General features: G+C 42.8%; 111 protein-coding genes, 1 tRNA gene, 1 other RNA gene and 3 pseudogenes (1 of these 116 only partly in view). 92 read left to right on the top strand and 24 right to left on the bottom strand.

Annotated features, from left to right (window positions below; all coding sequences use genetic code 11):
- A protein-coding gene (locus D7D50_RS02110) for a response regulator transcription factor (protein WP_120701365.1) crosses the window boundary here: on the top strand, nucleotides 1-1022 show its 3' portion. It extends 277 nt beyond the left edge of the window; only the last 1022 of its 1299 coding nucleotides appear in the window; the start codon falls outside the window, past its left edge; its stop codon occupies nucleotides 1020-1022.
- Nucleotides 1023-1074: 52 nt separating this feature from the next.
- Here D7D50_RS02110 and D7D50_RS02105 read toward each other — a convergent pair whose 3' ends face one another.
- Nucleotides 1075-1917 carry a methyltransferase domain-containing protein gene (locus D7D50_RS02105; protein ID WP_120701364.1) on the bottom strand — a complete coding sequence of 281 codons (843 nt, stop codon included), beginning with the start codon at nucleotides 1915-1917 and terminating at the stop codon, nucleotides 1075-1077.
- Between the two features lie 56 nt (nucleotides 1918-1973).
- Entirely contained in the window at nucleotides 1974-3230 is a 1257-nt protein-coding gene (gene tyrS / locus D7D50_RS02100; protein ID WP_120701363.1) for a tyrosine--tRNA ligase, read from the bottom strand.
- Nucleotides 3231-3438: 208 nt separating this feature from the next.
- Between tyrS and pbp1b the strand changes: the two genes are divergently transcribed.
- The 24 genes and pseudogenes from pbp1b (at nucleotide 3439) to D7D50_RS10125 (ending at nucleotide 30558) form a co-directional block, all read left to right on the top strand.
- Entirely contained in the window at nucleotides 3439-5907 is a 2469-nt protein-coding gene (gene pbp1b, locus D7D50_RS02095; RefSeq protein WP_418856566.1) for a penicillin-binding protein PBP1B, read from the top strand.
- Between the two features lie 422 nt (nucleotides 5908-6329).
- Nucleotides 6330-9899, top strand: a complete 3570-nt coding sequence (rpoB, locus tag D7D50_RS02090; protein ID WP_117744988.1) for a DNA-directed RNA polymerase subunit beta — start codon at nucleotides 6330-6332, stop codon at nucleotides 9897-9899.
- A gap of 150 nt (nucleotides 9900-10049) precedes the next feature.
- Nucleotides 10050-13703, top strand: a complete 3654-nt coding sequence (rpoC, locus tag D7D50_RS02085; RefSeq protein ID WP_120701361.1) for a DNA-directed RNA polymerase subunit beta' — start codon at nucleotides 10050-10052, stop codon at nucleotides 13701-13703.
- A gap of 388 nt (nucleotides 13704-14091) precedes the next feature.
- A pseudogene (wecB, locus tag D7D50_RS02080) lies at nucleotides 14092-15242 on the top strand (non-hydrolyzing UDP-N-acetylglucosamine 2-epimerase).
- Between the two features lie 2 nt (nucleotides 15243-15244).
- Complete coding sequence (locus D7D50_RS02075; protein ID WP_120701360.1) at nucleotides 15245-16033, top strand: hypothetical protein; 789 nt, start codon at nucleotides 15245-15247, stop codon at nucleotides 16031-16033.
- 9 nt (nucleotides 16034-16042) lie between these two features.
- Nucleotides 16043-16183, top strand: a complete 141-nt coding sequence (locus tag D7D50_RS10130; RefSeq protein ID WP_006595142.1) for a hypothetical protein — start codon at nucleotides 16043-16045, stop codon at nucleotides 16181-16183.
- Entirely contained in the window at nucleotides 16176-17486 is a 1311-nt protein-coding gene (locus tag D7D50_RS02065; RefSeq protein WP_120701359.1) for a glycosyltransferase family 2 protein, read from the top strand. The genes D7D50_RS10130 and D7D50_RS02065 overlap by 8 nt, the downstream gene beginning before the upstream one ends.
- An 8-nt stretch (nucleotides 17487-17494) precedes the next feature.
- Nucleotides 17495-18598 carry a family 8 glycosyl hydrolase gene (locus D7D50_RS02060; RefSeq protein WP_120701358.1) on the top strand — a complete coding sequence of 368 codons (1104 nt, stop codon included), beginning with the start codon at nucleotides 17495-17497 and terminating at the stop codon, nucleotides 18596-18598.
- A 359-nt stretch (nucleotides 18599-18957) separates the two neighbouring features.
- Complete coding sequence (locus D7D50_RS02050) at nucleotides 18958-19335, top strand: DUF1033 family protein (RefSeq protein ID WP_120701357.1); 378 nt, start codon at nucleotides 18958-18960, stop codon at nucleotides 19333-19335.
- A 104-nt stretch (nucleotides 19336-19439) separates the two neighbouring features.
- Complete coding sequence (gene comGA / locus D7D50_RS02045; RefSeq protein ID WP_120701356.1) at nucleotides 19440-20399, top strand: competence type IV pilus ATPase ComGA; 960 nt, start codon at nucleotides 19440-19442, stop codon at nucleotides 20397-20399.
- Nucleotides 20323-21345 (top strand): competence type IV pilus assembly protein ComGB, encoded by a 1023-nt coding sequence (gene comGB, locus D7D50_RS02040; protein WP_120701355.1) that lies wholly within the window; start codon nucleotides 20323-20325, stop codon nucleotides 21343-21345. Before comGA ends, comGB begins: the two co-directional genes overlap by 77 nt.
- Nucleotides 21342-21659, top strand: a complete 318-nt coding sequence (gene comGC, locus D7D50_RS02035) for a competence type IV pilus major pilin ComGC (protein WP_023027561.1) — start codon at nucleotides 21342-21344, stop codon at nucleotides 21657-21659. Before comGB ends, comGC begins: the two co-directional genes overlap by 4 nt.
- The gene (comGD, locus tag D7D50_RS02030; RefSeq protein WP_120702309.1) at nucleotides 21649-22053 is read left to right on the top strand and encodes a competence type IV pilus minor pilin ComGD; all 405 of its coding nucleotides are present in this window, start codon (nucleotides 21649-21651) and stop codon (nucleotides 22051-22053) included. The genes comGC and comGD overlap by 11 nt, the downstream gene beginning before the upstream one ends.
- Entirely contained in the window at nucleotides 22019-22312 is a 294-nt protein-coding gene (gene comGE / locus D7D50_RS02025) for a competence type IV pilus minor pilin ComGE (RefSeq protein ID WP_120701354.1), read from the top strand. Before comGD ends, comGE begins: the two co-directional genes overlap by 35 nt.
- Nucleotides 22296-22748: a competence type IV pilus minor pilin ComGF gene (comGF, locus tag D7D50_RS02020; RefSeq protein WP_162614527.1), complete on the top strand. Its 453-nt coding sequence runs from the start codon at nucleotides 22296-22298 to the stop codon at nucleotides 22746-22748. Before comGE ends, comGF begins: the two co-directional genes overlap by 17 nt.
- 28 nt (nucleotides 22749-22776) lie before the next feature.
- On the top strand, nucleotides 22777-23160 hold the full coding sequence (comGG, locus tag D7D50_RS02015) for a competence type IV pilus minor pilin ComGG (RefSeq protein WP_418856565.1): 384 nt from the start codon (nucleotides 22777-22779) through the stop codon (nucleotides 23158-23160).
- A gap of 31 nt (nucleotides 23161-23191) precedes the next feature.
- Complete coding sequence (locus D7D50_RS02010; RefSeq protein WP_120701351.1) at nucleotides 23192-24145, top strand: class I SAM-dependent methyltransferase; 954 nt, start codon at nucleotides 23192-23194, stop codon at nucleotides 24143-24145.
- Between the two features lie 48 nt (nucleotides 24146-24193).
- Complete coding sequence (locus D7D50_RS02005) at nucleotides 24194-25390, top strand: acetate kinase (RefSeq protein ID WP_120701350.1); 1197 nt, start codon at nucleotides 24194-24196, stop codon at nucleotides 25388-25390.
- Nucleotides 25391-25542: 152 nt separating this feature from the next.
- Entirely contained in the window at nucleotides 25543-26217 is a 675-nt protein-coding gene (locus D7D50_RS02000) for a CPBP family intramembrane glutamic endopeptidase (RefSeq protein ID WP_227877753.1), read from the top strand.
- A 158-nt stretch (nucleotides 26218-26375) separates the two neighbouring features.
- Nucleotides 26376-27332 (top strand): dihydropteroate synthase, encoded by a 957-nt coding sequence (gene folP / locus D7D50_RS01995; protein WP_165851222.1) that lies wholly within the window; start codon nucleotides 26376-26378, stop codon nucleotides 27330-27332.
- 16 nt (nucleotides 27333-27348) lie between these two features.
- The gene (locus D7D50_RS01990; protein ID WP_120701348.1) at nucleotides 27349-28653 is read left to right on the top strand and encodes a bifunctional folylpolyglutamate synthase/dihydrofolate synthase; all 1305 of its coding nucleotides are present in this window, start codon (nucleotides 27349-27351) and stop codon (nucleotides 28651-28653) included.
- A gap of 1 nt (nucleotide 28654) precedes the next feature.
- A complete protein-coding gene (gene folE / locus D7D50_RS01985) occupies nucleotides 28655-29209 on the top strand; it encodes a GTP cyclohydrolase I FolE (RefSeq protein ID WP_120701347.1) in 555 nt (184 codons plus the stop codon).
- A 26-nt stretch (nucleotides 29210-29235) separates the two neighbouring features.
- The gene (gene folK, locus D7D50_RS01980; RefSeq protein WP_120701346.1) at nucleotides 29236-30060 is read left to right on the top strand and encodes a 2-amino-4-hydroxy-6-hydroxymethyldihydropteridine diphosphokinase; all 825 of its coding nucleotides are present in this window, start codon (nucleotides 29236-29238) and stop codon (nucleotides 30058-30060) included.
- Between the two features lie 342 nt (nucleotides 30061-30402).
- Complete coding sequence (locus D7D50_RS10125; RefSeq protein WP_167444697.1) at nucleotides 30403-30558, top strand: hypothetical protein; 156 nt, start codon at nucleotides 30403-30405, stop codon at nucleotides 30556-30558.
- A gap of 109 nt (nucleotides 30559-30667) precedes the next feature.
- On the opposite strand, the gene D7D50_RS01975 is transcribed toward D7D50_RS10125, so the two are convergent.
- Both D7D50_RS01975 and pepA read right to left on the bottom strand, forming a co-directional pair.
- Nucleotides 30668-32152, bottom strand: coding sequence for a DUF1846 domain-containing protein (locus tag D7D50_RS01975; RefSeq protein WP_023022085.1), 1485 nt, complete (start codon nucleotides 32150-32152; stop codon nucleotides 30668-30670).
- 159 nt (nucleotides 32153-32311) lie between these two features.
- Nucleotides 32312-33376, bottom strand: a complete 1065-nt coding sequence (pepA, locus tag D7D50_RS01970; RefSeq protein WP_120701345.1) for a glutamyl aminopeptidase — start codon at nucleotides 33374-33376, stop codon at nucleotides 32312-32314.
- A 147-nt stretch (nucleotides 33377-33523) separates the two neighbouring features.
- Here pepA and D7D50_RS01965 point away from each other — a divergent pair, with 147 nt between their 5' ends.
- The 20 genes from D7D50_RS01965 (at nucleotide 33524) to D7D50_RS01865 (ending at nucleotide 51562) form a co-directional block, all read left to right on the top strand.
- Nucleotides 33524-33814 carry a DUF4651 domain-containing protein gene (locus D7D50_RS01965; RefSeq protein WP_023022087.1) on the top strand — a complete coding sequence of 97 codons (291 nt, stop codon included), beginning with the start codon at nucleotides 33524-33526 and terminating at the stop codon, nucleotides 33812-33814.
- The gene (locus D7D50_RS01960; RefSeq protein ID WP_023022088.1) at nucleotides 33811-34128 is read left to right on the top strand and encodes a thioredoxin family protein; all 318 of its coding nucleotides are present in this window, start codon (nucleotides 33811-33813) and stop codon (nucleotides 34126-34128) included. The genes D7D50_RS01965 and D7D50_RS01960 overlap by 4 nt, the downstream gene beginning before the upstream one ends.
- Nucleotides 34129-34142: 14 nt before the next feature.
- Entirely contained in the window at nucleotides 34143-34769 is a 627-nt protein-coding gene (ytpR, locus tag D7D50_RS01955) for a YtpR family tRNA-binding protein (RefSeq protein WP_120701344.1), read from the top strand.
- Between the two features lie 236 nt (nucleotides 34770-35005).
- Entirely contained in the window at nucleotides 35006-35401 is a 396-nt protein-coding gene (locus D7D50_RS01945; protein WP_120701343.1) for a single-stranded DNA-binding protein, read from the top strand.
- Nucleotides 35402-35621: 220 nt separating this feature from the next.
- Entirely contained in the window at nucleotides 35622-36608 is a 987-nt protein-coding gene (locus D7D50_RS01940; RefSeq protein ID WP_120701342.1) for a substrate-binding domain-containing protein, read from the top strand.
- Entirely contained in the window at nucleotides 36608-37927 is a 1320-nt protein-coding gene (locus tag D7D50_RS01935; RefSeq protein ID WP_120701341.1) for a sensor histidine kinase, read from the top strand. The genes D7D50_RS01940 and D7D50_RS01935 overlap by 1 nt, the downstream gene beginning before the upstream one ends.
- Nucleotides 37924-38610: a response regulator transcription factor gene (locus tag D7D50_RS01930; RefSeq protein ID WP_023022093.1), complete on the top strand. Its 687-nt coding sequence runs from the start codon at nucleotides 37924-37926 to the stop codon at nucleotides 38608-38610. The genes D7D50_RS01935 and D7D50_RS01930 overlap by 4 nt, the downstream gene beginning before the upstream one ends.
- The gene (locus tag D7D50_RS01925; RefSeq protein ID WP_120701340.1) at nucleotides 38607-39914 is read left to right on the top strand and encodes an ABC transporter substrate-binding protein; all 1308 of its coding nucleotides are present in this window, start codon (nucleotides 38607-38609) and stop codon (nucleotides 39912-39914) included. The genes D7D50_RS01930 and D7D50_RS01925 overlap by 4 nt, the downstream gene beginning before the upstream one ends.
- 134 nt (nucleotides 39915-40048) lie before the next feature.
- Nucleotides 40049-40489 carry a PTS sugar transporter subunit IIA gene (locus D7D50_RS01920; RefSeq protein WP_120701339.1) on the top strand — a complete coding sequence of 147 codons (441 nt, stop codon included), beginning with the start codon at nucleotides 40049-40051 and terminating at the stop codon, nucleotides 40487-40489.
- Nucleotides 40490-40506: 17 nt separating this feature from the next.
- Complete coding sequence (locus tag D7D50_RS01915; RefSeq protein ID WP_006595112.1) at nucleotides 40507-41001, top strand: PTS sugar transporter subunit IIB; 495 nt, start codon at nucleotides 40507-40509, stop codon at nucleotides 40999-41001.
- Between the two features lie 64 nt (nucleotides 41002-41065).
- Nucleotides 41066-41908 carry a PTS mannose/fructose/sorbose/N-acetylgalactosamine transporter subunit IIC gene (locus tag D7D50_RS01910; RefSeq protein ID WP_120701338.1) on the top strand — a complete coding sequence of 281 codons (843 nt, stop codon included), beginning with the start codon at nucleotides 41066-41068 and terminating at the stop codon, nucleotides 41906-41908.
- A complete protein-coding gene (locus D7D50_RS01905; protein WP_042361448.1) occupies nucleotides 41892-42746 on the top strand; it encodes a PTS system mannose/fructose/sorbose family transporter subunit IID in 855 nt (284 codons plus the stop codon). The genes D7D50_RS01910 and D7D50_RS01905 overlap by 17 nt, the downstream gene beginning before the upstream one ends.
- A 102-nt stretch (nucleotides 42747-42848) precedes the next feature.
- Nucleotides 42849-43142, top strand: a complete 294-nt coding sequence (locus tag D7D50_RS01900; protein WP_120701337.1) for a DUF202 domain-containing protein — start codon at nucleotides 42849-42851, stop codon at nucleotides 43140-43142.
- 127 nt (nucleotides 43143-43269) lie between these two features.
- Nucleotides 43270-43554: a co-chaperone GroES gene (gene groES, locus D7D50_RS01895; protein WP_048789494.1), complete on the top strand. Its 285-nt coding sequence runs from the start codon at nucleotides 43270-43272 to the stop codon at nucleotides 43552-43554.
- 23 nt (nucleotides 43555-43577) lie between these two features.
- Nucleotides 43578-45200, top strand: coding sequence for a chaperonin GroEL (groL, locus tag D7D50_RS01890; RefSeq protein ID WP_120701336.1), 1623 nt, complete (start codon nucleotides 43578-43580; stop codon nucleotides 45198-45200).
- A gap of 1014 nt (nucleotides 45201-46214) precedes the next feature.
- Nucleotides 46215-47477, top strand: a complete 1263-nt coding sequence (locus D7D50_RS01885) for an ABC transporter permease (RefSeq protein ID WP_120701335.1) — start codon at nucleotides 46215-46217, stop codon at nucleotides 47475-47477.
- A 15-nt stretch (nucleotides 47478-47492) separates the two neighbouring features.
- Entirely contained in the window at nucleotides 47493-48125 is a 633-nt protein-coding gene (locus D7D50_RS01880; RefSeq protein WP_009731296.1) for an ABC transporter ATP-binding protein, read from the top strand.
- Nucleotides 48126-48137: 12 nt separating this feature from the next.
- On the top strand, nucleotides 48138-49514 hold the full coding sequence (locus D7D50_RS01875) for an ABC transporter permease (protein ID WP_023022102.1): 1377 nt from the start codon (nucleotides 48138-48140) through the stop codon (nucleotides 49512-49514).
- A gap of 72 nt (nucleotides 49515-49586) precedes the next feature.
- Nucleotides 49587-50240 carry a response regulator transcription factor gene (locus tag D7D50_RS01870; RefSeq protein ID WP_023022103.1) on the top strand — a complete coding sequence of 218 codons (654 nt, stop codon included), beginning with the start codon at nucleotides 49587-49589 and terminating at the stop codon, nucleotides 50238-50240.
- Complete coding sequence (locus D7D50_RS01865; protein WP_120701334.1) at nucleotides 50237-51562, top strand: sensor histidine kinase; 1326 nt, start codon at nucleotides 50237-50239, stop codon at nucleotides 51560-51562. Before D7D50_RS01870 ends, D7D50_RS01865 begins: the two co-directional genes overlap by 4 nt.
- A 42-nt stretch (nucleotides 51563-51604) precedes the next feature.
- Here the strand turns inward: D7D50_RS01865 and D7D50_RS01860 are convergent, their stop codons facing one another.
- Together D7D50_RS01860 and D7D50_RS01855 are read right to left on the bottom strand one after the other, a co-directional pair.
- A complete protein-coding gene (locus tag D7D50_RS01860; protein ID WP_023022105.1) occupies nucleotides 51605-52294 on the bottom strand; it encodes an ABC transporter ATP-binding protein in 690 nt (229 codons plus the stop codon).
- Between the two features lies 1 nt (nucleotide 52295).
- A complete protein-coding gene (locus D7D50_RS01855) occupies nucleotides 52296-53399 on the bottom strand; it encodes an ABC transporter permease (RefSeq protein WP_023022106.1) in 1104 nt (367 codons plus the stop codon).
- 237 nt (nucleotides 53400-53636) lie between these two features.
- Between D7D50_RS01855 and D7D50_RS01850 the strand changes: the two are divergent.
- The 3 genes and pseudogenes from D7D50_RS01850 to D7D50_RS01840 all read left to right on the top strand — a co-directional run.
- Nucleotides 53637-53762: pseudogene (locus D7D50_RS01850) on the top strand (GAD-like domain-containing protein); the annotation flags it as partial.
- 56 nt (nucleotides 53763-53818) lie between these two features.
- Entirely contained in the window at nucleotides 53819-54199 is a 381-nt protein-coding gene (locus D7D50_RS01845) for an immunity 22 family protein (RefSeq protein WP_006152825.1), read from the top strand.
- 86 nt (nucleotides 54200-54285) lie between these two features.
- Entirely contained in the window at nucleotides 54286-54828 is a 543-nt protein-coding gene (locus D7D50_RS01840; protein ID WP_006153019.1) for a T6SS immunity protein Tdi1 domain-containing protein, read from the top strand.
- A 485-nt stretch (nucleotides 54829-55313) separates the two neighbouring features.
- Here D7D50_RS01840 and D7D50_RS01830 read toward each other — a convergent pair whose 3' ends face one another.
- From D7D50_RS01830 to D7D50_RS01820, 3 genes are all read right to left on the bottom strand, one after another.
- Nucleotides 55314-56459 (bottom strand): low temperature requirement protein A, encoded by a 1146-nt coding sequence (locus tag D7D50_RS01830; RefSeq protein WP_023022107.1) that lies wholly within the window; start codon nucleotides 56457-56459, stop codon nucleotides 55314-55316.
- Between the two features lie 443 nt (nucleotides 56460-56902).
- Nucleotides 56903-57418: an HdeD family acid-resistance protein gene (locus D7D50_RS01825; protein WP_023022109.1), complete on the bottom strand. Its 516-nt coding sequence runs from the start codon at nucleotides 57416-57418 to the stop codon at nucleotides 56903-56905.
- Between the two features lie 218 nt (nucleotides 57419-57636).
- Nucleotides 57637-58149, bottom strand: coding sequence for a helix-turn-helix domain-containing protein (locus D7D50_RS01820; RefSeq protein WP_120701333.1), 513 nt, complete (start codon nucleotides 58147-58149; stop codon nucleotides 57637-57639).
- A 211-nt stretch (nucleotides 58150-58360) separates the two neighbouring features.
- Between D7D50_RS01820 and D7D50_RS01815 the strand changes: the two are divergent.
- The 4 genes and pseudogenes from D7D50_RS01815 (at nucleotide 58361) to D7D50_RS01800 (ending at nucleotide 60906) form a co-directional block, all read left to right on the top strand.
- Nucleotides 58361-58542 (top strand): annotated as a pseudogene (locus D7D50_RS01815) (hypothetical protein).
- 45 nt (nucleotides 58543-58587) lie between these two features.
- On the top strand, nucleotides 58588-59565 hold the full coding sequence (locus D7D50_RS01810; RefSeq protein ID WP_120701332.1) for a replication initiation protein: 978 nt from the start codon (nucleotides 58588-58590) through the stop codon (nucleotides 59563-59565).
- A gap of 11 nt (nucleotides 59566-59576) precedes the next feature.
- The gene (locus tag D7D50_RS01805; RefSeq protein WP_000369785.1) at nucleotides 59577-59765 is read left to right on the top strand and encodes a DUF3173 domain-containing protein; all 189 of its coding nucleotides are present in this window, start codon (nucleotides 59577-59579) and stop codon (nucleotides 59763-59765) included.
- 1 nt (nucleotide 59766) lies between these two features.
- Nucleotides 59767-60906: a site-specific integrase gene (locus D7D50_RS01800; RefSeq protein WP_120701331.1), complete on the top strand. Its 1140-nt coding sequence runs from the start codon at nucleotides 59767-59769 to the stop codon at nucleotides 60904-60906.
- Between the two features lie 86 nt (nucleotides 60907-60992).
- Here the strand turns inward: D7D50_RS01800 and D7D50_RS01795 are convergent.
- From D7D50_RS01795 to D7D50_RS01790, 3 genes are all read right to left on the bottom strand, one after another.
- Nucleotides 60993-61065 (bottom strand) — tRNA-Lys (locus D7D50_RS01795).
- A 2-nt stretch (nucleotides 61066-61067) separates the two neighbouring features.
- Nucleotides 61068-61261, bottom strand: a non-coding RNA gene (gene ssrS, locus D7D50_RS10400) — 6S RNA.
- Nucleotides 61262-61327: 66 nt separating this feature from the next.
- On the bottom strand, nucleotides 61328-62599 hold the full coding sequence (locus D7D50_RS01790) for a replication-associated recombination protein A (protein WP_061564669.1): 1272 nt from the start codon (nucleotides 62597-62599) through the stop codon (nucleotides 61328-61330).
- 114 nt (nucleotides 62600-62713) lie between these two features.
- Here D7D50_RS01790 and D7D50_RS01785 point away from each other — a divergent pair, with 114 nt between their 5' ends.
- The 9 genes from D7D50_RS01785 (at nucleotide 62714) to dtd (ending at nucleotide 71054) form a co-directional block, all read left to right on the top strand.
- The gene (locus tag D7D50_RS01785; RefSeq protein ID WP_120701330.1) at nucleotides 62714-63184 is read left to right on the top strand and encodes a DUF3013 family protein; all 471 of its coding nucleotides are present in this window, start codon (nucleotides 62714-62716) and stop codon (nucleotides 63182-63184) included.
- Between the two features lie 18 nt (nucleotides 63185-63202).
- The gene (locus D7D50_RS01780; protein ID WP_120701329.1) at nucleotides 63203-64276 is read left to right on the top strand and encodes a site-2 protease family protein; all 1074 of its coding nucleotides are present in this window, start codon (nucleotides 63203-63205) and stop codon (nucleotides 64274-64276) included.
- A gap of 23 nt (nucleotides 64277-64299) precedes the next feature.
- On the top strand, nucleotides 64300-64842 hold the full coding sequence (locus tag D7D50_RS01775) for a hypothetical protein (RefSeq protein WP_120701328.1): 543 nt from the start codon (nucleotides 64300-64302) through the stop codon (nucleotides 64840-64842).
- 49 nt (nucleotides 64843-64891) lie between these two features.
- The gene (locus tag D7D50_RS01770) at nucleotides 64892-65326 is read left to right on the top strand and encodes an NUDIX hydrolase (RefSeq protein WP_120701327.1); all 435 of its coding nucleotides are present in this window, start codon (nucleotides 64892-64894) and stop codon (nucleotides 65324-65326) included.
- Nucleotides 65323-66222, top strand: coding sequence for a GIY-YIG nuclease family protein (locus tag D7D50_RS01765; protein ID WP_174705349.1), 900 nt, complete (start codon nucleotides 65323-65325; stop codon nucleotides 66220-66222). The genes D7D50_RS01770 and D7D50_RS01765 overlap by 4 nt, the downstream gene beginning before the upstream one ends.
- Before the next feature lie 10 nt (nucleotides 66223-66232).
- On the top strand, nucleotides 66233-67183 hold the full coding sequence (gene prmA, locus D7D50_RS01760) for a 50S ribosomal protein L11 methyltransferase (protein WP_120701326.1): 951 nt from the start codon (nucleotides 66233-66235) through the stop codon (nucleotides 67181-67183).
- A 1-nt stretch (nucleotide 67184) separates the two neighbouring features.
- Entirely contained in the window at nucleotides 67185-67934 is a 750-nt protein-coding gene (locus tag D7D50_RS01755) for a 16S rRNA (uracil(1498)-N(3))-methyltransferase (RefSeq protein WP_120701325.1), read from the top strand.
- 251 nt (nucleotides 67935-68185) lie between these two features.
- Nucleotides 68186-70405, top strand: coding sequence for a RelA/SpoT family protein (locus D7D50_RS01750; protein ID WP_006595074.1), 2220 nt, complete (start codon nucleotides 68186-68188; stop codon nucleotides 70403-70405).
- A gap of 205 nt (nucleotides 70406-70610) precedes the next feature.
- The gene (gene dtd, locus D7D50_RS01745; RefSeq protein WP_120701324.1) at nucleotides 70611-71054 is read left to right on the top strand and encodes a D-aminoacyl-tRNA deacylase; all 444 of its coding nucleotides are present in this window, start codon (nucleotides 70611-70613) and stop codon (nucleotides 71052-71054) included.
- Nucleotides 71055-71347: 293 nt separating this feature from the next.
- On the opposite strand, the gene D7D50_RS01740 is transcribed toward dtd, so the two are convergent.
- Nucleotides 71348-72001 (bottom strand): metal-dependent transcriptional regulator, encoded by a 654-nt coding sequence (locus D7D50_RS01740; protein WP_120701323.1) that lies wholly within the window; start codon nucleotides 71999-72001, stop codon nucleotides 71348-71350.
- Between the two features lie 140 nt (nucleotides 72002-72141).
- Between D7D50_RS01740 and D7D50_RS01735 the strand changes: the two genes are divergently transcribed.
- Nucleotides 72142-73167: a DUF3114 domain-containing protein gene (locus D7D50_RS01735; RefSeq protein ID WP_120701322.1), complete on the top strand. Its 1026-nt coding sequence runs from the start codon at nucleotides 72142-72144 to the stop codon at nucleotides 73165-73167.
- A 109-nt stretch (nucleotides 73168-73276) separates the two neighbouring features.
- Here D7D50_RS01735 and tpx read toward each other — a convergent pair whose 3' ends face one another.
- The 4 genes from tpx to D7D50_RS01715 all read right to left on the bottom strand — a co-directional run bounded on the left by tpx (nucleotide 73277) and on the right by D7D50_RS01715 (nucleotide 76364).
- Complete coding sequence (gene tpx, locus D7D50_RS01730) at nucleotides 73277-73771, bottom strand: thiol peroxidase (protein WP_040802778.1); 495 nt, start codon at nucleotides 73769-73771, stop codon at nucleotides 73277-73279.
- 87 nt (nucleotides 73772-73858) lie between these two features.
- Nucleotides 73859-74791 (bottom strand): metal ABC transporter substrate-binding protein, encoded by a 933-nt coding sequence (locus tag D7D50_RS01725; protein ID WP_120701321.1) that lies wholly within the window; start codon nucleotides 74789-74791, stop codon nucleotides 73859-73861.
- Nucleotides 74792-74802: 11 nt separating this feature from the next.
- On the bottom strand, nucleotides 74803-75645 hold the full coding sequence (locus D7D50_RS01720) for a metal ABC transporter permease (protein WP_120701320.1): 843 nt from the start codon (nucleotides 75643-75645) through the stop codon (nucleotides 74803-74805).
- Nucleotides 75642-76364 carry a metal ABC transporter ATP-binding protein gene (locus D7D50_RS01715; RefSeq protein ID WP_120701319.1) on the bottom strand — a complete coding sequence of 241 codons (723 nt, stop codon included), beginning with the start codon at nucleotides 76362-76364 and terminating at the stop codon, nucleotides 75642-75644. The genes D7D50_RS01720 and D7D50_RS01715 overlap by 4 nt, the downstream gene beginning before the upstream one ends.
- Before the next feature lie 148 nt (nucleotides 76365-76512).
- Here D7D50_RS01715 and D7D50_RS01710 point away from each other — a divergent pair, with 148 nt between their 5' ends.
- The gene (locus tag D7D50_RS01710) at nucleotides 76513-78408 is read left to right on the top strand and encodes a M13 family metallopeptidase (RefSeq protein ID WP_120701318.1); all 1896 of its coding nucleotides are present in this window, start codon (nucleotides 76513-76515) and stop codon (nucleotides 78406-78408) included.
- A 114-nt stretch (nucleotides 78409-78522) separates the two neighbouring features.
- Here the strand turns inward: D7D50_RS01710 and D7D50_RS01705 are convergent, their stop codons facing one another.
- Nucleotides 78523-79299 (bottom strand): glycyl-radical enzyme activating protein, encoded by a 777-nt coding sequence (locus D7D50_RS01705; protein WP_006595065.1) that lies wholly within the window; start codon nucleotides 79297-79299, stop codon nucleotides 78523-78525.
- Nucleotides 79300-79429: 130 nt separating this feature from the next.
- Between D7D50_RS01705 and D7D50_RS01700 the strand changes: the two genes are divergently transcribed.
- The 8 genes from D7D50_RS01700 (at nucleotide 79430) to D7D50_RS01665 (ending at nucleotide 87654) form a co-directional block, all read left to right on the top strand.
- Nucleotides 79430-80173: a DeoR/GlpR family DNA-binding transcription regulator gene (locus D7D50_RS01700; RefSeq protein ID WP_048717589.1), complete on the top strand. Its 744-nt coding sequence runs from the start codon at nucleotides 79430-79432 to the stop codon at nucleotides 80171-80173.
- Between the two features lie 14 nt (nucleotides 80174-80187).
- The gene (locus D7D50_RS01695; RefSeq protein ID WP_048717591.1) at nucleotides 80188-81159 is read left to right on the top strand and encodes a sugar-binding transcriptional regulator; all 972 of its coding nucleotides are present in this window, start codon (nucleotides 80188-80190) and stop codon (nucleotides 81157-81159) included.
- A gap of 166 nt (nucleotides 81160-81325) precedes the next feature.
- Nucleotides 81326-81649, top strand: coding sequence for a PTS lactose/cellobiose transporter subunit IIA (locus tag D7D50_RS01690; RefSeq protein WP_048691622.1), 324 nt, complete (start codon nucleotides 81326-81328; stop codon nucleotides 81647-81649).
- 13 nt (nucleotides 81650-81662) lie between these two features.
- Nucleotides 81663-81971: a PTS sugar transporter subunit IIB gene (locus D7D50_RS01685; RefSeq protein WP_013904534.1), complete on the top strand. Its 309-nt coding sequence runs from the start codon at nucleotides 81663-81665 to the stop codon at nucleotides 81969-81971.
- Between the two features lie 11 nt (nucleotides 81972-81982).
- The gene (locus tag D7D50_RS01680) at nucleotides 81983-83284 is read left to right on the top strand and encodes a PTS sugar transporter subunit IIC (protein ID WP_120701317.1); all 1302 of its coding nucleotides are present in this window, start codon (nucleotides 81983-81985) and stop codon (nucleotides 83282-83284) included.
- Nucleotides 83285-83425: 141 nt separating this feature from the next.
- Nucleotides 83426-85864 (top strand): glycyl radical protein, encoded by a 2439-nt coding sequence (locus D7D50_RS01675; protein ID WP_023027619.1) that lies wholly within the window; start codon nucleotides 83426-83428, stop codon nucleotides 85862-85864.
- A gap of 15 nt (nucleotides 85865-85879) precedes the next feature.
- Nucleotides 85880-86548 carry a fructose-6-phosphate aldolase gene (locus D7D50_RS01670; RefSeq protein WP_048717592.1) on the top strand — a complete coding sequence of 223 codons (669 nt, stop codon included), beginning with the start codon at nucleotides 85880-85882 and terminating at the stop codon, nucleotides 86546-86548.
- A gap of 14 nt (nucleotides 86549-86562) precedes the next feature.
- Nucleotides 86563-87654 (top strand): glycerol dehydrogenase, encoded by a 1092-nt coding sequence (locus D7D50_RS01665; RefSeq protein WP_061564682.1) that lies wholly within the window; start codon nucleotides 86563-86565, stop codon nucleotides 87652-87654.
- Nucleotides 87655-87835: 181 nt separating this feature from the next.
- Here the strand turns inward: D7D50_RS01665 and D7D50_RS01660 are convergent, their stop codons facing one another.
- The 4 genes from D7D50_RS01660 to D7D50_RS01645 all read right to left on the bottom strand — a co-directional run bounded on the left by D7D50_RS01660 (nucleotide 87836) and on the right by D7D50_RS01645 (nucleotide 90788).
- A complete protein-coding gene (locus D7D50_RS01660; protein WP_120701316.1) occupies nucleotides 87836-88582 on the bottom strand; it encodes an ABC transporter permease in 747 nt (248 codons plus the stop codon).
- Nucleotides 88575-89408 carry an ABC transporter ATP-binding protein gene (locus D7D50_RS01655; RefSeq protein ID WP_120701315.1) on the bottom strand — a complete coding sequence of 278 codons (834 nt, stop codon included), beginning with the start codon at nucleotides 89406-89408 and terminating at the stop codon, nucleotides 88575-88577. The genes D7D50_RS01660 and D7D50_RS01655 overlap by 8 nt, the downstream gene beginning before the upstream one ends.
- Complete coding sequence (locus tag D7D50_RS01650; protein WP_120701314.1) at nucleotides 89405-89635, bottom strand: hypothetical protein; 231 nt, start codon at nucleotides 89633-89635, stop codon at nucleotides 89405-89407. Before D7D50_RS01650 ends, D7D50_RS01655 begins: the two co-directional genes overlap by 4 nt.
- 229 nt (nucleotides 89636-89864) lie before the next feature.
- Nucleotides 89865-90788 carry a helix-turn-helix domain-containing protein gene (locus D7D50_RS01645; RefSeq protein ID WP_120701313.1) on the bottom strand — a complete coding sequence of 308 codons (924 nt, stop codon included), beginning with the start codon at nucleotides 90786-90788 and terminating at the stop codon, nucleotides 89865-89867.
- Nucleotides 90789-91076: 288 nt separating this feature from the next.
- Between D7D50_RS01645 and D7D50_RS01640 the strand changes: the two genes are divergently transcribed.
- From D7D50_RS01640 to D7D50_RS01595, 8 genes are all read left to right on the top strand, one after another.
- Complete coding sequence (locus D7D50_RS01640) at nucleotides 91077-91217, top strand: bacteriocin (protein WP_120701312.1); 141 nt, start codon at nucleotides 91077-91079, stop codon at nucleotides 91215-91217.
- Nucleotides 91218-91277: 60 nt separating this feature from the next.
- The gene (locus tag D7D50_RS01635) at nucleotides 91278-91499 is read left to right on the top strand and encodes a hypothetical protein (RefSeq protein WP_120701311.1); all 222 of its coding nucleotides are present in this window, start codon (nucleotides 91278-91280) and stop codon (nucleotides 91497-91499) included.
- Nucleotides 91500-91517: 18 nt separating this feature from the next.
- Nucleotides 91518-92192, top strand: a complete 675-nt coding sequence (locus tag D7D50_RS01630) for a CPBP family intramembrane glutamic endopeptidase (RefSeq protein WP_120701310.1) — start codon at nucleotides 91518-91520, stop codon at nucleotides 92190-92192.
- Between the two features lie 346 nt (nucleotides 92193-92538).
- Nucleotides 92539-94521, top strand: a complete 1983-nt coding sequence (locus D7D50_RS01620; RefSeq protein WP_120701309.1) for a peptide ABC transporter substrate-binding protein — start codon at nucleotides 92539-92541, stop codon at nucleotides 94519-94521.
- A gap of 284 nt (nucleotides 94522-94805) precedes the next feature.
- The gene (leuS, locus tag D7D50_RS01615) at nucleotides 94806-97307 is read left to right on the top strand and encodes a leucine--tRNA ligase (protein ID WP_120701308.1); all 2502 of its coding nucleotides are present in this window, start codon (nucleotides 94806-94808) and stop codon (nucleotides 97305-97307) included.
- A gap of 98 nt (nucleotides 97308-97405) precedes the next feature.
- Nucleotides 97406-97861, top strand: coding sequence for a MarR family winged helix-turn-helix transcriptional regulator (locus D7D50_RS01610; protein ID WP_120701307.1), 456 nt, complete (start codon nucleotides 97406-97408; stop codon nucleotides 97859-97861).
- A 56-nt stretch (nucleotides 97862-97917) separates the two neighbouring features.
- The gene (locus D7D50_RS10175) at nucleotides 97918-99150 is read left to right on the top strand and encodes an acyl-CoA thioesterase/BAAT N-terminal domain-containing protein (protein ID WP_174705348.1); all 1233 of its coding nucleotides are present in this window, start codon (nucleotides 97918-97920) and stop codon (nucleotides 99148-99150) included.
- A 141-nt stretch (nucleotides 99151-99291) separates the two neighbouring features.
- Nucleotides 99292-99705, top strand: coding sequence for a YjdF family protein (locus tag D7D50_RS01595; protein ID WP_120701306.1), 414 nt, complete (start codon nucleotides 99292-99294; stop codon nucleotides 99703-99705).
- Between the two features lie 582 nt (nucleotides 99706-100287).
- Here the strand turns inward: D7D50_RS01595 and D7D50_RS01580 are convergent.
- A complete protein-coding gene (locus D7D50_RS01580; protein WP_120701305.1) occupies nucleotides 100288-100476 on the bottom strand; it encodes a class IIb bacteriocin, lactobin A/cerein 7B family in 189 nt (62 codons plus the stop codon).
- A 167-nt stretch (nucleotides 100477-100643) separates the two neighbouring features.
- Between D7D50_RS01580 and D7D50_RS01575 the strand changes: the two genes are divergently transcribed.
- The 6 genes from D7D50_RS01575 (at nucleotide 100644) to glmS (ending at nucleotide 108296) form a co-directional block, all read left to right on the top strand.
- Nucleotides 100644-101336, top strand: coding sequence for a gamma-glutamyl-gamma-aminobutyrate hydrolase family protein (locus D7D50_RS01575; protein WP_120701304.1), 693 nt, complete (start codon nucleotides 100644-100646; stop codon nucleotides 101334-101336).
- 146 nt (nucleotides 101337-101482) lie between these two features.
- The gene (locus tag D7D50_RS01570; RefSeq protein ID WP_167444696.1) at nucleotides 101483-102868 is read left to right on the top strand and encodes a glycoside hydrolase family 1 protein; all 1386 of its coding nucleotides are present in this window, start codon (nucleotides 101483-101485) and stop codon (nucleotides 102866-102868) included.
- A 211-nt stretch (nucleotides 102869-103079) separates the two neighbouring features.
- Nucleotides 103080-104006 (top strand): helix-turn-helix domain-containing protein, encoded by a 927-nt coding sequence (locus D7D50_RS01565; RefSeq protein WP_227877752.1) that lies wholly within the window; start codon nucleotides 103080-103082, stop codon nucleotides 104004-104006.
- 354 nt (nucleotides 104007-104360) lie between these two features.
- Nucleotides 104361-105290: an ABC transporter ATP-binding protein gene (locus D7D50_RS01560; RefSeq protein ID WP_120701302.1), complete on the top strand. Its 930-nt coding sequence runs from the start codon at nucleotides 104361-104363 to the stop codon at nucleotides 105288-105290.
- A complete protein-coding gene (locus D7D50_RS01555; RefSeq protein ID WP_120701301.1) occupies nucleotides 105283-106161 on the top strand; it encodes an ABC transporter permease in 879 nt (292 codons plus the stop codon). The genes D7D50_RS01560 and D7D50_RS01555 overlap by 8 nt, the downstream gene beginning before the upstream one ends.
- Before the next feature lie 326 nt (nucleotides 106162-106487).
- Complete coding sequence (glmS, locus tag D7D50_RS01550) at nucleotides 106488-108296, top strand: glutamine--fructose-6-phosphate transaminase (isomerizing) (RefSeq protein WP_120701300.1); 1809 nt, start codon at nucleotides 106488-106490, stop codon at nucleotides 108294-108296.
- A gap of 264 nt (nucleotides 108297-108560) precedes the next feature.
- Here the strand turns inward: glmS and D7D50_RS01545 are convergent, their stop codons facing one another.
- Nucleotides 108561-109382, bottom strand: a complete 822-nt coding sequence (locus tag D7D50_RS01545; protein WP_120701299.1) for a Cof-type HAD-IIB family hydrolase — start codon at nucleotides 109380-109382, stop codon at nucleotides 108561-108563.
- Between the two features lie 318 nt (nucleotides 109383-109700).
- On the opposite strand from D7D50_RS01545, the gene D7D50_RS01540 reads away from it, so the two are divergent.
- The 7 genes from D7D50_RS01540 to D7D50_RS01510 all read left to right on the top strand — a co-directional run bounded on the left by D7D50_RS01540 (nucleotide 109701) and on the right by D7D50_RS01510 (nucleotide 115159).
- Complete coding sequence (locus D7D50_RS01540; RefSeq protein WP_120701298.1) at nucleotides 109701-110702, top strand: uroporphyrinogen decarboxylase family protein; 1002 nt, start codon at nucleotides 109701-109703, stop codon at nucleotides 110700-110702.
- Between the two features lie 17 nt (nucleotides 110703-110719).
- Entirely contained in the window at nucleotides 110720-110920 is a 201-nt protein-coding gene (locus D7D50_RS01535; protein ID WP_048717618.1) for a hypothetical protein, read from the top strand.
- Between the two features lie 98 nt (nucleotides 110921-111018).
- The gene (locus tag D7D50_RS01530; RefSeq protein WP_120701297.1) at nucleotides 111019-112020 is read left to right on the top strand and encodes a uroporphyrinogen decarboxylase family protein; all 1002 of its coding nucleotides are present in this window, start codon (nucleotides 111019-111021) and stop codon (nucleotides 112018-112020) included.
- 27 nt (nucleotides 112021-112047) lie between these two features.
- Nucleotides 112048-112926 carry a transporter substrate-binding domain-containing protein gene (locus D7D50_RS01525; RefSeq protein ID WP_120701296.1) on the top strand — a complete coding sequence of 293 codons (879 nt, stop codon included), beginning with the start codon at nucleotides 112048-112050 and terminating at the stop codon, nucleotides 112924-112926.
- 66 nt (nucleotides 112927-112992) lie between these two features.
- Entirely contained in the window at nucleotides 112993-113685 is a 693-nt protein-coding gene (locus tag D7D50_RS01520) for an amino acid ABC transporter permease (RefSeq protein ID WP_006595038.1), read from the top strand.
- A 3-nt stretch (nucleotides 113686-113688) separates the two neighbouring features.
- Entirely contained in the window at nucleotides 113689-114375 is a 687-nt protein-coding gene (locus D7D50_RS01515) for an amino acid ABC transporter permease (RefSeq protein ID WP_006595037.1), read from the top strand.
- Nucleotides 114376-114394: 19 nt separating this feature from the next.
- Nucleotides 114395-115159 carry an amino acid ABC transporter ATP-binding protein gene (locus tag D7D50_RS01510; RefSeq protein WP_006595036.1) on the top strand — a complete coding sequence of 255 codons (765 nt, stop codon included), beginning with the start codon at nucleotides 114395-114397 and terminating at the stop codon, nucleotides 115157-115159.
- Nucleotides 115160-115343 lie beyond the last annotated feature (184 nt).

Raw genomic sequence — 115343 nt, 5'->3', positions numbered from 1 at the left:
AAGCCTTAAACCTCCGGGTAGCAGACTATCTGTTAAAGCCTGTCAATAAGGTGGAGTTGGGGAATATCCTAGAAAAATTATCTCAAACTCTGAAAAACCCAGATCAAGAGACGGCCAATCGGCTCCTTCATGAAGATTGGTCAGAAGAAGAGTTTGAGCAGGCCATCCGAGGAAGAAAGCAACTCTGGATTGGAGTGGATAAGGAAAGGAAAGGCTTTGCCAGTTCGTCTTATCAGGTCTTGGGACAAAATCTTCAACTCTATCTTTCAGATGAGGATGAGGGGGCTTTCCTACAGCGTCGTTTCCAAGCACCTTATAAGGAACATTTTCAACAATTTAAAGAGCTTGTTGAACGAAGTCTATTTTATGGGGATCTCCCTTTGGAAGAAGAAGATGGCGTCTTTAATTACTACGAACCCATCTACCGTGTCATCATCCAGGGGAATATCCAACAGATTTTAGAGGAGTTGAACTGGTTGGAAGAAACCGTGAAAAGCCATACTCCAAAAGTGGCGATAGCCAAGCAACTCTTTATTCAGTTCATTATGGATGTCTTTCATTTATTTGAACACTTGCATGGAGATGACCTGACAGAAGTTGTGAAAACTGTTCATGAGACAACGACTTTCGAGGATCTTGTTACCTGCGTTCGGAACCAATTGGAGAATTTCTTCTCTCAATATCGAATGAACAATAATGTGGCGACTGTCTTGGAAGTTATCGGACGTGACTATCGGAAGGAACTGTCGCTCAAGGATATCAGCAAAGATCTCTATATCAATCCCGTTTATTTAGGACAATTGATTAAACGTGAGACCAATTCCACCTTTGCTGAGCTCTTGAATAAACAACGGATCAAAGCGGCCCAACAGTTACTTTTATCCACAACTGAAAGTATTGAAGATATTTGCTATGAAGTAGGCTACAGTAATGTCGGTTACTTTTACAAGGTTTTCCGCAAGTTGTGTGGCAAGTCGCCCAAAGCCTACCGTCAACAAATCGGCGTAGAGGAAAGTGACTAATCTATAAACATAAAAAAAGACCCTCCATTTGTCAATCAATGGAGGGTGTTTGTTAGTTGTTTCTTCCAACCAAAATAGTGGCAGAAATAGTGATGTGAGTCAAATCGCTCCAGTCGATTTGAGATGCATCGACATGAAAGAGGAGAGGCGTCATGCTCAGAAGAGCCTCCCGCAATGCTGGTGTGAGTTCGAAAGTTTCCTGGCAATGGAGGCTTTGTTCAACCGTAAAATGATCAGAGAAATGTTGAATAATCTGCTCATTGGAATAATCGGCCTGATCGAGGTGCTCCTTAACCTTCTGACGAATTTCTTGCAGATGGCTTGCTGTTGGGATGACCTTGATAAGGCGACCGTCTGGGGCCAGGACCCGTTTAAATTCCTGATAGTTCGCTGGCGAAAAGATGTCTAGAAGAAGGTCCATACTCTGGTCTAAAAGAGGGAGGCGAGCTAGGTCCCCGACAAACCACTTGACCTTCCATTCATGGTCGCTCTTAGCAGCTAGCTGGATCGATTCCTTAGACAAATCGAAGGCGTAAAAGGAATGGTCTGGATACCGTTCTTGCAAGCTGCGAGAATAGTACCCTTCCCCGCAACCAATATCTAAAATGTTAGATGGATGGTCCAGTGGAGACAAGCATTCTGATAGGGTAGTAAGGATATGGTCGTAGAAGCCGTTCTCTAAAACTAGTTGCCGGTTTTGGAAACTCTCCTTGTCATAGTCCTTAGAGGACTTCACTTGTGGAGCCAAGTTCACATAGCCAAACTTAGCAAGATCAAAGGAGTGGCGGTTGGGACAAGTCAAGCTTTGTTGGACCAGGTCAAGGGCTTCCTGACAGATGGGACAGGCAAAAGCTGTTGCGGTCTGAAATCGTTGTAATTTTGGTTTGATCGTCATGATACTTCTAGTGTACCAAAAAACCTCTGAAAGTCATAGTTTCAGAGGTCTTCTTTTTAATAAGTCAAGACAAAGTATTTTTTCTTCCCACGGCGGATAACAGTGAGTTCGTTCTCTAACTTATCTGCATCACTTAAGACATAGTCAAGGTCTTGGATGCGGTCACCGTTGACGTAGATAGCTCCGTTTTGTACGTCTTCACGGGCTTGGCGTTTTGAGTTAACTACGCCAGATGATACGAGCAATTCTACGATGTTGTGGTTTTCGTCTGCTTGTACTTGGTAGTTTGGCACACCACGAAGTCCTTGTTTGAGTTCTTTGACAGAAAGGCTTTTGATGTTTCCTGCAAAGAGTTGCTCAGTGATGTTAAGGGCTTCTTTGTAGGCTTCTTCTCCGTGAACCAGAGTCACGACTTCACGAGCAAGGACTTTTTGAGCCAAGCGTTCGTGTGGAGCTGCTTCGAATTGTTTGCGGATTTCTTCAATCTCATCCAGTGACAAGAAGGTAAAGATTTTCAAGAAGCGAACTGCGTCAGCGTCCATGACGTTCATCCAGAATTGGTACATTTCGTATGGAGAAGTCTTTTCTGGGTTGAGCCAAACAGCATTCCCTTCAGATTTACCGAATTTCTTACCAGTTGCATCTGTGATGAGGGGCACAGTGATAACGTGACCAGTCTTGTCAGCCTTCCGACGAAGCAACTCAGTACCAGCTGTCATATTTCCCCATTGGTCAGAACCACCGATTTGCAGAGTGACATTGTGGTCTTGGTTGAGGACAAAGAAGTCGTAGCCTTGCATGATTTGGTAGGCAAATTCAGTGTAAGAAATCCCTGTTTCAATTCGTTTCTTCACAGATTCCTTGCTCATCATGTAGTTGACAGTAAAGTATTTTCCGATGTCGCGAAGGAAGTCAATGAAGCTGATGCTGCCAAACCAGTCATAGTTGTTGACCATGACAGCCTTGTTTTCCCCATTTTCAAAATCTAAGAAACGAGACAATTGCCCTTGGATAGAAGTGACCCAACCGTCTACAGTCTCCTTAGTTTGTAAACTGCGCTCGGCATCTTTGAAAGAAGGGTCTCCAATGAGTCCGGTCGCACCACCGACAAGCGCATAAGGTTTGTGGCCTGCCAATTGTAAGCGACGACTGGTCAAGATTGCAACAAGGTGCCCAAGGTGCAAACTATCAGCAGTTGGATCGTAGCCAGTATAATACGATACTTGTCCTTCTTCTAGGGCTTTACGCAAAGCATCTTCGTCAGTCGTTTGGAAAATCAAACCACGTTCTTTTAGCTCATCAAAAATGTGCATCGTTCTCTCCTTTTCTAAGCTACTGGCCAGATCGATGAAAACAGTCCAGTATCTGTATGGTTTCTCTCTATTTTACCATAATGACTTGAAATAGCAATGAATGGACGAAAAAAATCCAATTGGAAACAGTGTTCTCAACTTTAGGAATTGAAAAGAAAGTAGTCCATTTGGTATAATAGGAAGGACAAGGAGAAATAGAGTGAGTCAAATGAGAGAATTTTTTACAAAGTGCGGGAAGAAAATAAAAGGCTTCTTTGCCAAAATGACTGTTGAAGTCAATGAGAAAGAAGACAAGGAGGGCTGGTCATTAGGAGATTTCGTAGCGACAGTTCTCCGAACCATGAAGCTCCTTTGGGATGTGCTACTAGTGTTTGCTTTAGGTGGTCTCTTGTTTGGTGCAGGGATTGCGATTGGCTATGCGGCCAGTCTATTTAATGCGACAGAAACACCGGATCCAACACAGCTGGTTCAACAAGTACGAAACATTTCCAGTGTTTCAAAGATTTCCTACTCAGATGGGAGTGTCATTTCTGATATTGATAGTGACCTCATTCGGATTCCTGTTCAAAAGGATGCGATTTCGGACAATGTCAAAAAGGCTGTCATTGCCACAGAGGATGAGAATTTTAACAGCCATAACGGAGTTGTTCCAAAAGCAGTAATCCGGGCTACCTTGGGTTCAGTTGCTGGAGTAGGTTCCTCTAGTGGGGGTTCGACTTTGACCCAACAGTTGATCAAACAACAAGTTGTGGGAGATGCACCGACCTTCTCACGGAAAGCTGCGGAGATTATCGATGCCCTTGCTCTTGAGCGGGTGATGGATAAGGACGAGATTTTAACGACCTACCTCAATGTATCTCCATTTGGTCGAAACAACCGTGGACAAAATATTGCTGGAGTAGAAGCGGCAGCTCAAGGGATTTTTGGAGTTTCTGCCAAAGACTTGACCATTCCACAGGCAGCCTTTATTGCTGGTTTGCCACAGAGCCCAATTGTCTACTCACCTTATGCTTCTGATGGAAGTCTCAAAACTCCAGAAAATCAAGCTTTAGGCTTGGATCGGGCAAAGGATGTCTTGTACAATATGTATCGGACAGGGGCTATCACTAAGGAAGAGTACAACCAATATAGTCAATATGATTTAAGTAAGGATTTCCTTCCGTCAAATGGCATCGAGAAGACGCCACACGACTACTTGTATTTCCAAGCCGTCAGTGAAGCGGAAGAAGCCATGTATGAGTATTTAATCAAGAGAGACAACGTCTCTAGCCACGACCTAAAAAACAATTCGACCGTTAAATCTTATCAAGAGTTGGCGAAGAAAGAATTGAGAGAGGGTGGCTATACGGTCCAAACCACTATTAACAAAGCTATCTACAATGCCATGCAAGAAGCAGTTGCCAATTATGGAGGTATCTTGGACGATGGAACGGGTACGGTAGAAGTAGGGAATGTCCTTATGGACAACCGAACAGGGGCTATTCTTGGCTTTGTCGGGGGACGGAATTTTGACGGGAATCAAAATAACCATGCTTTTGACACGGAGCGTTCTCCAGGGTCTACCATTAAACCCTTGCTGGCCTATGGGATTGCCATTGACCAAGGCTTGATGGGAAGCAATAGTATCCTCTCTAATTACCCAACCAACTTCTCTAGTGGAGAGCCAATTATGCACGTGGATAACCGAGGGACTGGGATGATGGACCTCCGAGAGGCCCTCAACACCTCATGGAATATCCCAGCTTATTGGACCTATCGTACTCTTCGTGAAAAGGGTGTCGATGTCCCAGGATATATGGAAAAAATGGGCTACGACATCGCTGAGTATGGGATTGAAAGTCTGCCAATGGGAGGCGGAATCGAAGTAAGCGTTGCTCAACATACAAATGGTTATCAAACCCTTGCCAATAATGGGAATTACCAAAAGCGCTACATGATTGAAAAAATCATGGATCGAGATGGGAAAGTTGTTTACCAGCACGAAAGCAAGCCAACACGGGTTTATTCAGCAGCGGCTGCGACCATCATGCAAGATCTGTTAAGAGGGGTCATCAGTTCTGGTGCGACTACAACCTTTAAGAGCCGGATCAGCCAGGTCAATCCAACCCTTGCAAACGCTGATTGGATTGGAAAAACCGGAACTACCAATGAGAATGGAGATATGTGGCTCATGCTTTCTACTCCAAATCTCACCTTAGGTGGCTGGATTGGACACGATAACAATGCTTCCATGGCTCCGTTGACAGGATACAATAATAACGCAAGTTACATGGCCTATTTAGCAAATGCCATCTATCAGGCGGATCCAAATGCTTGGGGAGTGCAAGACCGCTTCACTCTAGATAGCAGTGTCATTTCATCTACTGTTTTGAAATCTACTGGACAACGACCTGGTCGTGTCAATGTCAATGGTCGTGATATCGATGTGTCAGGTGCAACGGTTACGAGCTATTGGGCTAAAAATGGCGCTCCACAAACGACCTATCGGTTCGCGATTGGTGGATCAGATAGTGATTATGCTAGTGCCTGGGCTGGAATCTTAGGCGGTTCAGGGGGGACTTCCAATGGAAATCGAAATACCAACCGGACAAGCAATTCGAACACGACAAGTAGTTCAAACACGACAAGTAGTTCGAACACGACAAGCAGTTCATCATCTAGTGGTCAAAACCGATAAAAATAATGAGGGGCAATACCATAAAATCGTTTTCATGTCTAGAGAAAACCTTGTGTTTTTTGTGAAAATACGATATAATAAGAACAAGTAATTTGTCGTGCGCTTTATTTGAAATATTGTCCAAATAGAAGCTTACAGCAGTTAAATCAAACTTTATAAAAGTCGATTTAGCTGCTCTTTTTGTGCCTATTTTTAGAAAAAACTGGGTTTGTCACACAAACTTAATCTTTCTAAAAATTCCAAAAAGGATAAATGATACGGAGGAGATTTCTTCTCACGTGATGTAGATCACACCCCCTTCATAACATCGTTTCGACTGGATGAGAACTATTCTGATGTAGTCAAAAGCGATCTAGAAACCGGATCTTCAGAGAGGGGCTTCCCCTAGCTGGTATCCTAGTATAGAAAAAGGAGTTAAAACTTTGGCAGGACATGACGTTCAATACGGGAAACATCGGACCCGTCGTAGTTTTTCAAGAATCAAAGAAGTTCTTGATTTACCAAATTTGATTGAAATCCAAACGGATTCATTTAAAGATTTTCTGGATCATGGTTTGAAAGAAGTTTTCGAAGATGTATTGCCAATTTCGAACTTCACCGACACAATGGAGTTGGAATTTGTCGGCTATGAGATCAGAGAACCAAAGTATACCTTGGAAGAAGCACGTATCCATGATGCGAGTTATTCTGCTCCAATCTTTGTAACCTTCCGCTTGGTTAACAAGGAAACAGGAGAAATTAAAACTCAAGAAGTTTTCTTTGGTGATTTCCCAATCATGACTGAGATGGGGACCTTTATCATCAATGGTGGAGAGCGGATCATCGTATCCCAGCTCGTTCGTTCACCAGGTGTCTACTTCAATGATAAAGTGGACAAGAATGGTAAGGTTGGCTATGGATCAACGGTTATTCCGAACCGTGGAGCTTGGCTAGAACTTGAAACAGACTCAAAAGATATTGCTTACACTCGTATTGACCGTACGCGTAAGATTCCATTTACGACCTTGGTTCGTGCCCTTGGTTTCTCTGGTGATGATGAGATTTTTGATATCTTTGGGGATAGCGAATTGGTTCGCAACACTGTCGAGAAAGATATTCATAAGAACCCAATGGATTCACGAACAGATGAAGCCCTCAAAGAAATTTATGAGCGTCTTCGTCCAGGTGAGCCAAAAACAGCGGAAAGCTCACGTAGCTTGTTAGTAGCCCGTTTCTTTGACCCACGTCGTTATGACTTGGCACCAGTTGGTCGTTACAAGATCAACAAGAAACTCAATATCAAGAACCGCTTGTTGAACCAAACAATCGCAGAACCATTGGTAGATGCTGAAACAGGCGAAATCCTTGTAGAAGCTGGAACAGTGATGACGCGCGACGTCATCGACAGCATCTCAGAACATTTGGACGGTGACTTGAACAAGATTGTCTACACTCCAAATGATTCAGCAGTCTTGACAGAACCAGTCGTTCTTCAAAAATTCAAAGTTGTGGCGCCTACTGATCCAGACCGCGTTGTCACTATCATCGGCAATGCTAATCCAGATGATAAGGTTCGTACCATCACTCCAGCCGATATCCTTGCTGAGATGAGCTACTTCCTTAACTTGGCTGAAGGTCTTGGCCGTGTCGATGATATCGACCACCTTGGAAACCGTCGGATCCGTGCGGTTGGTGAATTGCTTGCTAACCAAGTGCGTCTTGGACTTTCACGGATGGAACGTAATGTCCGTGAACGCATGTCTGTTCAAGATAACGAAGTATTAACACCGCAACAAATCATCAACATTCGTCCAGTGACTGCAGCGATTAAAGAATTTTTTGGTTCTTCACAATTGTCCCAGTTCATGGACCAACACAACCCACTTTCTGAGTTGTCCCACAAACGTCGTTTGTCAGCCTTAGGGCCTGGTGGTTTGACACGTGACCGCGCTGGATATGAAGTCCGTGACGTGCACTACACTCACTATGGTCGTATGTGTCCAATCGAAACACCTGAAGGACCAAACATCGGTTTGATTAATAACTTGTCTTCATATGGACACTTGAACAAGTATGGTTTCATCCAAACACCATACCGTAAAGTAGACCGTGAAAAAGGTGTGGTGACTAACGAAATCGTTTGGTTGACAGCTGATGAAGAAGATGAGTACATCGTAGCACAGTCCAACTCTAAGTTGAATGAAAAAGGTGGTTTTGCCGAGCCAATCGTTATGGGGCGTCACCGTGGTAACAACCAAGAGTTCCCATCTGATCAAGTCGACTACATGGACGTATCTCCAAAACAAGTAGTTGCCGTTGCGACAGCATGTATTCCTTTCTTGGAAAACGATGACTCCAACCGTGCCCTTATGGGTGCCAACATGCAGCGTCAGGCTGTACCATTGATTGATCCAAAAGCGCCTTACGTGGGTACTGGTATGGAATACCAAGCAGCCCATGACTCAGGAGCTGCAGTCATTGCCCAACACGATGGTAAGGTTACTTATGCGGATGCAGACAAGGTAGAAGTTCGTCGGGAAGATGGATCCCTTGATGTTTACCACATCCAAAAATTCCGTCGTTCAAACTCAGGTACTGCCTACAACCAACGTACCCTTGTGAAAGTTGGCGATGTCGTTGAAAAAGGTGACTTTATCGCAGATGGTCCATCTATGGAAAAAGGGGAAATGGCCCTTGGTCAAAACCCAATCGTTGCCTACATGACTTGGGAAGGCTACAACTTCGAGGATGCCGTTATCATGAGCGAACGCTTGGTCAAAGAAGATGTCTACACATCTGTTCACTTGGAAGAATTCGAATCAGAAACGCGCGATACCAAGTTAGGCCCTGAAGAAATCACTCGTGAAATTCCAAACGTAGGGGAAGATGCCCTCAGAAACCTTGATGAAATGGGAATTATCCGTATTGGTGCGGAAGTGAAAGAAGGCGATATCTTAGTTGGTAAGGTCACACCGAAGGGTGAGAAAGACCTTTCTGCTGAAGAACGTCTCCTCCACGCCATCTTTGGAGATAAATCTCGTGAAGTGCGTGATACATCCCTTCGTGTTCCTCACGGTGGAGATGGAGTCGTTCGCGATGTCAAGATCTTTACGCGTGCAAACGGAGATGAATTGCAATCTGGTGTGAACATGTTGGTTCGTGTTTACATCGCACAAAAACGCAAGATCCGCGTCGGAGATAAGATGGCCGGTCGTCACGGAAACAAAGGGGTTGTTTCTCGTATTGTTCCTGTTGAAGACATGCCATATCTTCCAGATGGTACACCGGTTGATATCATGTTGAACCCACTTGGGGTGCCATCACGTATGAATATCGGTCAGGTTATGGAACTTCACCTTGGTATGGCAGCTCGTAACTTGGGCATCCACATCGCAACACCAGTCTTTGACGGAGCAAGCTCAGAAGACCTCTGGGATACTGTTCGTGAAGCAGGTATGGATAGCGATGCTAAGACCATTCTTTACGATGGCCGTACAGGTGAGCCATTTGACAACCGTGTTTCTGTCGGTGTCATGTACATGATCAAGCTTCACCACATGGTTGATGATAAACTCCATGCTCGTTCTGTCGGACCATACTCAATGGTTACCCAACAACCACTCGGAGGTAAAGCTCAGTTTGGTGGACAACGTTTCGGGGAAATGGAAGTTTGGGCCCTTGAGGCTTATGGTGCGTCTAATGTCCTTCAAGAAATCTTGACCTACAAGTCAGATGATGTCAACGGACGTTTGAAAGCTTATGAAGCGATTACCAAAGGAAAACCAATTCCAAAACCAGGTGTGCCAGAGTCCTTCCGAGTACTCGTGAAAGAATTGCAATCACTTGGATTGGATATGCGTGTCCTAGATGAAGATGACAAAGAAGTTGAACTTCGCGACCTTGACGAAGGGGAAGACGACGATGTTATCCACGTAGATGATCTAGAAAAAGCACGTGAAAAAGCAGCTAAGGAAGCTCGCGCAGCTTTCGAAGCTGAAGGGAAAGAAGATTAATAAAATATGTAGTTCAAGAGAGTAGAAAGCCTGAGAAGGTTGTCTATCTCGAAGCTTTAGGCTTGAAGGTGTGAAGGAAAGTCCTTCTCACCTTCACAAAAAGCAAAAGAACATACAATCGATAATGAACATAAAGAAAGGTAAGAAATAGTGGTTGATGTAAATCGTTTTAAAAGTATGCAAATCACCCTAGCTTCTCCAAGCAAGGTCCGTTCATGGTCTTATGGAGAGGTCAAGAAACCTGAAACAATCAACTACCGTACATTGAAACCAGAACGTGAAGGTCTCTTTGATGAAGTCATCTTTGGTCCTACAAAAGACTGGGAATGTGCGTGTGGAAAATACAAACGAATCCGTTACAAAGGGATTGTTTGTGACCGCTGTGGTGTGGAAGTAACACGTGCCAAGGTTCGTCGTGAACGAATGGGGCATATCGAGTTGAAAGCTCCTGTATCACACATCTGGTACTTCAAAGGAATCCCTTCTCGTATGGGATTGACCTTGGACATGAGTCCTCGTGCCCTTGAAGAAGTCATCTACTTCGCAGCTTACGTGGTTATCGATCCAAAAGATACACCGCTTGAGCACAAATCCATCATGACAGAACGCGAATACCGTGAACGCTTGCGTGAATACGGACCAGGTTCCTTTGTTGCCAAGATGGGGGCAGAAGCGATCCAAGACCTCTTGAAACAAGTGGATTTGGAAGCTGAAATTGCTGTCTTGAAAGAAGAATTGAAGACTGCAACTGGTCAAAAACGTGTGAAGGCTGTTCGCCGTTTGGATGTCTTAGATGCCTTCTACAAATCTGGAAACAAACCAGAATGGATGGTTCTCAACATCCTTCCTGTTATTCCACCAGATCTTCGTCCGATGGTCCAATTGGATGGTGGCCGTTTTGCTGCCTCTGACTTGAACGACCTTTACCGTCGTGTGATCAACCGGAACAACCGTTTGGCTCGTTTGCTTGAGTTGAATGCTCCTGGTATCATTGTGCAAAACGAAAAACGGATGCTTCAAGAAGCGGTTGACGCTTTGATTGACAATGGCCGTCGAGGTCGTCCGATCACAGGACCAGGTAGCCGTCCACTTAAATCATTGAGCCACATGCTCAAAGGGAAACAAGGACGCTTCCGTCAAAACTTGCTCGGGAAACGGGTAGACTTCTCAGGACGTTCCGTTATCGCCGTTGGTCCAACCCTTAAGATGTACCAATGTGGTGTGCCACGTGAAATGGCCATCGAGCTTTTCAAACCATTTGTCATGCGTGAAATCGTTGCGCGTGATATCGTGCAAAACGTCAAAGCAGCTAAACGCTTGGTGGAACGTGGCGATGAGCGTATCTGGGATATCCTAGAAGAAGTCATCAAAGAACACCCAGTTCTCTTGAACCGCGCACCGACCCTCCACCGCCTGGGGATCCAAGCCTTCGAGCCAGTCTTGATTGACGGGAAAGCTCTTCGCTTGCACCCACTTGTCTGTGAAGCCTACAACGCCGACTTTGACGGTGACCAAATGGCCATCCACGTACCGCTTTCAGAAGAAGCCCAAGCAGAAGCCCGTATCTTGATGCTGGCTGCTGAGCACATCTTGAACCCGAAAGATGGTAAACCAGTTGTTACCCCATCTCAGGATATGGTCTTGGGGAACTACTACCTTACTATGGAAGAAGCTGGTCGTGAAGGCGAAGGAATGGTCTTCAAAGACCGTGATGAAGCGGTCATGGCCCTTCGCAATGGTTATGTTCACTTGCATACACGTGTCGGAATTGCGACGGATAGCTTGAACAAACCATGGACAGAAGCTCAACAACACAAGATTCTCTTGACAACGGTTGGTAAGATTCTCTTTAACGATATCATGCCTGCAGAACTTCCATACCTCCAAGAGCCAAATAATGCCAACTTGACAGAAGGTGTTCCAGCTAAGTACTTCTTGGAGCCTGGTCAAGATGTCAAAGTGGCGATTGAGCAATTGGAATTAAACGTTCCATTCAAGAAGAAAAATCTTGGAAATATCATCGCGGAAATCTTCAAACGCTTCCGTACAACAGAAACATCTGCTTTCTTGGACCGTTTGAAAGACTTAGGTTACCACCACTCAACCCTTGCTGGTTTGACAGTGGGGATTGCCGATATTCCAGTTGTTGAAGATAAGGCTGAAATCATTGAAGAATCTCACAAACGTGTAGAACAAATCACCAAACAGTTCCGTCGCGGGATGATTACAGATGATGAGCGTTACAATGCCGTTACAGCTGAATGGCGTGCAGCCCGTGAGAAATTGGAAAAACGCTTGGTAGATAACCAAGATCCGAAGAACCCAATCGTTATGATGATGGACTCTGGAGCTCGTGGTAACATCTCAAACTTCTCACAGCTTGCCGGTATGCGTGGTTTGATGGCTGCTCCAAACGGACGGATTATGGAATTGCCGATCCTTTCAAACTTCCGCGAAGGTTTGTCAGTACTTGAAATGTTCTTCTCTACTCACGGTGCTCGTAAAGGGATGACCGATACGGCCCTCAAGACAGCCGACTCAGGTTACTTGACACGTCGTTTGGTTGACGTTGCCCAAGACGTCATTATCCGTGAGGATGACTGTGGAACTGACCGTGGACTCGTGATCCGTGCGATTACCGATGGCAAAGAAATGATTGAACCATTGGAAGAGCGTTTAACAGGTCGTTATACGAAGAAATCTGTCAAACATCCTGAAACAGGTGCAGTCATTGTTGGTCCAGATACTTTGATTTCAGAAGACCTAGCACGTGAAATTGTCAATGCTGGTGTTGAAGAAGTCACTATCCGTTCTGTCTTTACATGTAACACCCGCCATGGTGTCTGCCGTCACTGTTACGGTATCAACTTGGCGACTGGTGATGCAGTTGAAGTTGGTGAAGCAGTCGGAACCATCGCAGCCCAATCTATCGGGGAACCTGGTACACAGCTTACAATGCGTACCTTCCACACGGGTGGGGTTGCCTCAAATACCGATATCACGCAAGGTCTTCCTCGTGTCCAAGAAATCTTTGAAGCCCGCAATCCGAAGGGGGAAGCGGTCATCACTGAGGTCAAAGGGGAAGTCACAGCCATTGAAGAAGATGCTTCTACACGTACCAAGAAAGTCTTTGTTCGTGGTGCGACTGGTGAGGGAGAATACGTTGTCCCTTACACAGCCCGCATGAAAGTCGAAGTGGGAGATCAAGTCTCTCGTGGTGCAGCATTGACAGAAGGTTCTATCCAACCAAAACGTCTCCTTGCCGTTCGTGATGTCTTGTCTGTTGAAACTTACCTCCTTGCGGAAGTACAAAAAGTATACCGTAGCCAAGGGGTAGAAATCGGCGACAAACACATCGAGGTAATGGTGCGTCAAATGATCCGTAAGGTTCGTGTTATGGATCCAGGAGATACAGACCTTCTCATGGGTACCCTCATGGATATTACAGACTTTACAGATGCTAACCGTGATGTGGTCATTTCCGGTGGGGTTCCTGCAACGGCTCGTCCAGTCCTTATGGGTATCACCAAGGCCTCTCTTGAAACCAATAGTTTCTTGTCAGCGGCTTCCTTCCAGGAAACAACTCGTGTCCTCACTGACGCAGCGATTCGCGGTAAGAAAGACCATCTCCTTGGACTCAAGGAAAATGTTATCATTGGTAAGATTATTCCTGCTGGTACAGGTATGGCTCGTTATCGTAACTTGGAACCACAAGCAGTCAATGAAGTCGAAATTATCGAAGAAGTTCCTGTTACAGAAGAAGCAACTGAAACTGTTGAATCAATTGTAGTGGAAGAAAATTAATCCTAAAAGAAGCTTTACTGATTTTCAGTAGGGCTTCTTTTTATGCCTAAAAATAACCATATGGTCACCGCTTTTTCCTATAATATCAGTTTAAAAATATGCGCAAAAATAAATATATATTTAAAATAATGAATATTTTAGTAATGAAAATGAAACTTCATAAAGGTTTGAATGTTAAAAAAAAATAGTATAAAAACCAGCTATTTCAAGGGTTTTAAGGGTTCGAAAGATTCGAATGTTACATATAAATTACAGATTATTAAAATTCGATTAAATGTATTACGAAAGCATTGAGATAGTTTGACTTTTGAAGCTATTGAAGGTAGAATGGATGGGAAAAGTGTTGTCGATTTTGTTAAAAAATTCACAAGGTTAAAAAGGTAAGATGATGAAAAAGATTAAAGTGATGGTTGTTTTTGGAACGCGCCCAGAAGCTATTAAAATGGCTCCCCTGGTTTTAGAGCTTCAAAAGCAAAGTGAGACCATTGAAACGATTACAGTAGTGACTGCTCAGCATCGTCAAATGTTAGATCAAGTGCTAGAGACCTTCCGTATTCAACCGGATTACGATCTAGATATTATGGGGAAAACCAATCTCTTCTAGATATTACGGCTAAAATCCTTGAAAAATTTGACCCAGTCGTGAAAGAAGTGCAACCGGATATGATTTTGGTCCATGGGGACACAACGACGACTTTTGCAGCCAGTCTTGTTGCTTTTTATAATCAAGTCCGTATAGGTCATGTAGAGGCGGGGCTCAGAACTTTCGATAAGTATTCGCCTTTCCCTGAGGAAATGAACCGTCAAATGACGGATAACCTAGCAGATCTCTATTTTGCCCCAACCAGTGAAAGCAAGGCCAATCTTCTCATGGAACATCATCCAGAGTCGTCCATTTTCATTACGGGGAATACGGCGATTGATGCCCTGCGATTAACCGTGCAAGAGAATTATCACCACCAGGTGCTTGATCAGTTAGATCCACAGAAGAAACTGGTCCTAGTGACCATGCACCGTCGGGAAAACCAAGGCCAACCGATGCGAGCTGTCTTTGCTGCCTTGAGAGAAATGGTAGATGCTCATCCGGAGTTGGAGGTTGTTTATCCAGTCCACCTCAGTCCGGCTGTTCAAGAGGCGGCTAAGGACATCTTAGGAGATCACGACCGTATTCATTTGATTGCTCCTTTGGACGTCTTTGATTTTCATAACCTAGCATCGAGAAGTTACTTTATTATGTCTGATTCGGGAGGAGTTCAGGAGGAGGCCCCTTCCTTAGGCAAGCCTGTCTTAGTCCTTCGGGATACGACCGAACGTCCAGAAGGTGTCAAAGCTGGAACTTTAAAATTGGTCGGAACGGATCCTGAGAGAGTGAAGGAAGAAATGACGGCTCTGTTGACGGACCATGATTTGTATCAAAAAATGGCTTCGGCCCGAAATCCATATGGAGATGGGAAGGCATCTGAGCGGATTGTTCAAGCTATTCAGCACTATTATGGACTCGTTGAAGTGGTGTCTGAATTTATAGAGGGAGAGAATTAGGAATGAAAAGAAGGAATCATTTAGGAGACTGGATGCTTATTTTGGTCGGTTTTGAATTGGCCGTCCTGCTGTACTGTCTATTCTTTGCACGTGAAATTATCATTGAGGAAGCTCTCTTTCTCGTGTTAGCCTTGTTTGCTTCTCTGGTCTTATCCAATTTGCTCCTTACCTGGACGATTTTAATTTCATTCGGTTTAGGAATTGTCTTTCTGGTAGCAGGAGTCGTGTATATCCCTGCAAACCAAGCACTGTTATTGCTTTTCTCTTTCCCTATTCTGATCGGAATACTATCAAAAATTCGCTACTACCTATTTAAAGAAGTTGCAAAGGTTCAAAATCAAGAAGAAGACGCTGAAGTTGCCTACCGTGGTTTACTGGAAAACTCAGGTGTTCAACAGGAACAGAAATTACAAGCCCTATTGATCCATTGGTCTCATGAGGAACTCTTCTATCAAATTCATCCCCGTGAGTACAATCGGACGTTGAACCAAATTCATTATCTGATTGGCCACCATCTGATCCAAGATGAGAGACTTTATTATGTTTCAGACGGCAATTTCCTAGTGCTCACCAATAGTCAGCAACGAAATTTGCAAGAATATTATCAGTTGTATTTAAAAAATCAATTAGAATCTCTGGTCTTTAAGGGAGAAGATGGCAATCAAGCCATTCAATTCCAAAAAGGCTACTTGGTAGTGGATGCGACCAATCGTACGAAATTCCATAGCTACCAGGAAGCCATTAGTAACTTGAAACGTCAACTTGAAACGGATATTATTGTGGAATATTAGGAGGGACCGATGACTCTTACAAATCTATTTTTTGGGCTGGCCCTAGGGATTAGTCTATTCTTTGCTGTATGCTTTTGTGCATTATTTATTGCCTATTTGGTCATCTACCATCGGGTAAACAAAAACTTTAAGGCGGTGGACCATGATTAGTCAAATTTTAATGATTTTCACCTTGATTTCTATCTGGTTATCTCTAGCCTGGGGCTTGGTGATCCTGATTTCAGCAGTTCAATTCTGGTTGAAACACAGTGATTTCTGTGTGGATACGAGCCCGCTTCTCTATTATCCAAAAGTAACCATTGTGGTACCTGCTCATAACGAAGATGTGGTCATTGCTCAAACTGCTAAGGCCATTTTGGATATGAATTACCCTCATGATCGTGTGGAATTGCTTCTCTTTGCCGATAACTGCTCAGATCGTACCTATGAGGAGTGTCTGGCTGTCAAAGCTCTTCCTGAATACGCTGGACGGGATGTGACCATTATTGATCGTACTGGTACAGGTGGAAAAGCTGGGGTCTTGAATGATGCCTTGAAGATAGCGACAGGAGATTATATCTGCGTCTATGATGCGGATGCCATGCCTGAGAAAAATGCTCTTTATTTCTTGGTTAAGGAAGTTCTTAAAGATCCAGAACGCCATGTGGCTTCATTTGGACGCAACAAGACGAGAAATGCTAACCAGAACTTTTTGACGCGTTGTATCAACCAAGAAATCGTCGTGACCCAGCGGGTTCATCACGTCGGGATGTGGAATCTTTTCAAAATTGGACGGATTCCAGGAACCAACTTTATTATTCAAACAGAATTTGTCAAAAGTATTGGTGGTTGGAAGAATGGTGCCTTGACGGAAGATACGGATATTTCCTTCAAAATCATGCAAAGCGGAAAGTTGATCGCTTTAGCCTACAACTCGGAAGCCTTCCAACAAGAGCCAGAGACCTTAAAAACCTACTATATGCAACGGAAACGTTGGGCAAAGGGAAACTATGAGGTTGTACTTTCTAACTTTAAACACTTATTCGGAAAAGCAAACTGGCGGGTAAAATTAGAGGTCTTCAACTATTCATGTATTTTCTTCTGGTTTAATGCAGCGATTGTCTTATCAGACTTGATTTTCTTTGCCAATGTCGCTGCCATGTTTATCCATCTTTTTGCTCCTGGAGTACAGATTCCGTTTGCTTTTGACTCGGAAAATATCTACATTGCCCAATTGATGCTCTTTAACTGGGTGCTGATGATTGGTTTGTATTTGTTGCAAATCAATATTGCCATGGCTTCTCAATTTGGTCAGGCGACAGTGAAACAGATTTGGTTGGCCCTAGCAGCCTACTTTAGCTATTCCCAACTCTTTATCATTGTTTCGATTGATTCGATTTCATCGATCATCATGGATAAATTGCTTCACCGCGAGGGAACCAAGTGGGTGAAAACGAAACGGTTTGCTGGTTAGGAGGACTTATGAGAACAAAAAAAATGAAATATTTATGGTTTGTGGTCATCCTGGCAGTCTTTTGTTTGACTCTCTTTTTGGCTCGGTCAAGAAGTAAGGTGGAGATGCGGAATCGCCTCTATCGGCAATGGACGGAACACTACCTCGTGACGGATGGAAAACAGTCCTATGTTCGTACAACAAACAGCGACCAAGAAACGGTTGTCTTATCAGAAGCACAAGGTTATGGCATGCTGATCACAGTAGAGGCTGCTAAGAAAGACTTAGCCAATCAAGAGGATTTTGACCGTCTGTATCGTTATTATCAAAACAATCGCTTTGATGACACCCAATTGATGGCCTGGAAACAAATCATCAAAAAAGGGAAGCTGTCATCTGAGCATCAAAATGCGACGGACGGCGATCTATATATTGCCTATGCCTTGATGGAGGCCGCAAAACAGTGGCCTGAGAAAGGTGATGTCTATCAAAAGCAAGCCAAGGCTATCTTGGAAGACATCCTCAAGTACAACTACAATGAGAAAACGGGTGTCTTGACAGTTGGGAATTGGGCTGATCAGAATTCCGAATTCTATCACTTGATGAGAACCTCTGATACCCTTCCATCCTTTTTCCAATCCTTCTATGAGTTGACTGGTAATGAACGATGGTTGAGTATCAAAGAGAAGATGTTGGCACAGCTTGATGCTATTAGTTCGGAAAGTAAGACAGGGCTTCTGCCAGACTTTATGTGGGTAGATGAACAAGGGGCGCGTGTGGCGGACCCGGATACTATCGAATCCAAGTACGATGGCGCCTATTCTTACAACGCTTGTCGCCTGCCATACAACTTGGCTCAAAGCCAAGATAAGACCAGTCAAAAATTGGTCAAGAAGATGCTGGACTTCTTCATGAAGCAACGAAATATCTATGCAGGCTATGATCTTAAAGGCAATGCCCTCCATCAATATCAGGCGGCTAGCTTCATTGCTCCGGTATCTTATGCGGCTGAAAATGGAGATGGCTATCTTAAGTTAGTGCAACAGAACAAGTTTATCTTTATGCAAGATCTATCAACAGATAATTATTACGATGCAACCATGACAACCATGATTGCCCTTCAATTGTTCTAATCGATTATTGTTTGAAAAGGAGGCTGGGACAAAAGTCCTAGCCTCTCAATTTTCTTTGGATTGTCGAGCAAGACGCAGTGGTTGAGTGGGCTCTACTACGCTGCTTTCATCAACTTTTACAGCCCTACTCAACTGTGCGGAGGTGGGACGACGAAATCGAATTCTAACGAATTACCGATTTCTGTCCCACTCTCTTTTTCTTATCAAAAAATAGCCTGTCTCTCCTCCATAAGGGGAGATTTTGAAAGAAAATCGTGAAAACGTTCGGGAAATTTACCACTTTTTCCTTTCATGAGCAGAATTCTTTTGTTATCAAAGGATTTTATATATAATATTGGATACAAAGGACGGAGAGAAACATGTATCAAGTGATTGAAATGTATGGGGATTTCGAACCCTGGTGGTTTTTAGAAGATTGGGAGAAGGACATTGTCGCTAGTCAAAGATTTGATGACTATTATGAAGCCCTCAAATTTTACAAACGCCAATGGTTACTTTTAAGAGAGCAATCTCCATTATTTAAAAGTAGAAGTGATTTAATGACAATTTTTTGGGATCCTGAGGATCGCCGCTGGTGTGAAGAATGTGCGGAATATGTGCAGCAGTACCATTCGGTTGCCCTATTAGAGAATGACCAGCAGATTCCGAGAAGCAAGCGCCGTCCAGGCTACGAAAAGGAGAATGCTCACACGGCTCATCGCTCTTGTAAGCTAGACAACGAGACAAATCAGTTATAGTAAGAGAAATTCAATATGTAGTTGAGTTTCTTTTTTTTACTTTTTTTCCAAATCCGGTGCTAGTTGGCTATTTATTTGCGAATTATATAGTGAAAGGAGGAAATATGGTTCAAGAAATTGCACAATCCATTATTCGAATGGCCTCGAGTGCCGAAGCTCAGGATATTTATTTTGTTCCTCGAGCGTCAGACTATCAGCTCTTTCTAAGGGTTGGGGATGAGCGACGGTTTATTGAGACTTATTCGCAAGAACAAATGGTAGCGATCATCAGCCATTTTAAATTTATGGCAGGGATGAACGTGGGGGAGAGGCGGAGGAGTCAGTTAGGCTCCTGTGACTATTCTCTAGGAGATAAGGTCCTGTCCTTACGCTTGTCCACAGTGGGGGACTATAGGGGATATGAAAGTTTGGTCATTCGCCTGCTCCACAATGAGGACCGGGAGCTCCGTTTCTGGTTTGACCAACTGCAAGAGCTAGAAGAGAAGGTGAGTAAGCGGGGGCTCTACTTATTTGCGGGTCCAGTCGGATCGGGGAAGACGACACTGATGCATGCCCTAGCCAAGAAAAAATTTTCGGGGCAACAAGTCATGTCGATTGAAGATCCGGTAGAAATTAAGCAAGAAGAAATGTTGCAATTGCAACTCAATGAAGCGATTGGCATGACCTATGATAGCTTGATTAAACTTTCTCTGCGCCATCGTCCGGATCTTCTCCTCATCGGAGAAATACGCGACACGGAGACAGCTCGTGCAGTTATTCGGGCTAGTCTGACAGGTGTGACAGTCTTTTCCACCATCCATGCCAAGAGCATCCCTGGGGTGTACGAACGCCTATTGGAGTTGGGGGTGAGTGAGGAGGAGTTACGGATTGTCCTTCAAGGGATCTGTTACCAGCGTTTGATAAAGGGAGGAGGTGTCACTGACTTTGTCATCCAAGATTACCAAAACCATTCCAGTCAAAAGTGGAACCAGCAAATTGATGCACTTTATGAAGCGGGACATATTGAGTTGGATCAGGCGCAGGCCGAAAAAATTATCGATTGCCAAGCAAGAGCATGTCATTGAGCTCTTTCACAATCTCTACAGTAGTGGCTTTCATCTATCAGAGGTCATCGACTTCCTACGTCGGAGCCATTTGGTAGAGGCAGATTTTGTTGAAAGAATGCAAGTTGGACTTGCCAACGGCAAGCCCCTGTCAGCCATTCTTTCTGATCTAGGCTTTTCCGATCAAGTAACGACTCAATTAGCACTGGCAGAGCAGCATGGAAATGTCACCTTAAGTTTAGAAAAAATCCGTAGCTACCTGGAAAATCTGACCCAGGTTCGAAAGAAACTAGTTGAGGTGGCCACCTATCCAGTACTATTGTTGGGATTTTTGATGTTCATTATGCTGGGTCTGAAAAACTATCTCTTGCCTCAGTTGGAGAGTCAAAATGGTGCGACACGATTGATCAGTGTCTTTCCACAGTATGTTTTGTTAGGAAGTGTGTTACTAGCAATTGGAGTTTTGATTCTCCTCTTCCTAGGTCGTCGAGCCAAGCGTCTGGCCCTTGTTTCGTTTTTGGCTACCCTTCCTTTTCTTCGCCCCTTCTTACAGGATTATCTGACGGCTTTTTATGCTCGAGAATGGGGGAGTATGATTGCCCAAGGGTTGGAGCTGAATCAAATCTTTCCTATGATGCAGGGGCAACGTTCCCGTCTGTTTCGTGAGATTGGACAGGATTTGGAAGTAGCATTGGCTCGGGGGACTTCTTTTTCTGAACATATTCAGACCTATCCTTTCTTTAAGCGAGAGTTGGCCCTCATGATTGAATATGGAGAGGCCAAGTCCAAGCTCGGTAGTGAGCTGGAGATCTACGCAGACAAGACCTGGGCAGGCTTTTTCCATCGTTTGAACAAGGCTATGAATGTCGTCCAACCACTGGTCTTTGTCTTTGTCGCCCTTATGATTGTTTTGCTCTATGCAGCCATGTTGCTGCCTATTTATGAAAATTTGGAGGTTCCTTTATGAAATCATTGCGTACACTCAAAGTAAAAGCTTTTACGCTGATTGAAATGCTAGTTGTTTTGCTCATTATCAGCGTTCTTCTCTTGCTCTTTGTTCCGAACTTGACCAAGCAGAAAGATTCGGTAACGGATACAGGAAACCGAGCAGTTGTCAAAGTTGTGGAGAGTCAGGCTGAGCTCTATGAACTCAATCATCAGAATGAAAAAGCCAGTCTTTCTAAGCTTGTCGCAGAAGGACAAATCACTCAAAAACAAGCAGAAGCCTACCGTGCTCACTATGTGAAGAATGCAGGTGATCACCGTGCGGTTGGAGATTAAGGCTTTTACCCTTCTAGAGAGCTTACTAACTCTAGGTATCGTCAGCCTTCTATGCTGGCTGCTAGCTGGATCAGTTCATCAAGGCTTTGGGCAGGTGGAAGAAACATTGTTTTTCTCAGAATTTGAACGGGTCTATCAAGAGACACAAAAGATGAGCATTGCAAGAGAGGAGAGAACCCTTCTTTCCATCGACCAAGGTGGGGTTCATAGCCCGCATCAAGAATTGCCACTTCCAAAAGGGGTGGAACTGATTAAAGAGAAGCAACTGACATTTGATCCAGCAGGAGGCAATTCAAGCTTGACCAAGATTCAATTTCAGACAGAGAAAGAGGTGGTGACCTATCAGTTGGCAATTGGGAATGGAAAAATTAAGAAATCGACAACTCCCCGCTAGTCTCTTGTTAGAAGGACTAATCGCCCTAGCGATGTTTGGCGTCCTCACGACCCTTGTGCTGGGAGAACTGGGGCAGTCACGGCAACAACGCTTAGAAGAGTTGAGACAAGCAGAAGTTTTGCGAGTCGCAAAAATGGCCATCCAGACAAGGCAGAATCAATTAACCATCAATCAGGTCAGTGTTCAAGTGGAGAAATCGGCTAAGTCCTTAAAGGTCTACCAGGAAGGAAAGGTTGTGATTGCTGTTGAAAAGAAATAAACTTCCAGCCTTTACTTTACTGGAGGCCTTGGTTGCCCTCCTTGTCATTAGCGGTGGTTTATTGGTGTTTCAAGGATTGACAAGCCTCTTGCGTCAAGAACTCCAGTACCAAAGTCAAATCAAGCAAGAAGAGTGGTTGCTTTTTCAGGATCAACTGGACATTGAATTATCTCGCAGCCAATTTGAAGGGGTCAGAGACAATAAACTCTATCTTGTTCAGGATCAGAAACCTATAGCCATTGGATTGGCTAAAGGGGGAGATCTCCGAAAGACAGATGCGACTGGCCGTGGCTATCAACCGATGATAGACGGAGTCGAATCCGCCTTGATTGAAAAAAGAGGAGATTTGGTGTCTATTCAACTTCGCTTTGCAGAAGGATTAGAAAGGGAGGTGGTCTACCGTGTGGTGGATAAGGATAAAAAAGAAGCAGATTAAGGCAGGAATTCTCCTTTATGCCCTTTTTATGTCAGCAGTTTTCAGTCTCTTGCTTCAGTTTTATCTGAATAGACAAGTAGCAGAGAGACGAATCCTCCTTGCTAGTCAGAAACGTATCCAAGCCTATGCGCAAGCCCAATTGGCTGTTGATACTTGGGATCGGAAAGAGAATACAATGATTTTCTCAACTGGGCGAGTCGACCTAGAAGAAAGATCTGGTTTTGCCAACGTCAGCAGTCACTTACAGGATGGCACGATCTACCATTTCACCTTTGCCCTTTCCCCTAGTGAGAAGAAAAAAACCGATAAGAAGGAAAAGGAGAAGCGAGCTCCTGATTTGGTCACAAACCTCCCAACTACAACGGAGGAATCGAGTGTGGAAGTCTTCGAAAAGCATAGCGAAAACTCTTAAAATTTGATATGATTAAGAGATGGAGGAAAGTATGAATTTCGAAAAAATTGAGAAAGCCTATGGCTATCTATTAGAAAATACCCAAACCATCCAAAATGATTTGCAGACCAACTTTTATGATGCTCTAGTGGAGCAGAATGCAATCTATCTGGATGGGCAGACTGAGTTGACTCTAGTGAAGGAAAACAACCAGCGGCTGAAGGACTTGAATTTGAACAAAGAAGAGTGGCGTCGCTCCTTCCAATATCTTTTGATGAAGGCGGCCCAAACAGAGCCCCTACAAGCCAATCACCAATTTACCCCAGATGGGATTGGATTTCTTCTGGTCTTTCTAGTGGATCAGTTGGCTAGTTCTGATAAAGTAGATGTGCTAGAAATTGGAAGCGGAACAGGAAACTTAGCCCAAACCTTAATGAACAACTGCCAGCGCTCGCTAGATTATTTGGGCTTGGAAATCGATGATCTGTTGATTGATCTTGCGGCCAGTATGGCAGAAGTGATGAAGGCGGATGTGAAGTTCGCCCAAGGTGATGCGGTTCGTCCACAGGTTTTGAAAGAGAGTGATGTGATTATCAGTGATTTACCTGTCGGTTATTATCCAGATGATGCCATTGCAAGTCGTTATCAGGTCGCTTCCCCTCAGGGCCACACCTATGCCCATCATTTATTAATCGAACAATCGTTAAAATACTTAAAGCCGGGTGGTATCGCTATTTTTCTAGCTCCGAATGATCTGTTGACGAGCGAGCAGAGCCCTCTCTTGAAAAAATGGATGCAGGATCATGCTCAGGTCTTGGCCATGGTTACCTTGCCAGAGAACCTCTTTCGATCAGCTAATCTAGCAAAAACCATCTTTGTTTTGCGCAAGCAAGAAGAAGCAGTGGTCCAACCATTTGTCTATCCCTTAACCGATTTGCAAAATCAGGAAGACGTCATGAAATTCCGTGAAAGTTTTCAAAACTGGAATAAAGAAAGTGAAATTTAAACAAAATTTTGCTATAATAGGGGTGAAAACGCTTAAAGAGGTAAAAAAATGACGAAAACAATTGCAATTAATGCAGGTAGTTCAAGTTTGAAATGGCAATTATACCAAATGCCAGAAGAAACAGTTTTGGCAAAAGGTCTCATCGAGAGAATTGGACTCAAAGATTCCATTTCCACAGTAAAATTTGATGGTCGAGCAGAAAAACAAGTTTTAGACATTGAGAACCACACACAAGCGGTTAAAATCCTTCTAGATGATTTGATTCGTTTTAATATTATTGCTTCCTATGATGAAATCACTGGAGTAGGACACCGTGTCGTTGCAGGTGGTGAGTACTTCAAAGAGTCTGCTCTTGTAGATGAAGAAGTGCTTCAAAAGGTAGAAGAACTTTCTTTATTAGCGCCTTTGCATAACCCTGCAAACGCTGCTGGAATTCGCGCCTTTAAAGAGTTGTTGCCAGACATCACTAGCGTGGTGGTATTTGACACTTCTTTCCATACAACAATGCCTGAAAAAGCCTATCGTTATCCTCTTCCAACTAAATATTACACTGAAAACAAGGTTCGTAAGTATGGAGCTCACGGGACTAGCCATGAGTATGTAGCCCACGAAGCGGCTAAGCTTCTTGGAAAACCAATCGAAGAGTTGAAATTAATCACCTGTCACATTGGGAATGGGGCTTCTATTACAGCGGTAGACAAAGGAATTTCAGTAGATACTTCTATGGGCTTCACACCACTTGGTGGAATCATGATGGGAACACGTACAGGGGATATTGACCCTGCCATTATTCCGTACTTAATGGAGAACACAGAAGATTTCAAAAATCCAGAAGATATCAGTCGTATCTTGAACCGTGAATCTGGTCTTCTAGGAGTGTCTGAACTTTCTAGTGATATGCGTGATATTCACGAAGCCATGCGCAATGGGAATGATAAGGCGCTTTTGGCAAACGATATTTTTGTTGATCGTATTAAGAAATACATCGGGCAATACTTTGCTGTCTTGAATGGAGCAGACGCCATCATCTTTACAGCTGGTATCGGAGAAAACTCTAAAACGATCCGTGGACAAGTCATTAACGGGATGACTTGGTTCGGCTGTGATGTGGATCCAGAAAAGAATGTCTTTGGTGCAGAAGGGGATATTTCAACACCAGATGCCAAAGTGAGAGTCTTGGTAATCCCAACAGATGAAGAATTAGTCATTGCACGTGATGTAGAACGTTTTAAAAACAAGGGATAAGACTTTTATTCTAAAGAAAGAAGAGAGAAGAGGCTGATTCGAAGCGCCTCTTTTTTCTGTTTTGCGATTTCTACTTGGGCTTGCTCCAGTTGGCCATCTATGCTATACTAGAAAAATAGTTTGATAATCGAGGTAAAATAATGGAAAATTGGATGGAGAAAAAATGGGTTTCGAATGGTTTATGGTTACTAATCGGAATACCGCTATTGTTTGCAACTCAACTACCGATGGTCGCTTTGATTTTGGGGATTGAAAATGCTTGGTCAAATTGGACAATTAATAGCCTGGTCCTTGGGGTTACCATGATTCTCGTCTATTTGCTTTGGTGGTTTATGAAATGGAGTCCACTCGATCCACTAGATTTTTCACGGATTACAGGCAGAGATATTGGACGAAATTTCCTTTTCTTTTTGCTTCTACTTGCAAATAATATTGTGGGGGCTACAGTGCTTCGGAATATAGGAGAGACCACTACAGCCAATCAGGAAACAATTCAGGGGATTTCTTCAGTGGCCCCTCAGCTGGCAATGGGGTTGCTCATTGTCGTAGTGGCACCTTTAGGAGAAGAAATTATCTGTCGGGCTGTGATTCCCCGCTTAATCTTTAAGGGATACGAAAAAATTGGCTATTTGGTTGGGGCTGTTGTTTTTGCCTATTTACACACACCAAGTAATCTTGGTTCCTGGGTCATCTATGGTGGCATGTCCCTCATCTTGACTTGGGTCGCCTACCGCTACAAACGAGTAGAATATTCTATTTTATTGCACTTTACCTTGAATGCTTTTGCCTTTCTGATAACTGTTCTGGTTTCTTTTCTTCCTGCTTAAAATATGGTAGAATGATAGGACCAATGGGTTTTATTCAGAAGCTTTGGTCAGCTACCAAAGAAGCATCTAGGCGCAGATAGAGACAAACTCAGAGGTTGGAATCATTCTAACCTCTTTTCTATGCTTGGTTGGCTTTTCTTAGAAAGATGAAGGAAGATATGTCAAAGAGTGAATGGAGACAACTAGGCAAGGATCGGACCCTTCTATGTGGCATCCTCAATGTCACCCCCGACTCCTTTTCAGATGGGGGGCGTTACCAAACGGTAGAAAGAGCTCTGGAACAGGCTCGCAAGCTAATTGCAGAAGGGGCAAGGATGCTGGATATTGGTGGAGAGTCCACACGTCCAGGGAGTCACTTCGTAGAGATCCAAGAAGAGATCCAGCGGGTCGTACCAGTGATTGAAGCGATTCGAGCAGAGAGTGATATCTTGATATCGGTTGATACTTGGAAGTCAGAGGTTGCTCGTGTAGCTCTAGAAGCTGGAGCAGACTTGGTCAATGATATTACAGGCCTGCTTGGGGATCCGCAAATGGCGAGGGTGATTGCAGAAGCTCGTGCTGGAGCCGTTGTTATGTTTAATCCAGTCATGGCTCGTCCTCATCATCCAAGTTCTGTGATTTTTCCGTCCTTTGGTTTTGAGCCGGCCTTTTCATCGGAGGAGCTAGCGCAGTTTGAAGGTCTTCCTATCCAAGACTGTATGTGGGCCTTCTTTGACAAGAGTCTTGAGAGGGCAGAGGAAGCAGGATTGAGTCAGGATCAACTCTTCTTAGATCCTGGGATCGGTTTTGGCTTGACCAAGCGGGAAAACCTCCAACTCTTGCAGAACCTAAAAACCATTCATGCCAAGGGCTATCCGATCTTTTTAGGAGTCTCTCGTAAGCGCTTTGTGGTCAATATTCTAGAAGAAGAGGGATTTGAGACCGACCCTGAAACAAAAGAAGGATTTTACAATCGGGATTTGGCCTCAAGCCATTTAACGAGTATGGCTGCCAGCCAAGGGGTAGAAATCGTTCGCGTGCATGATATACCTCTTCATAAGATGGCAGTAGCTATTGGTAGTGCGATCTACCAAGCTGATCAAGCGCCGGACCTTCATTTAAAACAATATCGCTAAAGAAAAGAGAAGAGATATGACAGTAGATCTCAGTTGGTTAGCTAGGTATCGTTCTTCCGAGCCCCATTTCGGCTTGGAACGAATGGAAGCCCTGCTAGCCTTGAGGGGGAATCCTCACCTCGCCTGTCCTGTAATCCATCTAGCTGGGACCAATGGGAAAGGATCAACCCTAGCTCATTTGCGGTCTTTACTAGAAGCTAAAGAGTTGCGGGTTGGTGTTTTCACTTCCCCCTATCTAGTTTCCTTTAATGAGCAAATCAGTATCGATGGGATTCCCATTTCGGACCGAGATGTGGAGACTTATCTGTCCCTCTATCAGGAGTTACTTGCAAAAAACAGTTCTGATCAGACCTTACGTGGCTTGACCGAGTTCGAGTTGATGACGGTCATGGCCTTTGATTATTTTGCGGCAGAGAAGCCAGATGTGGTCGTGATGGAAGTGGGGATGGGCGGTCGTCTCGATAGTACCAATGTTTGCCAGCCTATTTTGACAGCCATCACGACGATTGGCCTGGACCATGTGGCACTCTTAGGACCGGATTTAGCCTCGATTGCACGGGAGAAGGCAGGGATCATCAAGGAAAAGATTCCGGTCTTGCTAGGCCGGATGGAACTGGAAGCCCAAGAAGTCATTGTGCAGCAGGCCCGCCGCCTATCTGCACCAGTAGAGTTGCTAGGACAGGACTTTTTAGTTGGCTACCAAGAATCTTTGGCTGATGGAGAAGTTTTTCATTATCGGAGCCAGTATCGGGAAGAACTGCAACTGAAGACAGGGTTATTGGGACTTCATCAAGTAGACAATGCTGGTCTGGCCTTAGCTCTCTGCGATACCTTCTGTCAAGAAAAAGGACTCTCCCTCTTGAGCCAAGAAGAAATCCTCCAAGCTTGGAAGGGAGTCCAGTGGCCAGGTCGCCTAGAGATCATTTCTAGTCAGCCTCTCATCATTCTAGATGGCGCCCATAATCCGCATGCAGTAGCTCCTCTTGTAACCACCATGAAAGAACGTTATGGACAACTGGACAAGCAAGTCTTGTTTACCTGTATCCAGACCAAGGCGATCGAGGAGATGCTGGAACTGTGGAGTGGACTGGAAAAGAGTTCGTTGACCTTGACGACCTTTGAAGACCCACGGGCCTATTCCGCAAAAGAAATGCAGAAAATAGCTCATCAAAAAGGCCTGCCTTATCAAGAGTGGAAGCTATTTTTAACGAATTATATAGAAAAAGAATCGCAACAATCTGATCTCCTCTTAGTGACGGGATCCTTGTACTTTTTGGCTCAAGTAAGAGCCTTTCTAATTGAAGAAATCAGTAGGAGATGACATGGATACAAAGAAAATTCAAGAAGCCGTGAAGATGATTATCGACGCAGTCGGTGAAGACGGAAACCGTGAGGGCTTGCAAGAAACTCCAGAACGCATTGCCAAGATGTACCAAGAGATTTTTGCAGGGCTTAACCAAACTGCAGAAGTCCACCTATCAAAATCTTTTGAGATTGTGGACAACAATATGGTGGTGGAAAAGGATATCTTCTTCCACTCTATGTGTGAACACCATTTCTTGCCCTTCTATGGCAAGGTCCACATTGCCTATATCCCCAATGGGCGCGTAGCAGGCCTTTCTAAGCTAGCTCGGACAGTGGAAGTGTATGCCAAAAAACCTCAAATCCAGGAGCGCTTGACGATGGAAATCGCGGATGCCTTGATGGAGTATCTAGGAGCACAGGGAGCCCTTGTTTGGGTGGAGGCAGAGCACATGTGTATGAACATGCGTGGAGTGCGGAAACCAGGAACGGCCACTGTGACGACAGCGGCGCGTGGCTTGTTAGAGACAGATAAAGACCTGAAAAACGAAGCCTATAAACTGATGGGACACTAACCCCTAGATGAACTGAGGTGACTATCGTGGATCAATTACGGATCAAAGATTTGGAAATTTATGCCTATCATGGTGTTTTTTCCGCTGAAAAGGAATTGGGGCAGCGTTTTGTCCTGGATGTTTGTGTCGATTACGAGATGACAAAGTCTGCTCGGACGGGTGATTTGACGGCTTCGATCCATTATGGAATCTTAGCTGAGCAACTGACAGACTGGGTTCAAGCTGAGAAGATCGATTTGATTGAGACAGTGGCTTTTCAGCTAGTGGAGAAGATTTTTGCGACCTATGACTTTGTCAGAAAGGTTCGACTTGAGTTGAAAAAACCTTGGGCTCCAGTCCCTCTACCTTTGGATACCTGTTCGGTCACGATTGAACGAGAAAAAAGACGGACCTTTATTGGTCTGGGAACCAATATGGGCGATAAGGGACACCAGTTGGCAACAGCTGTATCCAAATTAGAAGAAAAGGGGCTCACGATTCTCCAAACCTCTTCTCAGATTGAGACAGCACCTTGGGGAGGGGTTGAGCAGGATAGCTTCCTCAACCAAGTCGTAGAGGTCGAAACTTGGTTTACGCCCCAAGACTTGATTGAGACCTTGCTAGGAATCGAACTAGAAATGGGTCGGGTCCGTGAGATCAAATGGGGACCTCGTGTCATCGATTTAGATCTCCTTTATATGGAGGATTTGATCCTCTATAGTCCAGATTTGATTCTCCCTCATCCGTATGTGGCAGAACGGGCATTTGTCCTAGAATCCTTAAATGAAATTGCTCCTTACTTTGTGGATCCTGTCCAAAGAAGACAGATCCGACAACTGTGGGAGGCTGTGAAAGAAACAAAAGATACATAAACTGTTTCTTGATATAAAACAACCTAAGTGATGTTGAAAAGAAGCAAATGCTCCATATTATTAGGTTTATTCAAACATGTACAGGAACTTTCCGCGGTGAAAAAAGTGCTAGAAACAATATTGTTTCTAGCACTCGGGAGTTTTGGAACCTTAGATCCAAAACTAAGTCATGGAACTTCTTCGAAGTTCGCTGACGTCCGTACTCACCTAAGGAAAGTTTCTAAGATTACTTTGTATTCAATCAGAGGTAGCTGATCCAAGGGTCAGCTACCTTTTTTCACCTTGACAAGTTGATTGAGCAGGACTATACTGAGCTTAACTAGACTAGGAGTGGAGGGACTGATGAAATCTTATCTTGTAAAATGGTTGATCGCGATTGTCTTAGCTGTTCTTTTTCTTTGGTTGAGTTTGGAAACGGACTTACTTCCAAAAGAAGTGTATCCAATCCTCCTTGTCCTGATGCTGGTTGTGGGGCTCTATCTTTTTAAGGAAAAGTAATTCCCCATCCAGCTAACATACGAAAAATCCCTTGGATGCCAACTGTTTCGGGCACTCAAGGGATTTTTGGTATATGGAGCTAGGACCAAAGGTCTAGCCTTGGTTTTCTTTATTTGCGGTACAAGCGATCGTATTGGTAAACTGGATCCATGGTTACATGGATACCCAGTTTGCGAAGAACGTTCTTATCTTCGTCTGTCAACATCACTGTTGAATGAGCTTCGCTCCCTTTCAATCGACCTAATTCTTGCATGGCAAGATTAGCCTCTGGATGGTTCATGGCTGTAATGGCTAGGGCGATGAGGATTTCATTTGAATGGAGGCGAGGGTTGCGGCTGCCCAAGTGGTTGATCTTCAAGCCTTGGATTGGTTTCACATATTCTGGCTCAATCAACTTGGTTTCTTTATCAATATTGGCCAATTTCTTGATGGCGTTGATGAGAACAGCTGCCGTTGGACCAAATAAGTCAGAGGTCTTACCTGTCACGATTTCTCCGTTTGGTAATTCGAGGGCCAAGGCAGGATCACCAGTTTCTTCTTCTTTTTGGCGGGCAAGGATGGTGACTTGGCGATCTTTTGGTGAAATACCTAAGTCGTTCATTAAGAGTTCAATTTTCTTAATAGCCCCACTGCCAACACGCTCCGCTTTCACATCCAGAATGGTTTGGTAGTAACGGCGGATAATTTCTTGCTTAGAGGCTTCAATCGCTGCGTCGTTGTCCACAATGGCAAAGCCGACCATGTTCACTCCCATATCCGTTGGGGAAGCGTAAGGAGATTCTCCGAGGATGCGTTCCAACATCCGCTTCAAGACAGGGAAGATTTCGATATCTCGGTTGTAGTTGACCGTTGTTTCGCCATAGGTTTGGAGGTGGAATGGGTCAATCATATTGACATCGTCTAGGTCTGCTGTCGCTGCTTCATAGGCCAAATTCACTGGGTGGTGCAAAGGCAAGTTCCAAACTGGGAAAGTCTCAAACTTAGCATAACCAGATTTGATGCCATTCAGTTGGTCATGGTACATATTGGACATACAAGTAGCCAATTTACCAGAACCAGGACCAGGAGCTGTCACGACAACGAGATTGCGGCTAGTCTGAATATAGTCGTTTTTCCCCATTCCCTCAGGAGAAATGATGTGATCCATATCCGTTGGGTAGCCCTTGATTGGGTAGTGGAGGTAAGAGGCGATGCCATTCTTTTCCAACTGTTTACGAAAAACATCTGCGGCTGGTTGACCAGCATACTGAGTGATGACGACAGAACCAACATAGATGCCCAATTCGTTGAATTTATCGATCAAGCGAAAGACCTCTTGGTCATAAGAGATACCTAGGTCACCACGCGCCTTTGAATGCTCAATGTTATTGGCATTAATAGCGATAACAATCTCCACTTGGTCACGAAGTTCTTGGAGAAGCTTAATTTTGTTATCTGGTTCATAACCAGGAAGGACACGTGCAGCATGGAAATCTTCCAACATTTTTCCCCCAAACTCTAGGTAGAGCTTGCCATCAAATTGGTTGATGCGCTCGAGGATGTGATCACGTTGCAAATTCAAATACTTTTCGGAACTAAAAGCTTGTTTCTTCATTTAAACCTCCAATAAAGAAGCGAGGGTGATCTTTAGCGGTACTCCGCCTTTCATATAAGGAAAGGGGAGTGCAAAAGAACACCCGTTGCAATATTTATTCAGTATTATATCAAAAAAACCCCAAGATGGGGATTTTAAACAATTATTTTGAGAAAAATATTAATAATTCTTAATTAAATCAACCGTTGAACGATCCAATTTTTGAACCAAGGCTTGAAGGAAGGCTTGGGCTTGAAGGAAGTCATCCATAGCGTAGAGGGTTTGGTGAGAGTGGATGTAGCGCGCGCAGACTCCGATGGTTGTAGATGGCACTCCACCACTTCGTAAGTGGGCCACTCCAGCATCCGTTCCGCCTTTTCCACAGTAGTATTGGTACTTGATACCCGCTTCTTCAGCAGTGGTTAGGAGGAAGTCCTTCATATTTGGCAACATGAGGTGACCTGGGTCAAAGAAACGAAGGAGGGTACCCTCGCCGATAGCTCCTTGCCCTCCGTAGACATCTGCAGCTGGAGAACAGTCAACAGCCAGGAAGATTTCTGGATCAAACTTGGTCACAGAAGTCCCTGCACCACGCAGTCCGACTTCTTCTTGGACAGTCGCTCCGACATATAGTTCGTTTGCTAGGGCTTGTCCAGAGAGGGCTTGTGCCAATTCGCTGACCATCAAGACCCCATAACGGTTGTCCCAAGCTTTGGAAATGATGTTTTTCTGATTGGCTGTTAAGATTGCAGTGCTTTCAGGGACCAAGGTGTCGCCCGGACGGATCCCAAAGCTCTCGGCTTCTTCTTTATTGGCAAAGCCACCATCAAATACAATATCCCCAATAGCTGGAAGAGCAGGACCATTTGCGCCACGCGTCAAATGTGGGGGAACAGATCCAGAAATGACAGGATAGGAATGGCCATCGCGTGTCAAAAGGGTGAAACGTTGGCTGCTGACCACCATAGGGTTCCAACCACCGATTTCAACCACGCGGAAGGTGCCGTCTGCCTTGATCTCACTGACCATAAAGCCAACTTCATCCATATGGCCTGCGACCATGATGCGAGGAGCGTGAGCCGCTTCTGAGTGACGTACCCCAAAGATGCTTCCCAAGCCGTCTGTGACCACTTCATCCACATGTGGAGTGATCTGTTTGCGTAGATAATCGCGAACAGGCGCTTCGTGGCCAGAGATGGCAGGAAGTTCTGTTACTTCTTTGATTTTAGAAAATAAATCAGTCATAAGTTACCTTCTTTCTGATTGTTATTTTATCACTTTTTTAGTCGAGATGGTAGTGGCAGTTGAAGGGGATGAGAGCAGATCGTAATTGTTGGTAGCAGTATTCTCCTTTCGTTGTCCCAGCTTGTATTTTGTGTTACAATATGAGGTATGAAAGCTAAAAAAATCATTTTATCCAGCCTTGCAGCAGCTAGTGCAAGTGCTCTTGCCCTTGGGGCCTATAAAATTGCCAAAGATCAAAAACGTCTGCGGACGCAAGAAGAGTTAGTCGCAGAAGTCCGTGAGCAGATGGAGAATATGGGAAAGATTGCGACCCTTTATGTGGAACTCTATGAATCAAGCGAAGAACGTCTGGTAGGAGGGCTCGTATTTGAGGATGAGCGCCACTATCGCTTTGTCTATGAAGAAGGCCTTCTTCAGTATGAAGAGGAAAAACTATGATCATACCACAGTCTTTAGAGGAATTAGCCAGCTACGTCGAGCAAGAAGGAAAGAAGGTTTTCTTCTTTTCAGCGGATTGGTGTGGCGATTGCCGGTATATCCAGCCCTTTTTGCCAGAGATTGAAGCGGAAAACCCTGAATTTACCTTCGTTTTGGTTGACCGAGACCAGTATCTAGACCTGGCTAAGCTTTGGGATATCTATGGCATTCCGAGTCTAGTGGTCCTAGACAAGGATCGGGAACTGGGTCGTTTCGTCAATCGCGACCGTAAAACCAAGGCTCAGATTTCAGAATTTTTAGCAGGATTGAAGTAGGAGAAAGAGAAAAAATGATTGTAACCTATAATAAAGAACAAGTCGGCGATGTCTTAATGCTTACCTTGAAAAACAGTGGGGATGCCAAATTAGCAGCAGAGCGCAAAGGCAAAGTAGCCCGTGTCTACTGTGAAGACAAGCAAGAAACAGTGGCCTGGAATATTTTTGAGGCTTCGACTTTCTTTGCACTTGATGGCAAGGGGCAAATTTTCTTGAGTGATGAGCAAGTTGCACGTCTCAATCAAGAATTGCAAGCGGAAGGATTTGCAGAAGTCTTGGTCAATGACAAGGAGCCTAAGTTTGTCGTGGGGCAAATCGTTGAAATGGTTGCTCATCCAGATAGTGACCACCTCAACATCTGCCAGGTGGCTGTCGGACCAGACAAGACGGTTCAGATCGTAGCAGGTGCGCCAAATGCGCGTGAAGGTCTCAAGACAATCGTGGCTCTACCAGGTGCGATGATGCCAGATGGAAGCTTGATTTTCCCAGGGGCCCTTCGTGGAGAAAAGAGCTTTGGGATGATGTGTAGCCCACGCGAATTGCACTTACCAAATGCTCCACAAAAACGCGGGATTATTGAATTGCAAGATACAGAAGAGGTGGGAACTCCATTTGACCCCACCCGTCACTGGCAAGGATAAGAGAGTGGGACAAAAGTCCTAACTTCTCAATTGTCTTTGGATTGTCGAGCAAAACGCAGTGGTTGAGTGGGCTCTACTACGCTGATTTCATCAGCTTTTACAGCCCTACTCAACTGTGCGGAGGTGGGACGACGAAATCGAATTCTAACGAATGACCGATTTCTGTCCCACTCTCTTTTTTATTTTTTCCTCAAATGGCTAAAAAACTACGAATTATATAAGTAGGAGGAAAAAATATGTACAATAAAGTAATTTTAATCGGGCGCCTTGTGGCAGACCCAGAGCTTCATAAGACCAATACAGACAAGTCCGTTGCCCGCGCAACTCTGGCTGTTAATCGGCGTTACAAGGATCAAAATGGCGAGCGGGAGGCGGACTTTATCACCCTAGTGGTCTGGGGGAAATTAGCAGAGACCCTTGTCTCCTATGCCAACAAGGGGAGCTTGCTCTCAGTAGATGGCGAGCTTCGAACCAGACGTTATGAGAAAAATGGGGCGACACAATATGTGACAGAAGTGCTCTGTCAAGGCTTCCAGCTCTTAGAAAGTCGCGCTCAACGAGCGATGCGGGCTAATGGAGCGGGAGGGGATCTAGCGGATCTCATCCTCGAAGAGGAAGAACTTCCATTTTAAAAGACGAAAACGGTGCAGTTGCTAAGCTGTGTCGTTTTTTCTTTTTCGAAAACTTCTCGCTGAAGTTGCAGGGAAAAGTTATCGTCTAGAAAGAGGAGTAAAACGCATTCATTTCCGTAAGACCTTCAAGCTCTTGGTAAAAAATGCTATAATAAAAGGTATTAAATGCGAACGAAAAGGTTTGATGTTGTAAAATAATTCGTTTTTAAGAGGAGAAGAGATGGGGTTGGAAGAGGGAACTGATCAAAAGAAACGCGATCGAGCGATGATCTATACGATATTTTTGAGCCTGGTTTTTGTGGTAGGGGTCATCTACTTGAATGCTAGTCAACTAAAGCCTGTGCGTGGTCAGATGCGGATTGGCGTGACCTACATGACCATGAACAATGAATTCTATCAAACACTTAATGCAGAAATTGAACGAGTGGCTGACGAAAAAGGGGACTTGCTTCTAGTTCGTAATCCAGAGTTAGACGAAGAAAAACAAAGTCAACAGATTGATTATTTTCGTCAACAAAAGGTCAATGTGATTGTGATTAATCCTGTAAAAGGAGATAGCCCTAAAATCATTGCTTCCTTAAAGAGAGCCCAGCAGGCAGGGATTAAAATCATTGCAGTGGACAGTCAGCTCAGCCATTTCACGGTAGATGCCAGTGTGGTGTCGGATAATTACCAAGCAGGGGTCTTGGTAGCCCAGCGCTTGATGAAGCAGAAAAAAGAGGCGAAAATCCTCCTCTTAGAGCATAAGGGGACGATATCGGCAGAGCAACGGATTCAAGGGTTCTTAGATACGATTCAGTCGGAACCTGCCTATCAGATTGTTGGGAGAGAAGAGACTCGTGGGCAAACGGAATTGGCCCTGCCAGCTGTTTCCCAGGTCATTCAGGACGGTCTTGCATTTGATGCTGTCGTGGCCTTAAATGATCGGGCAGCCATCGGAGCTTTAGCAGCGATTAAGGAAAATCAATTAGCTATGCCGATTTCTATTTATGGAATCGATGGCTCTCCGGATATGAAGGTTTTGCTTTCGACGACGGATGATATTGAAGGGACAGTTGCTCAATCTCCTCTTAAAATGGGAAGACAGGTGATGCAAGTGATTGAGTGCATGAGGACAGGTAAATCCTACAAGGAGCAATATAAGATCCCAGTAGAGATGATTGATAAGGATAATGTTGACCGATACGATGTCAACGGGTGGCAGTAATGACCAAGCTCCGCGGCATTCGTTATAGTTTGATTTTCTTAAAAATCATTAATTTCATCGCCATTTTATTTAGCAGTTCGCTCTACCTACATGCGACCAATTACATCATTGCCAAGGGGCAAGGGTATCAATTATTGGAGCAATTAAGAGCAATACCGAGTTCACCAGCTCAGAATTTTTGGATCTCCATTCTTCTCTTTGGAGGGATTCTTCTCATTACCTTTTATCGGATGCGTCAAGGGACACAGGAGTGGTCAGTTTTTGACAAATGGAATATTCTAGAAATACTGCTGATGCTAGGTGTCATGATGGCCCTCAGCTTCTCCTACAATGGGATCATCCTCTTGGTATTTGCTGATATCTTTTACGGTTCCAAAGAGTTTAGTAGTTCCAAAGATAGGCGCTACTGGTTTGCCTTTATCCTTCTGAGTTTTATAGTCCTCCTTGTGACCAATTATGACATTCTTTCTCTAGTTGTGCAATTGCCTTCGCTAGATGCCTATATTGCCTTCTATCCTTCATCGATTCGGATGCTCATCCTATTCGCTAAAAATGCGCTAGCTTCTTTAAATATGGTTGTCTTTATTATTTCTCTTCTCTTTTACATTTTATCGGTAGTGGCAGAGCACCATCGGATTGAAAAAGAGTTAGAAATGGTTTCGCAGGTTAATACGGAATTAAATAGCTACATGGCCCTTTCGGAAAAGATTGCGGAGGATCGGGAGCGCAAGCGAATAGCACGGGAAATTCATGATACTCTGGGCCATGCCTTGACGGGTATTTCTGCAGGGATTGATGCAGTTGGGGTTTTGATTGATATTGACCCTGGTCGTGCCAAGACCCAGCTTCAATCGGTCTCTACGGTGGTACGAGATGGAATCAAGGACGTCCGGGGCTCTTTGAACAAGCTTCGGCCAGGTGCCTTGGAGGACCATACCTTGAGGGATGCGGTTTTGAAATTGGTTCACGAATACCAAGCTATTTCCAACTTACAAGTCGAGCTAACCTATGACTGGGATGATGTAGATCTGGATGTCATGGTGGAGGACACCGTCTTTCGAGTGATTCAGGAGTCCATGACCAATTCTGTCCGCCACGGTCATGCGACCTACATGCAGATTTCATTTTTGGTGGAAGATGCCTATGTCATGATTCTCCAAGATAATGGGGTCGGCTTTGACCAACTACAGGTCGGCTATGGCTTGAAACAAATGCGAGAGCGGGTCTCTATCTTGGGAGGAAGGATAGAATTTGCCAATCGAAATGGATTTTATACACGAATTGAATTGCCTAAAGAAAAAGGAGGAAAGATCTTATGATCAAAGTAATGATTGCGGATGACCAAGCACTGATTCGCGAGTCGCTCCAAATTATTTTGTCTGCCCATCAAGATATTCAGGTGACTTCTGCAGTGGCGGACGGTCACGAGGTGCTAGAGCGAATCCCTCAAGATCGACCAGATGTCGTATTGATGGATATTCGTATGCCCAAGATGGATGGCGTGATGGCGACAAAAGAAGTCAAGGAACGCTTCCCTGAGGTTAAAATCATCATTCTGACCACCTTTGACGATGATGATTTCATCTTTCGTGCTTTGAAATATGGAGCTTCAGGGTATTTGCTTAAAGGGGCTTCAACAGAGGAGCTCTACCAAGCCATTCAAATTGTTTATCATGGGGGAGCCATGATAAACCCTAATATTGCTAGTAAGGTTTTTCAGATTTTTTCTCAGATGGCTCAGAGCAATTACACAATCTCCGTTTCTGAAGAATATGTGAGCGACTTATCCCTGACTGAATGGCGGATCATCCAGCAGGTTGGTTTTGGGGAGTCTAATAAGGAAATCGCAGCCAAACTGTTCCTGTCTGAGGGAACGATTCGGAATTACCTGTCAACCATTTTGTCTAAGTTGAACCTGCGGGATCGGACCCAGCTAGCTATTTGGTCTGTTCAAAAAGGTGTGACCACTAAGGATTTTGGAACAGAAAGTGATGGCCGATGAAGAAAAAACGTAAGATACGAGGTACCAGATTTTTTCTAGGGATCTTCTTGCTTCTTCTGCTTGCTGGAGGGATTTGGTGGCAGCGTCAGCCAAGGATTGTCCGTTTGGGGGTCTACGCAGGATCTAGCTGGGATGTACCCACCCAAACAGAAGAAAAAGTCTTGGACCAAGCGATTGCTCGTTTTGAAAAAACGCATCCAGGGGTAAAGATTGTCTATGAAAGCGGGATTCCGAAGAATAAGTATGCGAACTGGTTAGCCAATCAGATCCTCCATGGACAGGAGCCAGATCTATATATGGTATCCAGTACAGAGTTGCCAGTGTTAGCGGCGCGTGGGGCGGTGGAAGATTTGACCCCCTTGATGGAAAAACAGGTCGATCCTTCTCATTTTTATCCAGTTGCTCTAGAAGCCGGCAAGTACAAGAATCGTCAATATGCCCTCCCATTTGAGAGCAATCCTGTTTTGATGTGTGTCAATAAGGATTTATTGGAAAAGGAAGGGATTGCTATTCCGAAAGAGGGGTGGACCTTGGAGGAATTTTATGCTATTTGTCAAAAAGTGACGAAGGATACGGATGGAGATGGGGAGCTAGATCAGTTTGGAAGTACAGATTATACTTGGCGAGAGGCCTTGGCAGCCTACGGGGGACAGCTGTTCCGCCAGGATAACATTAGTCTGACGAGTAAAGAAATGAAGCGTTCGCTCTATTTTGTTGAAAAACTCGAAGCTCTTCATGGGAACTTCAATGTCACTTCAAAAAATTTTGATGAAGGCAAGGTCGCTTTCTATCCAATGACCTTGGCCCAGTATCGAACTTATAAACCTTATCCTTATCATGTTGCCAAGTATTCGAATTTCACTTGGACCTGTATCCCTATGCCCGGGGCTTCTGGTTCTACTCCATCAACCTTAGTGGATACGTCCTTATTTGCTCTGTCTTCTCGGGCTAGTGCTAGCAAGGAGGCCAAGGAATTCATGGAATTTTTGACCCAGGACCAGCAGGTCCAGCAGGAACTCTTTCGGCAGTCGCAGGGAACCTCTGTCCTCCCTTCGGTGGTCAATAGTTCGGAAAGTCGTGACCTCCTTAAAGCGGATGACTTTGGGTCCGACTCCCTGACGAATCGGACCCTGGACCGAATTATGAAAAAAGCTGTCCTAAGCACTCCTGGGAACCTGCCAACTGATATCTGGGATCGATTGGACTATCTCATTCATAATGCCCTTAAAGCAAAAGATATTGATAATCAATTGCCTCAAATTCAAAAGATTATTGAGGAAATGCTTCGTGAGAAGTTTCGTTAAGAAGAACTAGGCATCTGTCAAGTGACAGATGTCATTTTTTTATTGACAGATGTCAACTTTTCTTTGTGACAAATGACAATAGTAAAACGCTTTCAAAAGCAATACAATAAGGTCATCATAAAGGAGGCGAAAGGATGAAGTATCTGGTATTAGTCAGTCATGGTGGACTGGCAGAAGGTCTGAAAAGTTCACTGGCAATGTTTGCTGGGGATAAGATAGATCAGGTGATTGCGGTCGGACTGAAAGAAGGCAAATCGGTAGATGATTTTGCTCATGATTTTCGTCAGGCTCTAGCACCTTTGGCAGATGAGGACTCTGTCTTAGTTCTAGCGGACATTGTAGGTGGAAGTCCTTTGACAACAGCTGCAACGGTGCTAGAGGAGCAAGGAAAGCTGTCTAGAGCCTTGATCTTAGGTGGAATGAACTTGACCATGGCGCTGACAGCAGTTGTGATGAAGGACATGATGGAGGGGGCAGACTTAGTCCAAGTGATTTTATCCGAAGCTTCCACTGCCTTACAAGAATTTGCCCTTGCTTCAGTAGAGGGTGATGATGAAGAAGACGATGATATTTAATTTAGGGAGGTTAGAAAATGGTAGTATCATTTGTACGCATTGATGACCGTATGATCCACGGTCAAACAGTAACTCGATGGGCTAAAGAAAAGCCTTGTGATGGCTTAATCGCCGTCAACGACGCAGCAGCTTCCAATAAGGTCTTGATCCAAGCCTATAAAGGGGCTTCAGATAAGAAAACCTTTGTTTGGACCAAGGAAGCTTTCAAGGAAAAATCTGCAAAAGTAACGGAATCAGAAACTCGCTATTTCTTGATTACCAAGAACCCCATCGATATGAAAGAAATTTTGGTCGACCAAGGATTTGTTCCAGGGGATGTCAAAGAAATCATTGTCGGTCCTGCAAATGACCGTCCGGGTGCTGTGAAATTGGGGAACAACCAATCCATCACCCAGGAAGAAGCAGAAGCTATTGAAGCTATTCAGGCTGCTGGTTACAAGGTAAAATTCCAGTTGTTACCAGATGTGTCGATTGGTTACTGGGATGATTTTAAATCAAAATTCGGATTCTAGAAAGGGGAGCACATTCTAGCTCTTCGTCACTAAACTATATTTACAAACAAAAGGAGCGTTTGTTATGACAATTTCATGGATTCAAGCAATCTTGCTTGGTATTTTCGCCAGCTTGTCTTCAATGCCTGGTATGGGTGGTTCCAGTATCGGGAACTATACACTTGGTCGTCCCCTGGTCGGAGGTTTGATTTCAGGGTTGATCCTTGGAGATGTGACAACCGGTATCATGGTCGGGGTTGCCCTTCAGGTCGTATACATCGCCTTGGTTACTCCTGGTGGAACTGTATCTGCCGATGTGCGGGCTATTTCTTATATTGGAATTCCTCTTTCTATCTTATTTGTTCATGCTAACAATATTACTGGTGAGGCAGCAATTGCAGCAGCAGCAGCCCCAATCGGTGCAGCCGTTGGGACTATCGGTACCGTTCTTTTCTACGGTACTGCGACAATGAATTTGCTTTGGCAACACATCGGTTGGAAAGCCGTTGAAGAAGGAAACTTCAAAAAACTCTACGCAGTTGACTGGGTTTACCCTTGGATCTCTCATTTCCTCTTCTCTTTCCTTCCAACAATGATTATCACCAAATTCGGTGAAAACATGGTAGATTTGATGAAACAATACCTTCCGATGGATGGTTACTGGATGAAAGCCCTCTTTACGGTCGGTGCCCTTCTTCCATGTGTCGGTATTGCCATCCTCTTGAAGCAAATCGTTACAGAAGTGAGAGACTTCATTCCATTCTTTGTTGGATTTACTTTGGCAAAATCTCTTGGCTTGAACTTGGTAGCGAGTGCGGTAGTTTCATTAATCTTTGCGGTGATCTACTATGAACTTGAAGTGATTAAAACAATGAAAGTCGTCTCTGCTGGAGTAAATGACTTTGACGATGATGAGGAGGATATCTAAGATGGCTGATAAAAAGAAAATTTCAAAGAAAACGCTAACCAAAGCATTCCATCATTGGTATTATGGTCACTTGACCTGTTTCTCTCAAGAACACATGCAAACCTTTGGGTATTTGACTTCTATGCTTCCAATCGTGGAAGAAATGTATGATTCTAAAGAAGAACAAAAAGAAGCTATGCAAACCTATACAGCCTTCTTTAATACCGAACCCCAACTAGGATCACTGGTTGTAGGGATTACAGCTGGTTTGGAAGAAGCGCGTGCCAATGGAGAAGCAGTAGATGGCGAAACCATCAACGGGATGCGTGCTGGTTTGATGGGCCCAATCGCTGGGATTGGGGACTCCTTGGTTGTTGGGACCTTAATCCCTGTACTTCTCGGGATTGCCCTTGGTCTTTCTAAAGGCGGAAACATTGCAGGAGCTCTCTTCTATATCGTCGTTTGGAACCTCTTGGTCTACTTAGGCATGCGTTTCGCCTTCTTCAAAGGGTATCACTTAGGGGACAAGGCTGTTGAATTCCTTGTAGGACCAAAAGGACAAGCCCTTCGTAAAGCGATTAGTGTGGTCGGTGGTATGGTCATCGGTGCCGTAGCAGCGACTTGGGTCTCTGTTACAACAGCCCTCGAATTCAAAAATGCTGACGGAGAAGCCTTCCTTAAAATCCAAGAAAAGATTGATGGCGTCTATCCAGGTCTCTTGACTGCTGCCTTTATCACGCTTTGCTGGTGGCTCATGGCGAAGAAGAAAGTCTCACCAAACAAGGTCATGCTTCTCTTAGTCATCATCGCCTTAGCTGGGGTAGCTCTTGGAATCTTTGATCCAGGTCTCAAATACTAAGAGAAAACTGGAAACAGTTTATTGCAACCGGAGCATTGAGAATGAAGTACGTGACCTCCTTTACGAATACTTCATTCTCAATTTTTATTGAAGGAGGCATCTATGCACACCAGACAAGAATTAATAAAAGGGTATGAGACGGAAATTCGCTACCAACGCCATATGTTGGAAAACTTGGGTCGCTGGTTTAGTGTGCTCTTTCTCATGGCCAGTATTGGTGGACTGCTGATTTATTTCTTTCACAAGACTTCCCTCTTATTTTTGATCTTAGGTAGCTTGATCGCCCTGATTGGAATAGCAGGGATGTTGCTAGTGGGGTATGGGATGTATCATGGTCGAGCCAACTTACAAAAAGTCATCCAAGCTTACCAACAAAAACTAAAATTGGTTGGCTAGAAATCGAAAACACTTCGAAGAGATTGAGGTGTTTTTTTCTTGACTATTTTTGACCAAGTGATACAATAGAAACATGAGTTAGCACTCGTTATTGAAGAGTGCTAAAATACAAGAACGGAGGAATGACATGTTAAAACCATTAGGAGACCGCGTGGTCTTGAAAGTAGAAGAAAAAGAACAAACAGTCGGTGGCTTTGTCATCGCAGGAGCAAGTCAAGCTGAAACCAAAACAGCAGAAGTTATCGCTGTAGGTGAGGGAGTTCGGACCCTCAGTGGCGAGTTGGTAGCACCAAGTGTCAAAGTCGGTGATACGGTCTTGGTGGAAAATCATGCAGGCGTTGAAGTGAAAGACGGCGATGAGAAGTACACGATTGTTGGGACTGCAAGTATTCTTGCCATTGTTGAAGCTTAAAGAATCAGAAAGGAGAAAGATGTATGTCAAAAGAAATTAAATTTTCATCAGATGCTCGTGCAGCCATGGTCCGTGGGGTGGATATCCTAGCAGATACCGTTAAGGTGACCTTGGGACCTAAAGGGCGCAATGTGGTGCTTGAAAAATCATTTGGGTCACCATTGATCACCAATGATGGGGTGACCATCGCTAAAGAAATCGAATTAGAAGACCATTTCGAAAATATGGGTGCCAAATTGGTATCAGAAGTTGCTTCGAAGACCAATGATATCGCTGGAGACGGAACAACCACTGCGACTGTCTTGACCCAAGCCATCGTCCGTGAAGGGATCAAGAACGTTACAGCGGGTGCGAATCCAATCGGTATCCGTCGTGGGATTGAAGCAGCAGTTGCGACTGCTGTTGAAGCCTTGAAAAACAATGCCATTCCAGTTGCTAATAAAGAAGCCATCGCTCAGGTTGCAGCTGTCTCTTCTCGCTCTGAAAAAGTCGGTGAATACATCTCAGAAGCCATGGAAAAAGTGGGTAACGACGGGGTAATCACGATTGAAGAATCTCGTGGTATGGAAACAGAGCTAGAAGTCGTTGAAGGAATGCAGTTTGACCGTGGTTACCTCTCTCAATACATGGTCACTGATAATGAAAAAATGGTGGCAGACCTTGAAAATCCTTATATCCTGATCACCGACAAGAAGGTGTCAAACATCCAGGAAATCCTGCCATTGCTTGAAAGTATCCTTCAAAGCAACCGTCCGCTCTTGATCATTGCGGATGATGTAGATGGAGAAGCCCTCCCAACGCTTGTCTTGAACAAGATTCGTGGAACCTTCAATGTCGTAGCTGTTAAGGCTCCTGGATTTGGAGACCGTCGCAAAGCTATGCTAGAAGACATCGCGATCTTGACAGGTGGTACTGTTATCACAGAAGATCTCGGTCTTGAGTTGAAAGATGCGACCATCGAGGCCCTCGGTCAAGCAAGTAAAGTGACAGTGGACAAAGATAGTACAGTCATTGTAGAAGGTGCAGGAAATCCTGAAGCTATTGCCAACCGTGTCGCCGTGATTAAATCACAAATTGAAACAACCACTTCAGAATTTGACCGTGAAAAATTGCAAGAACGCTTGGCTAAATTGTCTGGTGGTGTTGCAGTGATCAAGGTCGGAGCTGCAACCGAAACAGAATTGAAGGAAATGAAACTCCGTATCGAAGATGCCCTCAATGCGACCCGCGCAGCGGTTGAAGAAGGAATTGTTGCCGGTGGTGGTACGGCCCTTGCCAACGTTATTTCTGCAGTTGAAACCCTTGAATTGGAAGGGGATGAAGCGACAGGACGCAACATCGTGCTTCGCGCCTTGGAAGAACCTGTACGCCAAATTGCCCACAATGCAGGCTATGAAGGATCAATTGTCATTGATCGCTTGAAACATGCAGAAGTCGGAACTGGATTCAATGCTGCAACAGGTGAATGGGTCAACATGATTGAAGCAGGAATTATCGACCCAGTGAAGGTGAGCCGTTCAGCCCTTCAAAATGCGGCTTCCGTAGCAAGTCTTATCTTGACGACCGAAGCAGTGGTAGCCAACAAACCAGAACCAGCTCCAGCAGCACCGGCTATGGATCCAAGCATGATGGGTGGGATGATGTAACACGTTACCAATGATTGGTGCTAAGGCACCAAATCATTGGACGGTAGCCGCTATGTTGCGGCCTACCTAAACGTCTTACTAGCTTAAAGGGAGTTAGTAGAATCTTTTCAATTTTCGACCAATCATAGGATGAACTGTCTGACGCAGTAGCTGATTGGACTCTCCCTTCGCTTTTCCAAGCTCGGGAGAGCCCTAATCAGCCTTGCAGGGGCGAGACAACGAACGAATGTTAAAAATATTCGTTCTGTCTCGCTCCCTTTTCACGTCGTAACCCCGTGCTCAATTTATTAGGTTGCTTTGTAGTTTATGGCAAGCACCATGGTGCCTTGCCTAAGCATCTTACTAAGAAAACAAAGAAGGCATTATCGGCCTTCTTTATTTTCTGTCGTAACTTGTGTGTTTGATTGAGGCTTCGCCTCTATTCATTTGGGTCAGGCAGAATACATTTATATATATATTGCAATTGCTTGTGAAGTGCAATTATTGAAATTTATTTTTCTGCAAATTAAGCTTTAACGACTAGGTTAAAAAACTGCGATTGGATGAAAAAAAACAAAGTGTGATTGAATTGTCGATTTTCTTTAAATGTAGTGATATCAGTGCGTTCTTTTCAATTGAACAAACATCTATAGAAATCTTCTTTTTTAGTGATCCATCCGTTTTATATTTGGAACAAAAATGCAATACAAATTCCTTTATTTTGTAACAAAGATAGGTTAAACTATATTAAGTAGAAAAGTTCTACATCAGAGCAAGGGAGGAAAACTTCCCACATACATGTCTAAAGACAAAAACTTGATCGAATAAATTGAAACTTTTTGATCCTTAATTTTTATCGACCTTTTTCATATTAAAAATGTTTCATACTCCCTTGCTAAAAGCTCCTCCAGATTTTTCTGGGGGAGTTTTTTTGTATTTCATAAACATTTCACATTTCTCCTCTATAATGAAAGCAACAAATGATGAAAGCGTCCACACTGTATCGCTGTGGACCTTGAAATGGAGGGTAAGATCATGCTCTTACAACAGGCAATCGCCTATATTTCTCGAAAAAGAACGAGGAATCTGGTCCTCTTTCTGATTCTCCTCTTGATCCTCTCTTGCTTGTATTTCTGTTTTTCACTGATGCAAGTGGGAGGAAAACTGGAGGACCACATCAAACAGTCGGCGGGGACCAGTTTTGCTCTGACCAGTAAACAAGGGGATAAGCCCTTTGCTCTGAAGGAAGCTGAAAAGGTGCGGCAACTGGACGGGGTGGGATCCATGGTTCCTCAATATGAAAGTCCCGTTCGCATTCTTGGTAAAGAAGCGGTGACGGGACAGCAGTCGGTAGAGCGGGATGATCTGGGACAGGAAGCCAAGCAAGCTCTGGGCGCTGTTTTCACCCAGAAGACAGATCAGCATCTGGATTTCCGAAGTGGCAGTTTCCAATTGGTGCAAGGCAAGCACTTATCCGATAAGGCGAGAGGGCAGATCTTGATCCACGAAGAGTTGGCTAAGAAGAACAAGCTTAAGGTCGGAGATCGCTTGACCTTATCCAGTTTTCAGATGGGAGAGACTCCTGCCAAGGAGCAAACCTTTGAAATCGTTGGGATCTTTTCAGGTAAGAAACAGGAAAAATTCACAGGAATGACCTCTGATTTGAGTGAAAACCAGGTCTACCTCTCTTATGAGGATGCGACCAAGCTCTTAGGTCTCAGTCAGCAAGAAGTGACCCAGGTTACCTTTGGGGTCAAAGATCCTGAGAAAATCGATGCCCTATTAAAGCAAGTCAAAAGCTTGGATCTGGATTGGCAGTCTCTCCGCTTGGTCGAAGACCGCAAGGCCTTTGACCAGATGAAGGAGTCCTCTCAGACCCTAGAAGGCCTGGTACGGATCATGATGATCGTCCTCCTAGTAACGGGAGCAGGTGCCCTATCGCTCTTACTGAGTCTCTGGACACGGGAGCGGATCCATGAAATCGGGGTGCTCTTATCCATTGGGAAGAGCAAGGGACGAATCTTTGGACAGTTCCTCTTGGAAGTGGTGCTGGTATCCCTACTAGCAGTGATTCCGGCCTTTCTCATCGGGCGGATGGTTAGCCATCGTTTCTTAGAACAATTTGTCGGAGAGACGGGGCAACAGCAGACCCTAGACCTACTTCATCAGATCCCTCAAGGCCTTTCCTTAGGGATCGCCTATGCTAGCCTCTTGGGCTTGATCCTTCTGTCGCTCGGTGCAACTACCAGCTTGATCTGGCGCAAGACACCAAAAGAAATATTAACAAAAATGAGTTAAGGAGAAATGACACATATGTTAGAACTCAAAAATGTAGCCTATAGTTACCAAAGCTATAGTGAAGATATCCTCTCAAATGTGAACTATCAGTTCGAAAATGGGACATTTTACAGTATTATTGGCCAGTCAGGAACTGGGAAATCAACCCTTCTTTCCCTTCTAGCTGGTCTGGACAATCCCAAGAAGGGGCAGGTTCTCTTTGATGGGGAGGACATCCAGACTAAAGGGTCTAGCTACCACCGCAAGCACCATGTTTCCCTGGTTTTTCAGAATTACAATCTGATTGATTATTTGACACCACTTGAAAATGTCCGCCTGGTCAACAAACAAGCTGGGAAAGAGATTCTCTTGGAATTGGGGCTGGACGAAACGCAAATCAAACGCAATGTCCTCCAACTATCCGGAGGGCAGCAGCAACGGGTGGCCATTGCACGTGCGCTCGTTTCAGAAGCGCCTGTCATCTTGGCAGATGAGCCAACAGGAAACCTAGACGAACAGACAGCAGGTGATATCATTGCGATTTTGAAGAAATTGGCCAAGGAACGCCAAAAATGTGTCATCGTCGTCACCCACAGCAAGGAAGTGGCAGAGGCCTCCGATGTGGTCTTGGAATTGAGTCGCCGTAGCCTCGTTGAGAAGAGTAAGTAAGGAGGGAATGCTATGTTGCGAAATGCTTTTGCTTATATCACACGTAAATGGCCCAAGTCTCTCTTGCTCTTTGCCATCATTCTCCTCATGGGGACCTTGAGCTTGATCGGACTCTCTATGAAGGGGGCGACCCAAAAAGCTTCATCGGAAAGTCTAGGCTCCATCACCAATAGCTTCTCGATGCAGATCAATCGACGGACCAATCCAGGAACCCCTCGGGGAGCTGGTAATCTCAGAGGAGAGGATATCGAAAAAATCAGCCAGGTAGAGGGCATCACCTCCTCCATCAAGCGGATCAATGCTATCGCGGATATCCTAGACCACGAGATTATTGAGACAGAAGAAACTCTGCAAAATCAATCTCCAGAGCGGGCCAAGCACTTCAAAAACACCTTGATGGTGACAGGGGTCAATGACTCTTCAAAAGAAGATAAATTTGTCTCTGGGGCCTACAAGCTGGTTCAAGGGGAGCATCTGACCGATAAGGACAAAAACCAAATCCTCATGCACGAAGATTTGGCGAAAAAGAATGGCCTCAAGGTGGGCGATAAGGTGCGTCTCAAGTCCAACCTCTACGATGCTGACAATGAAAAAGGGGCCAATGAAACCGTCGAAGTGACCATTAAAGGCTTGTTCTCAGGGAAAAACCAAGCTCCTCTCACTTACGCCCAAGAATTGTATGAAGATACACTCATTTCTGACTTGGATACAGCTGCCAAACTCTATGGCAATACCGTCCAAACAGCCACCTATGAGGATGCGACCTTCTTTGCAAAAGGGGATCAGGACCTGGATAAACTGATCGAAAAAATCAAAGCCTTGGATATCCCATGGAATTACTTTGACTTGGTTAAGAGCTCTTCGAACTACCCAGCCTTGCAAAAATCCATCAGCAGCATGTTCCAAGTGGCAGACTACTTGTTTATCGGTAGCCTCATCTTTGCTAGCTTGCTTCTCACTCTTCTTCTTGTCTTGTGGCTCAATGCCCGTCGCAGAGAAGTTGGTATCTTACTGGCTCTTGGACTTTCTAAGGTACAGATTGCGGGGCAATTCGTGGCAGAATTGGTCATGATTTCCATCCCAGCCTTCCTCCTCTCCTATGGAGTCGCAGGTCTTCTTGCTAAAGCAGTAGGAGATACGGTGCTCAAAAACGTAACCAGTGGCATTGCCAAACAAATGGCCCAAGAATCCTCTGCCGCCAACCTTGGTGGAGGAGCTGAGGCAGAAAGCTTCAGTAAGACCCTGACAGATATCCATATGGATATCCAACCGAGCCAATTGCTGGTGATTGTGTTGGTCGGTGGGCTTCTCTTGATTCTTGTGTCCATCCTTTCTTCTCAATGGCTCTTGCATAAGAAACCAAAGGAACTCTTGGTGGATGTCGAATAAGAGATTGTTTCCTAAAATAGAAATAGGGTATAATAGGAGGTAGAAGAAGTTTCTTAGATAAAAGGAAAGTATATGAAGATACTAATCGTAGAAGATGAAGTCCTGATTCGAGAAGGGATGAGCGACTATCTCATGGAATGTGGCTATGAGGTCTTTGAAGCAGGCGATGGGCAGGAGGCTCTGGACCTCTTTCACAGAGAAGCGCCGGATATAGTTTTGCTAGATATCCAGCTTCCTATCCTCAATGGCTTGGAAGTCCTCAAGGCCATCCGGAAGACTAGCTCAGTCCCTGTCCTCATGCTGACGGCCTTCCATGATGAGGACTATAAGTTGACGGCCTTTGGAGAGCTGGCAGATGGCTACCTGGAAAAACCCTTCTCCTTGTCCCTCTTGAAGGTCCGGATCGAAGCTATTTTTAAAAAGCTTCAACCTTCACGGGTCTTCACTTATGGAGAGACGCGGGTGGATTTTGAGAGTTATACAGCCAGCCTAGCCGGGCAAGCCATTTCCATGAATGCCAAGGAGTTGGAAATCTTGGAATACTTGCTCCAGCATGAAGGCAAGGCCCGGACCCGCTCTCAGATCCTCGATGCCGTTTGGAAGGAGACGGAGGAGATTCCTTTTGACCGGGTGATCGATGTCTATATCAAGGAACTACGAAAAAAACTAGAGCTAGACTGTATCGTAACGGTACGCAATGTCGGCTATAAATTGGAGAGACCATGACCAAACGGAGTATCTTTGCTAAGATCTTTCTGATCACCTTTGCCCTTTTTAGTAGCTTAGTCATCCTTCTACATGCTTCGGTTTACTTTATTTTTCCATCGACCTATATCGAGTCCCAGCGCCAGACGATTTTGAAGAAATCAGAGGCCCTGGCCAAGAGTTTCCAAGGTCAGACAGAAGAGACCATTGAGTCGGTCATCGACCTTTATTCCAAGACCAATGATATCAAGGTCTCTATCAAGGGCAAGCAAAAACAAAATGCCATAGAGGTCAAGGATGACCTGCTCGTGAACCCTGATAGCCAGAACAATTCCCTGGTCATTGAAGAGCGAAAGATTCAGACCAAAGAAGGGAAAGACCTGACCTTGCAATTCTTAGCGACTGTCGATTCGCAAAAGGAAGCGCGGGACATCAGTCTGGGCTTTCTTCCCTATAGTCTTCTTGCCTCCTTTGTTCTGTCGCTGATTGCCTCCTATCTCTATGCCCGCATGATTTCTGCTCCGATCCTTGAGATCAAGCAGATGACCAAGCGGATGAAGCGCTTGGATCGGACAGCCAGTCTCCCCATTCACTCGCAGGATGAGATCGGCGTCCTCAAGCAACAGATTAACGACCTCTATCACCATCTTTTAGAAGTGATTGACAATCTAGAGCAGCAGAAGCAGGAAAATCTGAAGTTGGAGCAGATGAAGGTCGAATTTCTAAGAGGGGCCTCCCATGAGCTCAAGACCCCTCTGGCCAGCTTGAAGATTATCCTCGAAAATATGCGAGATAAAATCGGCCGCTACAAGGATCGGGACCGTTACCTATCGGTCTCCCTCGATATCGTCGATGAGATGAACCAGATCGTCCTAGAAATCCTATCCCTGTCCTCTGTCCAAGAATTGGCTGGTGACAAGGAGTGGATCCAGCTGGACCAGGTCTTAGAGCAGATCCTCGACCAGTACAAGGTCTTGGCTCAATCCCGCTCGCTCACGATTGACAATCAAATCCCTGATAAACCAGTCTATATGGACCCAGCCATTCTGAAATTGGTCCTTTCAAATGTCATCAGTAATGCTGTTAAGCATTCGGATGCCGGTGGAGAGATCCAGCTCCGTCTCGAAGAAGAAGGGACGCACTTGGCTGTTGAAAATACCAGCCAGAAAATGGTAGAGACCGCTGAGATGCCAATGACCGCTAGCCGCCAGAAGAAGGAAGGTGGCTTGGGACTCTTCGTGGTTCAACACTTGCTGGACCATGAAGAACTGGCCTACCAATTTGATAAAACGGCTATGGGCTTACGCTTCCGCATGGAACTGCCCAAAGATCTTCAAGACTAAAAAACTAGCGAACAAGCATTTTTCTTGTTCGCTAGTTTTAATTTAATCAAGCTGTTCTACCTTTAGCAATTGGCCGTGTTTTAATTCATAAATGGTATCCACATAGGTCAGGATGGAGCGGTCATGGGTCACCATGATGGCGCTCTTGTTTTTGGATTTGACTTCTTTCCGGATCAACTGGGCGATTTCTTGCCCCCGATCAGGGTCTAGGCTAGCGGTTGGTTCATCGGCTAAGATGACCTGCGGATTTCCGATAAAGGCCCGCGCGATGGCTGCCCGTTGTTTTTGTCCACCAGACATCTGATTAGGGTATTGGTGGTAACAAGCTTCGATGCCCAGATCTGCCAGCAAGGCTTTGACTTCCTCTTGGCGTTTTTTCTTGTCCTTTTCTCCTTTCAATTTGGCCACCAGTTCTAACTGGTCACCGATTTTCATATAGGAGAGGAGCTGGTGATCTTGAAAGATGAAGCCGAGCAATTCCAGCCGTTTTTGTGTCCACTGGCCTTGGTTGAGGCCGGTCAAGTCTTGGCCAGCGATACGAATCCGCCCCTCGTCTGCTGACAAAAGCAAGCCAGCGATGGCTAAGAGAGTGGATTTACCAGATCCTGAAGGGCCCAAGATTGCGACAAATTCGTTGGGTTCGACGCTTAAATTAAGTTGGTTAAGGACATGGTGCATCTGGCTACCATCGGCGTAGGATTTTCTGATATTTTCTAATGCAATAATGGCCATCTTATTCTCCATTTCCACCAATGACTTCGATTGGATCTACTTTTTTGATTTTGACAAGGGACAAGGCACCACACAACATAGAGGTCAGGATAAAGCTAATCGAGATGGTGAGGTTGTCTTTCAGGGTCATAAAGGAAGGGACACTATTGGGTAAAAATGGTGCCATCATAGTTGCCAAGCCAAGCCCCAGTAGCACTCCGATGAGGGAGATGATGGTAAGTTGGGATAATTGGACATAGGTAATCTGGCTCATGGACATGCCAATGGCCTTTAGGACGCCAAACTGTTTCAACTTCTGCAGGGTGAGGATATAGAAGAAGACCCCAAGGATAGCAGAGGAAGCGAGTAGCATCACCCAAGTAATCATCCGTAGCGTCAAGTTTTGAGCCTTGTAGCCAGGGATTTTATCGATTACTTGCTTTTTATCCGCTACCATTAAGTTGCTGGCTAGATCACTAGAAGTGATGCTCTTCTTGGTCACAAGGGTTTGGATTTGCCATTGATAGCTTGGATCTGTTTTTTGCCGCATGCCTGTGTAGGTCTCAGAGCTGATAAAACCAATCTTGCTATAGCCGTATTTGGCATTGTTCGCGAAGGCCACGACCTTGAGTTTTTGCTTAGAAGTTTTATCGATCACTTGATCACCGACCTGGATCCCCTCATCCTCTCTGAAAGAGCTGTTCAGAATGACTTCATTTTTCTTTAAATCGGAGATCTTGAGGTCACTATCTTCCATGATTGGATTGAGGATTTCTTCTTCATTGTGGTCGGTCGCGAAGTAGGTGATATCTAGGGTATTGGAATCCTCTGATTTTGAGATAGTTGCCCGCTGGATCGACAAGCCAGAATAATCCAATCCTTCTATCTTGTTTATCTCATCTAAATCCTTAGCCGTAATGGTTGAAAAGGGGATAATCCCTTCTGAATCCGTCGAAAGGATATAATACCGGGACCCATAGTTATCGATTTGGGCAGATACCGAACGCCCCAGTCCATTTGTTAGACCGGACAAGAACACCACCATAAACATGAGAATGGTAATGAGAAGTTCAATCAGGATAAACTTCTTGGGTTGGTATTTAATTTCATTCCATGCGATTTTCATATTCGTTCTCCTTTTGGCACCTAAACATACTCTACCATCATACCACAAGTGGAGGGAGAATATGGGGATGGTGTTTGGTAGAGTGCTTCAAAAACATTATTTTTATTATCTTTCCTTTAGATACTTAAAAACGCATGAGACTGTTATTCTTCTTGTTAAGTAGTCTTTGGTACATATGGTTTGTGGTATACTAGAGGCAGAGTGAAACGTGAATAGGAAATCAAATCGGAGGAAAACATGCTAGAAAACTTTATCAAAGTGACAGACATGCCCCAAGAAGTGATTGAAAAATATAAGGATCAAGTTCCAGCTGAGTTGTTACAGATTTGGCAAGAGGATGATCTGGGAACCATTTTAAATGGTGGAATAGCTTCATTGCCAGAGGGACTGCGGAGTTTTGGAAAATAGAAAGGATAATTATGGAAACAGAAAACACAGTGTCAATTTGGATTGGCAACTTTGCTACTAAGTTAGATTTAGATGAGTTTATAAATTTGAAATATGATGAAGAAGGGGAGGTGGTTCCGTCATTGTTTTATAATCAATACAATATTGATATTGATGACATTGATGATTACTTAATTGAAAAAGAAGTTTTTGAAACCAGCTTTACAAATTTGTTTGACATGCTAAAGGAGGCATCCTATAATAATATTATTGTAAACAATTTAAAGCAAAAAGGCATAAATCCCAATATTGAACCCAATAATGCGTTGATTTTGATATATAATTATCAGTTTGATAGCAATACTTTACGAACAATTAGCACAGAATTTATAGCGACTGTAGAGTACAAATAATTAGAAGATAAAAATGAATCGAGTTACATTTTATAGAGTAATTGGAGTGGTTAAATTCACAATCTAAAATCAAGAAAGAGGAAAATATGTTAGAAAACTTTATAAAAGAGGCAGATATGCCCCAAGAAGTTATTGAAAAATACAAGGACCAAGTCCCTGCTGAGTTGGTTCAAATTTGGCAGGAGGATGGCTTGGGAACCTTTTTAGATGGTTATCTCAAAGTCATTAATCCAGACGACTATCTTGAACTTCTCCAAGATAGTTATTTCAGAGGAGATGTCGCTTTTCCTATGTTCGTAACAGCATTTGGAGATATTATTACTTGGGAAGAGAATGCCTATGTGGGAATTGTCCAATATAATATTCAGGATTTGGATATTATGATTAAGCGTATGGATCGTTTCATAGAGTATGTTGATGATGAAGATTTCAAAGACGATTATTTCGATATTCCACTCTACAAAAAAGCTGTTGCCAAACATGGGCAATTGGCCTACGATGAATGTTTCGGTTTTGTTCCTTTGCTAGCTTTGGGAGGCTTTAAAGATGTGGATCACATGGATAAAGTAAAAGTCCTAGAGCACATTTACCTCATGTACCAGCTCACAGGCGGAGTGATGGACGATTGATAAAAAAGAACCACCCTCGCGGTGGTTTTTTCGATGAAAACGAGTGTTAGATAACTAGCGAGTCTGTCTTTGGATGAGACTCGCTTATTTTGTGAATATAGACTTTTTGGTACAAAAAACAAAATGACAAGCAAAAAAGCCTTGTAAATTAAGGCTTTTTCCTGTTGATTTAGATGCCCCCTACATGAATTTGTAAGAACTTTTCATATTGAAAATAAACAAAAGTGTTGAAATATAGCTGATTTTAGGGAAATACTTTTAGGTGTTTTCACTGTCAGGCTTTAAAAACGTGGCAAAAGTGGGGCAAAAACGAATGACTCACATTTGGTTTGAAAATCTATAATACCTAATGATTATGCCATACTAGATAAATAGTGTTGTTATAAATAAATGTCAGTGCGAGTTCAAATCGGAGGATAAAATGGAAAAACAAATTAATGAAAAAAAAGCCTTGGTTCCCAAAGCTTTTTTATGTTATAAACTCATTAAAAGAACCCCCAGTTAGATTTGGAATATTTTTTATTCTGTGTCATATAAAAATAAATAAAATGAGTGGCTATAGCTAGAGCTAAAATGGTTGTTATACTCACTACTATTATAGGATTAGAAGCAAAGATTAAAGAGAGAATCAAGGCAGCCAGATAGAGTGTCGCTTGGACACAGTAGTAACTTTTCGAATAGCGAAGATAGTGTTTGTTATAGGGCCCATTTACTAGGACAGCAGCTTGAAAGAGGCCAAATCCGATATAAGAGAAGCTGGTTGCAAAGAGACGATTAGCTTCAGGATTCAGAAGAAAACTCATCGATACAGTCATCATCATAAGCCCAATGAAAATAGGATAGTGACTGTAAATTAGAAATAGTCCCTTTTGATTAGATTTTTGATCAATAGCATGGTCGAATTGACCAAAATAAAACAAGAACAGAGAAATCATAATTATGAAATAAAGAACCGAATAAATCGAGAAATTCTCGATTGTAAAGAAGTTAGCTAGCCCCATAATCATCTCTCCAAACGTAATAATGACAAGAAGGGAGATGCGCTCGATTAAATGGGGGAGATTTACCTGGTAATGCTTATCTTTACTAAGCAAGATAATTGGCATAATAAATGTTAGCAGAATACTAGCAAATAAGATAGAGACCCCAACGTAAATAGGAAGAAGAGCTGCTAGATAGACTCCTAAACTTCCTAGACCTGTTATCCATAGAAAACCTTTGATACTTTCCCGATTAGCATTATCGGTTGATTTTCTAAAAAATTCAACCAAATATTGTAAAAATAAGGTAAAGGTTAATGTACCAATAGCCCAACAGAGATAATGAAAATATTGTTGCCAATCAGGTCCCATCATATTGGCTATAAAGAGTAAAATTCCCATTTTGATAAACATGATTACCATGTTAAATAAAGAGTTCTTTCCATAGCGATTGGTATAAAGGGTTTGAATCATCCAGGAATCGGTGAGAACCAAGACAGCTATGAAAAAATCAAGGAAAGAATTCCAAGTCAAAATACCGTTATGAAGATGCTCAATTAAAGTAGTTACTTTTGAAATTGCAAAAACAAAAACTAGGTCATAAAATAGTTCTGAAAATTCTACACGTTTATGCTTAATAAGAGTTGTCATATTAATACCTTTCTACTTTAGAAATACAATTCATTATAACAGAAAATGGTAATGAGAGAAAAAGGTTATGCTTAAATAATTTCATGTGGCGCGAATTGTAAAAACCTTGGACACATTTACCTCATGTACCAACTTACAGGCGGAGTGTTTGATGATTGGTAATAAAGAATGGGTGTTGAAACATTCAAGTTATTATCATACTGAGAAAGATGGAACAACAAAACGAGTTGAGTTCAATGCAACTAAGCAACCGGAAGAACTGAAGAATAAGATTATACAATAGAAAAAGCGAGCCTAAAACTCGCTTTTTTTATTTAATCTAATAGCTCCTTATTTTCAATTAAAAGTTCTAATGGAATGCGAAAAAGTGATAATTAAAGAGACAAAAAAGCTGAGAATATGATTTCCCAGCTTTTTTGAATGCGATAGAAATAGCAACTAGACTATTTACGAAAGGCCTCAATAATGTAGGTGAAGCCAGTAACTAAAACTGAAAAGGCAATGACATAAACGACAAAGACACCTGTAGCCACTGGATTGAACAGAATCACTAGACCTAGTAAAAATTCAAGCAAGGCTACCCACGTGATATTGCTACCAATAATAGGGAAAGTCAATCTTAGACGATTGCCTTTAAAGAAAGCAATAATGGCTTCTACAATTAACCAAATTCCTACAATGGTCGGAATGACGACCGGCAGGGTCACAAAGCCATAAGCAACGAGGTAAAGAGCTAAGAGAAGACTAACAAATCCTTGGAAAAGATAAACAGGTGAGCGAAGCTCTTTTGGTGCAGAGAAATAGCCTAAAATAGCTGCTATAGAAGAAACCAGTAAACCAAATGAAATCCACCAGCTGTAAGCAACAAGATTAGCTACTGGGTTTGTAAATAGGAAAAGTCCTAAAAGGACAAAAACAACTCCTGCAAGGAATAGCAGTAAACGATTAGAAAATTTCATTTCAATACCCCCTATATAGTATAGTTTTCTAATAAAACTATTATACTTATTTTTATAGAAAATGTCAATAAAATAAATAAACAATTTGGAAGTTTCAGTCTGACTTACAAAAAGAAAAGGAGTTTTCACTCCTTTTCACAGATTGAAGACAAAGTCCTTATAAAAGTGTCTTCTAAAGATTTTAACTTCAATCTGAAGCGAGGTTATCCTCGCTTTTTCTATTTATCAAACAATTCCTTATTTTCAATTAAGAGTTCTAGTGGGGATTTATCTCTTGCTACAATAAAACCAGGTTCATATTGGTTATGAAATGTTCTTTTCGGAGAAGTTGGATCCATATACAACTCTTCTCCATCTTCTGTGTATAGTTGGTTGCCTCTTGTTAGGTAAAGTAAATCCTCTAAGTACTGTCCATCAGTTTCTAGAAAATGTTCGATGTATTTGACAGCTTTTAAGATTTCACTTACTTTATCAGAGTATTCATTAGTTTCAAGAACACTCTTTTCTAACTCAATCTCTTTACTAGTTCCAAATAGTTGGGTTGGAGTTGCATTAAAATATTCTGCTATCTTATCCAAATTTGCAAAGGTAGGATAGCTTTTTTGTTTTTCGTAATCAGAGATGGACTGTTTACCGATTCCTAAATCTTCCGCAAGTTGAGTTTGACTTACTCCTTTTTCTATGCGTAGTCGTGCCAAATTGGGTCCAAAATTTTGAATAATAAAGGTCATGATAAACTCCTATGTTGTATTTTAAACTTATTTTATCACCCATAAACTTACAAATCAAGTTTTTAGTTGACTGTTTAAAATATTTTTTATAAAATATATTTATAACTTATAAATAAGTTATAAATAATACAAAAAAATAGCTCGTAAGTTTAGGATTGGTGAGTGAGGAAGAAGTTGAGGACGAGACTATGACTTATGACTATTCGAAGCCTTGGAGCTAGAAATTGTGTGGACAAGGACAAGGGCGAGCCTGACGGGAAGTCAGGCGAAGTCCCGAAGACTGCCGTCCAGACAATTTCTAGCCAAGCAAAAGCTGGCTATTCTAACAGCCAGCAAAAAGGTACACTTAGGGCAACGCCCAAAGAACGACGGAACGAGCAAACGTTGATTTGACGGTGTTTCTGAGACCTAAAAAATCAAAAAGAAGGGGGGACAATTTTGTTGGTTTCTATACAAGATTTAAGAAGCATTCAAGAACGATGTGATGTAGGAGAATTAGTACAGCGACTAGATGTCAGTATTGATAGATTAACGGTTATCTGGGATACAGACACTGGTTCCCTAAGACGAATTTTCAAAAATCTGAAACAGGCAATAAGTACAAGAGTTGACGCATTTGAAATACATGATAACGTGCGAGATGATGTCTTTACTTTAGCTAAGGATCTTAATGAGTATGATTCAATCAATATTATATTTTTTCAATTATCCACTTATGGAGGTGAACAATTGATTCGGATTGATTTCAATCCTAACACTTTAAAAGAATTTGATGGAATGAAAGTATGGAGGCAATTAATGTACTTTGCCAGATTGAATTCATTGACGGTACGTTTGTCTCGTTTTGATTTGGCATTTGACATTTTCAACAGGCCTGAAATCGTTAATTTGCAACATATTAAAGGTGGTGTTACACATAAGGTCTTCTATGGTCGAGGGGGCGAATTAGAGACGAAATATTGGGGTTCTAGCGGTAGTAATGTACAAGTTAGGTTATATGATAAGAATAAAGAAATCATTGCTCACAAGCGAGAAGAGAAGCTAGATTTGGATGTAAATCCGTTTTGGTGGAGACTAGAGTTCCAACTCAGAACCAAAGCGATTGGTGAGGAGATGGTCCAAGATATTATGAGTAGACTTGATAATTTCGGGTTTTATAAGCTAGATCATATTCGAGTGGATCAAAGAGCCTTTACAATTATCTTTCTCAACAATCCTGAACTGTTATCATTAGCTTTTCCAAATTTAAAATCTGACAGCATCAAAAAGAAAAAAACAAGAGTCCGCAAACTATTGAGAGAAGAAACGAACCAATTTGCGGAAGAATTAAAAGAAGTATTAATACAGAATCTCCCTAAATTAAATACAGAATTAAAACTACTTGTAGGCGAGTTTCTGAATTTAGAAAATAATTAAGGAGGATAACTATGGATAATAATTTAATTAGTAACAAAGAATTAATTGAAATGGGCTATCGCCCTCATACAGCGAATGATATCATTCATCAGGCAAGAGAATTACTTGTATCACGAGGCTATACATTTTATAATCGCAAACGTTTGATGGTTGTTCCAAAAAGTGTTGTAAATGAGATTCTAGGAACAGAGGTGGCGTAATATGGCAAGTGTTCGTTATCGAAAGCGAGGAGATAGTAACTTATGGACCTATGAAATTCGTAACGAAGGAAAAACTGTTGCTCATAATAGCGGTTTTAAAACAAAAAAACTTGCAGAGTCAGAAGCTGAACCGATTCTGCAAGAACTTCGTTTAGGGAAAAGAATTTCTAGAGATATTTCTCTTGTCGATCTATATCAAGAATGGCTTGAACTAAAAATTCTACCGAGTAGTAGGTCGGAAGAGACAAAGAAAAAATATCTTCTCCGTAAAAACACAATTGAAAGATTATTTGGAAATAAAAAAGTCACTCAAATTCGTGCGAGTGAATACCAAAGAATAATGAATAAGTATGGGCAAACAGTTGGTAGAAATTTTCTTGGTAGATTAAATACTGGAATTCATCAGAGCATCCAAATGGCAATTGCAGACAAAGTTCTAATAGATGATTTTACACAACATGTCGAGTTATTTTCATCCAAAGAACAACAGATGATAGAAGAGAAATATTTACATACAGAAAAGGACTATCTGGATTTACTTTTAGCAGTAAAGAGAAAATTTGATTACCAACGTTCAATTGTTCCTTATATCGTCTATTTTCTACTAAAAACAGGCATGAGGTTTGGAGAGTTAATGGCGTTAACTTGGAATGAAGTTGACTTTGACAGAGGACTGCTAAAAACATATAGGAGGTTTAATACCCTTTCTCATAAATTTGTCCCTCCAAAAAACAAAACGTCTATTCGGATGGTACCGATAGACGAAGAATGTATTAAGATATTACAAGTCCTAAAAATTGAACAAGAGAAAGCTAATAAAGAGCTAGGAATCAAGAATAGGTATAAAATGATTTTTCAGCATTATGGCTATATTCACTTGGTACCAGATATTGCAAGTGTCAATAAAGCTTTGAGTGTTCTTTTAAATGAATTAGATATTTATCCAATTATCACGACAAAAGGAGCACGTCATACCTATGGAAGCTACCTCTGGCACAAAGGATTTGACCTTGGAGTTATTGCAAAAATTCTAGGGCATAGAGATATTTCAATGTTAGTAGAAGTATATGGACACACTTTAGAGGAGAAAATTTTTGAAGAATTTAATCAAATCAGAGATGTCTGGAAAGATTGCTCATAAAAAAATGTGGGGCAAATGATGGGGCAAATCAGTTATAGACAAGCAAAAAAGCCTTTTAAATCAAGGCTTTTTCCTGTTGATTTAGATGCCCCCTGCAGGGCTCGAACCTGCGACCCATAGATTAAGAGTCTACTGCTCTACCAACTGAGCTAAGGAGGCAAAAAAAAGCTGTATTGGTGCCGAAACTTCACGGTTTGTATTGAACCCGCGCAATTAAGCAGGTGGGCAACTTGCTCTAACTGAAGCTGCTTCCGCGTGATACGGCCTGCATGCTGTTAGAAGTCCTTTGTTTCCCTAATAATACAAAAAATAGTCGGTCAACACTTAAGTGTGAAGTCGTACACCACAGCGTTTCTATATGTATATGATACCATATTTCAAAAAAATTTCAAGGGAAAATCTCAATTTTTTGGAACCGATATCACCTTTTCTTGAGTTGATCAATCTTCTCTTTTGTCGCCCCTAGGGCTCGCTCGTATTTGCCATTTTCATTGGGAGTGAAATAAGATGCCCCCTTAAGCTTGTCTGGTAGGTAGTCCTGTTGGACCCAATTTCCAGGATAATTGTGAGGGTATTTGTAGTCTTGGGCATTTCCCAAGGTCTTGCTTCCAGCATAATGACCGTCACGGAGGTGGCGAGGGATAGGAAGATTGCCCGATTTCCGGAGGTCAGACAAGGCCTTGTCCATGGCGACGTAGGCCGAGTTGGACTTAGGCGAAAGGGCCAGGTCGATGACGATGTTAGCGATGAGGATGCGGGCTTCGGGGAAGCCGATGCGCTCCGCTGCCTGAAGGGCTGTCACTGTATGAATCTGGGCATCTGGATTGGCCAGACCGATATCTTCGTAGGCAATGACCGTCAAGCGACGGGCTAAGCTGGGTAGATCTCCCGCTTCGATCAAACGTGCGGCGTAGTGGAGACTAGCATCGACATCGGATCCGCGGATGGATTTTTGTAGAGCAGAGAGGACATCGTAGTGACCGTCTCCGTCCTTGTCCATAGTGATATAGCTCCGTTGGAGGCTGTTTTCCATGATGTCGAGACTGATGTGGCGAATGCCATCCTCCCCCTCCTTGGTAGAGAGGACAGCTAAATCGAGAGAATTATAGGCAGAACGCAGGTCTCCATTGGTCGAAGTAGCGATGAAATCCAAGGCTTCCTCATCGAGGGTAACAGGGAAGTCAAAGCCCCGCTCAGGGTCGCTCAGTGCCAACTGGATTGCCTCTTTGACCTGTTCATTGGTCAAGGGTTCCAGCTCAAAGATCTGCACCCGACTGCGAATGGCCGGCGTCACGGAGAAGAAAGGATTTTCGGTCGTGGCACCGATCATGATGACCAGACCGCTTTCGAGTAAAGGCAGGAGAAAATCTTGTTTGGTCTTGTCCAAGCGATGGATCTCATCCAAGAGCAAGACTAGGCCACCTGAAAATTTGGCTTCCTCTGCAATCTCTTGCAGGCGTTTTTTACTATCGACGGTTGCATTGAAGGTCCGAAAGGCATACTTGGTCGTGCCTGCGATGGCAGAAGCAATACTGGTCTTGCCAATCCCTGGAGGACCATAGAGAATCATGGACGAGAGACGGTTGGCCTCCACCATGCGACGGATGATTTTCCCCTCCCCGATGAGGTGCTCTTGGCCGATAACCTGGTCGATGGTTTTGGGGCGCATGCGCAGGGCGAGATTGTCCGGCATGAGGGTCTCCTTTCTAGCTTTGTCTCCTTTAAAAGAGGCAGTTTTTATGGTAAGATTGTAGTAACTATTGTATCATATTCCGCTCTAAGAGTGGGAAATTAGAAAGAGGACACGATGTCTAAATATGGATTTTTGGATGTTTTAGAAGAGGAAATGGAAAAGGTCTTTCCCTTTGACTTTGAGATCAATTGGGATAAGAAAAATCATGCAGTAGAAGTGGCTTTTCTCTTGGAAGTGCAAAACACAGGAGGAGTTGCCTTGGTCGATGAGTCGGGGGAGGAGTCTGACGAGGATATCTTCTTTGAAGAAGCCGTCATCTTCTACAATCCAGCCAAGTCGCATGTGGAAGAAGATGCCTATTTAACGGCGATTCCTTATGAGCCGAAAAAAGGCTTGTCTCGGGAGTTTCTAGCTTATTTTGCGACCTTCCTAAAGGATACAGCCGAGCTGGCCTTGGATGACCTCATGGATTTCTTAGCAGACGAAGAAGCAGAGAGCTTTGAGATCGTCTGGAACCAAGAAGTCTTTGAAGAAGGCAAAGTTGGCTTGGAAGAGGGAGAATTTTATCCTTATCCGAGATATTAGGAGTTGGTTGGAGATTTTATGAAGAAAATTGGGACTTACCTGGTTTACGGCCTGTCCTTTCTGCTCTTGATGGGGGCTTTTGCCTTGGGGACGATTGCCTTTACGGATTTAGGCTTTCAACTGGTTTTTGTACCGGGCTATCTCTTCACTTTTGGTAGCATGTACCTCATTTTTATTCTTCATGAACTGGGGCATGCTTTCTGTGGCTATCTGACGGGCTATCGCCTCGTCGCTTTGGGCTTGGGAAGTTTCCTCCTGACTAAAAAGGAAGGAAAGTTTCGTCTTAGCCACACGGCAGTTCTGAAAAATGTCGGCGCCCAGTATATTGGACTAAAAGAGGATGAAAGTGATCAACGAATGATCTTGATGCTCTCAGGTGGGATATTGGTTCATTTGACCTTACTCATCTTATCCATCCTCTTTGGCGTTCTGACACAGAGTTGGTATTTTGCAGGCACATGGATTTGTCTCAATCTCTCCTTCATTTTGGCCAATGTTCTCCCTCTTGGGATTACAGATGGAGCCAAAATTTTAGAATTGATGCACCATCCTGAAAATGTAACCTATGCCTATCTCGGACTCCGCCATTCTGCTCAGACCCTGCTAGCGCCAGAAGACTACGATCTAAAAGACTTTGTTGGACCTGTTCCTGAGGAGGCCCGAGGAGGCTTTGTGGAGGGTGCCTTAGCCCTTCAGGGAGAAGTCTTGATCCTAGAGGGCGATCGAGAGGCAGCTAAAGAGCAGTTTCAGGCTTTACTGGAGAGGGCAGATAATCCGGTGATTCAAACGGCCGCCCAGTTGTCCCTACTGCATATCGCCTTGTTGGAAGGAAATCATGAAAAAGCAGAGGAGTACGCGACCATTCGACGAGTTAAGTCTTTTTTATCAATGAAATTGACCAATATACAGGCGGTCCAAGCCTGGTATCAATTTAAGGTCAAGAAAGATTTGGCCCAGACCCACAAGGCGATCAAGCTTGCCAGACAGAAGATGGATGTGAGTCGCATGCTGCGGGATGAGAAAGCTTATTACCAGCAGTGGTTAGATGAGTTGGAACAAGCCATACAGGAAGAAGAGACTCAGGTGAGCTGAGAAATAGGAAAGGGAGCTGTCCGATGCTTCAGAAATTTAAGCGGTTATTTAGTAAAAAATCCCAAAAATCTCAAAAACGTGAGTCGATCCTTCCCCGCAATCGCTTTGCGGATTTAGATTTTGAGCGAGTATTGAAGTCAGGAACTCGTTGTTGTGTTGATGAAGATGGGCACTATGTTGAGGATGGTAAAATCACATTATTTGAATTTTCTATAGACTTTACAGAATTTGAGTTCATAGGTGATTTCAAAATTGAGGAGGAAGATCAGTTTAAGCAACTATTACCTCGTTTGAATAGTTTTGACAATGCCATTCAGTCCTATTTGGAAAGCGAGTTGCAACAACCTATCCCTCAGTTTGCCAAGAATCTCGGCTATACTCAGAAGAGGTGGGAGAAAACCTTTTACTTCCATCCTTGGATATTAAGTTTTGATGAAAATCCTCCTAATCTTCGCTATGTTGCCGATTATGTAAATGATGAGTTTACGGTTTATTTTGCAAAAAACCATGGTAGATGGCGGGCGTACTGGGATGCAGAGTGCCAAAAGGTGATTGAAGAAAGCTAGCTTGTATTTTCCTAGAGAGTAATTGTTATCATAGAAAAGAGTAAATATCATGGAATTATTAGATAGCAGAATGGATTTCCAATGTTGCAAGATTGCCTTGATTTGTGGGGATAAGGTCTTGACTATCTTACGTGATGACAAGGACGATATCCCTTGTCCCAACATGTGGGAGTTGCCAGGTGGTGGTCGTGAAGAGGATGAGACCCCCTTTGGGTGTGTGGCGCGTGAAGTCTATGAAGAATTAAATATCCAACTGTCGAAAGATGACGTAATCTGGTCTTGGATCTACCCCAGTATGCTAGATGAGAACAAGAAATCTGTCTTTTTAGTTGGGAAGTTGACGCAGGAACAGTTCGAAAGTATCATCTTTGGAGACGAGGGCCAGAGCTACAAATTAGTCAGCATTGAAGAGTTTTTGACATCAGATCGGGTTGTACCTCAATTGCAAGAACGAGTACGAGATTATGTGGAGAAGGATAAATGATGAAGCGTAGTAAAAATATTAACATGTTTCTCATGGATGGCGAAGTGACAGGAAAAATCAAATGTACTTTGTCAAATTGGACCGGTGTGATTTATAAAATTCCTCGAATTCAATTGGCGGATTTAAAATCACGTGATGAAATGAAGCAAAGTGGCATTTATTTCTTATTTGGCCGTGATGAGGATAAGCAAAAGGATGTTACCTACATCGGGCAGGCTACGAATCGCAAAAACGGTGAGGGTGTCCTTTTACGTGTCCAGGAACATACTCGTGATAATCCTGCAGATTATTTTAATGATGTGATTATTTTGACGACGCAGAATAATTCCTTTGGTCCTACAGAAATTAGTTACTTGGAAAATAAATTTACACAACTAGCAAAGGACGCGGGGCGCTTCATTGTAAAAAATGGGAATGAGCCCAATTCTGGGAATGTAACAGAAGAAAAGCAGTCTGAGTTGGATGAGGTTGTAGAAAATACTTTGATGATTGTAGGAACCTTAGGGTACCGAGTGTTTGTTCCTATGACCAAGAAAACGGATCAGAATGTTTCTGATGAAAATTCAACTTATCTCTATTTGAAGCGAAAAACAAAGAAATCAAATCGAATGATTGAAGCCATCTGTGAACAGACTTCGGAAGGTTTTGTTGTTTTAGAAGGCAGTCAAGTGGATGAGGTTGATTCACCCGCAATACCAGCAAGCCTAAAAGAATTGCGTAAGGAATTAATCAAGTCAAATGTGATTAAAGATGGTGTTTTACAAGAAAAGCAACTGTTCTCCAGTCCATCTTATGCAGCTGCTTTTGTACTAGGAATGAATACGAATGGACGAACGGATTGGAAAAATAAGGACGGCAAGCCCTTAAAAGAATTAGAAGAATTGATAGAGTGTTAAGGAGAATCAGATGGAAACATGGCAAGAGTTAAAAGTTACAGTGAAGCGTGAGGGAGAGGAATTGGTTTCCAATCTCTTGATTGAGCTAGGTGCCCAAGGTGTTGCGATTGAAGACAGCATGGACTATGTGGGAAATGTCGACCGTTTTGGTGAAATTTTCCCAGAGGTCGAACAGCAAGAAGAAATCGTAGTGACCGCCTACTATCCTGATACTGTTGATGTGGCAGTGGTTGAGGCAGACTTGCAGGCTCGCCTGGCAGAATTGACAGACTTTATGGATTTGGGTGAGGTCAAGATTGGCACGACTGCTTTGGCTGAGGAAGACTGGGCAGATAATTGGAAGAAATACTATGAACCAGCTCGTATCACCCATGACTTGACCATCGTTCCGTCATGGACAGAATATGAAGCGACAGCTGGCGAGAAGATTATCAAGCTAGATCCAGGGATGGCCTTTGGGACCGGAACACACCCGACGACCAAGATGAGTCTTTTTGCCTTGGAGCAGGTTCTTCGTGGTGGGGAAACGGTTCTAGATGTGGGAACAGGTTCAGGTGTCCTTTCTATTGCAAGCTCACTTCTAGGTGCCAAGGAGATTTTCGCCTATGACTTGGATGATGTGGCGGTTCGCGTCGCTCAGGAAAATATTGAGCTCAATCCGGGCATGGAAAACATCCATGTAGCCCCAGGCGATTTGCTTAAAGGAGTGGAAATTGAGGCAGATGTTATCGTGGCTAATATCTTGGCGGATATCCTCATTCATCTGACGGAGGATGCTTATCGCTTGGTCAAGGATGAAGGCTACCTCATCATGAGTGGTATTATCAAGGACAAGTGGGACATGGTGCGTGAGTCAGCTGAGTCAGCTGGATTTTTCCTTGAAACCCATATGATTCAAGGGGAGTGGAATGCCTGTGTCTTCAAGAAGACCAAGGATATCTCCGGTGTGATTGGAGGCTAGCATGCAACAGTATTTTGTAAAAGGTTTGGCTAGCTCACCTATCACTATCGAGGACAAGGAGACCAGCAAGCACATGTTTCAGGTCATGCGTTTGAAAGAAGAGGACGAGGTTACCTTAGTTTTTGATGATGGTATTAAGCGTTTGGCGCGCGTGCTAAATGTAGAGGCGCGTCAGTTGGAGCTAATCAAAGAATTAGCTGACAATGTGGAACTGCCAGTCCAAGTGATCATCGCATCTGGTTTTCCCAAGGGAGATAAGTTGGAGTTTATCACTCAAAAGGTGACGGAACTAGGTGCCAGTCAGATTTGGGCCTTCCCTGCAGACTGGTCAGTTGCTAAATGGGACGGTAAAAAACTAGGGAAAAAAGTCGAGAAACTAGAAAAAATCGCCCTTGGAGCAGCCGAGCAAAGCAAGCGCAACTTTGTCCCAAGCATCACCCTTTTTGAGAAAAAGGCAGATTTTCTAGCACAACTGAGCCAGTTTGACCGCATCGTAGTGACCTATGAAGAGTCGGCTAAAGAAGGAGAAGCTGCTGCGCTCTTGCAGGCAGTTACTGGACTCGAGAAGGGAGCTAAACTGCTCTTTATCTTTGGTCCAGAAGGAGGTCTGTCACCCGCAGAAATCGAATCTTTTGTAGCTAAAGGAGCGATTCTCGCTGGACTTGGGCCTCGCATCCTACGAGCAGAAACAGCCCCACTCTACGCTCTTAGCGCAGTGAGTGTTGTCACGGAATTAATGAAAAACGCGTGAAGGTAGACCTTCACGCGTTTCTTTTATATCTTATTTTGTTCAGAATTTATTCGTTTTCTTATTTTTTATATATTACAAATTAATGAATTTTTTATAAAAAATGGAGTATTTGTATAAAAAGGGAACCTACGTTCGGGATTTCTGGCTGATAGTGCTGGAAAGCTCTTCAAATAGCATGAAAGTCAATCGGACTAGTTTTCATATAGAGCTAAAAGTGATAGAATAGAAGGCAAGAAAGTGGAGAAAACTAGATGCCGAAAGAAGAACCTTTAACAGGGGGCCAGGTTATTGCCCTTACCAAAAAATACTTGTCGGGAGAGGATGTTGCATTTGTAGAAAAAGCTCTCCTTTATGCAGTCGACTGCCATAGTGGGCAATTCCGTAAATCAGGTGAACCCTATATCATCCACCCTATTCAAGTTGCCGGCATTTTGGCAAAATTGAAGTTGGATGCTGTGACGGTTGCCTGTGGTTTTTTGCACGACGTTGTCGAGGATACAGACGCGACCCTGGATGATTTAGAACGCGAATTTGGACACGATGTCCGAGTGATTGTTGATGGAGTGACCAAGCTCGGGAAGGTCAAATACAAGTCCCATGAAGAGCAGCTAGCAGAGAACCACCGCAAGATGCTCATGGCCATGTCTCAGGACATCCGTGTCATCTTGGTCAAGCTAGCAGACCGCTTGCACAACATGCGGACTTTGAAGCATTTACGCAAGGACAAGCAAGAACGGATTTCCCAGGAAACCATGGAAATCTATGCACCACTAGCCCACCGTCTCGGGATTTCCAGCGTCAAGTGGGAATTGGAAGATCTATCCTTCCGTTATCTGAACGAAGTCGAGTTCTACAAAATTTCCCATATGATGAAGGAGAAGCGTCGCGAGCGGGAAGCCTTGGTAGAAGAAGTTGTCCAAAAGATCGAGTCCTATGCGGCAGAACGCCACCTCTATGGGAAAATCTATGGTCGTCCTAAGCATATCTACTCCATCTACCGCAAGATGCAGGATAAGAAGAAGCGCTTTGATGAAATCTATGATTTGATTGCCATTCGCTGTATCCTGGAATCACCGAGCGATGTCTATGCTATGCTGGGCTATATCCACGAACTCTGGAAGCCCATGCCAGGCCGTTTCAAGGACTACATCGCCAACCGCAAGGCCAATGGTTACCAGTCTATTCATACCACTGTCTACGGACCCAAAGGTCCTATTGAGTTCCAGATCCGTACTAAGGAAATGCACGAGGTTGCTGAGTACGGGGTTGCGGCACACTGGGCTTATAAGAAAGGGATTAAGGGCCAAGTCAACAGCAAAGAATCGGCTATTGGGATGAACTGGATCAAGGAGATGATGGAACTCCAAGACCAGGCGGATGATGCCAAGGAATTTGTTGATACTGTCAAAGAAAACTATCTGGCAGAAGAGATTTATGTCTTTACCCCAGATGGAGCGGTTCGTTCTCTTCCAAAGGATTCTGGACCGATTGACTTTGCCTATGAGATTCATACCAAGATCGGGGAAAAAGCGACTGGTGCCAAAGTTAATGGCCGTATGGTTCCTTTGACTACCAAGCTGAAAACGGGTGACCAGGTTGAAATCATCACCAATCCAAATTCATTTGGACCAAGTCGTGACTGGCTCAATATCGTCAAGACCAGCAAGGCCCGCAATAAGATCCGCCAATTCTTTAAGAACCAAGACAAGGAACTCTCGATCAACCGTGGACGAGAGTTGCTCATGGCCCAATTTCATGAGCATGATATGATTGCCAACAAGTTCATGGATAAGAAACACATGGACAAGGTCTTGCAAAAGACCAGCTACAAGACCGAAGAGGCCTTGTTTGCGGCCATCGGTTTTGGAGAAATCGGAGCCATCTCTGTCTTTAATCGTTTGACGGAGGAAGAGCGTCGAGAAGAGGAAAAGGCCAAGGCGCGTGCAGAAGCTGAGGAGCTGGTCAAAGGCGGCGAAGTCAAGGTTGAAAACAAAAAAGACACCCTCAAGGTCCGCCATGAAGGTGGCGTGGTCATCCAAGGGGCTTCTGGTCTCTTGATCCGGATTGCTAAGTGTTGCAATCCCGTCCCAGGAGATACAATTGTCGGTTACATTACCAAAGGACGTGGGGTTGCCATTCACCGTCAAGACTGTATGAATCTGCGGGCCCAAGACAACTACGAGCAACGCTTGATCGACGTCGAGTGGGAAGACAATAACACGACCAAGGATTACATCGCCCATATCGATATCTACGGCCTCAACCGTGCAGGCCTTCTCAATGATGTCCTTCAAGTCCTCTCTAATACGGCTAAGATGATCTCAACTGTCAATGCCCAACCAACCAAAGATATGAAATTTGCCAATATCCACATTTCCTTCGGGATTCCAAACCTGTCTATGTTGACAACGGTTGTGGATAAGATTAAGAGTGTGCCGGAGGTGTACTCTGTTAAGCGTACCAACGGCTAGTCGGCTGCTCAGTTATCTTTTATTGCTTCGTTAGCTCGCCTCGCCGTACTTCAGTACTGTCTTCGTCTCGCTGCCTTGCCCTAAAAGCACCTGAACAGCCTTTGGTTTTCGGATAGTCTGCCTGCGTCTCACTGCCTTGTCTGATGTCGATTTTCTTTGAAGGTAGCAGTGAATGCTCAATAGATTGTTAAAATAGGATAATAAGATGAAATTAGTAATTCAACGGGTCAAAAGGGCCTCGGTTTCTATTGATGGTCAAGTCTATAGTCAGATTCAGGATGGGCTTCTGCTCTTAGTGGGAGTGGGACCTGAGGATGACCAAAAGGATTTGGAGTACGCGGTGCGGAAGGTCACGCAAATGCGGATTTTCTCGGATGAAGAAGGGAAGATGAACTTATCTGTCAAGGATATTCAAGGGGAAATCCTATCTGTTTCGCAGTTTACCCTCTTTGCCCAGACAAAAAAAGGCAATCGTCCAGCCTTTATTGGGGCGGCTAAACCAGAGATGGCCAGCCAGCTCTACGATGACTTCAATGATTTGTTAGAAAAGGAAGTCCCTGTCAAACGAGGGATCTTCGCTGCAGATATGGCAATCGAACTCATTAATGATGGCCCAGTGACTATCATCCTCGATACGAAAAATCCATAGAAAAACAAGCCCTTGATTAAAGGGCTTGTTTGAATGTAGACAAATTACTTTTTACTTAGGATAGCTGGATAATTTTTCAAAAAAATCCTTATATTACTTTGAGTTGTCGAAGTAAATCCGAAACTTTCCGCCGTGAGAAAAATGCTTGAAACATTGTTGTTTCAAGCACTCGGGAGTTTTGAAACCTTAGGTTCAAAACTAAGTCATGGAACTTCGTAGAAGTTCGCTGACGTCCGTACTCACCTAAGGAAAGTTTCTAGGAAAACTATTTCTTCAATCTGACATGCTCTTAATCAAAGGGCATTTTTTTCTATGTAAAGTTGTTGGGCAATCAGATGATTGATCTGGATGTCTTGGTCTTTGATCTGGAGCTGATAGAGGCCAGTGTAATCGTCGTAGCCTTTGAAGAGAATGTCATCTCCAATGGTCAGTTGGATCTGGTCTAAAAAATTCAGCAATTCAAAGCTATCCTGGACTCTTTGCAAACGATAGGTTCCCAGTTCGCTGACATCACTCAAACGGTCCTGGTAAGCCTCAATGAGAAGTTGTCCTTTAGGTGGAATGGTTCCTCCGTGGGGGCAGGTCTTGGGAGTGTCTAACATTTGGTCAAGTTTATCTATAAAGCGGTCGGAGACAGTATGCTCGAGCACTTCAGCTTCTTCATGGACTTCTTCGGCCGTATAGCCAAGTTTTTTGAGCAAGAACACTTCGATCAAGCGGTGCTTGCGAAAGAGATCAGAAACCGTTTGGAGGCCGAGCTCGGTGAGCAGATAGCCGTGGGTCTTGTCCTTGATGAGGAGATTCTCCGAGATCATGCGTTTGACCATCTCAGTCACGGCTGGAGGCGAAACCTGCATCCGGGCCGCAATCTCTTTGTTACTAATTTTTTCATGTTGCGTGCCGATTTCATAGATGCACTTGAGGTAATCTTCTTTATTTGGTGTCATAGGGTCCTCTTTTCTTCGCTCCTTTTAGTATATCAAAAAAAGCGCAAAATGGCTTGGCCAGTGGATAGGAATTGTCTGGGAGGGTGAAAGATGATAGTATAGAAGCATAAACCAAAAGCAATGTGGAAAGGAGGGTGCAAATGCAGCGATTGGAATTGGAAAAACTGGGCTGGACGACCAGAGGTCTCAGCTACTTAGAAGAACGACTGCAGTCTTGCGAAGATGAAGCAAGAAGGCAAGACTGTTACCGCTCTGTCTTCGTCTTTGCCAGCCCTCTTTTCCAAGAGATGTGGCAGAGAGAACTGCAAGGGTTGACGGAAAGCCGTGCCCAGGCCCTCTTAAGAGGGGTCATGCACCTCTGTCTCATGCCACGGGATTTATCGGGGACCTGTGAGGAGACCGCCTTCTTACTGAAGCGGTTCTGGCCAGATTGCCCCCCTCATTCACCTTTTTGGTCTTCTTTTTCAAGAGTGGTCCAAGTAGCATTTGCCCAGGATCCATTGGCTAGCAAAGAGGGAGACCAGCTCTTAAAACGCCAGGTCCACCAGTTCCGCTATCTGCTCTCTGCCTATCAGACCCAGTGGATTCGGGAGCATTATGCCAAAACTGGACAGACGGATGAAGAGGCGCTACAAGCTTACTTGCAGGAGACAAAAAGAATTAAAATCGATGCTTATGCAGCGGCTCGTCTCCATAATAAGGTCTATGTGGATCAAGACGGACAGCTCGCCTTCCCATCTCGTGCTCAGGCCCAGTTGAATTTTAAGGTCTTACTCAACTTCCATACAGAGTATATCCTGGATCAGGGTGGCCAGTTTCTCAATGAAGTGGATCCGAATCAGATTTCTGAAAATGGCATTGTCAATGGAGCCAGTTTCAACTATGGCTTAGCCAAGGGCCGGACCCATAAGGACTTGGATATTGATCCTGTTAAACTTTGGGATCCGCCATTTCGCAAGCAGGTTCTCTATCAGCAAGGTGTTCGCTATCTAGCTCCGAAGAATGATCGCAGTATTGAAGGCTACTGGAGTCGGAAGGGAACCTTTGCACAAGGAGGCAAGAGCTATAAGCAACAAGTAGCAAAGCGCGTGCGGAGTTTCCTCAGAGGCATCCCACGCTTACGCTGGCGACTTTTACTCAAGAATGGGCTCCATCGGATTTTATAGTAGTCCTCTTTTGGATTGAAGAAAAAGGACTCTTAGAAACTCACTTAAGGAAAGTTTCTGAACAGATTTTATAGATAAAGTAAAAAGAGGTCGCAGACCTCTTTTTCGTTTAATCAAGTGCTTTGACGGCTTCGATTGCAGCGTCGTAATTGGGCTCACTGTTGATGTTGTCGAGGTATTCGACGTAAGTGACCTTGTTGTCCGCATCTAGGACCAAGACAGCGCGTGCGAGTAAGTGCCATTCATTGATCAAGAGGCCATAGGCTTTTCCGAAGGAATGGTCGAAGTAGTCTGAGAGCATGATGGCATTTTCGATCCCTTCAGCAGCACACCATTTGCCTTGGGCGAAAGGAAGATCAACGGAAACCGTCAAGACGACAGTGTCTTCCATGTCAGAGAGGGCCTGGTTGAAGTGACGTGTTTGAGTAGAACAGATACCTGTGTCAATAGATGGGATCACACTAAGAACTTTTTTCTTCCCAGCAAAATCAGCCAAAGATTTTTTCTCCAAGTTAGGAGTGGTCAGTGAAAAATCATGAGCAGTATCGCCAACTTGAAGTTGAGATCCGGTAAAGGTAACAGGGTTTCCTAAAAATGTTGTCATAGCAAAGACTCCTTTTTTCTTTTCATTGTACATCAATGAAGGGGGAAGAGCCACTGATTTGTTTGAGAATCTAATGAGTTTGAAACCTTATTTGTTCAAACCTTCTGCGATTTTCTCCAAATTCCATTTCATCATGCTGTAGTAGCTGTCGCCTTCTTCGCCTTCTTTGGCAATCGAGTCAGTAAAGATCTTTGCAAAGATAGGGATATTGCTATCCTTAGACACAGTTTTCATAGGACGCTCATCGACACTGGATTCGACAAAGAGGGACGGTACTTTGGTTTGACGCAATTTCTCTAGCAGCGTTTTGATTTGTTCAGGTGTCCCTTCTTCTTCAGTGTTGATTTCCCAGATATAGGCAGATGGGACGCCGTAGGCTTTGGAGAAGTACTTGAAGCAACCTTCGCTGGTTACGATCATCTTCTTGTCTGCTGGGATGTTATTGAATGCTTGCTTGGCTTCTTGGTCTAGCTTGCTGAGTTTTTCAGTGTAGGCTGCTAGATTTTTTTCGTAGAAGTCCTTATTTTTTGGATCTTTGGCGATTAATTGTTTGGCAATGTTTTTAGCGTAGATAATCCCGTTTTCGAGATTGAGCCAAGCGTGAGGGTCTTCTTTTCCAGCTTGGTTTTGGCCTTCCAGGTAGATGACCTCTACGCCATCGCTGGCAGCGAAATAGTCCTTGTTTTCTACTTTATTGGCATTTTTGACCAATTTGGTAAACCAAGCATTGCCGCCGGTTTCGAGGTTGATGCCGTTGTAGAAGATGAGGTCTGCTTGTGAAGTTTTTTTGACATCTTCTGGGAGCGGTTCGTACTCGTGGGGATCTTGACCGACAGGTACAATACTGTGTAGCTCGATTTTATCCCCAGCGATATTTTTGGTGATATCGGCAAGGATGGAGTTGGTGGTAACCACCTTCAATTTATCGGATGAGGACTTGGAAGAAGTGCCTTTGCTGCAGGCCAACAGGCCGAATAAGAGCGCTACAAAGAGGGCGAGGACAGAAGCGATTTTTTTCATGTGTTTCTCCTTTAATGAGGTGAAAGAGCGTGCTTATTCTTTCTCTGCTTAGGAGCGATAAAGAAGCTGATGAGAAAGAAGATGGCAGAAGTGAGGACGATACAAGACCCGACGGCGATGTTGAAGCTATAGCCAATAAAGAGTCCCAGGATGGAGGCAAGAGCACCTAATCCGGATGAAAGGAGCATCATGGACCAGAGGCTGTTGGCATAGAGATAGGCCGTCGCAGCGGGTGTGATGAGCATGGCGACGATGAGAATGGTCCCGACACTCTGCATAGCAGTGACAGAAACCAAGGTCAAGAGCACCATGAGAAGGTAGTGATAGACCTTGACCCGGACGCCCATGGACTGAGCCAGAACGGGGTCAAAAGATGTGAGCAGTAAGGGTCGAAAGAGCAGGCAAATCACCAGCAAGACCGCCACCCCAATACCGATAGTCATCCACATATCCTGGTCTTGCACGGCCAAGATATTCCCAAAGAGGATGTGGAAAAGGTCGGTGGAACTTTTAGCGATTCCGATCAGAATGACTCCTAAGGCGAGGAAAGAAGAAAAGGTAATCCCAATCGCCGTGTCGCTCTTGATGATGGAGTTGCTCTTGATATAGGTGATGAGGATGGAAGCTAAAAGCCCGAAGGTAATGGCGCCAATAAAGAAATTGATGCCCAGGATAAAGGAAAGGGCCACACCTGGAAGGACCGCGTGTGAGATGGCATCTCCCATGAGAGACATGCCTCGCAAAATGATGAAACATCCGACTGCACCAGCGACGATCCCGATGGCAATAGCTGTAATGAGAGCGTTTTGGAGGAAATGAAATTGTTGTAATCCATCGATAAATTCTGCAATCATCTGATTTCACCTCCTATAAAAAGTTCATGGCCGTAGGCTGCATGCAGATTCTCCTTGGAAAAGGTTTCCTCTGTTTTCCCAAAAGCAATCAGCTTGCGGTGAAGGAGGAGGACCTGGTCAAAGTAAGCTGGGACCTTGCTGAGGTCGTGATGGACGATCAGAATGGTCTTGCCTTCTTTTTTCAAGGTCTGGAGGGTCTGCATGATGATGTCTTCGCTGACAGAGTCAATCCCTGCGAAGGGCTCATCCAAAAAGATGACATCTGCTTCTTGGACCAAGCAGCGGGCGATCAGGACCCGTTGGAATTGCCCTCCTGAAAGCTGGCCGATCTGGCGATCCGCTAGATCAAGAAGATTGACAAGTTTCAAGGCATTTTCCACCTTTTGGAGATCCTCTTTGCTTTTTCTCTTGAAGATCGAAAGATGGGGATAGAGACCCAGTGAGACACACTCCCGCACCGTGATGGGGAAGTGGAAATCAATAGCGGATTTCTGTTCGACGTAGGCCACTCGTTGAAGAACTTGGCCGAGGTCTTTTTGATCGAGCTGGACCTTTCCCGAATGAGGGAGAAGTCCTAGCATGGCCTTGATCAGGGTTGATTTCCCAGCTCCGTTGGGCCCAAGAATTCCTAGGATGGTTGGCCCCTGGATGGTGAGGGAAAGATCTTCCAAGGCCAGTGTTTGCTGGTAGGCAACACTTAGATGTTCAATTTGAATCATGATTTTGCTCCTTTACCATTAATATACATAAATAAAAAAATTAAGTCAAGTTAATTTTTAAAATAATTTAGGTTAAATCTCTTGTGATCATTGAAAAATAGACCTATTTTTGATAAGGTTATTAGAAAAGAATGAAAGCGAGAAGATCATGGTACGTTTACAAGATGATTTTTATGATTACGTCAACGGGGAATGGGCTGAGACAGCAGTGATTCCTGATGATAAACCGTCAACTGGTGGTTTTATGGACTTGATCCAAGACATCGAAAACTTGATGTTGGATATTACCGGAAAATGGCAACGGGGAGAAGAGCTGCCTGAAGACAGCATTCTGCAAAACTTTGTCAAATACCATAAAATGGTGGCAGATTTTGATGCGCGGGAAGCAGCTGGTGTCGCTCCAGCTATGCCTTTGATCAATGAAATTAAGGCCTTGTCTTCTTTTGAAGACTATACCAGCAAGTTAGGCACCTATGAACTAGCTGGCAAACCAAATCTCTTGCCATTTAGCGTATCACCAGACTTTATGAATGCCCAAATGAATGTCTTATGGGGAGAAGCACTCGGTTTGATCTTGCCTGATACGACCTACTATGAAGAAGGCAATGAAAAAGGCCCAGAGTTATTGGCTGTTTGGCGTCAAATGGTTGAAAAGCTCTTGGCAAAATTTGATTTCTCAGAGGAAGAAATCAAAGATATCCTGGATAAGGTGATTGCGGCCGATGCAGAATTGGCCAAATATGTCTTGTCAAACGAAGAAAAATCCGAGTACAACAAACTCTACCATCCTTATGAGTGGGCAGATTTCAAGGCCTTGGTTCCAGAATTGCCACTCGATACCTTCTTTACAGAAGTGATCGGGCAAACGCCAGATACTATCATTGTTCCAGAAGAGCGCTTCTGGAAGGAATTTGCGCCAAAATTCTACTCAGCAGCCAACTGGGAAACCCTTCATGCCAAGTTGAAACTCAGTGCAGCTCTTTCTTGGACGTCTTTCTTGACTGAAGAAATCCGTGTCTTATCTGGTGAGTATAGCCGTACGATTACAGGGACACCAGAAGCACGTCCGAAAGAAAAAGCCGCTCTGGCCTTGGCGGAAGGGCCTTATAGCCAAGCGCTTGGACTCTGGTATGCGGGCGAAAAATTCTCACCAGAAGCGAAAGCAGACGTAGAGCATAAAGTAGCGACCATGATTGAGGTTTACAAGGATCGCTTAGAAAAAGCGGATTGGCTCGCTCCTGAAACTCGTGAAAAAGCCATTGTCAAGCTCAATGTCATCACACCACATATCGGCTACCCTGAAAAATTACCAGAAACGTATGCCAAAAAGATCATCGACGAGAGCAAGACCTTGGTGGAAAATGCTCAAAAATTGGCTCAAATTTCCATCGAGCATGTCTGGAGCAAGTGGAACCAACCAGTCGATAGGAGCGAGTGGCACATGCCAGCTAATATGGTCAATGCCTACTATGATCCGCAACAGAACCAAATCGTCTTCCCAGCAGCGATTCTCCAAGCACCTTTCTATGACCTTCACCAATCATCATCAGCTAACTATGGCGGAATCGGTGCAGTCATTGCCCATGAAATCTCCCACGCCTTTGACACCAATGGTGCTTCCTTTGACGAGCACGGTAGCTTGAAAGACTGGTGGAAGCCAGAAGATTACGAAGCCTTTACCGCTCGGACTCAAAAAGTCATCGATCAGTTTGAAGGACAAGACTCCTACGGTGCCAAGATCAACGGGAAATTGACCGTTTCTGAAAACGTGGCAGACCTCGGCGGTATCGCTGCAGCCCTTGAAGCAGCGAAGAAAGAGGAAGATTTCTCAGCAGAAGAATTCTTCACCAACTTTGCTCGCATCTGGCGCATGAAAGCTCGGACAGAGTACATGCAACTCCTCGCAAGTGTTGATGTCCACGCACCAGGAAAACTCCGTACCAATATTCAATTGCCAAACTTTGACGAATTCTTTGAAACCTTTGATGTCAAAGAAGGAGATGGCATGTGGCGCGCACCAGAGGATCGTGTAATTATTTGGTAGTCTCGACTTCAGTTAAGCAATTGATTGATTTTCTTGATCGCTCGTGAAAAAAACTAAAAATCCCCGAAGCCAGTTTCAGTTGACTGAAACTAGCTTTGGGGATTTTTGAGTGTATTAGAAATAACAGTGAATGTCATGATCTAAAAAAACTTGCTGGTAGTCATATAAATCTTCTGGATGCAGGGCTTTTATTCCTTCCATTTCATAGCGACGTCCTAAAAGCTTGTATTTGTTTTCTCCAAACTGGTGAAATGGGAGAAGTTGTACTTCATCTATATCGAGAGAATTAAAAAGAGAAGCAAATTCTTCAGCATCGTTTAAAGAGTCATTGAAATTAGGAATGACTGGAATACGTAAAACGATTGTTTTGTTTTGAGCAAAGGCATAATGAATATTTTTAATAATCAGATGATTGTTGACTCCGACAACCTTCTTATGTTTAAGTGTATTGTAATGTTTAAGATCTGTATAAATAAAATCAACATACTGAATGAGATCGACAAATTTCTCATGTTCAACAAAAGCTGTCGTTTCGATTGCAGTATGAAGTCCAACTTCTTTCGCAGCTTTTAAGATTGCTTTGGCAAATTCAAATTGAGCGAAGATTTCTCCACCAGACAGAGTAAGGCCACCACCAGATTCTTCGTAGAAGTCAACGTCTTTTAAGACATCATCTATGATTTCTGTAACTGTTTTTTCTTCTCCTGTGATGGTTTCCTTTTTAGTAACAGCATCCAACATTTTTTCAGGATTTGCACGCTGGGATTCAGGATTGGAGCACCATGGACAACGTAAAGGACATCCTTTTAGAAATACAGTAGTTCGGATGCCAGGGCCATCATGGATACTAAAGTGTTGGATATTAAAGATTATGCCACGATTTTGTTCCATATTTTTGCTCTCCTATCAATCTAGTAAGTCCATTATACATTATTTAAGAAACTAATTCAATTACGAACGAAAGTTTATTTTGTTTTGAATTCACTCGAAAATTTGCTAAAATAGAAAAGAGGTAAAAACAATGCAACGTTTAGATGAAATATTGAAATTAGTATCGGAATTTGAAAAGATTGATGTTAATAGCTTGTCTGAGAAATTACAAGTCTCTAAAGTGACCATTCGAAAGGATTTGGACAAGCTAGAATCCAAAGGATTATTGCATAGAGAACACGGCTATGCTGTTTTAAATAGTGGAGATGATATCAATGTTCGATTGTCCTTTCAATATGATACCAAGAAAAGAATAGCCAGGGAAGCTGCTAAATTAATTAAGGATAACGACACGGTTTTGATTGAATCGGGCTCTACATGTGCTTTGCTAGCGGAAGAAATTTGCCAAACAAAAAAGAATGTCAAGATTGTGACAAATTCTTACTTTATTGCAGATTATATTCAGGAATATGATTCTTGTAAAATCATCCTACTTGGTGGTGAATTTCAAAAAGAATCGAGAGTGACTGTAGGTCCGCTTTTGAAAGAATTAATCCGCTCGTTTAGAGTTCCCTTTGCTTTTGTAGGGGTAGACGGATATGATGACGAACTTGGCTTTACTGGGAAAGATATGATGAGAAGTGAAGTTGTTCAAGCTATGTCCGATGTTTCTAAAGAAGTGATTGTCTTAACAGATTCAAGTAAATTTGGGAAATGTGGAACTGTCAGACGATTTGCACTTTCACAAGTTTCGAGAGTCATAACAGATAAGAATATATCTCAAGAAGCGAAAGAAAAACTTGAGGATTCGCAAACGATTTTAACCTTAGTATAAGAAGGAGAAGCCAATTGAAAGATGAACGGAAAAAGTTACTTGCTAAATTAGCCTATCTATACTATGTTGAAGACAAAAGTCAATCGCAAATCGCAGCAGAAACTGGAATCTACCGTACAACTGTCAGCAGAATGCTAGCAGAAGCTAAGAAAGAGGGCGTAGTAAAAATTGAAATCGAAAACTTTGATACTCGCCTCTTCCATTTAGAAAATTATATCAAACAAAAATATGGCTTAAAAGCTATTGAGATTATACCGAATCTAGTTGATGAGCCTCGAGAAAGCCTTGAAAAGCGACTGGCGCAAGCAAGTGCGGTCATGCTTCGTAATTTGATTGAAGATGGAATGACAGTCGGATTTTCATGGGGCAAGTCTCTCAGATTAATGGTAGAACAAGTTGGAACGAAGCGCTTGGATGGTGTTCAGTTTTATCCCCTAGCTGGAGGTCCCAGTCATATTCATGCTCGCTACCATGTCAATACGCTGATCTACAGTATGGCGAGTAAATTTCATGGGGAATGTCATTTTATAAACGCGAGTGTCATTCAAGAAAATTCTGAGGTGACGGAAGGCATCTTATCTTCTAAGTATTTTGAGGATTTGAAAGCTAGTTGGCGTTGTTTGGATGTTGCGGCTGTAGGGATTGGTGGCTATGCAGATAGCAAGAATCCTCAGTGGTTTGATATGCTGACATCGAATGATTTTAAGAAATTGGAGTCAGAACATGCTGTAGGAGAAGTATGCTGTCGTTTCTTTGATCAAGAAGGTATCCCAGTTTATCCTGAATTACAGGAAAGAACAATATCAATCACATTAGAGGAATTGAGAAAGGTACCAAACACCATCTCTTTGGCCTACGGTGATCAGAAAGCAAAAGCAATTTTATCGGTTTTGAAAGCCAACTATATCAATCATTTAGTCACAGATGAAGCAACGATCTTAAAAGTCTTAGAATTAGATGGTGATCAGCAATTTACTAAAAAATAGGACAGCAGGAATGCGGTCCTTATTTTTTTGAGTCAAAAAGCACAAATGTGCAAAAATCAAAAACAACAATCAAATGTTGCGGTTTTTATTGACCGGCAAAAATATAAATGGTATATTGACAATAGAAAAAGCGCTTTCAGTAGATTGACAAAGGAGTGTAGTGCACATGGAAATAATTGTTGCAGACCAAATTATTATGGGATTGATTTTAAATGCGGGTGATGCTAAACAGCATATTTACCAAGCTTTATCATATGCTAAGGAGGGCGATTTTACATCTTCTGAAGGCGAAATTGCAAAAGCAGATGCAGCATTGCTAGAAGCGCATAACCTGCAAACACAATTTTTAGCCCAGGAAGCAGGTGGGACAAAGACAGATATTACAGCTCTGTTTGTGCACTCACAAGATCACTTAATGACTTCAATCACAGAGATTAACTTGATTAAAGAAATGATTGACTTACGTAAAGAACTTTCAGCGAAACAATAAGGAGGAAAAGAAGATGAAAATTGGATTGTTTTGTGCAGCAGGATTTTCAACAGGAATGTTGGTAAATAATATGAAGGTGGCGGCTAAGGAATTAGGGATTGATGCTGAGATCGATGCCTATTCTCAAGCGAAATTAGCAGATTTTGCCCCAGAAATCGATGTTGCATTGTTGGGCCCTCAAGTAGCTTATACTTTGGATAAATCAAAAGCGATTTGTGAGGCAAACCATATTCCTATTGCTGTCATCCCTATGGCAGATTATGGGATGTTGGATGGTAAGAAAGTACTAAATCTAGCTCTAGAATTGCTAGGAGAAAAATAAGGAGGCTTCCCATGTCTAATTTTAATTCTCAGAAAATTATCGCTCCAATCATGCGTTTTGTAAACATGAAAGGAATTATTGCTCTTAAAGATGGGATGTTGGCGATCCTTCCATTAACGGTAGTTGGTAGTTTGTTTCTGATTATTGGGCAATTACCATTTGAAGGTCTTAACCAGGCTATTGCTAGTGTATTTGGCGATACATGGACAGAGCCATTTATGCAGGTTTATTCAGGAACATTCGCCATCATGGGATTAATTTCTTGCTTCTCCATTGGTTATTCATATGCTAAAAACAGTGGAGTAGAACCTTTGCCAGCAGGAGTTTTGTCCCTATCTTCATTCTTTATCTTGTTAAAATCTTCTTATGTACCAGCTAAGGGAGAACCGATTGGTGATGCCATTGCAAAAGTATGGTTTGGTGGTCAAGGGATTATTGGGGCTATTATTATTGGTCTGGTAGTTGGTGCGATTTATACTGTGTTTATCCAAAGACATATTGTTATTAAAATGCCAGAACAAGTACCTCAAGCCATTGCCAAACAATTTGAAGCGATGATTCCTGCTTTCGTGATTTTCTTACTATCAATGATTGTCTATATCTTATCAAAAGTAGTGACAAGTGGCGGTACCTTCATTGAAATGATCTATGATGTCATTCAGGTTCCTTTACAAGGTCTAACAGGATCACTTTACGGAGCGATTGGAATTGCCTTCTTTATTTCATTCTTGTGGTGGTTTGGTGTGCACGGACAATCAGTTGTCAATGGGGTAGTAACAGCCTTGCTACTTTCTAACCTGGATGCCAATAAATCAATGTTGGTAGCTGGGAAGCTATCCGTTGAAAATGGTGCCCACATTGTAACCCAACAATTCCTAGATAGTTTCCTTATTTTGTCTGGATCAGGTATAACCTTTGGTTTGGTTATTGCTATGTTATTTGCTGCTAAGTCAAAACAATATAAGGCACTTGGGAAAGTTGCAGCTTTTCCTGCAATCTTCAATGTTAATGAACCCGTCGTATTTGGCTTCCCAATTGTAATGAACCCAGTGATGTTCCTTCCATTTATTATCGTTCCAATTTTAGCAGCGATAATTGTTTATACTTCAATTGCTATTGGGTTCATGCATCCATTCTCAGGTGTGACCCTTCCTTGGAGTACACCAGCCATTATTTCTGGATTTATGGTTGGAGGTTGGCAAGGTGCTTTCGTTCAAGTGCTAGTTCTTGCAACCTCGACTGTCGTATATTTCCCATTCTTCAAATTCCAAGATAATCTTGCCTATAACAACGAATTACAAGCTGAAAAATAGTGCGTTTATTAGGAATGCACAGATGTGCGACTAGAATAGAATTTATAGGTATAATCCATAATTCATTGAAATTCGTAAAATTTAATGCTACTATAGTTACGAAAGAAAACAAAATAATTTCAAAAGAAAGGTTTTGAAAAAATGAAACAAGTAGAAGTAGCAAGTACAAGCATTAAAACAGAATATTTTGGAAGCCTCACTGAACGCATGAATAAGTATCGTGAAGATGTCTTGAACAAGAAGCCTTATATCGACGCTGAACGTGCCGTTCTTGCAACTAAGGCATATGATCGTTATAAGGAACAACCAAATGTTCTTAAACGTGCCTATATGTTGAAAGAGATTCTTGAAAATATGACAATCTATATTGAGGATGAATCCATGATTGCTGGAAACCAAGCATCCTCTAATAAAGATGCTCCGATCTTCCCAGAATATACTTTAGAGTTCGTTCTGAAGGAATTGGATCTTTTTGAAAAGCGGGATGGTGACGTCTTCTATATTACGGAAGAAACGAAAGAGCAGCTCCGTAGTATCGCACCGTTCTGGGAAAATAATAACTTACGTGCAAGAGCTGGAGCTCTTCTACCTGAAGAAGTATCTGTCTATATGGAAACAGGATTCTTCGGTATGGAAGGGAAGATGAATTCTGGAGATGCCCACTTAGCAGTCAATTATCAAAAATTATTGCAATATGGCTTGAAAGGTTTTGAAGAAAGAGCTCGCCAAGCTAAAGCAGCCCTAGATCTAACGGATCCAGCTAGCATTGATAAGTACCATTTTTACGATTCTATCTTTATCGTAGTTGATGCTGTTAAGACCTATGCTCAACGATTTGTGGAACTTGCTAAACAACTTGCTGAAACAGCAACTCCTGAACGTAAGAAGGAATTGCTTGAAATTGCAGAGATTTGCTCGAAAGTTCCATACGAGCCTGCAAGTACATTTGCAGAGGCTGTTCAGTCTGTTTGGTTTATCCAATGTATTCTTCAGATTGAATCAAATGGGCACTCACTTTCATATGGCCGTTTTGACCAATATATGTATCCATACGTTAAAGCTGATTTGGAAAGTGGACGGGAAACTGAAGAGAGTATTGTTGAACGCTTGACCAACCTTTGGATTAAGACTATTACAATTAACAAAGTACGTAGTCAAGCACATACCTTCTCATCTGCAGGTAGTCCGCTTTATCAAAACGTTACGATTGGTGGTCAAACGCGTGATAAGAAAGATGCCGTTAACCCATTGTCTTATTTAGTGTTGAAGTCTGTTGCTCAAACTCACCTTCCTCAACCAAACTTAACTGTTCGTTACCATGCTGGTTTGGATGCCCGCTTCATGAACGAATGTATTGAAGTTATGAAGCTCGGATTCGGTATGCCTGCTTTCAATAATGATGAGATCATTATTCCATCCTTTATTTCAAAAGGTGTTCTTGAAGAAGATGCTTATGATTACAGTGCAATTGGTTGTGTAGAAACAGCTGTTCCAGGTAAATGGGGCTATCGCTGTACAGGTATGAGTTATATGAACTTCCCTAAAGTTTTGCTCATTACGATGAATGACGGAATCGATCCTGCTTCTGGCAAGCGTTTTGCACCAAGCTTCGGTCATTTTAAAGACATGAAGAGCTTCGATGAATTGCAAACTGCTTGGGACAAAACTTTGCGCCACTTAACCCGCATGAGTGTGATCGTAGAAAACTCGATCGACCTATCTCTTGAAAGAGAAGTGCCAGATATCCTCTGTTCAGCTTTGACAGATGACTGTATTGGACGTGGAAAACACTTGAAAGAAGGTGGAGCTGTCTACGATTATATTTCTGGTCTACAAGTGGGTATTGCAAACTTATCCGATTCACTTGCAGCAATCAAGAAACTGGTATTCGAAGAAGGACGCTTAACGCCACAAGAGCTATGGCATGCTCTGGAAACCGATTACGAGGGCGAACGTGGAAAAGAAATCCAAGAGATGCTTATCCATGATGCACCGAAGTATGGAAACGATGATGACTATGCGGACAGCTTAGTTCGAGAAGCATACGATATTTATGTGGATGAAATTGCTAAATATCCAAATACTCGCTATGGACGTGGGCCAATCGGTGGTATCCGTTACTCAGGTACATCTTCTATTTCAGCCAATGTAGGACAAGGTCGTGGAACATTAGCTACTCCGGACGGTCGTAATGCTGGAACTCCACTAGCAGAAGGATGCTCTCCATCCCACAATATGGACCAACATGGCCCAACATCTGTTCTAAAATCTGTTTCTAAATTGCCAACAGATGAAATTGTTGGTGGTGTTTTACTGAACCAAAAAGTAAACCCACAAACTTTAGCCAAAGAAGAAGATAAATTAAAACTTATTGCTTTACTCCGTACGTTCTTTAATCGTCTACACGGATACCATATTCAATACAATGTGGTTTCTAGAGAAACGTTGTTAGATGCTCAAAAACATCCGGAAAAACACCGTGACTTAATTGTACGTGTTGCAGGCTACTCAGCTTTCTTCAATGTACTATCAAGAGCTACACAAGATGATATTATTGGACGGACAGAGCATACTCTATAGTAAAGAGGTATGTATATGGAATTTATGCTTGATACTTTAAATTTAGATGAGATAAAAAAATGGGCACGAGTGTTACCCCTTGCTGGGGTAACTTCGAACCCAACAATTGCAAAAAAAGAAGGGGACATTGATTTTTTTGATCGTATCCATAAGGTGCGAGAAATCATTGGGGGCTCTCCTTCCATCCATGTTCAAGTTGTTGCAAAAGATTATGAAGGAATTTTGAAAGATGCGGCTAAAATTCGCGAACAATGCGATGAAAACACCTATATTAAAGTCCCAGTAACACCTGAAGGACTTGCTGCAATTAAAGTGTTAAAAGCAGAGGGTTACAAAATTACTGCAACAGCAATCTATACTGTTTTTCAAGGGCTGTTAGCGATTGAGGCAGGAGCCGACTATTTAGCACCTTATTACAATCGTATGGAAAACTTAAACATTGATTCAGCTCAGGTTATTTCTCAGTTAGCGAGTGCCATAGAGCGTGATCATTCATCAAGCAAAATTCTAGCAGCTTCCTTTAAAAATGTGGCTCAAGTTAATCGAGCATTTAAAGAAGGAACACAAGCAATTACGGCAGGGGCAGATGTATTTGAAGCAGCTTTTGGAATGCCTTCTATTGCAAAAGCAGTAGATGACTTCGAAGCAGATTGGTCAGCCGTTCATCATAAGAATACAATTTGATAAAGGAGGAGTGTATGAGAAATTTTGCAAGCCCATCTCGTTACATTCAAGGGGAAAATGCTTTATTTGAAAATGCAAAACCTATTTTAGAACTGGGGAGTCATCCTGTTTTACTCTGTGATTCAGTGGTCTATGATATCGTAGGGGAACGTTTTGAAAAGTATCTCCTTCGGTATGGCTTTACAGTCTTGCCAGTATTCTTCAATGGTGAAGCTTCTGATAATGAAATCAATCGTGTGGTCAGTCTGGCAGAAGAAAATGGCTGTGACTTAGTCATCGGACTTGGTGGAGGAAAGACCATCGATAGTGCAAAAGCCATTGCCGATCTTCTAAAATCACCAGTTGTCATTGCTCCGACCATTGCCTCTACAGATGCTCCGGTTTCAGCCTTGTCAGTTATCTATACGGATGAAGGTGCTTTTGCTCGCTATATATTCTATTCTAAAAACCCAGAATTGGTCTTGGTGGATAGCAAAGTCATCTCTCAAGCACCAAAACGTTTGCTCGCTTCTGGTATCGCAGATGGATTAGCGACTTGGGTTGAAGCGCGTGCAGTGATGCAAGCTAACGGAAAAACCATGCTAGGCAAACACCAAACTTTAGCTGGTGTCGCGATTGCGCAACGTTGTGAAGAAATCTTATTTGCAGACGGACTTCAAGCCATGGCTGCTTGTGAAGCCAAAGTGGTAACGCCTGCTCTTGAAAACATCATTGAAGCCAATACCCTTCTCAGCGGGATTGGATTTGAAAGTGGTGGCTTGGCAGCGGCTCATGCCATCCATAATGGCTTTACAGCCCTTACTGGAGACATCCACCATTTGACACACGGTGAAAAAGTAGCCTACGGAACGCTAGTTCAATTGTTCTTGGAAAACCGTCCAAAAGAAGAATTGAACAAATACATTCGTTTCTATCAACAAATCGGTATGCCAACGACTCTGAAAGAAATGCATCTTGAAAATGCAAGCTACGAAGATCTTCTCAAGGTTGGCCAACAAGCCACCATTGAAGGAGAAACCATCCATCAAATGCCATTCAAGGTACAAGCATCTGATATTGCTCAAGCCATTGTAGCAGTGGATGCTTATGTCAACTCCTTAGGCTAATCAAAGAAATACAGAAACCATCGTCTGTTGGCGATGGTTTTTTTGATGGTTGGTCGTTTTCTGGGGTCCGACTCTTTAAGAGTTCGGGAGATAAATCAAGTTTAGCTGTTTCAAATTATATACTAGTTGAATCCGACCATCATTTTAGAAGGTGTATATGAAATAGGAATTATCTTTTTGTTTACACACATTCAGTATTCACAGCCCGCTCTTTGGGTAACTTATTTCGCGGTTTTGAATGTTTATGAAGCTTGAGTGACAAGGATGTAAGAATGAACAAACAGATTATCCAAGCGATTAATATTTGAAAAGAACAACTCGTTAAACTAAACTCTGCTTTTGTGAATAATTCAGTATAAGCTCCAAGAAAAGTATATTTAATAAAATCAGCGATATCAGGATTCATTTGAGACAAGTTTGGTCCCATTGCAATAATCAACATAACAGGTAAGCCATTGATTTGCGCTTTTGATTGTGTCGAAGAAAAAGCTCCGATGCATAGGTTAATGAGAATAACAGCCATAGCTGTCAAAATAACGACTAAAGTATATTCAAGGTAAATTTTAGAAAGATCTGCACCTGCAATAATAGGAAATAAAACCATATTCAAAACAGTAATGACAACTGGGTGTATTAAAACTGAGATGAGATATTCGTATGGTCGTACACCACTTAGTAAAAGCGTTTTAAGATTCTTCTTTTCTTTCTCTTCAGCAATAATAGTGGAAACAGTACTGCCAACAGACATGGCAATTGCTGTGGATAAGCAGAGGAACATTAAGTCAAGGCCTTTGTCCTTCCCTAAATTCATAAAATTCTTATAAATAATGAGCAAGCCATAGGGCATCAACACTTGTACCAGTAAGTTTTTATTTGCGATAATGGTTTGGTTTCTTAACCATAGCAATGCTTTCATTCGATTAAACATTTAATTTTTCCCCCGTTAATCTTATAAAGATTTCTTCCAAAGTTGGCTCACATGAGTGGATAGAAATAAGATCATTTGTAGCTAATGTCGATAATTCTGAAAAATCAAAGATTCTTTCTTGGTGATTTTTATAAATAACTTTTATCCGTTTATTTGTGTTATATTTTTGAATGATATCTGCTGGGCTACCTTGTTCAATGAGTTTTCCTTTATTTAACAAGGCCAAATGATCACATAATAAAGTAGCTTCGTTCATATCATGAGTGGTTAGAAAGATTGTGGTCCCACTTTCTTTTAAGTGAACTAACAACTCATGAATGGATTTTGAAGTTGTTGGGTCCAAACCACTTGTTGGTTCATCCAAAAATAGAATTTTAGGTTGATTGATTAAAGCGCGAGCTAGCAACATCCGTTGCTTCATTCCAGTAGATAATTGTTCTGCTAATATCTTTTTGCTAGCTAACAGCCCTACCTGATCAAGTAACTCATCTACTCTATTCAAATTAATACCATAAAGCTTTGCATATAGAAGGAGATTTTTTTCTAAGGATAGTTTTTCATAGAAGCCACTTTGGTCACTAACAATCCCAATTTTTTCTAAATCTGTCGGATGTAGATCCTGAGAATCTTTTCCTAACAATTGAGTATTTCCACTGTCTGGTAGTAGTTGCCCAGTAAGAATATTGATCATCGTCGTTTTCCCAGATCCAGATGGTCCCAGAAATCCGAAAATCTCTCCCTCTCTAATCTCAAAGTTAATAGAATTTAAGGCAGTCTTACTGCCAAATGTTTTCACGATATTTCTTGCAACAACCATTGAAGTCATTCGTTTTCCTCGCTTTCTGTTAAATCAGTCATTTCAATTATTTCAATGCCTCCCGGTTTTTCATAGACCAATGTCTCTTTTTCATTAGGAGCTAATAATAGAATTTTAAAAAGTATATGATTGACCATCACCTTACAGAGACGTCTTGTTTTTGATTGGTTTGTGATGGTAATCCTTTTTTGTTCGATAAAATGAGAAGATATCTCGTATGTTAAATCTTTATTCATAGATACATCATCTCGTCACAAAATAGATTTAATGTGTTAGTAAATACCATCAGATTCTTCCTTTCTTTGTGTGTTCCTTTTGATGCTTCTATTGTAGTTCAAAGAAAACAAAAAGAACATGACATCTAGGTCAGGTTAGCCATCGGCTGGGGATTTGCAAGAGTCAAGTCGGTTTACTAACAAGGTTAGCAAGAGCAATAAAAAAAGAAGTTCGTAAACTTCTCTTTGCTTATACAGTTGATTCCTTCCCACCTAAATCTCGTTCTTTTTCTTTGGTCAAGTTATTCACTAGAACCGGATCGTTCAGCATCTTAGCAAACTCAATAGCTTTATTATAAGATTGCTCTGCTTTTTCATAACTTTCTTCCACTTTCAAATAATATTTAGCCTCAAAAGCATAAATAGCAGGTTTGTGTTGGAAGTTATTTGTACTTTCAGTTATCTCGCGTAAAACTTTGGTATAAATTAAGTAATCCTCTGTTTTTACTTGTATTAAAATTCCTATCAATATTCTTTCAAGTATATAGATACGATCATTATCACTATAATCAATATATAATAAAACTTTTTTAGATAATTCTTCAAAATAAGTTTTATCTTCTAGACCAGTAGCACAACAAAGAAAATACAAATTGATAATTAGGAGATCATTGTAACTGTATTGTTTCTTTTTCAAAATTTGCTGGAAATATTCTTCGAGCAAACTCAACCCATAGGTAATATTTCGACTAGTAAAAACATCTAGTTGAACTTGTAAAACTTCAACCAGTAATTGTTCTTCTTCTGGTAGATGGTCATAAAAATGCTCATAAATTTCATCAAACATGTCTTCCAACAAACCAATACGTTCTTCATCACCGTAGGTATGGTATCGGATTATTTTATTTTTTAATTCCAGATACCGCTTGGGTATTTCTATTTTGTCTACATCTATGATGTCCTCTATTGGATAATTTAATCTCTGAGATAAAAACATTAATTTAGAAAGAGACACTAATACTTGGCCGTTTTCAATACGAGCAAGTTGACGAATAGTTAATTCTGATTCATCTCCACAAACATCTGCTTGAGTCATATGTTGGTTCAGACGAGCTCCCCGAATATTTTTACCGATTTTCAATTTTAATTCAGCATCTTTATCTTCAATAGTCATACCTTACTCCTAGAATTAATATTTATCAGTATTATATCATGAAATAAGCTCTCTTTTTCAAGGATTTCTGTGTCATTTTTGCTAGGATCCAAATGAATTAACTGTTTAGAATCTCATATTTATGAGTTAGAGACTTTGAGGTGCTTATTAAGGATTCTGCCATTCTGATAGTGCCTTCCCTCCCACATAGCTGAAAAATGCAACCGTATAGAAAAAAGAAAAGGAAAATGTTCCAATCTTTGATAGACTCAGGAGGTAGCGTTACAAATACAAATTGGAGGAAATGAAATGACAGAATGTAGTCAAAAAGAATTGGAACAAATTGTAGGAGGTGGGGGTTCTCGCCCAAATGTGATTCCAGGTCAGTCAGATAAGATTGAGATTGGACGTCCTGGCTTTGTGAAGCGGCCACCGCTCGCTCGTATTTAAGACATGATAGCAATCTTGACATGGTGTTTTGAAATCTAGATAGAAAGAATAGGAGAAAAAATGAAAATCTATGCAGAAACAGAATTAACGACAAATGAACTCGAACAAACAGTAGGAGGGGTGATTACTCCAATCAGAAGCCCTGAACTAACGTATGGTGGCGGTGGTTGGGGGACCTCTGGAATTTACCCGGGGTGGGGAAATCAAGGAATGTCTCCTTCGGGTGGCAGCTTTAGCTGGCTGATGCAAATTGCCCCAATATTTAGTAGAAAAAGAAAGTAAGATAGAAAGGTGAATGCAATGAGAAAGACAGACAGACCGTTTCAACTGGCGACACTTGGGATTCTCTGTATCAATTTTGCGCTTTTTAACGTGGGGCTTCCAACGGATTTAGTGAGCCATCTATCGGATGCTTCTTATTATAGTTTGCTCCTCTTGTTGATCGGATTGATTGGGGGAGTAGCCGTGATGCTCTTGGTAAAGAGTCGTCGCTGGGACTTGTATGGGAAATTTACCTTTAAAGCGTCCTATTTGGCGGTTTTTGTGCTTGTTTTTCTTGCTCACTTTTTATGGGATATGTTTTCTGCTACGGTATTTCCGCCCACTAAGAATTCCATAGCCCTTGCAGAAGTATCTAGTGGTTTGTCAGGCTGGGCCTTGGTGTTGATACGTTATGTCTATGCCTGCTTGCTGGCTCCTATTGTGGAGGAACTAGTCTTTCGTGATTTGGTCATGACGGCTTTGGCACCTTATCAGAAGTATAAGCTGGATATGCTGGTGTCTGCTTCCTTGTTCAGTCTCTCGCATGTCTGGCAGTATGGCTGGGATTTGCCAAGCTTTATCGTTTACTTAGTACCAGGCTTGCTATTTTGTGCGGTCCTGCGCTATACCAAATCGATCTACTGGACCATCCTTCAGCATGCCTCTTGGAATAGCTTCCTTACCCTCGTATCCCTCCTGGTCAGTGGGATGTAAGCAAGGGGAGCTAGTGGCAGAGAGCTTTATCCATCATCAAAGAGAGAGTGGGTCAGAAATCGGTAATTCATTAGAATTCGATTTCGTCGTCCCACCTCCGCACAGTTGAGTAGGGCTGTAAAAGCTGATGAAATCAGCGTAGTAGAGCCCACTCAACCACTGCGTCTTGCTCGACAATCCAAAAATAATTGAGTGGCTAGGACTTTTGTCCCAGCCTCTTTTTGTATGGAATCAAAACCGCTATTTTCCTAAACTTTTGAAATATTATACAGTTAAGCGTTTACATTTTTCCATAAAGTGCTATAATTTAATATGAAGAATAACATTTTATACAGAGGTGATCCATATGAAAAAAGGGAAGCTACTCTTAGCCACCGGCGCTCTGCTTTTGTCTGTAAGCGCACTGGTAGCCTGCTCACAAGGAGGGAAATCTTCAAGTTCGGACAACCAGGTCTTTAGTTATGTCTATACTCAAGATCCGGATACTTTGGATTATTCACTTTCTAATAAACGGTCGACTTCAGAATTTACAGGTAATGCTGTGGATGGTTTGTTAGAAGTTGACAAATATGGCAACTTAATCCCATCTCTTGCTAAGGATTGGACTGTTTCAAAAGATGGTCTGACCTATACCTATAAACTTCGTAAAGGGGTTAAATGGGTGACCGCTGAAGGGGAAGAATTCGGAGAAGTTAAGGCCCAAGACTTTGTAACGGGGCTTCAGCACGCAGCGGACAAGAAATCTTCGGCCCTCTATCTCGTCCAACAATCTATCAAAGGGTTGGATGATTATGTCTCAGGGAAAACCAAAGACTTCTCAACAGTTGGTATCAAAGCTGTCGATGACTATACTGTTCAATACACCTTGAACCAACCAGAAAGTTTCTGGAATTCAAAAACCACCATGGGCATTTTGATGCCAGTCAATAAAGAATTCTTAGATTCTAAGGGAGATGACTACGGTCAAGGTACGAACCCTTCTAGTATTCTTTATTGTGGTCCTTATTTGATCAAAGCTATCACCTCTAAATCTGTTGTGACGCTTGAAAAGAACCCAACCTATTGGGATGCGGATAATGTAAAAATTTCTAAGGTTAAGCTGACCTATTATGATGGACAAGATTCAGAATCTTTGATCCGTGGATTTGATAACGGAGACTATACCTTTGCCCGTGTCTTCCCAAATGGCTCTAACTATAAGAGTGTAGAGAAGAAACACAAAGATGACATTGTCTTCAGTGACCAAGGATCCTCTACTTATAACTTGTCTTTCAACATTGACCGTCAAGCTTATGAGATTACGACGAAGACGACAGATGCTCAAAAGAGCTCAACCAAGAAAGCAATCTTGAATAAAGACTTCCGTCAAGCCATTATGTTTGCCTTCAACCGCAAGGCCTATGTAGCGCAAGCCAATGGGGAAGCATCTGCAGACAAGGTCATCCGCAACACCTTCACTCCTCCAAACTTTGTTCAAATTGATGGCAAAGATTTCGGTGAGTCTGTAGAGAAAAACTTAGAAGAATATGGTGATGAATGGAAAGGTGTTTCTGTCGAAGATGGAAAAGATACCCTTTACAATCCAACCAAGGCCAAGGAAGAGTTTGCCAAGGCTAAAGAAGCCCTTCAAGGCCAAGGGGTAGAGTTCCCGATTCATTTGGACCTCCCTGTTTCATCAACCTATACAGAAGGAGTCAAGCAAGCTCAATCCTTTAAACAGTCGATTGAATCTACCCTAGGAGCAGAAAATGTCGTCATCGACTTGAACATGGTATCTGAGGACGATCTTAATCGAGTGACCTACTTTGCTGAAAATGCCTCCCAACAAGACTGGGATTTGAACAACAACTTGGGTTGGGGACCAGACTATACGGATCCATCTTCTTACCTAGATATCACAAGCTCTAAGAATGGTGAAAATGCAAATTCTTACTTCGGATTTGATGCGGGTACTAATAACGCAGCTGCTAAAGAAGCTGGTTTTGACGAATACGATCAATTGATCGAAGACGCGCACAATGAAACCAAAGATGTCAACGATCGCTATGCAAAATATGCCAAGGCTCAGGCTTGGTTGACAGATAGCGCCCTCTTGATTCCAATTCACTCAGATGGTGCATCTCCAGGTGTTCGAAAGACAGTTCCATACACAGCTGCCTTTGCTTGGACAGGACACAAGGGTCAAACCTTCAACTACAAGTATCTGGAATTGCAAGACAAAGTCTTGACAACCAAGGAGTACGATGAAGCGCGTGAACAATGGAAGAAAGAAAAAGAAGAATCCAATAAGAAAGCTCAAAAAGAACTAGAAAGTCACGTAGAAGACTAGGAACTTTAAGAGTGATTGTATACTGAACAGGGAAGAGAGTGGGACAGAAATCGGTCATTGGTTAGCATTCGATTTCGTCGTCCCGCCTCCGCACAGTTGAGTAGGGCTGTAAAAGCTGATGAAATCAGCGTAGTAGAGCCCACTCAACCACTGCGTCTTGCTCGACAATCCAAAGACGATTGAGAGGCTAGGACTTTTGTCCCAGCCTCTTTTTGGTGGATAGAACCTTTAAAAATCCCCTAAAAATGGTATAATAGGAGCATCACGAAAATTGGAGAGACAGCATGAGTTTTTACAATCATAAAGAAATCGAGCCTAAGTGGCAGAAACACTGGGCTGATCATCATACCTTTAAGACAGGAACTGACGCCTCAAAACCTAAGTTTTATGCGCTTGACATGTTTCCTTACCCATCTGGAGCGGGTCTTCACGTAGGGCACCCAGAAGGCTACACAGCGACAGATATCCTTAGCCGTTTCAAACGTGCCCAAGGATACAACGTCCTTCACCCAATGGGCTGGGATGCTTTTGGTTTGCCTGCAGAGCAATACGCCATGGATACAGGGAATGACCCAGCGGAATTTACAGCGGAAAACATTGCCAACTTCAAACGCCAAATCAATGCCCTTGGCTTCTCTTACGACTGGGACCGTGAAGTCAACACAACGGATCCGAACTACTACAAATGGACGCAATGGATTTTCACCAAGCTTTATGAAAAAGGCTTGGCTTATGAAGCGGAAGTGCCAGTAAACTGGGTTGAGGAACTAGGAACAGCTATCGCCAACGAAGAAGTCCTCCCTGACGGAACCTCTGAGCGTGGTGGCTATCCAGTTGTCCGCAAACCAATGCGCCAATGGATGCTCAAAATCACTGCCTATGCGGAACGCTTGCTCAATGACTTGGATGACCTGGATTGGCCAGAGTCTATCAAGGACATGCAACGCAACTGGATTGGGAGATCAACTGGTGCCAATGTCACTTTCAAGGTGAAAGGAACAGACAAGGAATTCACCGTCTTTACGACTCGTCCAGATACCCTTTTCGGTGCGACTTTCACTGTCTTAGCTCCTGAGCATGAGTTAGTAGATGCCATCACAAGTCCAGAACAAGCAGAGGCTGTAGCTGACTACAAACACCAAGCAAGCCTCAAGTCAGACTTGGCTCGTACAGACCTTGCCAAGGAAAAAACAGGGGTTTGGACTGGTGCTTATGCCATAAACCCTGTCAATGGCAAGGAAATTCCAATCTGGATTGCCGACTACGTTCTGTCTAGCTATGGAACTGGTGCTGTTATGGCTGTACCTGCTCATGACCAACGTGACTGGGAATTTGCTAAACAATTCGGCCTTCCAATCGTAGAAGTCTTGGAAGGTGGAAACGTAGCAGAAGCTGCTTACACAGAGGATGGCCTTCACGTCAACTCTGACTTCTTGAACGGACTCAACAAAGAAGAAGCGATTGCCAAGATTGTGGCTTGGTTGGAAGAAAAAGGCTTTGGTCAAGAGAAGGTGACTTACCGTCTCCGCGACTGGCTCTTTAGCCGTCAACGTTATTGGGGTGAACCAATCCCAATCATTCATTGGGAAGATGGAACTTCAACAGCTGTTCCAGAAAGTGAACTCCCACTTGTCTTGCCAGTAACCAAGGACATCCGCCCTTCAGGTACTGGTGAAAGCCCATTGGCTAACTTGACAGACTGGCTTGAAGTGACTCGTGAGGATGGTGTCAAAGGTCGTCGTGAGACCAATACGATGCCACAATGGGCAGGTTCAAGCTGGTACTACCTCCGCTATATCGATCCACACAACACTGAGAAATTGGCTGACGAGGATCTCCTCAAACAATGGTTGCCAGTCGATATCTACGTGGGTGGGGCAGAACACGCCGTGCTCCACTTGCTTTACGCTCGTTTCTGGCATAAATTCCTCTATGATATCGGTGTTGTTCCAACCAAAGAGCCATTCCAAAAACTCTTTAACCAAGGAATGATTTTGGGAACAAGCTACCGTGACCACCGTGGCGCTCTTGTGGCAACTGACAAGGTTGAAAAACGTGACGGTTCCTTCTTCCATGTGGAAACAGGGGAAGAGTTGGAGCAAGCACCAGCTAAGATGTCTAAATCCCTCAAGAACGTTGTCAATCCAGACGATGTGGTGGAACAATACGGTGCGGATACCCTTCGTGTCTATGAAATGTTCATGGGACCACTTGATGCTTCCATCGCTTGGTCTGAAGAAGGATTGGAAGGAAGCCGTAAATTCCTCGATCGTGTGTACCGTTTGATCACAAGTAAAGAAACCGTTGCGGAAAACAATGGCGCTCTAGACAAGGTTTACAACGAAACTGTTAAGGCTGTCACTGAGCAAATCGAGTCGATGAAATTCAACACAGCCATTGCTCAACTCATGGTCTTTGTCAATGCGGCCAACAAGGAAGACAAACTCTATGTAGACTACGCCAAAGGCTTTATCCAATTGATTGCCCCATTTGCGCCTCACTTGGCAGAAGAACTCTGGCAAACAGTCGCAGCAACCGGTGAGTCTATCTCTTACGTGGCTTGGCCAACATGGGACGAAAGCAAATTGATTGAAGACGAAATCGAAATCGTCGTTCAAATCAAAGGTAAAGTCCGTGCTAAACTCATGGTTGCAAAAGACCTTTCACGCGAAGAATTGCAAGAAGTTGCTCTCTCTGACGAAAAAGTCAAAGCAGAGATTGATGGCAAAGAAATCGTAAAAGTGATTAGTGTACCGAACAAGCTTGTCAACATTGTTGTGAAATAAAAAATGAATCCTTCAGAGTTCAGCTCTGGAGGATTTTTTAGGCTCAGCTTGACAATAAATAGTATTTTTGTTAATATCATTAACAAAAGAGAGGCGCTATGAATAAGAAAGAACTGTATAAGTTTAATAATCGTTTTAACAGCTTTGCTTTAGCTTTTGAACAGTTGAAAAAAGCTCAGCATAGGAACAGTATTGATAAATCAATCACTATTAATGAAGTCCATTTGATCGATCTAATAGGTCGCAATCAGCCTGTGAATCTAGTGAAATTATCTGAGTTACTTGAAGTATCTAGGAGTGCCATTACTCAGAGTGTTAGACGTTTAACCAAGAAAGACCTCGTTACTTTTGAATTTGCACCGGATAATGAAAAAAATAAATATCTGATATTATCCAAAAAAGGTGTTGAAGTTTTTAATATCCATAAAGAGCAGCAAGAACATATTGAAAAGGCCATTTTTTCAGTTTTAAGAAACTATAGTGAGGAGGATCTTCAAATGGTTATTAAACTGATGGATGATGTTGAACAGGTATGGCAAGAATTGCCGTGGTAAAAATCACGGTAATTTTAAAACTATATTGTTAATTATATTAACAAAAAGAGGAAGATATGAATATACAAATTGAACTGATCTCAGAGTCTGATTTAGCAGACGAATCTTTTAATATTGTCATCGATGGCTTAAAACCAAGTGAAACCTATCGAGTCGAAATGTATTTATCTGATTATTATTGTATCAATGCTCCTATGCTTTTAGCTCATAATGTTTTATGGAAATCAACAGCGACTTTTGTATCAGATAAGAATGGTATTATTGATATTTCACAAACTCCATCTTGTTCTGGCTCTTATGAAGATATTGCAACAATGGGGTTATTCTTTAATGCCAAGCCCTTAACCAATAGGAAAAAGAAACTTCCAAACTCTCTTTCTAAAATTCCCTTATTAGATCACTTTTTTGTGGAAATCAAAATTATACAAGGTAATACTGTCGTCGCAGAGAGAACTTTCACAAGACATTACATGAGTTCGCAAATTAGTCATCAAGATATTTACAGGAAACATTTTCAAGGGAGACTATTTTATGATAAAAAGGCAATAAAAGCACCAGCATTGATTATTGTGAGCGGTAGTGAAGGAAGGATTGAAAAGGCACAGAATATAGCTCAGCTTCTATCTTCTAGAGGTTATATTTGCCTAGCAGTTGCCTACTTTGGTTTAGAGGGGTTGCCAAAACATTTGGAACGTATTCCTTTAGAGTGCCTTGTGGAAGCAAAGGATTATCTACGTCAGCATCATCAAGTAGATAGTGAAAGAATTGGAATCTATGGACGTTCTAAGGGAGCAGAGTTAGTTTTAGCTGAGGAGAGCATTTTTAATGACGTTCAATGTTTGGTACTAAATTCACCCTCTGATGTGGTGTATGAAGGGATAAAAGGGAAATGGAACTCCCATACTTCTTCTTGGACGTATTTGCAAAAGGAACTTACCTATCAAAAGTTTCGACTGAGAGATTATCTGTTTAGCAAACTTTTTAGAAAACCTATCCCTAAAGATCGTTCTGCTAAGATAGATATCGTTCAAATGCATTCACCAATCTTATTGCTCGGAAGTACTGTTGATGAAATATGGGATGCCTCGTCAGCAATTGATGATATTGTCTCAGATTATAAAGGACACCACATTACATTTAAAAAATATCATGAAACAGGTCACATGTTGACAGTGGCTTATCAACCAAATCACCGTTATCGAAAAGATTGGCGTTTATTGATGAGAGAGAGTAAGGATTCTTGGCTAGCTACGATTCATTTTTTTGATAGGCATTTGAAGAAGAAATAAAAATAGATTATAAATATGCTATAATAGTTCCAACTAAGATAAAAACACAGTTCTGGTTGGTAGTCCAGACGTAGGCAAGCCTATCAGTAACCTTCCTCCTTGGTTGTCCATTCTTAGGGATAAATTTAAGGAGGTGCTGTCGTGGAAACAATTTCAATTGGATTGACAGTTTATTTTGAAGATGGATTTTGGCATGGTTTGTTCGAACAAGTGTATCGAGAAACTTATCAAGTTTGTCGTGTGACATTTGGTAAGGAGCCAAAAGATGATGAAATTCTAGAGATTTTACAGACTCAGTTTACTCAATTATCTTTTAGTCCAGAAACTACAGTTAAGCAACATGTAAAAATCAAGAATCCTAAACGATTACAGCGAATTGTGAGGAAACAAGTAAAACAAAAAGTTTCTTCCAAGTCGAAAGAACTATTGCAGTTGCAGTATGAGGAAAGGAAAAAGATTTCAAAACATCAATCTAGTGTCCAAAAGCAATTGCTCAAACAAGAGAAATTTGAACGCAAACAGCAAAAACGAAGAGACAAGCATAAAGGACATTAACCTTTATCTCTTTCATCAAAAAAGCTTCGGTAGGAAGAACCCTACCGAGGCTTTTTAACATGACAAAAACGATTGTTGAATATCTGGATGATGTTCCCAATCCGCTCGATCGTAGCTTCCAGTAATGGTGTGCTCTTCAGAAAAGAGCAGAACTCGTTCCACAATGGGAGCGATTTGCTCGAAATGGTGGGAGGAAATGACAATCGTTTTTCCTGCTGTTTTGAGTTTTTGGAGCAAGGAGACAATCAGCTTCTGGTATTTGGGGGAGAGGCCGTTAAGGCTCATCAAATCGCAACGATTTCAGCTAGGCCAACACCGCCCTTTGTGTTTTCTAATTCTTCAGTTGTTAAAAGTTGTAAATTGTTCATTGCTTTTCTCCTTTCTGATTCCCCGATATGCAATGATGAGGATCCAAATAACAAGAATCCCAGAAAGTAAATCACTCACTCCATAAGTTTCAAATGGGAGTGTGAGATAGTGAAGGTCGTGTAAGATTTGTAGAACTGCTAAAAAGATTCTAGAAAAAAGTAAAGTAGATATCGTGATGATATGGAATATGCGTCTTTTTTTCATCGTTCTTACCTATGGACGATTAGCTAGATATCCTAGTCCTGCTCCTGCAGCAAAAACGAGTCCGATACTACTGACAGCAGTTGCAGCAATTTTCCATGTAGCTATCCCTGCGATTACAGCTGGGATAAATCCACCTTGAATAGTGGCTAGTTCATGATCTGATAGTATGTCATCAGAATGAATAGAAATTGTGTTCATCTATCTTATCCTTTCTTTGAAGAAAATTTTTTCTTCATCTATACTATTCGTAAAAATTCTAGAAAACTTCTCCTTATTTGAAAAATCATGAAAAAAGTTGAAAGTCACCTTCGGAGTATGATAAAATAAGGAACTATATTAGCTATGAAGAGATTGGAGAATGAGCGATGAAGAAACCAGTGATTGGGATTACGGGCAACCAACGCCCTTTCCGTGAAGAGGATGGAATGTACCTCAGTTATACACCGACAGGCTTTGTCCAGGGGGTTCAAGAAGCGGGGGGTATCCCTCTGATCCTTCCGATTGGAGACCCAGCAACGGCTGAGCACTATATTTCCTTGATTGACAAGCTGATCATCACAGGTGGTCAGCATGTTTCTCCTCAGTTTTATGGAGCAGAGAAGGAGATTGTTAGCGATGATTACTTGCTCGAGCGCGACCTTTTCGAGTTGGCCTTGATCAAGGAAGCAGTAGCTGCTAAGAAGCCCATCTTTACGGTTTGCCGAGGCATGCAGCTCTACAATGTAGCCATGGGCGGGACACTTTACCAAGATATCGATCATCACTGGCAGGAAAATCCTGCCAGCGAAGCTAGTCATTCAATCGAAACCGTCGAGGGGACCGTTTTGCGAGACTTGTTCGGGGAAGTTGGTCAGATCAATTCCTACCACCATCAAGCGATCAAAGATTTAGCTCCTCATCTAGAAGTGATTGCTCTTAGCTCTGAAGATCAGATCATCGAAGCGGTGCAATCATCCCACGGGACAGCCTTTCTCGGGGTGCAGTGGCATCCAGAACTGCGTTATCAGATAAGTGAAGGAGACAAGGCTCTCTTTGATTATGTCGTCAATCAACTATAATGGAAACAAAACACGTTAGAAATCGGGTCTTCTGATAGCTAGCGTGTTTTTTCTATAATCTGCGTAAAAATGACTGAAAATAGTCTCTAGGAAGAGGGCTGAAAGGGAGTATAATAGAGAGGAAGACAATGAGAGAGGATAAACACATGATCAACTTTCCAAAAGATTTTTTATGGGGGACTTCGACATCTGGTCCTCAGACAGAAGGGCGCTTTGCCGGAGATGGCAAGGGGGACAACCTCTGGGACTACTGGTATCAGGTAGAGCCTCATCGCTTTCGTTTCCAAGAAGGACCCGGCTTAACTTCGACCTTTTATGAAAACTGGGAGGAAGACATTGAGCTTCTAGTCGAGACTGGGCATACTGCCTTTCGGACTTCTATCCAATGGTCTCGGATTTTCCCTAAAGGGCGTGGAGAAGTCAATCCAGTAGGAGTAGCTTTTTACCGCCAAGTATTTGAACGCATCAAGTCCAAAGGCATTCACTTGATGGTCAATCTTTATCACTTTGACCTTCCTTTTGCCTTGCAAGAAGAAGGAGATGGCTGGGAAAATAAGGAGACGGTCTACGCCTATCGCGACTATGCTCGTTTCTGCTTTGAAACCTATGGAGACTTGGTCGATCAGTGGATCACTTTTAATGAACCCATTGTTCCTGTAGAGTTTGGTTACTTTTATGATGCCCATTACCCACATAAGGTAGATGCGGCCGCAGCAGTTAAAGTTGCCTACCACACCCAGTTGGCAAGTAGCCTTGCTGTTCAGGTCTGTCATGAGGTGGATCCAAACTATCGAATCGGAGTGGTCTTGAACTTGACGCCAGCCTATCCGCGGAGTCAGCATCCAGCAGATGTCAAGGCGGCACGAATCGCTGAGCTCTTCCAAGCCAAATCCTTCCTCGATCCGTCTGTTCTTGGGACTTACCCACCAGAGTTGGTAGAGATTTTGCGGGAGCGTGCTCTCTTGCCAGAGGTGGATCCAAATGACTTAGAGCTGATCAAAGAACATACAGTTGACTTCCTAGGAGTCAACTATTACCAGCCAATGCGGGTCTCTGCGCCCCGTTATGCGCCAAACCCAGAGTCTCCTATGTTGGTCGAGCAGTTCTACGAACCTTATGTCATGCCAGGAAGAAAGATCAACCCACATAGAGGCTGGGAAATCTATGAGCAGGGCTTGTACGATATTGCCCAAAATATCAAGGAAAATTACGGGAACATCGAATGGCTCCTAACAGAGAATGGGATGGGAGTTGAAGGGGAAGAAAAATTCCGTCAAAACGGGGAAATTCAAGATGACTACCGGATTGACTTCGTCAAAGACCACCTGCGTGAATTGCACCGAGCTATCCAAGATGGGGCCAACTGTAAGGGCTACCTTATGTGGACCTTTATCGACTGCTGGTCTTGGCTCAATGGCTATAAAAACCGCTACGGCCTTGTCGAATTAGACCTAGCCACTCAAGAAAGACGCCTGAAAAAATCCGGTCATTGGTTCCGTGAATTGAGCCAGCAGAATGGATTTGAAGAGTAAGTTTTTGAGGATTCTGTTATCTAAGTACGATAGGCCCGTTCATTTCAGTAAATGACTGACTAGTTTTATTTTCGGAAGTGTGGAACTCCATCAGATGCAGATGTTTCTGACGGCATTCTTCATTTCCGATTTTTCATTTAGTGCTGGAAAAGGTTCAAAACCCTTCAACTTCAATATGTGCTATAATGAAATCAGAAGAAAAGGAGCTTGTATGATGGATTTTAAAACAGAACTAGGACAAAAAGTACAAACTCTACGTGAAAGTAAGGGATTAAGTAGACAAGCAATCTGTGGTATTGAGGACCTATTAACGACGCGCCAACTCCAGCGAATTGAAAAGGGTCAGTCTTTGCCAACGATTGCAACAGCGAAGTATATTGCTGAGCAACTAGGTGTTTCCCTAGATACGTTAACGAATCAAACTAGTTTGGAATTACCTGCAGAATATCTGAACCTGAAATATCAACTACGGACGTTATACCATTATGGAGATCAAGATCGTCTTCATCGGCATGAAGAAATTATTGAAGATATTTACGAAAATTATTTTGATCACCTGCCAGAGGAAGAAAAACTGTCTGTCCAGGTCGCCCAAGCTACGGTTGATATGATTGGATCCAAAAATCCTTCTTTTGATCAAGGTTTATTAGATGAGTATCTAGAGCAAGCCATGAAGAAAAAAGAGTTAAGTCTCAACGATGTGGAGATTATCAAATTGCGCTTGCTTTCTTTGGCTTTGGGAGTCTTTGATCAAGATGAATTTATACACTTAGTGGAGAAGATTATACTTGCGATAGATTATTTCCCCTTATCAGAGTTGGAAATGCTACAAAATACTCTTATCTCAGCCGCAGGCGTGCTAGCCCATTATGGGATATACGACAGGTTGCCAGACATTGTCAAAGCCTTAAATGATATTATGACAAAGAGAAATGATTTTCAGGATAATATTTTTGTTTATGCTTTAAATTGGAAAGTTGCTTTATTTATAGAAGATGACCTAGAAAAAGCAAAAAATGATTATCAAAAAGTATGCTTGATGGCAGACTTATTATCTGAGAATTTAGTGAAGAGAAACATGCAAGAAGAATGGAAAGAAGACCTTGAGAAAAAGGGTCTAAACTACACTGAGGTATAGAGAAGTATTTATCCTTTCGTCTGTTGTTCTTGAAAAATATAAAATGAACATTGAGAGAGTGGGACAGAAATCGGTCATTCGTTAGAATTCGATTTCGTCGTCCCACCTCCGCACAGTTGAGTAGGGCTGTAAAAGCTGATGAAATCAGCGTAGTAGAGCCCACTCAACCACTGCGTCTTGCTCGACAATCCAAAGACTATTGAGAGGCTAGGACTTTTGTCCCAGCTTTTTTTGGTGAAATTGATGATTATACAGGACATGAATGTCCTCACGTTAAATGATAGAAATTGGATATACTGAGAGTAGAAGAAAGGAAGGAAGAAGTTGCTTCAGGAAGGATGTTGGTGTCAGAGAATGGAAATTAGATTACACAATGTAAAGAAAAGCTATGGTTCCTTTGAGGCTTTGAAAGGAATTGATTTAGTTCTTGAGGAAGGTAAATTTTATGGACTTCTTGGACCGAATGGGGCTGGAAAAACAACGCTTTTTAATTTGTTGATTCAGAATTTCAAGCCAAGTTCAGGAGAGATTTTTTGGGAAGTAGATGGAAAATCTTTGCCAACGAAAGATTTTTATCAACATATCGGTATTGTATTTCAAAGTAATCGTTTAGATGATAACTTAACGGTAGAGGAAAACTTAGTATCTCGTGGATCCTTGTACGGCTTATCAAAATCACAAGTACAAACGCGTATTACAGATTTGCAATCATATTTGGATGTAGCTACTCTAAAAAAGAAAAAATATGGTAGTTTATCAGGAGGACAAAAACGAAAAGTAGATATTGCCCGAGCTTTACTACCACAACCGTCTTTACTGCTGTTAGATGAGCCGACAACTGGTTTAGATCCACAGTCTCGTCATGATTTATGGGAAGCAATCCATCAGTTGAACAAAAAAGATAATATGACTGTCGTTCTTATCACTCATTATTTGGAAGAGATGGCTGCTTGTGATATCTTAAATGTTTTAATCGAAGGTAATTTGTATTATTCAGGAGATATTGCCAATTTTATTGAAAAGCATTCAACCACTAACTTGAATGTCACTTTAAAACCTGGTCAATCAGTAAAATCGTTATCTGTATCTAAATTTGTAAATAAGTGTCAAGTTCTCTCTGAGGCAGAAGTCGTATGTAAGGATGTCTCGGTTGAAGAGATGATGGAGATTATTTCAGAAAATCAAGGAAAATCAATTATTGAAACATTTAATGTTGAATATTCAAATTTAGAAGCAGCTTATTTGAACTTACTAAAATCTAAAGGAGGAGAGGGGAATGCTTGAATTAATTTCTAGAAATCGGAAAGTCTATACACGAGATCGATTAGCTTTCTTGATGTCCTTCTTATCTGTCATCATCTTAATCTTGGTTTATCAAGTCTTTTTAGGACAAATTCAGATTGATGCCATCAAGGAGGCTTTGAATAGTGATACCGCTTCTACGGACACCATCCAGATGGTCAATTATTGGTTAATCTCAGGTTTAACGACCATTATTTCAATGACCAGTACTCTTGGTGCATTTGGAGTGATGGTTTCGGATAGAGAAAAGAAGTTGAGTGAGGACTTTAAAGTCAGTCCAGTTTCTAACTTTAAAATTGAACTATCGTATGCGGTCTTTGCGATTTTATTTGGGATTATTATGACCATGTTCTCTTGTATCTTTGCAATTGGTATGTTTAATGGTTTTAGTGCTCTTCTTGACTATTCTATGATGGACTACTTATCTATTTTAGGAGTTGTCACATTGGGAACGATGTTGTCTGCAACTATTATTCTGCCAATCCTAGCTTTTATTCGAACCAGTTCAGCATTTACAACTTTGAGTACAATAGTTGGAACCTTTATCGGATTCATTTCAGGTGTTTATCTTTCGATTGGATCCGTAGGAGAAAGCTTGCAACAGGTCATGTCCTGGTTCCCTTTGACACAAGTGAATGCACTACTAAAACAGATTTTAATGAAAGATGCAATTAGTAAAGTCTTTGATCATGCACCGTCTACAGTAATTACGAACTACAAAGAATCTTATGGGATTATCTTGCAAAATGCGAGTGGGGAACATCTATCGAATCACTTCATGCTTGCTTATCTTTCGATTGTTATAGTTGTTTTGCTGGGAGTTGATTTGATGATTAAAAAGATCAAAAAATGAAGTGAAACTTATACAATTACTCGATAGGCATTTAGATCAGTTGGCATCAATGACGATCTAAAAATAAGCCAATCATCCTAACCTATCACTAAAAAAGTTGGTAGGTTTTCCTTAATCCTTTCTTAACTAGACCAATTTTTGATATTTTGAAGGTTGACAAACAGAAAAAAGCATTGTATACTGACTCCGCTGATAATTTTTCTATCGAATCAGACTAGACCAATTTTATAAATTGGCTAAGAAAATAAGGGAACTCAAGTACGGATACCTATTTTCTTTCATTTTTATAGAAGGAGAAAGCACAGCTTGTCTGTGTCGTATATACTATGTGTGGAATTGTTGGTGTTGTTGGTAATACAAATGCAACGGATATTTTGATTCAAGGGCTTGAAAAGCTCGAATACCGTGGTTATGATTCTGCGGGGATTTTTGTCCTAGGTGGTGCTGAGAACCATTTGGTGAAAGCGGTTGGTCGTATTGCAGAATTGTCTGCCAAGACAGCTGGAGTGGAGGGAACAACTGGTATCGGACATACTCGTTGGGCCACTCACGGGAAACCAACAGAAGACAATGCTCACCCGCACCGCTCTGAGACAGGACGTTTTGTCTTGGTGCACAATGGTGTGATTGAAAACTATCTCGAAATCAAAGAAGAATACCTTGCAGGTCACCACTTCAAGGGACAAACGGATACTGAAATCGCAGTGCACTTGATTGGAAAATTTGCGGAAGAAGAGGGCTTGTCAGTACTTGAAGCTTTCAAAAAAGCCCTTCACATCATCCGTGGATCTTATGCCTTTGCCTTGATTGACTCTGAAAATCCAGATGTCATCTACGTGGCCAAGAACAAATCACCACTTTTGATTGGTCTTGGAGAAGGCTATAACATGGTCTGCTCAGATGCTATGGCCATGATTCGTGAAACCAACCAATATATGGAAATCCATGACCAAGAGTTGGTGATTGTGAAAGCTGATAGCGTTGAAGTGCAAGACTACGATGGCAACAGCTGTGAGCGTGCTAGCTATACTGCTGAGCTTGACTTGTCTGATATCGGAAAGGGAACTTATCCTTACTATATGCTCAAGGAAATTGATGAGCAACCAACGGTAATGCGTAAGTTGATCCAAGCCTACACAGATGAAGCTGGTCAAGTAGTAGTTGACCCAGCCATCATCAAGGCTGTTCAAGACGCAGACCGCATCTACATTCTTGCTGCTGGAACTTCTTACCATGCAGGATTTGCTTCTAAGAAGATGTTGGAAGAATTGACGGATACACCAGTTGAACTTGGCATCTCTTCTGAGTGGGGATATGGTATGCCACTACTTAGCAAGAAACCCCTCTTCATCTTTATCAGCCAATCTGGTGAAACAGCTGATAGCCGTCAGGTTTTGGTTAAGGCCAATGAAATGGGAATTCCAAGCTTGACAGTGACAAACGTGCCAGGATCAACCCTTTCACGTGAAGCCAACCATACTATGTTGCTTCATGCAGGTCCTGAAATTGCCGTAGCATCAACCAAGGCCTATACAGCACAAATCGCAGCCCTTGCCTTCCTTGCAAAAGCAGTTGGTGAAGCAAATGGCAACGAAAAAGCGCAAGCCTTTGATCTGGTTCATGAGTTGTCTATCGTCGCTCAGTCTATCGAGTCAACTCTTTCAGAAAAAGAATTGATTGAGAGTAAGGTTCGTGAGCTTCTTGAAACAACACGCAACGCCTTTTACATCGGACGTGGTCAAGATTACTATGTAGCCATGGAAGCTAGTCTCAAACTCAAAGAGATTTCTTACATCCAATGTGAAGGCTTTGCGGCAGGAGAACTCAAGCACGGAACCATTGCTTTGATCGAGGATGGAACACCTGTTTTGGCCCTCTTGTCAGACCCAGTCCTTGCTAACCACACTCGTGGAAATATCCAAGAAGTTGCTGCCCGTGGTGCTAAGGTCCTTACCATCGCAGAAGAAAATGTTGCCAAAGATACAGACGATATCGTTCTTACGACCGTACACCCTTACCTCTCACCAATTTCAATGGTCGTACCAACCCAATTAATCGCTTACTTTGCAACTCTCCACCGTGGACTTGATGTAGACAAACCACGGAACCTTGCTAAATCCGTAACAGTAGAATAAAAAAAGAAGCTAGGATCCAGTCCTAGCTTCTTTTTTTATTAGAGGCTGGGTTACAAACAGTGAGTTAGAAAAGAGAAGGAAGAGTTATAAAGAGGCTGGGATAAAAGTCCTAGCCTCTCAATTGTCTTTGGATTGTCGAGCAAGACGCAGTGGTTGAGTGGGCTCTACTACGCTGATTTCATCAGCTTTTACAGCCTTACTCAACTGTGCGGAGGTGGGACGATGAAATCGAATTCTAACGAATGACCGATTTCTGTCCCACTCTCATTTGTTTGATGGCGGTAAGACATACTCTTGGATAGCTTGTGCTACGCCGTGTTCTTGGTTGCTGGTGGTGACAACTTGAGCTTCCTTCTGGACGGCTTCAGGAGCATTTCCCATGGCAACTCCAAGTCCAGCCAAACGAATCATGGGGAGGTCATTGAAGTGATCTCCGATGGTCATGACCTGTTCCAAAGGGACCTGGTAATAAGTAGCCAATTCAAGGACAGCATCTCTTTTTGAGACGGACTTGGCGGTGACTTCTAGGTAGTTTTCCTTTGAAAGGTAAAAGGCCGTCTGCGGAAATTCTTGTGGATCTAGCTTTTGATAGAGTTCTTGAATGTTCTGAGTCTCGCCGATCAAGAGCAATTTGTGTAGATGGAGAGCATCGTCAGAGAGGGTCTGAGAAAGTGGCTGAATCTGTGGCGTCTCACCAGTAATCGAAGCTTCAACTTGGGTCCACTGATCCTCTCTGGAGTTAAACCAGACTGACCCACTATAACAATTAATCGAAATGCTGGGATCTAGTTCTTCCACACGATGGAGGAAGGTGCGGATCTCATCTTTGTTCAGGCTGTGTTCAAATAGAATCTCTTCTCCCTTGACGATGAGAGCTCCATTGTAGCAAGCGATTGGTTCCTGGTGGATGCCTAATCTTCTAGCGATAGGAGCAATCCCGATAGGAGAACGAGCCGATGCCAAGATAAAAGGAATCTTTTTTTCTTGGAGCTGGGGGATGAGTTCGATGAGGTCGGGATCGACCTGATGCTGCTGGTCCAGAATAGTTCCGTCAATATCACTGACAATTAAACGAATGGAAGACATAGGCACCTCCTTTTTCTTTAGTATACCATATTTTAGGAGAATGAAAAGGAGGGGTATAGTTGTTTCTTATAACGGGGTCAAGTAATTTTCAAAGTAGGTCCCTTTCTTCAAAAATAAAATAATAGATTAGAATGTGCGCAAGGCTTTATTTTCAAGGGCTTGCGCGTTTTTGCTACTCGACTCAATAAAGAAATTTTAAGGCCTTGATAGGGAAAATATATTAGTCAGCTACTTTTCGAGGTGATATCATGGTTACAAATTTCAGAAGGGCAGCAGTCAGTTTTCCTTTTGGAGAAGAGATTGAGGAGGTTTCACAGTATGAGTAAAAAAGAGTTGGTTCTTCGTGCCATTCGAGGCGAAGCAGTAGAGCGAATCCCTGTAGGATTTTGGCTTCATTATGTGACCCAAGAAGAAAAAGAATTGGGTCTCGACAATCCAGCCGTACTTGAAAAGAGTATCAAAGGACACCAACACTATGTTGAAGAAATTTCACCTGATTTTGTCAAGATTATGAGCGATGGCTTTTTCCGTTATCCGAGTGCTCTTTATTCGAGAGAGATCACATCAATCCAAGAATTGAAAGATATTCAGCCCATCGGGGAGCATCATCCTTGGATTGAACAGCAAATTAAAGTGGTCAAGGAAATTCGTTCCCATTTCCACGAAGAGATCGCTTCTTTCTACAACATCTTCTCGCCCATTTCTTATTTGAAACGCTGGTTCCGAACGGATCAATCCCGTGGAGACCAAGTGATTTCGGACTTTATCAAGGAAGATCCAGAAGCCTTGGCCCATGTCCTTGATGTCATTGCTGAAGATATCGCCACTTTAAGTTGCCGCTTGATCCAAGAAGCAGGAGTGGAAGGGATTTACTTCTCAACTCAGCAGGTTCAAGATGAGCGCGTAAGTCAAGAAGAATACCGCAAGTTTATTGAACCGAGTAGCATCGTTGTCCTAGAATCAGCTAATGAAGCGGGTGGCATCAATATCCTTCATATCTGTGGATTTGAAGGGGCTATCAATGAAGTGAAACTCTTCAAGGATTACCCAGCTCAGGTTATCAACTGGGCGACCCATCATGAAGGGCTCAGCCTAGCAGAGGGGCGCAAGCTCTTTGGCAATCGCGCCGTCTTGGGTGGCTTTGTCAATGGCAAGAAAGGTTTGCTTTACAAAGGGGAACGAGCAACTATCGAGCAAGAAACCCGTCGCTTGGTGGCTGAAGCCGGAAGTCGTGGTTTGATCCTTGGGGCAGACTGTACCGTGCCAGATGATTTCCAATTGGAACGCTTAGATTGGGTACGTCAAGCAGCTGTATTGTAAGAAGAAAGGAGAGGGAGATGAAAAAAATCAATATTTGGTGTTTGATGCTGGTAGCTTTATTCCTAGTCCTAGGGCTCGCAAAAGTTGCTGCCGCTAGCAGTCAAGAGGAAAGCAAAAAGGATCCGGATGTGGAAAGACTGGAGAAAATTCCAGCCCATAGTCTCTCCCTTATTCGCCCGTCTGATCTAGCGGGCGTCCTGCTCCTAGAAGATCAGTGATAAAAAAAGATGAAGAGCTTGATAAAAAATATATATTAGTCAAAGCATCATTGAAGTGATAAGATAACAAACAAGAAAAGATAGAACGAGGTAAGAACATGTCATCAAAAAGAGAATTAGTGTTAAAAGCTTTTAAAGGAGAAACAGTTGACCGTGTGCCAGTTGGCTTTTGGCATCACTTTACAAGGGAAGAAGAATGGTTGAAAGGTTTTTCCAATCCTGAAATTATTGAAAAAAACCTCAATGGTCATAAAAACTTCCTACACAAGGTCAAACCAGACTTTGTCAAACTCATGAGTGATGGCTACTTTGCTTATCCAAACCCAGCTATTTACAAGGGCCTTGAAAACATCTCGGATTTAGCAGGGATTGAACCCCTTGGAGCAGATCATCCATGGATCACAGAGCAGGTAGAATTGGTCAAAAAAATTCGCGCTGGTTTTGAAGAGGACATTGTAGCCATCTACAACATCTTTGCTCCAGTGACCTACTTCAAATGGTTGGTCGGAGAAGTGTCAGGTGGAGATGACTTGATCGCCAACTTTATCGATCAAGATGCAGCCACTCTTAAAAAAGTATTGGATACCATTGGCCAAGATATTGCAAGTTTGAGCCAACGAATCATTAAAGAAGCTGGAGCAGACGGGATCTACCTCAGTGTTCAAAGCATCCAAGATGCGCGTGTCAGTCAGGAAGTTTACAAACAAGTCATCGCGCCTAGTGAACTCCATGTCTTAGAGACAGCTAAGGAAGCCGGTGGCGTAAATATTCTTCATATCTGTGGCTACGAAGGAGCTCGCAATGATATCCATCTCTTCACAGACTATCCAGCCCCAGTCATTAACTGGGCAGTCGGACCCGAAGGGATTAGCCTAGCAGAAGGACGCGAAATCTTCGGTGGACGCACGGTTCTCGGTGGTTTTGAAAATGGCAAAACTGGTCTTCTCTACACAGGAGACAAGGCTGCCATCCAAGCAGAAACCAAACGCATCATCGCAGAGACAGGAACCACAGGCTTGGTCATCGGTGCGGATTGTACTATCCCAAGTGACATTGATGAAGAACGAATCGAATGGATTCGTGAAGCTGCAGCAGAATAAGGAAAATAGAAAGCGAGAAAAGAGAATATGAGTAAAAAAACATGGATTATCGGTGGGGTGGCTGTTCTTGCCCTTGCAGGTGCAACGATTATTGGTCGAAGCTTGAACCACGCAAACGAAAGTAAAGGATCAACAGGATCTAATAAAGTAACAACCTTGAAAGTGGCCCACACGCAAAACTACGTGCCGTATGATTTCGTTGATGAAAAAGGGGAATCAGATGGCTATGAAGTAGCCGTTCTCAAAGCCATTGATGAAAAACTACCAGACTACAAGTTTGAGTACACTGGAACAAGTGATGACGATCTCTTGATCGGTCTAGAATCTGGTAAATACGATATCGGAACCAAAGGAGCTTGGTATACCGAAGAACGTGCCAAGAAATTTATCATTCCAAAAGAACCAATTGGAGCAAGTATCATCGGATTTACCGTTCGGAAAGAAGATGCGAATAAATACAAGAATATCGATGACTTCGCTAAAGAAAAAGGAAAATTGGTTCCAATTTCACCACAAAATGCGCAGTGGAATGTTATTAAAGAATACAATGACAAGCATAAAGACCAACCAATCGAATTAACAGCTGCGGAATCTTTCAAAGTCGCAGATGCCTATGCTTGGGTTCTTGAAGGACGTTACGATGCCTTCTTTGACATCAAACTTTCCTTTGAAAAAGCTGTCACAGATAAAGATGGTTCTTACCACCAATATGCGGACAAACTGAGCTGGTTTGCCTACAAAGGAATTCCAACTTACCCATTGATCCATAAGGATAAGAAAAACGAAAAATTTGCGGAAGCATACAGCAAGGCTATCAAAGAATTAGAAAAAGATGGCACACTTGCTAAATTGTCGAAAAAATATTTCGGTGAAGATGTCTTCAGTTATGTAGATAAAGAAAAATAAGATGAAACTGGGTGCGCATAGCCCCAGCTTCCTTATTTCTATACGGATACAGAAAGGAAAAGAAAGATGGTCTCATACGACATTTCCAAGGTCTGGACTTTTCTCCCAACCTTGGTCCAAGCCCTACCAGCGACCCTAGCTTTGATGGTGTTAACGACGCTTCTAGGTTCGGCATTTGGCTTGGTTTTGACCTGGGCACAAGTATCAGAAGATAAGGTAGGAGCAGGTCTGGCCAAAGGCTATGTCTTTACCTTGCGTTGTACCCCTCCGATTGTCTTGCTCTTTTTGGTCTTTTATGGACTGCCCCAATTTTTGAACTGGTGGTTGGGCATTGACATTGACCACTGGTCCAAGTTTGTCTTTGTCCTGATTGCCATGTTTCTTCTCTTTGCGGCAATGATCTCCGAGGTCTTTAAGGCAGCCTATTTGGCCATTCCAAAAGGTCAGATGGAAGCGGGCTTGAGTATTGGTTTGACACCAGCTCAGACTATTTGGCGGATTGTCCTTCCACAAGCCTTTCGCGTGGCTCTTCCAAATATGACGACTGCCATCTTGAACCTCATGCGCGATGCGGCATTGGCTTATACCATTGGCTTTATCGATATCATGGGAGCAGGAAACAACTTGATCAGTCGCAATCTTGGAAATTATTCCCTCGAGACCTATACAGCCGTAGCAGTGATCTACTGGGCTATTGCCCTTGTGATTTCCTTCTCCGCTCAATTGCTTGAAAAACGACTCAGTGTAACAGAAAGGTAGCTTATGGATTTCAATTTTATTAGTAAAACGTTTCTAGCCACCTTGGGTGGTGTTCCAGTGACCCTTCTGATCATGGTCGTATCGATTCTCTTGAGTTTTTTTCCAGCCCTCTTTTTGGCACTCGGCCAGATCTATAAGGTCAAAGGGGTTCGCAGTTTCTCAGTGGTTTACTTAGCCTTTATCCGCGCGACACCTCCAATTCTCTTGATTCTCTTCTTTTATAGTCTCTTTCCCAGTCTCTTAAATAGCTTTTTTAAGAGCATAGGCAGTCACTTTAATGTCTTTGAGATCAATCCCATTTACTATGCCTTTATCATCTTTAGCTTGATGACGACAGGAAGTCTGGCTGAAATTTTACGGTCAGCCATTCTGACGGTGGATAAGGGCCAGCTAGAAGCAGCGCAAGCCATTGGCTTGACCAACCGCCAAGCCTATATCCGCATTGTTTTTCCACAAGCCTTGCGTGCGGCCCTGCCTAATCTGTGTAACCTGGTCATCAACTTGGTCAAAGGAACCTCCCTTGTCTTTGTCATGACCATCAAGGATATCACCGCCATTGCCAAGGTCGAAGCCTCTTATGGCTATCAATATTTTGAATCCTATTTAGTGATTTTTATTCTTTATATTGTCATTTGTGGGGTGATTCAGTGGGGATTCAACCTCTTAGAAAAACGCCTGACACTCGCATAGAAGAAGGAGAAATGAGAAGATGTTAGAAGTAGAACACGTATCGAAAAAATTTAAGGACCACCAAGTCTTGGTAGATGTTAATCTCAAGGTCAACCAAGGGGATGTCGTCGTTATTTTGGGTCCATCTGGATCAGGAAAAACAACCTTCCTTCGCTGCCTCAATCACTTGGAAAAGGCAGACACAGGCCGTTTGACTTTGGGTGGAAAAGAGTATGATCTCTCAAAGCTCAGCAAAAAAGAAATTCTAGAAATCCGCCAAAAGACAGCCTTTGTCTTCCAGCATTACAATCTCTTTGCCAACAAAACAGCGATTGAAAATATCTTAGAGGGCCTGATTGTGGCTCGGAAGATTCCAAAAGAAGAAGCCATCCAACGGGCAGAATCCGCCCTTGAAAAAGTCGGCCTCCTCGCTTATAAGGATTACTATCCTTCTCAATTGTCAGGTGGTCAGCAGCAACGGATCGGGATTGCGCGTGCCATCGCAGTGAAACCCGACGTGATCTTGCTGGATGAGCCAACTTCAGCGCTAGACCCAGAATTGGTCGGGGACGTCTTAGATGTCATGAAGCAATTGGCTCAAGAAGGCGTAACCATGGTTGTCGTAACCCATGAGATGGGCTTCGCGCGTGATGTGGCCAACCACGTCATCTTTATGGATGGCGGGCACATCATCGAAGAAAATGAACCGCATGAATTCTTCAACAGTCCAAAAGAAGAACGAACCAAACAATTCCTTTCACGGATTCTATCCGACGCCACCTACAGCGTCGAATACATGATTTGATAAGAGGCACACCCTGGTAAGGGTGTGTTTTTTTGCTTCGGAAAAATTTTTTTAAAAAATGTAAAAAATTATGTAAAAAAGTGTTGACAAAAAACCCAGTCTGCTTTATAATAATTTATGTAAACAAAAAGAGGTTGAGAAAATCTCAAAAGTTTACAGGATCAATAGTGGAAAGGAGATGGTG

Origin of the sequence: Streptococcus koreensis (assembly GCF_003627135.1) — a bacterium.
GTDB classification, from domain to species: Bacteria; Bacillota; Bacilli; order Lactobacillales; family Streptococcaceae; genus Streptococcus; species Streptococcus ilei.
Note: the sequence above shows the minus strand (reverse complement) of the source record. Positions and strands in the feature narration are given on the sequence as shown.

Excerpts from the sequence above, each read along its gene's own strand:
- D7D50_RS10130 (WP_006595142.1), top strand. The coding sequence starts at position 16,043 with ATGACTCTTACAAATCTATTTTTTGGGCTGGCCCTAGGGATTAGTCTA.
- D7D50_RS01805 (WP_000369785.1), top strand. The coding sequence starts at position 59,577 with ATGGATAATAATTTAATTAGTAACAAAGAATTAATTGAAATGGGCTAT.
- D7D50_RS01610 (WP_120701307.1), top strand. The coding sequence starts at position 97,406 with ATGAATAAGAAAGAACTGTATAAGTTTAATAATCGTTTTAACAGCTTT.
- D7D50_RS10125 (WP_167444697.1), top strand. The coding sequence starts at position 30,403 with ATGAAATCTTATCTTGTAAAATGGTTGATCGCGATTGTCTTAGCTGTT.
- D7D50_RS01700 (WP_048717589.1), top strand. The coding sequence starts at position 79,430 with ATGCAACGTTTAGATGAAATATTGAAATTAGTATCGGAATTTGAAAAG.
- D7D50_RS01715 (WP_120701319.1), bottom strand. The coding sequence starts at position 76,364 with ATGATTCAAATTGAACATCTAAGTGTTGCCTACCAGCAAACACTGGCC.
- folP (WP_165851222.1), top strand. The coding sequence starts at position 26,376 with ATGTCAAAGAGTGAATGGAGACAACTAGGCAAGGATCGGACCCTTCTA.
- D7D50_RS01790 (WP_061564669.1), bottom strand. The coding sequence starts at position 62,599 with ATGCCGGACAATCTCGCCCTGCGCATGCGCCCCAAAACCATCGACCAG.
- D7D50_RS01845 (WP_006152825.1), top strand. The coding sequence starts at position 53,819 with ATGGAAACAGAAAACACAGTGTCAATTTGGATTGGCAACTTTGCTACT.
- D7D50_RS01930 (WP_023022093.1), top strand. The coding sequence starts at position 37,924 with ATGATCAAAGTAATGATTGCGGATGACCAAGCACTGATTCGCGAGTCG.
- D7D50_RS02005 (WP_120701350.1), top strand. The coding sequence starts at position 24,194 with ATGACGAAAACAATTGCAATTAATGCAGGTAGTTCAAGTTTGAAATGG.
- D7D50_RS01535 (WP_048717618.1), top strand. The coding sequence starts at position 110,720 with ATGAAAAAAATCAATATTTGGTGTTTGATGCTGGTAGCTTTATTCCTA.
- D7D50_RS01670 (WP_048717592.1), top strand. The coding sequence starts at position 85,880 with ATGGAATTTATGCTTGATACTTTAAATTTAGATGAGATAAAAAAATGG.
- D7D50_RS01685 (WP_013904534.1), top strand. The coding sequence starts at position 81,663 with ATGAAAATTGGATTGTTTTGTGCAGCAGGATTTTCAACAGGAATGTTG.
- D7D50_RS01705 (WP_006595065.1), bottom strand. The coding sequence starts at position 79,299 with ATGGAACAAAATCGTGGCATAATCTTTAATATCCAACACTTTAGTATC.
- D7D50_RS01620 (WP_120701309.1), top strand. The coding sequence starts at position 92,539 with ATGAAAAAAGGGAAGCTACTCTTAGCCACCGGCGCTCTGCTTTTGTCT.
- comGA (WP_120701356.1), top strand. The coding sequence starts at position 19,440 with ATGGTTCAAGAAATTGCACAATCCATTATTCGAATGGCCTCGAGTGCC.
- D7D50_RS01880 (WP_009731296.1), top strand. The coding sequence starts at position 47,493 with ATGTTAGAACTCAAAAATGTAGCCTATAGTTACCAAAGCTATAGTGAA.
- comGG (WP_418856565.1), top strand. The coding sequence starts at position 22,777 with ATGTCAGCAGTTTTCAGTCTCTTGCTTCAGTTTTATCTGAATAGACAA.
- D7D50_RS01545 (WP_120701299.1), bottom strand. The coding sequence starts at position 109,382 with ATGTCTTCCATTCGTTTAATTGTCAGTGATATTGACGGAACTATTCTG.
- D7D50_RS01775 (WP_120701328.1), top strand. The coding sequence starts at position 64,300 with ATGCTTCAGAAATTTAAGCGGTTATTTAGTAAAAAATCCCAAAAATCT.
- D7D50_RS01570 (WP_167444696.1), top strand. The coding sequence starts at position 101,483 with ATGATCAACTTTCCAAAAGATTTTTTATGGGGGACTTCGACATCTGGT.
- D7D50_RS01735 (WP_120701322.1), top strand. The coding sequence starts at position 72,142 with ATGCAGCGATTGGAATTGGAAAAACTGGGCTGGACGACCAGAGGTCTC.
- D7D50_RS01825 (WP_023022109.1), bottom strand. The coding sequence starts at position 57,418 with ATGAAATTTTCTAATCGTTTACTGCTATTCCTTGCAGGAGTTGTTTTT.
- D7D50_RS01780 (WP_120701329.1), top strand. The coding sequence starts at position 63,203 with ATGAAGAAAATTGGGACTTACCTGGTTTACGGCCTGTCCTTTCTGCTC.
- D7D50_RS02060 (WP_120701358.1), top strand. The coding sequence starts at position 17,495 with ATGAGAACAAAAAAAATGAAATATTTATGGTTTGTGGTCATCCTGGCA.
- D7D50_RS01560 (WP_120701302.1), top strand. The coding sequence starts at position 104,361 with ATGGAAATTAGATTACACAATGTAAAGAAAAGCTATGGTTCCTTTGAG.
- D7D50_RS01540 (WP_120701298.1), top strand. The coding sequence starts at position 109,701 with ATGAGTAAAAAAGAGTTGGTTCTTCGTGCCATTCGAGGCGAAGCAGTA.
- D7D50_RS01710 (WP_120701318.1), top strand. The coding sequence starts at position 76,513 with ATGGTACGTTTACAAGATGATTTTTATGATTACGTCAACGGGGAATGG.
- D7D50_RS01650 (WP_120701314.1), bottom strand. The coding sequence starts at position 89,635 with ATGAATAAAGATTTAACATACGAGATATCTTCTCATTTTATCGAACAA.
- tpx (WP_040802778.1), bottom strand. The coding sequence starts at position 73,771 with ATGACAACATTTTTAGGAAACCCTGTTACCTTTACCGGATCTCAACTT.
- glmS (WP_120701300.1), top strand. The coding sequence starts at position 106,488 with ATGTGTGGAATTGTTGGTGTTGTTGGTAATACAAATGCAACGGATATT.
- D7D50_RS01750 (WP_006595074.1), top strand. The coding sequence starts at position 68,186 with ATGCCGAAAGAAGAACCTTTAACAGGGGGCCAGGTTATTGCCCTTACC.
- D7D50_RS01665 (WP_061564682.1), top strand. The coding sequence starts at position 86,563 with ATGAGAAATTTTGCAAGCCCATCTCGTTACATTCAAGGGGAAAATGCT.
- D7D50_RS01690 (WP_048691622.1), top strand. The coding sequence starts at position 81,326 with ATGGAAATAATTGTTGCAGACCAAATTATTATGGGATTGATTTTAAAT.
- D7D50_RS01865 (WP_120701334.1), top strand. The coding sequence starts at position 50,237 with ATGACCAAACGGAGTATCTTTGCTAAGATCTTTCTGATCACCTTTGCC.
- D7D50_RS01875 (WP_023022102.1), top strand. The coding sequence starts at position 48,138 with ATGTTGCGAAATGCTTTTGCTTATATCACACGTAAATGGCCCAAGTCT.
- D7D50_RS01785 (WP_120701330.1), top strand. The coding sequence starts at position 62,714 with ATGTCTAAATATGGATTTTTGGATGTTTTAGAAGAGGAAATGGAAAAG.
- groL (WP_120701336.1), top strand. The coding sequence starts at position 43,578 with ATGTCAAAAGAAATTAAATTTTCATCAGATGCTCGTGCAGCCATGGTC.
- D7D50_RS01940 (WP_120701342.1), top strand. The coding sequence starts at position 35,622 with ATGGGGTTGGAAGAGGGAACTGATCAAAAGAAACGCGATCGAGCGATG.
- D7D50_RS01900 (WP_120701337.1), top strand. The coding sequence starts at position 42,849 with ATGCACACCAGACAAGAATTAATAAAAGGGTATGAGACGGAAATTCGC.
- pepA (WP_120701345.1), bottom strand. The coding sequence starts at position 33,376 with ATGACTGATTTATTTTCTAAAATCAAAGAAGTAACAGAACTTCCTGCC.
- D7D50_RS10175 (WP_174705348.1), top strand. The coding sequence starts at position 97,918 with ATGAATATACAAATTGAACTGATCTCAGAGTCTGATTTAGCAGACGAA.
- comGC (WP_023027561.1), top strand. The coding sequence starts at position 21,342 with ATGAAATCATTGCGTACACTCAAAGTAAAAGCTTTTACGCTGATTGAA.
- D7D50_RS01770 (WP_120701327.1), top strand. The coding sequence starts at position 64,892 with ATGGAATTATTAGATAGCAGAATGGATTTCCAATGTTGCAAGATTGCC.
- D7D50_RS01580 (WP_120701305.1), bottom strand. The coding sequence starts at position 100,476 with ATGAACACAATTTCTATTCATTCTGATGACATACTATCAGATCATGAA.
- D7D50_RS01840 (WP_006153019.1), top strand. The coding sequence starts at position 54,286 with ATGTTAGAAAACTTTATAAAAGAGGCAGATATGCCCCAAGAAGTTATT.
- D7D50_RS01870 (WP_023022103.1), top strand. The coding sequence starts at position 49,587 with ATGAAGATACTAATCGTAGAAGATGAAGTCCTGATTCGAGAAGGGATG.
- D7D50_RS01555 (WP_120701301.1), top strand. The coding sequence starts at position 105,283 with ATGCTTGAATTAATTTCTAGAAATCGGAAAGTCTATACACGAGATCGA.
- leuS (WP_120701308.1), top strand. The coding sequence starts at position 94,806 with ATGAGTTTTTACAATCATAAAGAAATCGAGCCTAAGTGGCAGAAACAC.
- D7D50_RS01755 (WP_120701325.1), top strand. The coding sequence starts at position 67,185 with ATGCAACAGTATTTTGTAAAAGGTTTGGCTAGCTCACCTATCACTATC.
- D7D50_RS01800 (WP_120701331.1), top strand. The coding sequence starts at position 59,767 with ATGGCAAGTGTTCGTTATCGAAAGCGAGGAGATAGTAACTTATGGACC.
- D7D50_RS01990 (WP_120701348.1), top strand. The coding sequence starts at position 27,349 with ATGACAGTAGATCTCAGTTGGTTAGCTAGGTATCGTTCTTCCGAGCCC.
- D7D50_RS01960 (WP_023022088.1), top strand. The coding sequence starts at position 33,811 with ATGATCATACCACAGTCTTTAGAGGAATTAGCCAGCTACGTCGAGCAA.
- D7D50_RS01740 (WP_120701323.1), bottom strand. The coding sequence starts at position 72,001 with ATGACACCAAATAAAGAAGATTACCTCAAGTGCATCTATGAAATCGGC.
- D7D50_RS02010 (WP_120701351.1), top strand. The coding sequence starts at position 23,192 with ATGAATTTCGAAAAAATTGAGAAAGCCTATGGCTATCTATTAGAAAAT.
- D7D50_RS01565 (WP_227877752.1), top strand. The coding sequence starts at position 103,080 with ATGATGGATTTTAAAACAGAACTAGGACAAAAAGTACAAACTCTACGT.
- D7D50_RS01920 (WP_120701339.1), top strand. The coding sequence starts at position 40,049 with ATGAAGTATCTGGTATTAGTCAGTCATGGTGGACTGGCAGAAGGTCTG.
- D7D50_RS01630 (WP_120701310.1), top strand. The coding sequence starts at position 91,518 with ATGAGAAAGACAGACAGACCGTTTCAACTGGCGACACTTGGGATTCTC.
- D7D50_RS01530 (WP_120701297.1), top strand. The coding sequence starts at position 111,019 with ATGTCATCAAAAAGAGAATTAGTGTTAAAAGCTTTTAAAGGAGAAACA.
- D7D50_RS01725 (WP_120701321.1), bottom strand. The coding sequence starts at position 74,791 with ATGAAAAAAATCGCTTCTGTCCTCGCCCTCTTTGTAGCGCTCTTATTC.
- D7D50_RS01675 (WP_023027619.1), top strand. The coding sequence starts at position 83,426 with ATGAAACAAGTAGAAGTAGCAAGTACAAGCATTAAAACAGAATATTTT.
- D7D50_RS01925 (WP_120701340.1), top strand. The coding sequence starts at position 38,607 with ATGAAGAAAAAACGTAAGATACGAGGTACCAGATTTTTTCTAGGGATC.
- D7D50_RS01975 (WP_023022085.1), bottom strand. The coding sequence starts at position 32,152 with ATGAAGAAACAAGCTTTTAGTTCCGAAAAGTATTTGAATTTGCAACGT.
- D7D50_RS01515 (WP_006595037.1), top strand. The coding sequence starts at position 113,689 with ATGGATTTCAATTTTATTAGTAAAACGTTTCTAGCCACCTTGGGTGGT.
- D7D50_RS01645 (WP_120701313.1), bottom strand. The coding sequence starts at position 90,788 with ATGACTATTGAAGATAAAGATGCTGAATTAAAATTGAAAATCGGTAAA.
- D7D50_RS01885 (WP_120701335.1), top strand. The coding sequence starts at position 46,215 with ATGCTCTTACAACAGGCAATCGCCTATATTTCTCGAAAAAGAACGAGG.
- folE (WP_120701347.1), top strand. The coding sequence starts at position 28,655 with ATGGATACAAAGAAAATTCAAGAAGCCGTGAAGATGATTATCGACGCA.
- D7D50_RS01915 (WP_006595112.1), top strand. The coding sequence starts at position 40,507 with ATGGTAGTATCATTTGTACGCATTGATGACCGTATGATCCACGGTCAA.
- D7D50_RS01765 (WP_174705349.1), top strand. The coding sequence starts at position 65,323 with ATGATGAAGCGTAGTAAAAATATTAACATGTTTCTCATGGATGGCGAA.
- D7D50_RS01905 (WP_042361448.1), top strand. The coding sequence starts at position 41,892 with ATGAGGAGGATATCTAAGATGGCTGATAAAAAGAAAATTTCAAAGAAA.
- D7D50_RS01855 (WP_023022106.1), bottom strand. The coding sequence starts at position 53,399 with ATGAAAATCGCATGGAATGAAATTAAATACCAACCCAAGAAGTTTATC.
- D7D50_RS02075 (WP_120701360.1), top strand. The coding sequence starts at position 15,245 with ATGAAAAGAAGGAATCATTTAGGAGACTGGATGCTTATTTTGGTCGGT.
- D7D50_RS02065 (WP_120701359.1), top strand. The coding sequence starts at position 16,176 with ATGATTAGTCAAATTTTAATGATTTTCACCTTGATTTCTATCTGGTTA.
- D7D50_RS01525 (WP_120701296.1), top strand. The coding sequence starts at position 112,048 with ATGAGTAAAAAAACATGGATTATCGGTGGGGTGGCTGTTCTTGCCCTT.
- D7D50_RS01720 (WP_120701320.1), bottom strand. The coding sequence starts at position 75,645 with ATGATTGCAGAATTTATCGATGGATTACAACAATTTCATTTCCTCCAA.
- D7D50_RS01935 (WP_120701341.1), top strand. The coding sequence starts at position 36,608 with ATGACCAAGCTCCGCGGCATTCGTTATAGTTTGATTTTCTTAAAAATC.
- comGB (WP_120701355.1), top strand. The coding sequence starts at position 20,323 with ATGAAGCGGGACATATTGAGTTGGATCAGGCGCAGGCCGAAAAAATTA.
- D7D50_RS01830 (WP_023022107.1), bottom strand. The coding sequence starts at position 56,459 with ATGACAACTCTTATTAAGCATAAACGTGTAGAATTTTCAGAACTATTT.
- D7D50_RS01945 (WP_120701343.1), top strand. The coding sequence starts at position 35,006 with ATGTACAATAAAGTAATTTTAATCGGGCGCCTTGTGGCAGACCCAGAG.
- prmA (WP_120701326.1), top strand. The coding sequence starts at position 66,233 with ATGGAAACATGGCAAGAGTTAAAAGTTACAGTGAAGCGTGAGGGAGAG.
- D7D50_RS01910 (WP_120701338.1), top strand. The coding sequence starts at position 41,066 with ATGACAATTTCATGGATTCAAGCAATCTTGCTTGGTATTTTCGCCAGC.
- D7D50_RS01965 (WP_023022087.1), top strand. The coding sequence starts at position 33,524 with ATGAAAGCTAAAAAAATCATTTTATCCAGCCTTGCAGCAGCTAGTGCA.
- dtd (WP_120701324.1), top strand. The coding sequence starts at position 70,611 with ATGAAATTAGTAATTCAACGGGTCAAAAGGGCCTCGGTTTCTATTGAT.
- ytpR (WP_120701344.1), top strand. The coding sequence starts at position 34,143 with ATGATTGTAACCTATAATAAAGAACAAGTCGGCGATGTCTTAATGCTT.
- D7D50_RS01655 (WP_120701315.1), bottom strand. The coding sequence starts at position 89,408 with ATGACTTCAATGGTTGTTGCAAGAAATATCGTGAAAACATTTGGCAGT.
- D7D50_RS01860 (WP_023022105.1), bottom strand. The coding sequence starts at position 52,294 with ATGGCCATTATTGCATTAGAAAATATCAGAAAATCCTACGCCGATGGT.
- D7D50_RS01635 (WP_120701311.1), top strand. The coding sequence starts at position 91,278 with ATGAAAATCTATGCAGAAACAGAATTAACGACAAATGAACTCGAACAA.
- D7D50_RS01520 (WP_006595038.1), top strand. The coding sequence starts at position 112,993 with ATGGTCTCATACGACATTTCCAAGGTCTGGACTTTTCTCCCAACCTTG.
- D7D50_RS01820 (WP_120701333.1), bottom strand. The coding sequence starts at position 58,149 with ATGACCTTTATTATTCAAAATTTTGGACCCAATTTGGCACGACTACGC.
- D7D50_RS01575 (WP_120701304.1), top strand. The coding sequence starts at position 100,644 with ATGAAGAAACCAGTGATTGGGATTACGGGCAACCAACGCCCTTTCCGT.
- D7D50_RS02050 (WP_120701357.1), top strand. The coding sequence starts at position 18,958 with ATGTATCAAGTGATTGAAATGTATGGGGATTTCGAACCCTGGTGGTTT.
- D7D50_RS01510 (WP_006595036.1), top strand. The coding sequence starts at position 114,395 with ATGTTAGAAGTAGAACACGTATCGAAAAAATTTAAGGACCACCAAGTC.
- tyrS (WP_120701363.1), bottom strand. The coding sequence starts at position 3,230 with ATGCACATTTTTGATGAGCTAAAAGAACGTGGTTTGATTTTCCAAACG.
- D7D50_RS02105 (WP_120701364.1), bottom strand. The coding sequence starts at position 1,917 with ATGACGATCAAACCAAAATTACAACGATTTCAGACCGCAACAGCTTTT.
- D7D50_RS01660 (WP_120701316.1), bottom strand. The coding sequence starts at position 88,582 with ATGTTTAATCGAATGAAAGCATTGCTATGGTTAAGAAACCAAACCATT.
- D7D50_RS02000 (WP_227877753.1), top strand. The coding sequence starts at position 25,543 with ATGGAGAAAAAATGGGTTTCGAATGGTTTATGGTTACTAATCGGAATA.
- comGE (WP_120701354.1), top strand. The coding sequence starts at position 22,019 with ATGGAAAAATTAAGAAATCGACAACTCCCCGCTAGTCTCTTGTTAGAA.
- D7D50_RS01680 (WP_120701317.1), top strand. The coding sequence starts at position 81,983 with ATGTCTAATTTTAATTCTCAGAAAATTATCGCTCCAATCATGCGTTTT.
- pbp1b (WP_418856566.1), top strand. The coding sequence starts at position 3,439 with ATGAGAGAATTTTTTACAAAGTGCGGGAAGAAAATAAAAGGCTTCTTT.
- D7D50_RS01640 (WP_120701312.1), top strand. The coding sequence starts at position 91,077 with ATGACAGAATGTAGTCAAAAAGAATTGGAACAAATTGTAGGAGGTGGG.
- groES (WP_048789494.1), top strand. The coding sequence starts at position 43,270 with ATGTTAAAACCATTAGGAGACCGCGTGGTCTTGAAAGTAGAAGAAAAA.